Origin of the sequence: Ensifer adhaerens (genome assembly GCF_020035535.1) — a bacterium.
GTDB lineage: Bacteria > Pseudomonadota > Alphaproteobacteria > Rhizobiales > Rhizobiaceae > Ensifer.
This window is the reverse complement of the sequence record NZ_CP083350.1, coordinates 517,187-632,529: the sequence shown is the minus strand read 5'-3', so window position 1 is coordinate 632,529 and position 115,343 is coordinate 517,187. Positions and strand designations below refer to the sequence as shown.

The window sequence follows — 115,343 nt, the reverse complement described above, 5'->3', positions numbered from 1 at the left end:
TGCAACCCGATCGAGCTTCGACGGACTTGATCTGAACGATATCGTCGTTTTCGCGCGCGTGGTGCAGCATGGCAGTTTCACCACGGCGGCCAAGCTGTTTGGCAAGTCGCCGTCCTATATGAGCAAGCACGTCACGCAGCTCGAAAATGCCTTGAAACTGACGTTGCTCAATCGATCGACGCATAACGTCTTCCTGACGGACGCGGGCAGCGTATTCTTCGATCACTGCGTTCGCATCCTGTCGGAGATCGAGGCAGCGAAGGCCGATGCGAGCGGTCTTGGTAGCGAGCTGATCGGCACGTTGCGCGTCCATTCGACACCCGGCGTCGGTCAGGCCCTGGTTGCGCCGGCCATCATCGACTTCAATGCACTCTATCCGACCGTGAAGGTCGAGCTCACGGTTTCCGCAAGCTCGGTCAACCTGATGGAGCGCGGTGTCGACGTTGTAATCGGGAGTCGGGATTTCGACGACGACGATTCGTTTCACACAGGCCTGTTTGAACGAAAGCTTGGGCCGGCCCCCTATGTCATCTGTGCTGCCCCTTCCTACCTGGAAAAGCATCCGCGCCCTGTAAAACCCGACGATCTTCGCCATCACAACTGCCTGATTCATACGACGCAGAAGCCCAATCCCAGGCATTGGAGTGCGCGAGTGGACGTGGAAGAAGTGGTGGTTGAAGTGGACGGAGCGTTTCACTCCAATTTCGAAAGCGCGATCGTGCTTGCGGCCGTGCAGGGGGCGGGTATTGCGCGCCTGCCGTTCTACAGCGTCGCCAGGGAAATCCGCACCGGCGAACTCGTGTCGATATTCGACGGCGAGATAGTATCCCGTCGCGTCATCAAGGCTTTCTATCCGAAGAGCCGGTTCGTGCCGAAAAAGTTGCGGGCGTTCCTTGCCATGCTGGAAGCGAGATTGAAGGAAACCGTATCGAGCTGATCTCGCGGGACGCACCGGCATGAAAGCGGTGTGGACAGCCTACTCACACGCGTTTTATGCCGTTGATGCCTCTAGAAGCTCCAGATTTGCAGTCCTTTCCAATCGCAAGAATTGGCGCTTCTCAATCCGCATTGCCGACCATGAGAACCTGCATGACCGCGGACATTGCGGGGTCCTTACCTGTGGCATAGTCGGCGAAGGTCGCGGATCTCAAGATGGCTGGTTCCAGGGAGCCTGCCGGTACGTCGTAGAAGTAATTCAGCAGGAAACAGGTCCTGAGCTGCGACAGGCTGCAGCCGTGCTCCCAGTCATGGTAGGCGGTGGTGTAGCGGATGGTGATCTGTGAATTCGGCAGAACCGTGCGGCCGCCTTCACCCCAAAACTGCAGCCGGTCGCCCATCGGCTCGCCGATCAGAATGGTTTGCGTTCCACCGAAATATTTCAGTCGCGCCGCAGTGCTGATCGCGGCGGAGAAGGTGTTTGCGCTGGTCAGCACGAAGAGCCGCCCTGCTGGCGGAAGAATTTCCGGAAGCCTCCGAGAGAATTCAGCCGTCAATTCGTAATTGCCGCCGCTGTTGAAGCGCAGGTCGACAACGGCGTTGCGTATGGGCTTTTGCTCGGCTTCATCGACTATCTTTGCGAGCGATCGGGACAATCCCTCCGGTGTATCGTCCCTGATGCGATTGATCTGGACATAGAGAAGGTCGGGCAAGGGGTACTCGTGCCAGGAGTTGGCGTCGAGCTGCTTGAGATAGGGCGGTAGCGTGACGCCATCGAGCATGTGTCGCCACCCGTCGCCTCGGTCGGCTTGCGAGACCGGACTCAAATCGCGCCGCGGCCAAAGATTGCCGGTCAAAGGTTCGTGCACGCCAGGGTTCGCGACAAGCGCGACATCTTCCACACGCCCATCCAGGAGGCGAATACGGTAGGTACTACCTTCTGCGCTATCTGCGAGATCAGCGGCAAGAAGCAGTTCGGGCGAGATCGTGAAGTTGGGCACAAATTCCCGGGCGAGATTGGTGGGACCTCCAACATGCGGGCGTAGTGCCTCCACAAGAGCGTCCGTCGTTCTTCCGTTCACCTCAAGGATCTTTCCACCGAGAAGGCGTGATTGATCGCTCGCCGCCGCGATCACAAACAGACCGTCGGCGAACCAGCCAAGACGAATGGGAACGGCGCCAAAACCGTAGCCGCCGACGAGTCCGACGACGTTGGTATGACCATTGTCGGCGAGCGCGACCGCCTTCGCAGCGGCCATCGCCAGACCAGGGTGATCGAGATCGCCGGCCCGCTGCTCCAACGAATCGAGGGCATGCGTAAATGCTGCCTTGGACGCGGGTGTGAAGCTTCGATCGACCTCAATCAGACGCCGCAGATGCGCGATATCCTGTCTGTTTTGTTCAAGTTGCGAGGTGGCAGCTGGAAGCCCGGTCTCCGGATAAGCCTTCAGCGTCGGATAGAGAACGACAGCAAACGGCAGCACCACAACAATGAGCAGGGCCGTCAAAGCGATTGCAACGAACCGAACCCCTCGACGACGCCACAGCCCCTTGCCCTTCGCTGCCGGACTGTCTTTGCCGATTGGTGCCATGTTCCCCATCCTTTTGTCGTCCGACTGTCGTTCGTGCTCGCCAGCAAAGTGCCCGCTGCGGATCGTTCGAGTTTTGGAGAGTGCCCCCAGGAGCCAATGTGGGGAGGCTTCAAGAGTATTGCAATTCCTGCGTGCGCGACCCGGGTGCTTGCCGACAGGTGGTCTGGCGACCGAAACGGTGCGCGGTCGCTGGTGCTGTCGGCCAGGCGAGAACCTGAACGGGTGCCTCGAATCGGAAGCTTGCAATTGCGCGGTTTCGACGACGAAATTGTAACCCGTCGCGCCGTCAAGGTTTGCTACCCAATGAGGTGGTTCGCGCCGAAGACGCTGCGGCGTTCCTTGCCATCTTGGAAACAAGATTGGAGGAAACCGTGTCGACTTGAGCTTGCACCGGCGACAGCCACTTGCTGTATCAAGGGTCCCGGGCGCGGACTAGGAATGAGGGGCGTTGATGCAGTTGTATGGAATTGACGCTGCGGCGACCCGCGCGATCAACGATCTGGCTGGAACTGCCGCGGCCGCGGATTTCCTGTGCATCTGGATATCTGCCATCGGCATACAGTTGCTTGTAGTCGCCGTTGCCGCGCAATGGTGGTACGGATCCGCCAGGAAGCATAACAGGCACGTGCTCGTCGCAGCGGGTCTCTCCTTCCTTCTTGGCCTTGCCATCAATCAGATCATTCTGGTGTTCGTTCACCGCATCCGGCCGTATGACGCCGGTATCACCCGGCTGCTGATCGAACGCAGCGCCGACCCGTCGTTCCCTTCTGATCATGCGACAGCGGCCTTCGCGATCGCAGCCACCTTCCTGCTCTGCGGCATGCGCACGCGGGGCTTATGGTTCCTTGGCGCAGCAGTACTGATTGCCTTCTCCAGGGTCTATCTGGGTATTCATTATGTAGGTGACATTCTCGGCGGCGTGCTCATGGGGGGCCTTGCTGCCATGTTGGTCCGCACGTTCTACCGGGAGGGAACGCGCGTCGACCGGGTCATCACGGGGATCTTTTAGGTCGAAACCATGGTCGCCTCGTTCCTGTCCGCTGTCACGGGGTTTATTGCAGCCCATCCGGGCGTTGCCTATGCGGCCGTGCTGTTGCTGGCGCTGTCGGAATCGATTCCATTTTTCGGCGCCTTCATTCCGGGGACGGCCGGGATTCTTGCAATCAGTGCCCTGGTGCCAAGCGGGATCGTGCAGCTTTGGCCGCTGCTCGTGGCAGCCTCGACGGGAGCAATCATCGGCGACGGTCTCTCTTTCTGGATCGGGCACCACTATCACAGGGCAATTCTCGAGCGGTGGCCGCTCAATCGGCATCAGGACCTAGTGGCCCGCAGCGAGACATTCTTCGCGCGACATGGCGACAAAAGCGTTTTCATCGCGCGTTTCACTCCCGGGGTCCGTGCGATCGTTCCTGTGCTTGCCGGCATGTCGCAGATGTCGGCGCGGCGGTTCTACTTTGCCAATGTTCTGTCCGCGCTCGTATGGGCGCCATCGCATATTCTGCCGGCTGTTTTCGTCGGCGCGGCCTTCAGCCGTTTCGGTTCCGCCGCCAAACCACTCGCCATCCTGGTTACCCTCTTCGTCGTCATCGTCTGGCTGGTAAGCTGGCTCGTTCGGCTTGCCGTGCGCCGCGGCGTGCCCTTCGTCGCGAACATGCAGCAAAAGCTTCTGGAACGTGCCGCGGCGAGCCATTCCCGCTGGGGCCGTTTCGCGCTTGAGTTTCTCGATCCGTTGCGCCCCGAAACGCGTGGGATATCGCTGCTACTGCTGATGCTGGTTGCGTCGGCCTGGTTATTCTTCGGCGTGCTGGAGGACGTGGTCAACGGCGACCCGCTGGTTCGGGCCGATGCCGCGATCTACTCCGCCTTGCAAGAGCTGCGCAGCCCGCCGGGCGACGCCATCATGCTCGCGATCACGGAACTGGGCGATACGGGCGTCGTGCTGGTCGTGACCACGGTCGTGCTCCTGTGGCTGGTGTGGAGGCGCGCCTGGCGCGCCGCTGCGTTTTGGACGGCTGCGATCGGCGGGGCGTCAGCCCTGAACACGGTCGTGAAGGTTACGCTGCACCGCGCCCAGCCCTCGGAAGCGTCCTATACTGGCTGGAGCGCCTTCTCCTTTCCAAGCGGCCACAGCACCGTCAATCTCGTTCTTTATGGGTTCCTGGCGTTCCTGATTGCCCGAGAACTCAAGCCAAACTGGCGCTTCCCGGTGGGACTTGCCGCGCTCACGCTCGCGATTTCGATCGCCTTCTCGCGGCTCTATCTCGGCGTGCACTGGTTTTCGGACGTAATCGGAGGGCTCGCCTTCGGCACGGCGTGGCTGGCGGTGCTTGCCATCTTTTACCTGCGCAGAGACGTGCCACGCATCGGCGCGCTGGGACTGGCGCTCGTTGCCGGCCTGGCACTCGCTCTCGCGGGTGGTGCGAATGTCTATCGACATCATGCGCGTGACACGGCCCTTTACACCAAGAAAATCGAGATGCCGGTGGTGGCTGGCGAAGATTGGTGGTCGGGCGGTTGGCAGCAGCTTCCATCGCAACGAATTGACCTGACCGGCGAGACCGAGGAGCAATTGACCATCCAGTGGGCCGGTGATCTGCATGCCATCGAAGGACGGTTGCTTGCGGCCGGGTGGCGTGTCCCGCCGCCCTGGGGGTCATTGCAGACGCTGGGCTGGCTTTCGGGCGGTGCGTCACCCGCAGATCTGCCCGTGGTGCCGCGCCTCGCTTTCGGGCAACTTCCCGCCTTGACCCTGATCCGAGTGGCGGGCGAAGACACCCCCCCGTCACGCGTGGTATTGCGGCTGTGGTTCGCCGACCTGCAAGTTCGCGACGGAAGAACCTCGCCCCTGTGGCTGGGCTCAATCGTCGAAGAGGAATTCAGCAGGCCGTTCTCGCTCATGACCGTCAGCCGGCAACGAGCCGGCAACAGTATGATGCCGGAACTGCCGACCATAGTGGGTTTGGACACGAAATCGGCAACCCGCTCCGGCCCGTCCGGGGACCTCGACAGGGCAGCCAAAGTGTTGCTGCTACGCGACCGCCCAACGGAGCCGGCGCACTGAACCAGGCGCCACACGTCCGCTACCGTGTCCTTGCTTGAAGGTGGCCTTCGCGCGGCGTACGCAATCGTTCCGCGACGATGCTGACCGCCAGCACTTTATCGCAGGCTATCTCAAGGCAGGTCTGCCGGAATGAGCGATGCCGGAAAACAGCGATGTGATCTCCCGGGCGTCCTGCTTGCGAACCGAAAGGCTGGCCCTGCGTTCAAACGGTTCATCGTGTGCACCTCAACCAAGGCGCGGCCGACGAATACTGCCGTGGTGGGTAGATGCGGAGGCGTCATGCGCCGTGTAGCTTCGCCTCGCATCGCAGAAGCATGCCATAGAGATCCCGTGGTTCGTCGGGATCGGCGAGCAAGTCGAGATCGGTGTAGAGCCCCGTTTCCTCCAGCTTGCTGCGCACATAACGCAATGCCGAGAAATCCTCGATCGCAAACCCGACGCTGTCGAATAACGTGATAGTCGTGTCGGACTGCCGACTCTGGCGTTTGCCGGCAATGACCTCCCAAAGCTCCTTCACGGGGTAAGCTGGGTCGAGCTGCTGGATCTCACCCTCGATCCGCGTCTGCGGTGGATATTCGACGAAGATGTCCGAGCGCAGCAGGATGTCCTTGTGCAGTTCCGTCTTGCCAGGGCAGTCGCCGCCGACGGCATTGATGTGAACCCCCGGTCCAACCATGTTGTCGGACAGGATCGTCGCGTACTGCTTGTCGGCGGTGACGGTCGTGATGATGTCTGAACCTTCCACCGCCTCTTGGGAGGACGCGCAGGTCGTGATCGAGAAGCCTTTACCGGCCAGATTTCTTGCGCACCGCTCGGTGGCGGTTGGATCGAGGTCGTAGAGGCGCAAATCCGTCACGCCAACGATCGCCTTGAAGGCAAGCGCCTGAAATTCGCTTTGCGCGCCGTTGCCGATAATGGCCATGGTTTTCGAGTTCGGACGAGCAAGGTGCCTTGCAGCCACAGCCGACATGGCGGCCGTGCGCAGAGCGGTCAGAATGGTCATTTCCGAAAGCAGCATCGGATAGCCATTGCCGACGTCCGAAAGCACACCGAAGGCGGTAACCGTCTGGCGTCCTTCCTTAGTATTCTTGGGATGACCGTTGACGTACTTGAAGCCGTAGAGCGTTCCGTCGCTTGTCGGCATCAGCTCGATCACACCCTCTTCGGAATGCGATGCAATACGGGGCGTCTTGTCGAACTGTTCCCAGCGGCGAAAATCCTCTTCGATCACCGCGGCAAGTTCCGTGAGAAACGTCTCGATACCGATCTTCAGGACGAGGCGCATCATGTGATCGACGCTGACGAAGGGTACTATGTTGAGACCAGACTGGGTGCTCATTGGCTTGCTTCCTGTCATTGGATATTTCGGGCCGTCAAGGCTGGCGGGGTTCGGCAGATCAGCCGGCGCCGTTGCCGTCGGCGAGAAACGTTCTGGCGATATCAGATACGAGGTCCGGCAAGACCCCAAACGCGTAGGGTTGGTGCACGCGCTCGAACTTCTGATGGAACTCACGCCCCCATGGGCCGAGATTGACTGCCGGGAAACACACCGCGTCTTCAGGCGGATCGTCGATCAAGCGCGAGATGGGCGTGTTGTCTGAAACGACCTGGCTTCCGCTCGCCGAAAGGCCGAGGAAGCTCATATCCGATATGCCCTGGAAATGGGGCTTCCACACGAGGCTGCGCTCGGGATCGTTGTCGAGGCCGGCACGAGCCTTCTCGATGGCCTGATGAAGCGAACGGTCGTTTGCCTCGCTGAGGCGCAGCCGGCTCGACGGGTAGTGAAGACCCGAGAAGCCGACGACGATCGCCGGGCCAGACAGGCGGGCGATCCCGACCAGCCATTCGGTCAGCTGTCGTGTAAGCACCAGGGGATTGTCCACGCCTGAAAGCGCCTTCTCCTGATCCGCATAAAGAGAGCCGAAATCCGCTCCGCAGGTCTGCGCTGCCAGCGCTCTCAACTCGTGAAAGCTCAGGAGGCGCGGCTTTGCAGGTGTCGCCCCGGCGCTTCGGCCGACGAGTTTGCCGAATTCGCAGGATTGGCTCGCAAAGCGATCCACCGCCTCGGTCGCGCCGGTCAGCACCTCGCGCTTGAACCGGTCAAACAATTCATCTGCTGTCATGGCATGGTACAGCCAGTTGAAAGCAATCCAGAAGCGCTCCGGTGTCGTGACTTCGTACCCGTCCCTGAGGTCCTTTGCCTCGAGGCAGATCGGTGGTGGCGAAACGTCGTTTTGGTCACGATCTGCCAGCGATGCGTTGCCCTCGAGGCGTGCCAATATCCCTGCGGCCATGGCTTGCGCGCTGACGCCCTCGAACGGATAACTGGCATGAGAGCTGCAGCCGATCACGAGCGCAAAGGGCAAGAGTTTGCCGATCGTGCCGGCATAGACCGCTCGACCTTCGCGGCCGTCACCCTGGTCGGAGGTAACGTCGAGATTGATGGCGGCCGCGATCTCGACGCCGAGATCCTCTACGAGACCCGGCAATGCATCCCGAAAGGACCGCATGCCGCGGCTTTCGCGTTCTTCGTCCGGCGTGGCGACCATCATCAAATTGCCCTGGCGGTCCGGGTCCGCTGCGAAATTCTCCAGGCAGGCGATGGCAACGGCGATCCCGCTCTTCATATCGAGCAGGCCACGGCCGGGGAGGAAGTCTCCGCTTAGAAGATCCTGCAGCGCCCGTTCTTCCTGTTCGGAGCGGTCGCTACGTTTCGAAAGGCTTTCGATCAGCGCATCCTTCAATTGGAGGCTGTCGCACGCCAGCGGCTTGAGTGCATGGTAGTTGTCGGTGGAAACGGTGTCGAAATGGCCGGCCATCACGAGTGTCCGCGTGCCTGTGCCGCGCACAAGCGCGACGACATTGCGCGTCAGCGGATCGCCGTGACTGTCCAGAAGCCGCAAATCTTCCGGATGTTCGCGGAAATAGGGAAGATCGCGCAAGAGATCGTACAGGCGGTCGGCGAACGACGCTTCGCCCGGCGTACCGGTTTCGCTCGACCAGGACGTAAGCTGCAATGCCAGATCCGTCACCCGGTTCTGGTCGATGTGCGTGTCCAATGGGGCGCCAGTCTCTTTTCGTGCGCTTGTCATCTTTGCTTCTTTCATTCTCAATTCGACAGGTATTTGCGCAGGAACGCGCGGGTGCGGGCCTCGACGGGATCGGAGAATACGCGCTCCGGCGCTCCTTGCTCGACCACCACGCCACCGTCCATGAACATCACGTGATCGGACACCTCGGCGGCAAACCGCATTTCGTGGGTCACGATCAGCATGGTCATGTGTTCTGCAGCGAGCTGCTTCATGACCTGGTTGACCTCTTCGACAAGCTCTGGGTCGAGGGCCGAGGTGGCCTCGTCGAACAGCATGACCTTCGGCTGCATCGCCAGCGCGCGGGCGATGGCAACCCGCTGCTTCTGCCCGCCCGACAGCCGCGCCGGATACGCGTGCCCTTTTTCGGCAAGGCCGACCTTGGCCAGGAGCGCATTTGCTCGTTCAAGTGCGGCGTCCTTGGTCAGACCCTTGAGCCGCATTGGTCCGATCATGATGTTCTGAAGCACGGTCAGATGCGGAAACAGATTAAACTGCTGGAACACCATGCCCATCTCCTGTCGGATATGGTTGATGTGGTTTTCGAACGCGCGGCCCTTGAGAGGCCGGTTGACCTGTTGACCATCGAGCCAAATTTCGCCAGAGGATGTCTCCTCAAGCATATTGATCGATCGCAGCAGCGTGCTCTTTCCAGAGCCGCTCGGCCCGATGATGGAGACGATTTTGCCACGCGCCACCTGCAAGTCGATGCCCTTGAGCACTTCATGGGTGCCGTAGGATTTGCGGATCTGCCGCAGCTCGATCATGGGATTGTGTTCTGTCATCGGATGGCTTCCGCTTTGCGGGCGGCCTTGCTCAGTACGAACTCCATCGCCAGGTTGACGATGTAGTAGAGAACAGCCGCGGTGAAATAGAACTCGAAGGGACGATAGGTCTCGCTGATGGCGCGTTGAGCGTTGAGAACCAACTCGGCGATGCCGAGCACGGAAAGAACGGCCGTATCCTTCAGCAGGATGATGCTGTTGTTGCCGACCTGTGGCAGAGCAGTCAGGATGGCTTGCGGTACGATGAAGTGGCGCAAGGTTGAGCCCCGGCTGAACCCAAGCGATCGGGCGGCCTCCGTTTGTCCGGCATCCACGGCTTGCAACGATGCCCGGAAAATATCGGCATTGTAGGCGGCGTAGTGCAAGCCAAGTCCGATGAGACCGGTCCAGAAGGCCGGCAGCATCAGGCCCATCTGAGACAGGCCATAGTAGAGCAGGTAGAGCTGCAGCAGCAGCGGCGTTCCCATGAAAAGAAACGTGACGCCGCGAACGGGCAGGCTGACGAGCTTTGGACCGTAGAGCGTTGCAATTGCAACAATCACGCCGAGCACGACACTCATGGTGCCTGCGAGAACGGTGATGATGATGGTCCAGGCCAAGCCGACCAGCAGGAGGCTCCAGTAGGGCGGTACCACGCTAAAATCGAGTGTCATGCGACTGCCTTTCCGCTTACGTCGAAGGCACGCTCGACCCCGCGGGCGGCAAGGGAGACGATGGCGATTATCGCCAGGTAGGCCACGCCGGCGACAGCAAAGACTTCGAACGGCTTATAGGTGGAGGTCACGAAGCGCTGCGCCGAATATGTCAGTTCCACCACGCCGATCGTGGACACCATTGCGGTGCTTTTCGACAGGATGACTGTGTTGATACCCAGGGAACGCACCATCAGCGGCGCGGCCTGAGGCAAGATGAACAGCCGCAACGTATCGAAACGGCCGAAACCGAGCGATCGCGCTGCTTCGGCCTGTCCCTTGTCGACGGCAAGGATGGCTCCCTTGATCCCTTCGGACATGTAGGCGCCAATGTTGAAGCCCATCGTCACGACACCGGCGACGAACGGTGTAAACTCCAGCCCGAACTGCGGCCCCCCGAAAAAGACGATGAACAGCTGCACGATCAGGGGCGTGCCCCGCATGACGCTGACGTAGAAGGTCGCAAGCCACCGGATGGGCCCGATCTTCGAAAAGCGCCCGGTGGCAACGACAGCCGCGACCAGGAGCCCAATCGCCAGCGAGCAGACGGTCAGGCCGATCGCCACCAACGATGCTTCTGCGACGAAGGGCGCTATTCGCCCGATCAATTGAAAATCCATTCCGGGTCCTCCGGACCTGGCTCGCGGGCGATGCTGCGCCGCCGTTCAGGCCGCATGACACATGCGCCTTCGCGTGGCGGGCCCTGGAGCTGCGAAATTCGAGGAATGGCGATGTCGAGGCCGCAGCCGGACGTGCGCCTAACCGTCGGGGAGGGCCGGGATGTTGTTTGACATCCCGGCCGATTGAGCTAGCGGATGTCCTGACCGATCCACTTTTTGGCGATCGTTTCGTAGGTACCGTCGGCCATCATGTCGTCGAGAGCCTTCTGCATTGCCGCTGCGAGCTCCGGATTGCTTTTGCGAATGGCGATGCCGGCGTCGTAGCGCGGCAGCTCGTCGTTCTTGACCTGCTCGACGGGGGCGTTGCTCTTGGCAATCGCCACGAAGACCGGAACGTCGTCGGCCACGATCGCATCCACGCGGCCCGCAGCGACGTCCAGGAGCATCTCAGGCAGACCCTTGTAGGTGCGGACTTCGTAGGCGTTCTGCTCACGCACCCATTTTTCGGCGGTCTCCCCGAGCGTGACGCCGACCGTTTTGCCTTTGAGCTCGGCGACGTTCGTCACGCCGGCTCCCTTGCGCACGAAGAACGCCAAGCCCGAGCGGTAGTATGGTCCGACGAAGTCGACGGCCTTCTTTCGCTCGTCAGTGATGCTCATGGAGCCGATGATCGTATCGTAGCGGCCGGTGACCAGGCCGGCGATGATGCCGTCCCATGCGGTCGTGATGATAGTCGGCTCGACCTTCAGGCGACGGGCGATTTCCGAGGCGACGTCCACGTCGAAGCCGACGACCTTGTTGTTTTCATCCACGAAACTGAACGGAGGGAACACGCCGGAGAGGGCGACGGAGAGCTTTCCTGCCTTCTCGATCTCTTGCAGATCATCGGCCTGGGCTGATGAGAGTGGAATGAGGAACGCGGCCGCGATGAGGGCTGCGGAAAGGGCTTTGTTCAGTTTCATATATTCATCTCCCGATGCGATCCGTCAGCGCGGATCGACGCGTTGTCTACGAGGCGATTTTCCAAATTCCCTGGATGATCGACTGACAGTCAGGCCGGGTGATTGAGTGATCCCGCTATTGTTCCCGCCGGCTGTGTATCGATGGGTGAAAGTCGTAGTACGATCGCGATGAACAAAAAAGAACGTAAAGTGCTTGAATTTTCTCATATCTGACGAAATAGTAATTGATATGACGAAATAGGAAACGATGATGGACGATCTCGACAGGCGCCTGATTGCGGAGCTGCGTATCAACGGTCGGGCGTCCGTTCCGCAGCTCGCACAGATTCTGGGGGTGGCGCGAGCAACGGCTCAAAAAAGGCTGGATCGGCTGATTGCGGATGGCGACATCAAGGGCTTCACGGTCCGCTTGAAGAACGAAATCAGCAAGGACTTGATCAGGGCGTTTATCTTGATCGAGATGAGCGGGTCACCGAAGCACGCGATCGCTGCGGTAAAGCGGGTACCGGGCGTTACTTCCGTTTCCAACACCAACGGTGTTTGGGACATGATCGCGGAGATTGAGGTCTCGACCATGTCGGAATTGAACGAGCTCATCTCCACGGTACGCGCGACCGACGGTGTCGCGAAGAGCGAGACCTTTATTATGCTGGGGCCGGCGTGAGTTCCAAAGGTGTCGTGACCGTTGGATGGGAACGGGGTCCCTACAAAGCTCGGTGGAGCATGTCGCCGTTGCCGGCGCTATCCCTTCACGCGCCGCAACACGTTCTCCAGCGCGTTCATCAGCGCCGCGCTCCCGCCATCCCGGTCGAAATCGTTGAAGACCTGTTCGTTCAGGCCGCCCGCTGTCGAAAACTCGCGCCTGAGTGCATCCAAAGGCTCGTGGTCCTTCCGGACCGCCGTCTGTGCCAGGCTCAGGAAGAGCGGCGCCAGATAGGCGCGGCCTTTCTCGCGTGAAATCCCTTTTTCGGCCAGCCAGCCGGTCGCTCGGTCGAGGACGCCGAAATAGGTCCCCATCAGCGAACTGGCAACGGCAAGCAGGTCGTACTCCTCCTGCGTTTCGCATTCGACGGCAGTGCCGAGGGCGGCAAAGATGGATGCGATCCGCGGACTGGGCGGGTAGATCGATGTCACGCCTTGGCGTTCGGCAACGAAAGGCAGCGGGATCGCCTGGGTTAGGTCGACCTGTTCGTTGATCCAGCGCATCAGCTTGGTGCGATCGGTCGCCGCAATGACGCTCACAACTGTCTGGTTCTTACGGAACTCAAGCTCGCGGATGACCGCTTCGGCGATCTGCGGACGCACCGCCAGAAACGCCACGTCTGCAGTTGCAACCACTTCCTGATTGTCCGCGGCTATCTTCACGATCGCGAAACGTTCGGCGAGCCGTTCTGCAATCTCCCGGTTTCGGGGCGAAACCTTGATCTCCGAAACGGCAAGTTCCGAACCGACGATCCCCGTGACCATCGCTTCGGTAATCGTCCCGGTGCCGATGAAACCGATACGCATCTCTATTCCGCCGCCTTGCGCGGCGCGAGCGACACATCTGTGGTGTAGTTCTCGCGCATGAAGTTCATGAAGTTGTCCTGAAACTGCCGTGTATGGGCGTGAGCAAGCTCGTCTGCGAGATCGGCGTCGCGCATGCGGATCGCCTCCAGCATCTGATTGTGTTCGTCGGTGAGCAAATAACCTTCATGGGTGCGCTCCAGATACTCGAAATGCAGGTGCAGCATTCTTTGTCCCTGATTGAGAAGGCGTTCGTAGAAGGATGCGAGATAGGCGTTCTTTCCCGCTGCGGCGATTGCCATATGGAACTGCTTGTTCGCCTCCGACATCTGCAGATGGTTTGCGCCCTTCACGGCCGCTTCGAACTCCTTCTGCCGCTTGGAAATTGCTTTCAGATCGGCGTCCGTCCGCAATTGCGCGGCAAGGCGGGTGTTCATCCTCTGGGCAATGTCGAGGGCTTCGACATATTTCGGGAAGGTCGCCACTTCGATCGGCGCAACGATGGTGCTGCGGTTGGAGAGCGTCACGACCAGCTCCTCGCCGGCCAGCCGGATCAGCGCCTCGCGAACCGGAGAGCGGGACATGTCGAACCGTTCCGCCAGGCTGTTCTCGTCAAGCAGCTGACCGGGGGCAAGCGTCAGCGCCAGGATCTCTGTTCTGAGCGTCTCGTAGACGCTTTTCCAGCCGGTCCCTTTGGCTCGCTTGGTTTCCACTTCTTCAGACACTTGGCACCCTTTCCCATGTTTGCCGACCATATGGCCAGAACGGGCAGTCGGAGACAATGTAAAATTTCCGCTTGACTTTGTCGACACAGAGACGACATTAATTCTCGTGTCGACACTGAGACGACATAAAAAAATAAGAAAATCGGCACGTCCGACGAGAGGAACCGCGCGGCACCGCGCACAACAAAACAGAGGAAACAATGATGCTTTCGACGTTGTTTGCGCCCGCGCTGCGGGCATTGCCTGCGCTTGCCCTGATGACCGGCATTTCAGTGACATCCGCACACGCTCAATCTGCCGAAAGCGGCTATTGGCAGGGCGTTCAGAAGGCGGGTGTCCTGCGCTGCGGCGCAGCCGTTGCTCCGCCCTACGTGATGCGCGATCCGGCGAGCGGAGAATATTCCGGTTTCTTCGCCGACCTTTGCCGCGAGTTCGCTGAAGCGCTGAAGGTCAAGCCGGAATTCGTCGATACGACTTGGGACAACATCGTCGCCGGTCTTCAGGCTGGCAAATGGGACGTGTCGCTCGCGCTCAACCGCACGGCCGCTCGCGCCATGGCTGTCCAGTTCTCGGTGCCGGCGATGGAGTACCAGATCTCGCTCGCCTACAACAAAGACAATCCGAAGGTTCCGACTGGGGCAGCGTCCGTCGCCGACATCGACAAGGCGGACGTGACGCTCGCCGTTATGTCCGGTACCGCCCAGGACAAGGCGATCTCTGGGGCCGTGAAGAACGCAACCATTCTCCGATTGCCCGGCAATGACGAAACGCGCCTCGCAGTCGTATCGCGGCGCGCCGACATCCTCGTCGATGCCTCGGACACGAACCAGCTCTTCACCCAGTCCAACCCCGACTGGGCCGTTGCCCTCAACCCGAAACCGGCGCTTGCCAAGCAGGGCGTAGCTTTTGGTCTGCCACATCAACTTTCGGCAGCCGACGTAGAGGTCGTCAACATCTTCCTCGAAGAAAAGGTCGCGACCGGTCACATCGACGGACTGATCCGCAAGGCCGTCGACGACGTCCTGAAATCGACGAAGTGACGTTTAAGGCCGAGGCGCGAATGCCTCGGCTCCCACTAGAAACGCCGGATCACGAGGATGCCATGACTGCCACAGTCGCTCCGCTCGTCAACGTCAAGTCACTGCACAAGAGCTATGGCCCGCACATCCAGGTGCTGAAGGGCCTCGACATCGAAATGAAGCCCGGAGAGCGCGTCGTCGTCATAGGCCCGAGCGGCGGCGGCAAGAGCACGCTGCTGCGCGTCATGATGGGGCTGGAAAAGATCGACAGCGGTTCGATCACCTTCGGCGGCAAGCCCTATATTTCCTCCAAGGGGACGGACGCGAAAACGACGATCGATCCCGAGGTTCGGCGCTCGATCGGCATGGTGTTCCAGCACTACACGCTCTTTCCCCATCTCAGCGTCATCCAGAACCTGATCCTGGCACCGTGCAAGGTGAGGGGCGAGAAGAAGGCAACAGCCCTGCAAAGGGCGCAAGCACTGCTCGAACGCTTCGGCCTCGGCGCGAAGGCGAACGCCTATCCGGCGCAGCTTTCCGGTGGGCAGAAACAGCGCGTCGCCATCGCCCGAGCCCTGATGCTCGACCCCAAGCTCATGCTGTTCGACGAAGTCACGTCGGCGCTCGATCCGGAACTGGTTGCGGAAGTCGAGCAGGTCATCCTGCAGCTTGCCGCCCAGAACATGCCGATGATGATCGTCACCCACGACATGTGGTTTGCGAAGAACATCGCATCGCGCGTCATCTTCTGTGCCGGCGGCGTGGTGGTCGAGGACGGGCCGCCCGAACAGGTGCTCGGTGCGCCCCGGGAGGAAAGAACCCGGGAATTCATCGACCGCGTCTTCCACATCAAGCAATAGGAGGTCGCCCCGTGAACTACACGTTCGATTTCCAGTCGGTCTTGCTCGCTCCACTGATCGAGGGCTTGCTCGTCACGGTTCAATTGACCGTTGCCGCCAACATCATCGGCATCGTCCTGGGTTTCCCACTGGCCCTTCTGCTGATGAGCCGCGTTGCGCCGATCCGGCTGCCTGCGATGCTTTTCGTCGAGTTTTTCCGATGCACGCCGGCCATCGTCCAGATCGTCTGGTTCTTCTACTGCGTGCCGATGCTCTTCAACGTCTTCCTGGGGTCGATGACGATGGGCGTCATGGCGCTAGGTCTCAACCTGATGGCATTCAATGCCGAGGCCTATCGCGCCGCCATCCAGGCGGTGCCGCGCGAGCAGCTCGATGCCTGCATCGCGCTTGGGCTGAACCCGCTGCAGCGCATTCTTTACATCGTGCTGCCTGATGCGCTGCGCGCCTCCGTCCCTGTTCTTCTAACCAACGGCATCGTTATCTTCCAGCAAAGCGCGCTGGTCGCGATCGTCGCGGTACAGGACCTGATGTACCAGGCAAAGACGCTTTCGACCGAGACCTATCGGCCAATCGAGACCTTCACCATCGCAGCACTCATCTATTTCGCGGTTTCCTTTCCCGTCACCCAGATCGTCGGCCATCTCGAACGCCGGCGTCAGGCGATCACGAGCTAGGAGGAAGACATGTCGCTCGATTTCTCCGTCCTGGAACGCTTCCAGGCAGCTCTGGCGCTCGGCCTCTGGACCACCATCAAGCTCACGCTCATCTGCGTTGTGCTCGGTTGTTCGCTGGGCTTCCTCGTCGGTCTCGCCCGCGCCTCCTCGAATTTACTGCTACGGGCAGTGGCGGGCATCTATGTCGAGTTCTTCCGTGGTACGCCGGTGCTGATCCAGCTCTTCTGGATCTTCTTCTGCCTGCCATTGATCCTCGGCGTCGAGCTTTCCAATCTTGCTTCCGGCGTCATCGCCCTGACCCTCTATATGGGCGCGATCACCAGCGAGACGTTCCGGGCTTCGCTCAAATCCGTGGGGCGCGAGCAGCTTGATGCCTGCGTTGCGCTTGGCTTGCCCAAGCGCGTGCAGATCACAAATGTCGTGTTGCCGCAGGCGGTGTTGCGCGCGGTGCCGACGCTGCTGTCGAATTGCGTCAGTCTCTTCAAGGAGAGCGCATTGGTTTCGGCCGTCGGCATGGCCGACCTGATGTTCGTCGGCCAGAACATTTCCAACAACACGGCGCGGCCCGTCGAGGTGCTGACGATCGTCGCGCTCATCTACTTCGCCATCGCCTTTCCGCTGACGCGCGCCGTCACGCTCGTCGAAGGCCGCATCCTCAAGAAACTTGCCATCTGATCATTCAAGGACAGGAGACCTCCCCATGAAACTCTCTGGCGTCATGCCCGCCCTCATCACGCCGTTCGATGCGAATGGCAAGGTCGACTTCAAGGCCTTCGAAAAGCACCTTACAGGCTTGCGCGCCGCTGGCGTAACCGGCTGGGTGCCGATGGGTTCGACCGGCGAATACTCAGCGCTCTCGAATGCTGAGCGCGACGACGTGCTGAAGTTCGTCAAGGATTTTGCGAACGCCGGTGAGGCTCTGATCGCCGGGACGAATGGCCCGGCCACCCGCGAGGTCATCGAGAACACGCTGCGGGCCAAGGAGATCGGCTACGACACGGTGCTGCTTGCGACCCCGTTCTACACGCGGCCAACCCAGGAAGAGCTTCTCGCTCATTTCCAGCGCGTGCTGAAGGAGACGGACATCAACCTCGTCCTCTACAGCTACCCTTACAAGGACGGGGTGGAGATCGGGTTCGATATCCTCGACGCGCTTGCTGACGATCCGCGGGTGCTCGGCATCAAGGAGAGTTCCGGATCGCTTCAGCGGGCGATCGACATCTTTGCACGCTACAAGGGCCGCATCCACCTCATCTCCGGCTCCGACGATATCGCCCTCGACTTCATGTTCTGGGGTGCGGACTGCTGGATCTGCGGCCCGGCCAATTGCATGGCGAGGGCCTGCGTCGATCTCGACCGTACCTTCCGTTCGGGTGATCTCGCCAAGGCGCGCGAGCAGATGACGGTGCTCTATCGCGCCATGAACATCCTCGAAAGCGGCAAGTTCGTGCAGAAGATCAAGTATGGCTGCGAGCTTCAGGGCACGCCGGTCGGTCTTTGCCGCGCGCCGCTCGGAGAGTTGACCGAGCAGGAAAAGGCGGATTTTCGCGCGGCCGTCGCGCCGATCCTCAAGTGACGCAAGCGGGCCGGAAGCAGCCTGCTTCCGGCTTTTTAAGTTTCGAGGAGAGCTCCCTTGTCATCCATCGCTGTCGTTGGCGCCGGCATCATCGGCACGACCATCGCCTACCAGCTTCAGCGCCGCGGCTTCTCCGTGACGCTGATCGACCGCGCTGCTCCGGGCATGGGAGCCTCCTTCGGCAATATGGCGAGCATTGCCGTGACCGAGTTCATGCCGGCTTCGCGTCCCGGTGTCTGGGCACAGATGCCGAAATGGCTGCTCGATCCGAAGGGGCCGGTGCGCATTCGGCCAGGCTACGTGCCGAAGCTTGTGCCGTGGTTCCTGCGTTTCCTCGCCGCCAGCCGGCCGACGAAGCTGCGGGAGCTGGAGGCAGCGGGCGCCGCGCTCTGCGGCCGGGTTCATGAGGATCTCGACGCACTTTTGAGCGAGACGGGGCTCACGTCCCTCTTGAGCGCCGAAGGTTGCCTCAGCCTTTATGCCGACGAGGCCGAGTTTCGCGCGGACCGGGACCATATCGAAATCCTCGAACGCTTTGGCTTCCGTCACGAGATTCTCGGGGCCAATGCCATCCGCGATCTCGAGCCGGCCCTGACGACGAAAATCGCCAAGGCGGTGCTGTTTCCCGACAACCGTTCGATAGCCGATCCCCATCGGTTGGTGACGGCCCTGGCTGATCGGTTCCAGGCGCTCGGCGGTGCCATCGAGACCGGCGAAGTCGTCTCCTTCGAGGAAGGCGAGGGCGGTCTATCGGCGTTGAGGCTAGCGGACGGTCGCAGGCTGTCGGCCGATCGTTTCGTGCTGGCGGCAGGCGCCTTCACCGGTCGCCTGTCGCGCCTGATCGACGAGCCGATCCCGCTTGAGACCGAGCGCGGCTACCACACCCAGATCATGGCGCCGGGCATCTCCATGCGCCATTCGATCATCTGGCCGGCCCGCGCCTTCATGGTCACGCCGACGGCGGGCGGCATTCGCGTCGGCGGTACTGTGGAGATGGCCGGCCTGGACGCGCCGCCGGATTATCGTCGCGCGAAAGTGCTGGTGAAGCGGGCGAAGGAAGCGCTGCCCGATCTCAGGGCCGAACATGCGAGCGAATGGATGGGCCACCGACCCGCCCTGCCGGATACGGTGCCGGTCATCGGCCCCTCCGCCAAACGCAGGAACGTCTTCTACGCCACCGGTCACGGCCATCTCGGGCTCACCTATGCGGCCACGACCGCTCGCCTGATCGCCGATCTCATGACGGGCATGACGCCCCCCGTCGAACTCAAACCCTATCGCGTCGATCGCTTCTAGGCGCGGCGCCGGGCAAACAGGGAGAAAACCATGCGAAGCGAACTCTATATCGATGGCAAGTGGAGGCCGTCGTCCGATGGGCGGACCTTCGACGTCGTCAATCCGGCGACAGAGGAGGTGATCCACAGGATCGCCGCCGCAACGGCGGAAGATGTCGATCTCGCGGTCAAGGCGGCGCGCCGCGCCTTCGACAGGGATGGCTGGCCGAAACTCTCCGGAGCGCAGCGCGCCAAATATCTGCGCGCCATCGCCGAGGGTATTCGTGCCCGGCAGGCGGAGATCGCGCGTCTGGAAGTCATCGACAACGGCAAGCCGTTTCCGGAGGCCGATTGGGATGTTGCCGATGCAGCCGGCTGTTTCGACTTTTATGCCGGGCTTGCGGAGCAGCTCGATAATAATCCGGAGGAGCCGATCGCGCTCCCCGACGCGCGTTTCACGTCCAAAGCCGTCAAGGAGCCGATCGGCGTTGTCGGCGCCATCATCCCCTGGAACTACCCGCTGCTGATGGCCGCCTGGAAGGTGGCGCCGGCACTCGCTGCCGGCTGCACGGTGGTCTTGAAACCGGCCGAAGTGACGTCGCTGACGGCGCTGGAGCTTGCTGCGATCGCCGATGACGTTGGTCTTCCCGCTGGCGTCCTCAATGTCGTTACCGGAGCCGGCTCGGTCGCCGGCCAGGCGATCATCGACCACAGGCAGGTCGACAAGCTTGCCTTCACCGGTTCCGGCCCGGTCGGCTCGAAGATCATGGCGGCCGCAGCCCGCGACATCAAGCGCATCAGTCTTGAACTGGGCGGCAAGTCGCCCTTCGTCGTCTTCGATGACGCCGATATCGACGAGGCCGTCGAATGGATCATGTTCGGCATCTTCTGGAACCAGGGGCAGGTCTGCTCGGCGACCTCGCGTGTACTCGTGCAGGAGGGAAACTACGACCGTCTGCTCTCCCGTCTTGTCGAAGAAACGAAGAAGATCAGGATCGGCAATGGCCTTGAAGACGGCGTGCTTCTGGGACCTCTGGTCTCCAAGCGCCAACATCAGCAGGTCGTCGCGGCGATCGAGGCGGCGAAGGCGGCCGGTGCGACCGTCGCTTGCGGCGGCAAGCGGCCCGAGGGTTTCGAGACGGGCTACTATCTCGAGCCGACGGTGCTGACCGACGTTCCCTTGGAAAGCGATGCCTGGCGCGAGGAGATTTTTGGACCGGTCGTTTCTATCAGGACATTCTCGACCGAGGAGGAAGCGATCGAGCTTGCCAACGATTCCCGTTTCGGTCTCGCGGCCGCCGTCATGTCGCGAGACGACCGTCGCGCGGAGCGCGTGGCCGCCGCCTTCCGCGCCGGAATCGTCTGGATCAACTGCTCGCAGCCGACATTCACCGAGGCGCCCTGGGGCGGCTACAAGGAATCGGGCATCGGCCGCGAGCTGGGGCGCTGGGGTTTGGATAACTATCTCGAGACTAAGCAGATCACCCGCTTCGCCACCGGCGAAAAGTGGGGCTGGTACATCAAATGAGTGGCACGCTTTCCATCAGTTGGGATCGCTCGCTCGATCTGCTTCAGGTCCACTGCCAGGGCGAGATCGGCAAGGTGATCGTCGGTGGCGCGCCGGAAATTCCCGGTGCGACCATGCTCGACAAGATGAACCACATCAACATGGTCGACGACAGCCTGCGCCGCTTCGTCACCTTCGAGCCGCGCGCCAGTGTGGCGATGTCTGTGAACCTGCTCCTCGCGCCAACGCGACCCGACGCGGATGCCGGCTTTATCGTGCTGCAGGCCGATCGTGCCCATCCGATGTCCGGCAGCAATTGCATTTGCGTCGTGACGGCGCTCCTCGAAAGCGGTCGCGTCGAGATGCGGGAGCCGGAAACGATCGTGCGGCTGGACACGCCGGCGGGGCTGATCGTTGCGCGCGCCACCTGCCGCGAAGGCCGGTGTCTATCCGTCAGCCTCGACAATGTGCCGAGTTTTGCCGAGTTGCTCGATCGGGAAATCGAGACGCGGCGCTGGGGCCGCATCAAGGTCGATATCGCCTTCGGTGGCGTTTATTACGCGATCGTCGACGTCGATCAGGTGGGTAGCGAGATTGCCCCGGTCAACGCCCGCTATCTGGCCGACGCCGGCATCGAATTGAAGTCCTTGTTGTCCGAACAGGTAGCGGTGAAGCACCCGGTGCTGACCGGCATCGACGAGATCGCCTATGTCATGTTTCGTGGCGAAGCGCCTGATGGAGCCGTGCGTACCTGTACGACGCTGAAACCCGGCCGTGTCGACCGATCGCCCTGCGGAACCGGCAGCTCGGCAAATCTCGCCACGCTTCATACCCGAGGAAAACTCGCGGCTGGCGATCGGCGAACGTCACGCTCGATCATCGGTGGCGAGTTCACCGCGGAGGCGATTGGCTTCACCGAGGTCGGCGGACGCCCCGCGGTGCTGCCGCGCATAACCGGACGGGCCTGGATCTATGGCCGTGAGCAGCTCCGCATTTCCGACGAGGACCCGTTCAGGAGCGGTTTTGCGCTTTCTGACAGTTGGGGTCCGCAGGTCGATGCTTTGAGTTGAAGGAGGAGGCGTCATGACAACAACAACCCTTTCGGGCCAGACCGTCCTCGTCACCGGCGCTTCCGGCGGCATTGGTGCTGCGATCGTGCGGCGCCTGGCGGAGGAGGGCGCCCGTCCGATAATCCATTATGGCCGCGACCGGGCGGCCGCGGAGGCACTGCTGGCCAGTATTCCGGGCGAGGGGATGATCGTACAGGCAGACCTCTCCGCCGATGACGGCGCCTTCAACCTCTGGCGGGACGCCGAAGCTCGCGCCGGACGCATCCATGCGCTCGTCAACAATGCCGGCATCCGCACTGAGATTTCGATTGATGCCGAACCGGGTGCCTGGCGAGAGGCTTGGCAGAGGGAATTCCAGGTGAACTTCTTTGCTGCAGCCGATCTCTGCAAGGCGGCTCTGAAGCACTTCAGGGCTCAGGGCGGCGGGCGCATCATCAACATGGCGAGCCGGGCGGGGCAGCGCGGCTATGCGGCCGACGCCATGCCCTATGGCGCGACGAAGGCGGCGCTGGTCAATCTCACCAAATCGATTGCCCGCAGCTTCGGCGCCGATGGTGTCGTTGCCCTGGCGATCGCACCCGGCTGGGTTCAGACGGACATGGCTGAGGACTTCGTCGCGAAGTTCGGCAAGCAGGCGGCCGTCGCCGACATTCCGATCGGCGAAATGGCCCAGCCCTCGGAGATCGCGGAACTCGTCGCCTTCGCGCTCCGGTCTTCGCAGCGGTCGCTGAACGGCGCAACGCTCGACGTCAATGGCGGCAGCTACATTCGATAACTGGTTACACTCGATAAGAGGGGAGAGAGACGATGAAGAGGTTCGAGGACAAGGTGGCGATCGTGACCGGCGGTGGAGGCGGCATCGGTTCCGCGATAGCGCGGCGGCTGGCGGACGAGGGTGCATTGGTCGTCGTCTCGGATGTTGCTGCTGAAGCAGCGGACGCTGTCGCCGCAGAGATCGTCTCCGCCGGTGGTTCCGCGGTCGCGATTGCTGCAGACATCTCGCGGAAGGAGCCCTGTTTCGGGCTGATCGAAGAAGCGTTTGCGCTGAGAAAGCGCATCGACGTGCTGGTCAACAACGCCGGCATCAATCGCCGCGGCAATCTCCTGTCGTTGACCGACGACGACTGGAGCCTGAGTTTCGCGGTCAATCTCGATTCGATGTTCCACCTTTGCCGGGCCACGCTGCCGCACATGATCGAGGCCGGCGGCGGTACAATCGTCAACACCGCCTCGCAATGGGGCCTCTATCCGGCGCCGAACCACATTGCTTACAACACTACCAAGGCGGCGGTCGCGGCGTTCACGCAGAACCTTGCCCGAGATTATGCGCCGAACAAGATCCGGGTGAATGCCGTGTGCCCGGGAGAAATTCACACGCCCATGCTGGAAGCCGGCGTGAAACGATCGGGGCGCACCATTGCCGACCTCGACAGGCTCGTTCCCTTTGGCAGGATCGGAAAGCCGGAAGAGGTTGCCGCACTCGTCGCCTTCCTCGCATCGGACGAGGCTGCATTCATCTGTGGCTCGCTTGTCGAAATAACGGGCGCTCAGGCCGTCGCGTAAAATCGAATGTTGCCGGCCCGAACTTCTCTCTGGAAGATGCGGCTGCCGCCCGCCCCGCTATTCATGTTCACCTTGGCCGGTTGGAAGGCCTTGGAAATGTTCGATCGTTTCGCCAAGCCGCACCCAAGCATGCTTCGACTGCTCGAACACCGATATGACAGGCGGCGCGAAGGTCGGATCCGCAATTGAGCCAACCGCCAGCCCGATCCAGGACGGTGCGGCTTCGGCCTTCCAATAGACGGTCGATCCGCACGTTGGGCAAAAATGCATTCGAACCTTGCGACCGCTGTCTGCGGTGCGCATGAACTCTGTAGACGCTCCGGAGATCTCGACGCATTCAGGTGCGTAGAACGCATTTGCACTGAACGGGGCGCCAGTTCTTCGCTGGCAAGCGAAACAGTGACACAGCGCAGTCAATCGGGGTGGTTCGCTGAGCTTTAGTCTGAGTGCACCGCAGGCGCATTGGGCAATGGTCATGGACGTTCCTCCCGCTAGCGTGGCGAATTTGAATTGGATTGAGGGCTGAAGCGCTGATCGGAACCGCAAATCCTTGCGGTAGGTGATGCGCGGGGGCTGAGGCCTGATGCAATCTCAGGCGCGCCAAACCGGTGACGTAGGGCGCGGCCTTCCAAGGTCCAGGGGTAAACCATAGGAAGGGTTATGAGCGGTTCACTCTGCTGTCCGAGCCCTTCGCCGTCATTCACGCGTTCGTTGGTTCCCAGAGTTCAACCGGATTGCCTTCAGGATCGTGAATGCGCGCAAACCGGCCGACTTCCGAATCCCATTCGGCACGGGTTTCCACCGCAATGCCGTTTGCCCGGAGCTTAGCCATGAGCCCATCGAGATCATCGACGCGGAAATTGATCATCCATTGCTGTTCCGATCGGCCGAAATAGTCGGTGCTCTCAGAGAACGGCCCAAAGATCGTTGCGCCTGCCTCCTGCTGCCAAACGGCTTTGTGAAGATCGTCAATCCCAAGATGGTTCTCGTACCATGCGGCGAGTCCAGCTGGGTCTGCCGCCCTGAAGAACACCCCACCGATTCCAACGACTTTTGCCATTGTCCTCTCCTCGTTCGGGGTGGACAATGCCAATGCATGCGCCCACTTGCAACTCGGTCCGCGAGTTTTGACGCAATAGTTGTAGCGCAGACAGCGCTGTTTCTCGGGTGGCAAGGCGATGTTGCGCCTCGCTCAGGGCATCAGCCGATTGTTCGTACGCTGTCGGTCATCAGCTTGATACCCAGTGCGCAAACGACTGCGCCGGCGGCTCGGTCAATCCAGGTCTTGGAGCGCAGATAGACAGCTCGCGGTGCGCGCGAGGAAAACCCGACGGCCACAATTGCATACCACACGAACTCGTTGATGAAGAGCAGCGGTGGAAGCGCGAGGAGCATCCAGGTGGGCGTCGGAGACGGCAGCAGAGCGGCGAACATTGACGCGTAGAAGATCGCCGTTTTTGGATTGGAGACCTGGACGAACAGGCCCCGCAGCAGGGACTTCCACAGCGCGCTCGGTTGGTCAGCCGGAGCATCGGCAATCGATATCGTCTCGGGCGCTGCACGCCAGATGCTGAAGCCGATCCAGACAAGATATGCGCCGCCGGCGAGCCTGAGCAGGGTGTTGAGCCATTCGACCTGAAGGAGGATCGCTGTCAGGCCGGCCACCGCAATGCAGGCGAAGACAAAGCCGCCGACGCCCATACCCAAGGCTGCCATTATTCCGTCGGCGCGAGACCGGGCGATCGCAATCCGCGACACCACAATGAAGCTAGGGCCAGGGCTCATGGCTCCAAGAAGGAAGACGCCCAAGATGGAGACAAGAATTGCAAGTTCATGCATGTCGCTTCCTCTCGGTGGAAGCCGGGCAAGGCCGGCACGGGAGCAATATGAAGCGAGTTGTTCCGTTTCTCAATCGTTCCGGCACTCATGCCTGCACCTGTCGCCCAACGGGCCGCCGGCGTTCGCCGGGAGCGGTCCCCACGCAGGGTGTTCAACAGCTTGCTTCGTTCATCGAGAAATCTGAGTGCCGCCCCACACGTTCGGCAATGAAGCGCCGATCGTGTGGGGTAGAATGCCGCGAGGCTTCGGGGAACGTTTTGGTGTCGCGCTTCCTCAGGCGGCGATGAGTTCGTCGGACGGCCCGAAGAACTCGAAGTGAACGCGCTCGCTTGAAACGCCTTCCCTGGCAAGTGCCGGAACGAGGGCGCGCAGGAACGGCTTCGGTCCACAGAGATAGAATTCGGCATTCTCAATCGGTGTATTCTTGCGAAGCCACTCGGCGGTGATGAAGCCATCGAAGTCATGAGACAGCCCGACGGTATCCTCGCTTGAAGGTGCACTGTAGAAGCTGCTGATCCTGATCTTGCCGTGTGCGTTGGCGAGCTTGCGAACATGCCGGTCCATGGCATGGGTCCCGCTGTTCAGCGCGCCGTGGACGAAATGCGCTTCGAGGTTCGGATGCTCCTTGGCGATCGTCTCCAGGATGCTGACCATCGGCGTAAGACCGACACCGCCCGACAGCAACACGACCGGTGCCTCCGGCGCTTCGGGCAGGAAGAAGTCGCCCGCCGGCGGGGTTACGCTCAAGACCGTTCCAACGGCCGCCTGGTCGTGGAGGTGTCGCGAGCCACCTTGCCCTTGTGCTTCCCGCTTGACCGAGATGCGGTAGAAACGATCATTGGGACCGCTTGAGATCGAGTAGTTGCGCTTGATCTCCTGGCCATTCTCCAGCTGGAAGCGAAGCGTCAGGTATTGACCGGGCTTGTGGCGCGCAACGGGACCGCCATCCTTGGGCCTCAAGACGAACGATGTGACGACGTCACTTTCGCGAACCTTCGTCTCGATAACGAAATCTCTCCAACCGTTCCAGCCGCCCGAACGCTCCAGAAGTTCGCCGCGTATTTCTGCTTCACGCTCCTTGAGAACGTCCGCGAGGAACCAGTAGGCCTCGCCCCACGCATTCAGCAGTTCAGGTGTCGCGGCGCTTCCGAGCACATCCTCGATGGCGGCGAGAAGGGCAGTGGCGACAAAGGGATAATGCTCCGGAAGGATATGATAGCCAATGTGCTTTTGCGCGATCCGCTCGACCACGGGGCCGAGCGCGTCAAGGTTATCGATGTTTTGCGCATAGGCCACAATCGCGGCGGCAAGTGCGTTGACCTGTGAGCCGCCATCGCCCTGATTGGCGTGGTTGAACAACTCGCGGATATGGTCGTCGCGGAAGAGGCGGGCATACATGCTCTTCGTGATGTCGGCTCCGTGCGCTGCGAGCGCCGGAATGCTTGCCTTTACGATTTGAACAGTCTCGGGTGAGAGCGGTTTCGGCATGATCTTTCCTTTCGAGATGATGCGTCGGGGGGTAGGTTGGTGATCGCAGACGTCCAGCCGGCATTTCACCGGGCCTACGATCTGGAGGTGGTGGTGAACCTCCGGTTGGGCGATGACTTTGGTGGCAGCGTTGGCTTCGATAATCGGCTGAGAAAGAAGGTGAAGGGGCAGCCGGGTCGGCCTGGACTTCGCCGCAAAAGCGTTTCTCGATCGTCCTGATGTCTGCTTCCGCCATCGTTTGCGAGCTCATCGCAGCCTGCCCTTAAATATGCATTCAAGATGCATCTATTTATTCGAGGACAAAGATGCTAATCAAATGCATGTTTATGGATCGGACTTTTTGACGCAGACCCCAATGAGGCTCACCAAATATACCGACTACGCAATGCGATTGATGATCTATTTGGGATCTCGGCCCTCGGGGCTTAGCTCGATCCGGGAGATATCGGATACGTTCTCGGTCTCGCAAAACCATATGATGAAGGTTGTTCAAGACCTTGCAAACGCTGAGTTTCTGGAGTCCGTGCGCGGGCGCAACGGCGGCATCCGCCTCGCAAGGCCCGCGAGCGAGATCAATCTCGGCGCTCTGCTGCGGCACACCGAAGAGTTGGCAGATCTGATCGATTGCGAAGGGTGCCGCATCGCGCCGGCCTGCGCCTTGCCAAGCGTCCTTTCAGAAGCCACGGCCGCCTTTGTGGCGGTTTTCGACAAGTACACGCTTGCTGATCTGGTGGGGAAGCGTTCGGCGCTTGGGGAGCTTCTGGGTTTCGCTGCCGGACGTCAAGCTTGAGGACTGTGTCAATTCGGTCAGTCCGGGGCTTGTTTTCTTCGGTTCATACATTAGCTCAATCTGGATGAGTGAGCGTGTTGCACCACGGTATCTGCGTAGCCAGGTGTCCTATGAGAAGTACTTCAGACGTCATTGCCGAACTGACCCGCGCCGCGCGCGATATTCACATTTTGTCGGAGGGAGAAAAGCTCCGTCTCCTTGCCCGGGCCTATGTCACGATCCAGGAGGGCTGGGAAATGCTCGGGCAGCCTGATCGGCTGACAGAGTCTGCCGAGACCATGGATGTCATTCGGGCCGGAGGTATCCCGGTGCATCTCTACGATGACGAAATGCGGGCGATCCTCCACGAGGCCGTCAAGGTGATCAGGCAGATCGAAGCGGCCATGGAAGCGAAGAACAATCCAACAGCCTCATCTGCCGAAACTACGGACCAAGGGTCCTAAGCGAACGCCAGCGCGCACGCTCCCTGGTTGACGAACGCGTGCACTCGTCCGGCGTTTCTCCGCCGAATTTGCCGCGAGGAAAAGCACGTCCGTTGCCAGTGCAAGCTACCCCACGGGCCATAGTGTCGCCATCCCCCAGCGTTGTCCGAAACGAAGAAGTGAGCGCGAGTTGATCGCAATGCGGGAACTTCGGCTTGAAATTCAACGGTGAAGGCGCAACGTCAGATCGTGATAGCTTCGCAGGCACAGGCAAGGAGGGCATTCCGTCGCAGTCAGCAGACAAAGGCAAAGATCTGAAGGTGAGTGGCAGCTTCACCTACCAGACGAATAGGGGAGGAGTTCGATGAACGATGAGCTCCGCGTCGAAAGAGACTTTCTGCTGGGGATATCGGCGAAGGACGCGCGATCGGTCCTTCAGGTTATCGCGTCGCATCTTGCCGAACGCACAGGGGTCGCCTCAAGCGTCATTTTTGGCGGGCTGATGGAGCGGGAGGCTCTTGGCTCAACCGGTTTCGGGGGCGGCTTTGCCTTGCCGCATGCGCTTGTTTCGGATCTGGCAATTCCGGCCAGAGTGCTCGTGACACTGCGCGAACCGATCGACTTCAATGCATCGGATGACGAAGCGGTAGATGTCTTCCTCGCAGTGGTATGGCCACAGGAACATCCCGACCGCTTCTTGCAACACCTGGCGAAGCATTGTCGGCTGTTTCGTTCAAGGAAGCTATTGGCGTCACTGCGTGGTGCACGGTCTGAAGCTGAGGCCTCTATTCTGGTTTCGGGACACGCCGGCAAAGGCGAGCCTGCATCGCAGCTTTCGCCAACAACCGCGACCGGCTTGCTCCGAGTGTAGTTCGCCGAGATTGTTGTCGGCGATCGTCAGTCGGGCGACGTAATCGGACGCGACCGCGGTTGATGTGGGCAGCTCCGCGTTGGGTAAAGACCATGTGCGTACTCAAGGCGCCATCACACCGTTCGATGAGTATCGGAGGTTAAACCTTCCTCCGCCTCTCGATGCGTTCAGCGTCGGTTACTGCAACCACGGAGCTTGCGCTGTCTCGTCGCCATGGGCGAGGAATTGCTCAAGCGCCGAGAGCAATGCCTCCGCGCTATAGCGATCCAGCAAGACTTCAATGCTTCCGCCTGTGGACGATGTGAGCTCGAATGTCCCCATAAGCGGGTCACTCGAAAGCACACTCACATCGCTTCCCTGGAATTCCGCATTCATTGTGATTCCTGTGTTTTTCATGTGCGGTCTCCGCTGTATATAAGTGTATTATAATATATATGTTGCCGAACTAAAGGGGGAGGAACTTGAACGAATGGGTCCGGTGACGGACTGCCTCGCTTGCGGTTGCAGACCAATCTTGGTGGTGAAAAGTTGGATGCCGTGGCCGCGAGGCGGCGCGGACGAAGCTTCGTGCGATCGAGGGGGAGCACTCTGCGTGATTGCCTGCGTGCTAGGCGGTGGTGCGTTTCAAGAATTCGATGGTTCGCGCCCAGGCGAGCTCAGCGGCATCCGGAGAGTACGCAGCAGGAGCCGTGTCATCCTCGAAGCCGTGCTTGGCGCCCTCGTATGAAAATGCCCGATAATCGATGTTCGCCTCGGTAAGGGCCTTCTTGAACGCACCGACCTGCGGGTTCACGAGAGGATCGTCCGCCGCGTAGTTGAGCAGAAGGCGAGTGTCTATCCTTCTCACATTCTCCAGCGGCGGAGCGCGGCCGTAGAAAAGGACGACGCTGGTGAGATCCGTCATCTCGAAGACGATCCGGCCAAGCGCGCTCCCTCCGAGGCCAAATCCGATCGCGGCGACTTTGCCGTTGCTATGAGGCTGGTTTGTCAGCCAGCCGAAGGCTGCGCGCGTATCTCCAAGCCACTCGTCCCAGGTCGTCATTCCCACAACCTCATGCGCAGGTCCCGGCTCGGCAGGCGTTCCCCCGTAGCGTGACGCAAAGTCGGGCGCCAGCGCGGCGAAGCCTTCGGCTGCCAGTCGTCGCGCGACACCCTCGAAATGTGGCGTCAGGCCAAATGCGTCATGGGCAACGATGAGACTGGGAACCTGGTTCCGTGCTGCAGGCAGCGCAAGGTAGCTCTCCAATCCGCCGGCACCATTGTCGATCTTGGCCGCTTCTACCCGCACATTGGGTTCATCATGGGGTACGACGGCAGCCGACGCCGTTGGTCGCGGCACCAGACCCGTTCCGCCGGATGCAATGGCAAGAACCGCGAGGAATTCACGACGACTGACGGCAAGCTGGGGCTTTTCGAACTCGCTTCTCATGGGATCCTCCCGGATCGGGCAGCTATTACACACCCGGACCGGCGATGTGACCAGCGGCTATCGCGTCGACTGGGTGCTGCTCCTACACAAGCAAAGGCGCGACCAAGCGCCATGTCGCATGAATGAGATCACACGTTGCGCTCTGAATGCGCAATAAGCTCATCGGTGTTGGCCAACAGTCGCCGCACGGCATGGCGGGCTGCGTTCGGCCGACGGAGGCGAATGCTCTTCTCTATGTTCTCGTGGAGCTTAAGTGCGTGAACGGAACTGTTGTCGTCCCGGGTTACCAGCAGGAAGAGATGGTTCAGCGCAGATTCGATCAGCGCCCCTAGCGGTACCAAGAGATCGTTTCCGGAAGCGCGCAGGATTGCAAGATGAAAGCGGGTGTCGGCCTGGGTACGGGCCTGCAGCGTCGTCGCCTGTCCCATGTCTTTCAATGCCGCGCTGATTTCGGACATCTGTTCGTCGCTGCGGCGGGCCGCTGCGAGCGCCGTCGCTTCCGGCTCTATGATGTGGCGAAATTCCTGTACGGTCTTGAGGAATTGGAGCCGGTCCGGCGACAGCGCGTACCAGCTGAGGACGTCGCGGTCGAGCAGGTTCCAACGCTCCTTCGGTTCTACCCAGCTGCCGATTTTCGGACGCGAGGCGAGCAGCCCCTTGGCCATCAGTATCTTGATCGCTTCCCTGACGGCGGTTCGGCTGACGTTGAAGATTTCCGTCCATTGAGCCTCGTTCGGCAGGATCGTTCCGGGCGGATAGTCGCCACGCACGATCCTGAGCCCGATGTCATCGGCAAGCGACATGTGGACGCTGGGCCCCGATATGCGCGGCGCGTCGAGGCGTCGGATCGTGCGTACTGCCTCCGCAGTAGCCGGCCCAGCGGAGACCTTTCCTGATCGTTGTTCAGTCATTTCCCTATTTTCTCGCAATCTGCGCCGCTCATCCGGGTGTTGCGTCACTTGTCGTCAACATATTTCCGCCAGCTGTGCTGCGGGCGAAAGCCGAGCATCGCTCGCGCTTTGCGATTGGATAGCAGTGTCTCGTATTCGCCAAGCTGCCCCTTGACCGAAACGCCCTGGTAGAAGCGGTCGATCAGTTCCTGCGTCGGAATGTCCGAAGACGTATCGTCATTCGCGGCATTGAAGACCTGGAAACCGAGGCCATCCGTGTCTATGGCACGCAGCGTGATCTGGCCGAGATCTCGCGCGTCGATGTAGCTCCAGGCGATGCGCTTGCGAAAACCCGGATCGGCGAACCAGCCAGGGAAGAGGTGATATTCGCTGGGCTCGATGACGTTGCCGATGCGCAAGGCATAGATGTCGGCGCCGCTTCTGAGGGCAAAGGCGCGTGCGGTCTTTTCATTGACGACCTTGGAGAGTGCGTAGCTATCCATCGGGTCGACGTCATAGTCCTCGTCGAGCGGAAAATAGCGCGGCATTCGTGGCTCATTGGCGAAGACGAGGCCATAGGTCGTCTCGCTCGATGCGATGACGATCTTGCGGATGCCTAGTTTCACCGCCGCCTCGACGACGTTGTAGGTGCCCATGGCATTGACGCGAAAGAGTTCGTTGTCGGGCGCGATCAGGATGCGCGGGATCGCGGCGAAGTGGACCACCGCATCGATTGGTTGCGGTGCGAGCGACGGGTCGAATTCGTGCAGGCCCGTGTAACTTGAGAGCGCGTTGAACACCTGACCGCTGTCCGTGATGTCAGTGATCAGGGTGCGCACCTTCGGGTTGTCGAGTGGCTTGGTGTCGAGATTGAGCACTTGATGACCTTGCTCGAGAAGGTACTGCACGACATGGCGGCCGGCCTTGCCGCTGCCTCCGGTGAAGATGATCCGCTTGGTCATTGTGCCCTCCAGGTCCTGCAACATTGGTGAATGGTCTTCCATCGATGATAGTTCGCCAGGGGAAACTGCCAAGCGAGGTCGTTGCAGGCGGACGCGGACAGCCGGCAAAAAGCGTGCGCTGCCTCCCGTTGCAGCAGAAGGCGGCCGGGGCGCCCGAAAGGGGCGCCCCGGTGCAGGCCTATTTCTGGATGCAGGTGTCCGCCGTGTCCTTCGTGCATTCGTCGAGGCCGGTGAAGACCGGATCCTCCACCGGTTTGCCGGCGATCAGGTCCATCATGACCGATGGCGCCTTATAGCCCATTTCGAACGGGCGCTGGCCGACAAGCGCAGTTACGAGACCTTCTTTGGCGATTGCCACTTCGTCGCCGATTGTGTCGGCCGCGCCTATGACGAATTCATTCTTCGCGATCTTGTCTGCCATCGGTTTGAACAGGTCGCGATAGGGTTGTGGAGCACCGAAAAGCGGCCATCCGCCCATGATCCCGAAGGCGTCGAGGTCGGGATTGGCCGCGAGGATGTCCGTCATCGCCTGCACGCCCTTGGCGCCGTCGTCATTGGTAAAGACTGGGCAACCCGCGACCTCCGTCCAGCCGCCTTCACCCTTGAGTTCGGTCAGTCCCTCTTTTCCGGTAAGCACGTCGCGCATGCCCTGGGCGCGCCTGAGAATGTTGTCGGCACCAGGGTTACCCTCGATCGTGCAGATCTTGCCGCCTTTCGGCTTGGCCTTTTTGATGTACTCGGCGATCCGCGATCCCATCATGTAGTTGTCCGTGCCTAGATAGGTCTTGCGCAGGCCCGCGTCCTCCTTGGCGAGGTCGGCATCAAGCGTCATGACCGGGACCGTGGGGTTGGCGGTCTTCAGCGTCTGGGCAATCAGCTTGGCGTTGGATGGCGAAATAGCGATCGCAGCCGTGCTGGGCTTGCCGAGCATGTCCTGGACGATCTGCGCCTCGCCGGCTTCGTCGGAGGTCGACGCGGGGCCGGTATAGAAGCACTCATATTCCGAGCTCGTGTTTTCCTTGTTCCACTTCTGGCAGCCTTGATTGATTGCCTCGAAGAATGGATTGTCGAGGCCCTTGACGACAATGACGAGCTGCTTCTTCTCCTGGGCGCCGGCGGTGCCGGTGGCCAGCGCGAGCGCCGCGACTGCAAGCACCAATGCTTTCCTCATTTTTTCCTCCCGTTGAAACAAGCGGACACCCTCTGTCCGCGGCACAAATCAACCCGGATACCAGACGATGCGAGGATCACTTGGTGGACGCTCGTATTGCCAGGCCTGGTCGATAAGCTTTTCGAGATCGTATTCTGGCTGCCAGTCCAGCAGGTATCTTGCCTTGCTGTTGTCCAACCAGTTCGAGTGGAAATGGCTTGGAACATCGACAGACGGCAGGCCACGCGTGCATTTGAGATAGCTTGCGACCTCGCCGTAGTCGACCGGGCGGTTCATCGCGATGTTGAAACGCTGGCCCGCTGCGCGCGGATTGTCGATCGCGCTGAGAATTGCCGAGACGAGGTCGCTGACGTGGATGAAGTTGCGCTTGAGCGGCCTTCGGTCGACATCGCGCAGCAACGGTACCGTTCCGGCCTCTGCATGCCGCCTGGCCTCGTCGGGCGGAAAAAAGGTCTTCCAGTCGGGGCCGCCGAAGACGTCGTCTCCGAAGGAGAGGGAGTACTTGAAGTCGTCTTTTTCCATGATCCACGGCGCTCGCAGGCAGCAGAGGTTCACCCCGTATTGGATGGCGTATTGCTCGACGATCACCTCCTCGAGCACTTTGGAGAGTGCGTAGCAGCCCGGATAGGCGCGGTGCGGGGTCGCCTCGGTTATCGGTCCGTCATGAGGATAAAAGAAATGGCCGACTGCGGCGTCGCCGCCGATCAGGATGAACTGGCGGGCTGTCGGGCTCGCCCTGAAAGCTTCGAGCAGCCAGAAGAGACCCTTTACGGTCACATCCATCACGTCGTCGGGCGTTTCCTTGCAGGTCGCAAGATGCACGACGTGGCTTACGTCGGAAATCGCGACCTCTGCGACCGCACGGTCGGCGATGGAGCCGCGGATGATGCTGAGCCGCTGGGTCGGATCGAGCACGCGGTTGTGGCATAGCGCGCGAAGGCGCGCTTGCGAAAAACGCGGTCGGTCAAGCAGCGTGGATATGAGGTGCCGCCCGACCTTGCCCGTTGCCCCGGTGACAAGGATAAGCATGCTTATCTCCCAGCATTAACTAATATACCGAGGGCGTCTTTCGTCAATATTTAATTGTCATACAAAACAGGTTTGTCGGACGAGAGATCATTGACGCATTCATGGCGATTTGCGTAAATAAGCATGCGCTCATTCATGAGGAGACGGACACGCTGCGGCGCGCGCCTTTGCGAAGGCGAATTGGCGCGCCTTTGGGAGTCTGGAAGGCTGGTCGTGCTGCTAGAACTCAGCAATATTTCCAAGCACTTCGGGGCCATACAGGCAGTGAACGACATTTCGCTGTCGTTGGAGGCAGGCCAGGTTGTCGGCCTGATGGGTGACAACGGCGCCGGCAAGTCGACGCTGGTCAAGATGATTGCAGGAAATTATCGCCCGAGCCACGGCAGCATGCGCCTCAACGGCAGCGATATCGTCCTGCATCGCCCGGTCGAGGCAAGGCAGTTCGGCATCGAGATCGTGCACCAGGATCTCGCCCTTTGTGACAACCTCTCAGCAGCGGCGAATGTCTTCCTCGGTCGCGAATTGAGGCGCGGCATCGGCCCCTTGCGCGTGCTGGACTACAAGGCAATGTACCGGCGTGCCGGCGAGATCTTCAGGGAACTCCGCTCCGAGACCAGGGCCCGCGATCTCGTGCGACAGATGTCGGGTGGGCAGCGGCAGGCGGTGGCGATCGCGCGCACGATGATCTCTGAGGCGAAAATCGTGCTGATGGACGAGCCGACCGCGGCAATTTCCGTGCGCCAGGTTGCCGAAGTGCTGCATCTGATCCGGCAATTGCGCGATCGCGGCATTCTGGTTGTCCTCATCAGTCATCGCATGCCCGACGTCTTCGATGTCGCCGACCGCGTCATCGTCATGCGCCGCGGCCGGAAAGTGGCCGATAAACCGATCGTGGAGACCTCACCGGAGGAGGTTACGGGGCTGATTACCGGCGCCATCGAGGGCGGATAAGCAAAAGCGAACTGGACCTTCCGTGCCGGAGGAACTCGAGGGAAAGATGGCAACGACGCTGCACGAGACGATCGCCCACAGGCAGCGCACGCTTGCAGGAACGATCCTGGCCAGCCAAACCTTCTGGGTTCTGGTTGCAGTCATCCTCGCTTGTGTCTTCCTGTCCTTCGCCACCGACAGTTTTGCGACGGCGAAGAACCTTTACAACATCACCCGCAACGTCACTTTCGTCGCAATCATCGCGCTGGGCATGACGCTCGTCATCATCACCGGTGGCATCGACCTCTCGGTAGGCTCGGTGCTCTGCCTGTGCAGCATGGTGCTCGCGGTCACGATGCACGCGGGATACGGCATCGAGACGGGCATTGCGGTCTCCGTCGCAACGGCGCTGGTGATCGGCGCGTTCAATGGCATCCTCATTGCCTATCTCGGCTTTCCGCCCTTTGTCGTGACGCTCGGCATGCTTTCGGTTGCCCGGAGCCTGGCGATGGTCGCCTCCAACAATACGGTGGTCTTCGAGTTCGGCCCCGACCACGCCAAGCTGCTGGCGCTTGGCGGGGGGGCGGTCTTCGGCATTGCCAACCCGGTGATCTACATGATCGTCCTCGCGCTCATGACCGGCTTTGTGCTGCGCTGGACGCGGATCGGCCGATATATTTACGCCATCGGCGGCAACGAAAAGGCGGCCATTGCCACGGGCCTGCCTGTGCGGCCCATCAAGGTCTGCGTCTATATGATCTCGGCGCTGTCGGCCGGCATCGCCGGCATCATTCAGACGGGCTGGCTCGGAGCGGTGACAACCAACATCGGCGCCGGCATGGAGCTTCAGGTTATCGCTGCGGCCGTTATCGGAGGCGGGAATCTCGCCGGCGGCGCTGGCACGGCCTTCGGCGCGCTCGTCGGCGCTGCACTGATCGAGGTCATCCGCAACAGCCTTGGGCTTCTCGGCATCAACGCCTTCTGGCAGGGTACGTTCATCGGCAGCGCGACGATCCTCGCGGTCCTTTTCGATCGTGTCCGCAATTTCCGTCAGAGCGAGTAGCGTTCAGCACTCGACGTCCGGTTCCGACGTTGCAAGGGGCAGCGTTGGCCGGACGTCGCAAATTCGCGTGCATCCAGGGAACTTCTTGCCATCAGGCCGATTTGACAGTTGTTGTCATGGATGGAGCGAATGAATGGCGCGACCCCGGATTTGGCAGTGCTCCGGCGCATGCCTCAGTTGTCTTTCCACCTGTCTCTCGACCCAGTCTGCAGCAGAGTTCGAGCGCGCGGTCAGCATGAGCGTGTGTGTCGCGGCACGTCGCTGATGCGCGGAACGCCGTCGTCAGTGTTGGCAAGATGGTTATCGATGTCGGTGAGGTCGTCAAAGGCGCGCGATGCCTGGTGATCGCGGTCGCGTGCGCATGGTGCGCCACCTGTACGACCCCCAAATCCCCGAACGAGGAGCACAGCGAAAGACATGTTGCCGAGAAGGCATACGGACTGAGACCGAGCCCGCGAGCCACCCGGAGCAAGTACATTCGCAAGGGTGGTAGCCGCTATATCGTCGGCAATCCCTATGTTGTGAGAGGCACGCGCTACTATCCGAAGGAAGACCCGAGCTACGACAGGAAGGGAAAGGCTTCATGGTACGGCGCGGCGTTCAAGGGACGTCGGACCGCCAACAACGAAGTTTACCACCCGGATCGCCTTTCTGCTGCTCATCCGACCCTCCCGTTGCCCAGTTATGTCCGCGTAACCAATCTCGAAAACGGCTTCTCGCTCATCCTGCGCGTCAACGATCGGGGTCCCTATCGTCAGGGTCGCATCATCGATGTTTCCAGCAAGGCAGCGAACATGCTGGACCTGAAACATCGCGGCACCGCCTCCGTTCGCGTGCAGTATATGGGTCGCGCCCGCTTGGACGGACATGACGAGCCCTATCTCATGGCCTCCTACGTCAAGACGCGTGATCGGCTCCCGGAAGTCGACCCGAAAGTTCAAAGCGCTAGCGAGATCAGGGTGGCCTCGAACTCGTCGAGCGTCGATCATCTGCGGGGTGACGGCCAATCCCTCAGGTCGGCGCCGGCGAACCTGGTAGCCAGTACGGCGAACCTCTCCTACCAGGCATGGATTGGCGCGGGGACTTCCGAGCAAATGGGGACATCGCCTGAAAGCGCTTCCGTTTCCTTCGAGCGTTCGTCGGACAGCGGCGCAAAGGTCCACGATATCAAGGATGTCAAATATTGCTTGGAGGAAGCGGCTGATACTGGGGCGCGCGACATGTGCGAAGTTAAGGTGCCCCCTCTGCCCGTTTTCAATCGCCTCCGGCGCCTGATTGGTGTGATCTCCAAAAGACGACGTGCGCTCAACGGCTACCGTTGGCTTACCCGAATCGCCTCCTTCGGGGCGCGTAGAGAACGCTGCAGCACCTTGACTTGAAGAGGCGGGCGCCGGAGGAGGCATCGCTGCGATGGTCGGTAGATGCGGAGAGTCGAACGCGAAGCGTTGACGGCAGACGAAAACAAGCCTACTCGGCAGCAGCCGCAGAGGCCATCGTGGCAGCCGGAGCCGAGCAGGGGACGGAAGCCGGGGCCTGGCAGACTGAGTTGCCGAACGCGGTTTGCGCGCCTTCGCCGATGAGGCTGAGCGCAATCGCCGTTATGCGACGCGCAAGTCTCACCCGGCCTGACACTTTCAGCCATTGCGCCTGAAATTCCAGCGCAAGCCACAGGCCTGGCAATTTGTTGCGAGGCGAGGGATATACGGACCAGATTTGATGAACACACATGTCTATCCACCGGCCTCACTTGCCGAAGATAATGCCGGTGCATGGTTGAAGATCCTTGCGAAGTACCGTCAGCCCCGCATTGGGCGCAGCGCGTTGGAGCTTCTCGTCACAATCGTCCCGTTCGTCGGCTTGTGGGTCATCGCCTATTTTTCCCTCGTTCACGAGTTCTGGTTCGGGCTGATCGCAATCATTCCGGCCGCGGCCTTCCTTCTTCGGCTCTTCATGATCCAGCACGACTGCGGACACGGCTCGTTCTTTGCTCGTCGCGGGCTCGACGACTGGACAGGACGTGTGATCGGCGTGCTGACGTTGACGCCTTACGATTACTGGCGCCGAGCGCATGCCATTCATCACGCCTCGGCTGGCAATCTGGATGAGCGGGGCATCGGCGATATCACCACGCTCACGATCTCGGAATACCGTGCACTTTCGCCCATGAAGCGCCTGGGCTATCGCCTGTACAGGCATCCGCTCGTCATGTTCGGCATCGGCCCTGCCTGGCTCTTTCTGCTCAAGCAGCGCCTGCCCTTCGGGATGATGAACGGAGGTACGCTACCCTGGGTCTCCACCATGGCGACGAACCTCGCGATCGTGATCTGCGCCGCCGTGATGGCATGGGCGATCGGGCTGGTGCCCTTCCTCTTGATCCACCTGCCGATCGTGCTCTTGTCGGGTGCGGCCGGCATCTGGCTCTTTTATGTGCAGCACCAGTTTGAAGAGACGCACTGGTCTGCCGGTGAGGATTGGCACTTCCCGCGGGCAGCTCTGCACGGTGCTTCCCATTATGACCTGCCGCTGGTGCTGCGATGGCTGACCGGCAATATCGGCATTCATCACGTGCATCATCTTTCCAGCCGGATCCCCTACTACAGATTGCCGGAGGTTCTGCGCGACCATCCGCAACTCGCGGATATCGGCCGCATCACTATCTGGGATAGCTTGCAGTGCGTCAGGCTCGTCCTTTGGGATGACAGGCACCAGAAACTTGTTTCCTTCCGGGACGCTGCCAATACGGCCGTTACCCCATAACAGGCGGCTTTCGCCGTTCTGAGGTCCGCGGCCGACGCAGCCAAGCGCGGCCATATGCCTTGATCAATCGCTCTTGCCCGGGATGCGTGCCATGGGCCAGGGGAGCCGCGCCGATCCCGCCAGGTAGGTGTCGGCAAAAGCCGGCATGGCGGCGAGCAGGGATTCGGCAAGTGCAAATGCCGAGGTCGCGCAGCGAGCGACTGAAAGCCGTCAGACGGGGCGACGTGCGAATGCGGGCTTAGGCGTCCGATGTTCGCCATGTCTCGCCCGGGTCTGATGCCGCAGCCTCCGCCAGCCACGATAACGACCGACGGTGGTCGCTTCATTGATCAGCACGATTGCCGTTAGGCGGGTTTCGAGCGCGCTCAGTTCGTGGACGATCTGGCACCCGCCCGCCTCGTTTGGGCCGGCACTGTTAGTTCACCTGCAGCTGATCCTGGCGTTGAGGGACTGTGGAAAATTGAACGCCTATCAGGCATTTTCCAAAAGTTGTCGTACATGTTTGACAAGTTGGCTGGTATCTGTCTAATCTATGTTAGACAAGTTGGCGCGGCCAAGCCGCCCCTTTCGCATACCGGAGGACTAATGATCATCACCGACGTCGAAGTGCGGGTTTTCCGCACGACCACTCGCCGCCATTCGGACAGTGCTGGTCACGCGCATCCAGGCCCGCCGCATCAGGTCGAACAGGCAATGCTGACTGTCCGCACGGAAGACGGTCATGAAGGCCATTCCTTTACGGCGCCGGAGATTGTGCGGCCGCACGTCATCGAAAAGTTCGTCAAGAAGGTCCTGATTGGCCAGGATCACCGGGATCGCGAGCGGCTTTGGCAGGATCTCGCCCATTGGCAGCGCGGTTCGGCCGCGCAGCTCACGGATCGCACACTTGCCGTGGTCGATTGCGCCCTCTGGGACCTCGCCGGGCGGACTTTGAGACAACCTGTATACAAGTTGGTGGGGGGCTACCGCGACAAGGTGCTCGCCTATGGCTCCATCATGTGCGGCGATGAACTGGAGGGGGGCCTCGCGACACCTGAAGACTACGGTCGCTTTGCCGAAGCGCTCGTCAAGCGCGGCTACAAGGGTATCAAGCTGCACACCTGGATGCCCCCCGTCAGCTGGGCGCCGGACGTGAAGATGGACATCAAGGCCTGCGCGGCCGTTCGCGAGGCCGTCGGGCCGAATATCCGACTGATGATCGATGCCTTTCATTGGTATTCGCGCACGGATGCGCTCGAGCTTGGGCGCGGCCTGGAAAAGCTCGGCTTCGATTGGATCGAGGAGCCGATGGATGAGCAGTCGCTGTCTTCCTACAAGTGGCTGGCCGACAATCTGGACATCCCCGTCATTGGCCCGGAAAGCGCGGGCGGCAAGCACTGGCACCGTGCCGAATGGATCAAGGCGGGTGCCTGCGACATCCTGCGGACCGGCGTAAACGACGTTGGCGGTATCACGCCGGCGCTGAAAACCATGCACCTTGCCGAGGCCTTCGGGATGGAGTGCGAGGTTCACGGCAATACCGCGATGAACCTGCATGTAGTCGCGGCAACGAAAAACTGCCGCTGGTACGAGCGTGGATTGCTCCACCCGTTCCTCGAATACGATGACGGGCACGATTACCTGAAGTCGCTATCCGACTCGATGGATCGGGAAGGTTTTGTGCATGTGCCGGACCGTCCGGGTCTCGGCGAGGACATCGACTTCGAGTTCATCGAAAATCACCGTGTCCGCTGACGAGCGAGGAATCTGCCCGTGAAGACCATTCTCGCTTTTGGTGACAGCCTGACGTGGGGCGCAGATCCAGCGACCGGCTTGCGCCACCCGTCGGAAGGTCGCTGGCCCGAGGTGCTTGCCCGGGAACTCGAAGGCGCAGCAAAGGTCATCCCCGAAGGGCTTGGTGGCCGCACGACCTGCTACGACGACCATGCCGGACCGGCGTGCCGCAATGGGGCCAAGGCGCTGCAGGTGGCGCTTGCAAGTCATATGCCGCTCGACCTCGTCATCGTGATGCTCGGCACCAATGACATAAAGCCCGTGCATGGAGGGCGGGCGGAAGGGGCCGTTTCCGGTATGCGCCGGCTGGCGCAGATCGTCGACACGTTTCCCTACAAACCGGCTGGCGCCCGGCCGAAGCTGCTGATCGTCGCTCCGCCACCCTGTTCCGTCGGTCCGGGCGGACAGCCGGCGGCCGGGCGCAGCATAGCGGAGTCGGAGCGGCTTTCTCCGCTCTACCGCAAGCTGGCGAGCGAACTCGGACACGCATTCTTCGATGCCGGCTCCGTCGCGCGCGCCTCGCAGATCGATGGAGTGCATCTCGAATCCGCTGCGACAGCTGCGGTCGGTCGGGCGCTCGCCGCGCCCGTTGCCGAAATTCTTGGCTGATCTGTCCCTATGTCTGTGGAGGAACAGGCGGGGCGGAACTTATAACCGGAAGGCCGAACTCCCGCGTGGGCGGCCGCAATAGGAGGAAATATGAAACGCTTTCTCGCAACGGTCGCGTTCGGCGCGCTTCTCATCGCCTCGACGCCGCACGGCGTTCTCGCCGAAACACCGGATGACCAACTCGTCGTCGCAACGACGATGAGCAACATCCTGACGCTCGATCCCGCCGCCATCACCGGCCGCGAGACCGTACAGGTTCTGAACAACATCTACGACACGCTGGTCGTTCTTTCGCCGAAGGACCGCAGCGTGCAGCCGCGCCTCGCCGAACACTGGGAGGTTTCCGAGGACCGCCAGTCGATCCGCTTTCACTTGCGCAGCGATGCCAAGTTTGCGTCCGGCAATCCCGTAACGGCGCAGGATATCGCCTGGAGCTTGAAGCGCCTGCTTGCGCGTAACCTCGCTCAGTCGTCCTTCCTCAAGACACGCGGCTTCACGCTTGAGGCGGCCGACAAGGCATTCGTCGCCGAAGACGACCACACCTTCGTTCTCAATCTGCCGAAACCCGACGACCCGAACCTGCTGTTGATGATCCTGGCCCAGAATGGCCCCGGCTCCATCTTCGACAGCAAGACGGTGCTCGAGAACGAGAAGGACGGCGACCTCGGTGCCGCGTGGCTGACCCTGAACTCCGCGGGTTCCGGTCCTTTCACGCTCACGCAGTGGAAATCGAACGAATACATCATCCTTACGCGCAACGACGACTACTGGGGTGAAAAGGCTGCAATGAAGCGGGTGCTGATGCGCCATCTGCCCGAATCCCAATCGCAACGGCTGCTTCTGGAAAAGGGCGACATCGATGTTGCATACTCGCTGCAGGCGCCGGACCTGAAGTCGCTCGAGGCCGACGAAGCTATTGCCATCGCATCGACGCCGGGCTCTGGCTTCTACTATCTCAGCGTCTCGATGAAGGATGAGCGCTTTGCCAACAAGAAGGTACGCGAGGCACTGCGATACCTGATCGATTATGACGGTCTCGACAAGGCGGTCATGCCCTATTACGGCAAGCTGCATCAGCGGCCCCTGTCGTCAGGCGTTCTTGGCGCGTTGCCGGACGAGGGCTACAAGCTGGACGTGGCGAAGGCGAAGGCGCTGCTTGCCGAAGCAGGCTACCCAGACGGCTTCAAGACGACTCTGCGCGTCCTGTCTGAAGATCCGTTCATGAAGGCGGCGACGGCCATCCAGAACACGCTTGCACAGGCCGGCATCCAGGCGGAACTCATCAGTGGTTCGGGCGATCAGATCTATGGCGCGATGCGCGAGCGAAACTTCGAACTGCTGCTGGGTCGCGGCGGCGGCGGCCAGCAGCCGCATCCGGACAACAATCTGCGGTCCATCGCCTATAACCCCGACAATTCGGACGATGCGAAGCTGACCAACTATCAGAGCTGGCGCACGAGCTTCTACGACGAGAAGCTGAACAAGATGATCGAGGAAGCACTAGTCGAGCGCGATGCAGCCAAGCAGGCGAAGCTCTACGAGGGCGTGCAGCAGTACATGGACGAGATCGTCATGTCGATCCAGCCGTTCTCGGAAGTGGTCGACACGGCCGCGTACCGAAGCGACGTGAAAGGCATGATCGTCAGCCCCTGGCTCTCGCGCTTCGAGGGTGTGACCAAGGAGCGGTAATCGCTTCCGGGTATACCAAGAGAATGAAGTGGAGAAGGCGCATGTCAGCATGCGCCTTCTTCTTTTTTGCGCCGCTGCAAAGCGCGGCGAAGCGCTGGCCGATGCGATTGTCGCAGGCGATCGGGAGGAGCGCCTTCGTTTTCATGCGCCACTCCCTTCTGCGGGCACCGAAGCATCCCGCTCCAGTCCAGACCCGCTTTTGCACACCAGACGTCGTCGTCGTGGAGACCTTTGGCCGCCGGCGTCGCTGGTTAGGCGCAGGAAATGGGAGTCCGGCTCGGTCGCAGCTCGGGCGCCCGAACTACCTGGGCGGAAAGGGGTTCGCGGCGCGCGCCTCGTGTCAGTGGAATATTGCGGATGCGCGCCGCTGCTCTGCAGCGACATCAGGCCAGGCAGGACGACAAAAAGCCCGGCGCAGGGCCGGGCGAGTTGGGGAGGAGGGCTTTCGTCTGTGTCGCGCGAGAGGCGCGATCAGTGCGAACCTTCGTATTCGAGCGACGCGCCGATGAGTTCGCGCGCGTAGGCGTGCGTTGCCTGGTTGCCGGGGATGGCCTCGCGCGGGAGGACTTCGGTGATCTCTCCGCGCAGCATGACGGCAAAGCGGTCGCACATATGGTCCACCACCGCCAGATCATGCGTCACCATGATGTAGGTGAAGCCACGCTCTTCGCGCAGGCGCTGAAGCAGGTTGAGGATTTCTGCCTGAACGGAAACATCGAGCGCCGACGTCGGCTCGTCGAGGAGCAGCAGGGAAGGCTCGAGGATCAGCGCGCGTGCGATCGCAACACGCTGCCGCTGGCCGCCGGAGAGCTGGTGGGGAAAGCGATCGAGGAAGGAGACTGGCAGGCCCACATCCGTGATTGCCTTGCGCATGCGCTGCTCTCGATCGCCGAGCATGTGGATGACGAGGGGCTCGTTCAGCACGGTGCGGACCGATTGGCGCGGGTGCAGCGAGCCGTAAGGATCCTGGAAGACCATCTGCAGCGTGCGGCAGCGTTCGATCAGCGGCATGTCGCGCACCGACCGTCCACCGATGAGCACGTCGCCGGTCCAGATGTCGGTCAACATAGAGATGCAGCGCAGCACCGTGGATTTGCCCGATCCGCTTTCGCCGACGAGGCCGAAACATTCGCCCGGCGCCACGGAGAAGGTGACGCTTGGCAAGACCTTGGCTGCCGTGGGGCCGCTACCGAAGGTGATGGAAACATCGCGAGCTTCGACTGAGACGGACATCAGGCTTTCTCCTCCAGCCATTCGGGACGGCGATCGAGCACGCTGAGCGGCGCCCTCGGGCCGCCGATCCGCGGCTGAGCCGCCAGCAGGCCGCGCGTATAGGGATGCTGGGCCTTGTCGAGGTCCCGGGCGGCCAGCGTTTCGACGATACGGCCGGCATACATGATCAGAACGCGGTCGCAGAAATTGCGCACGAGATTCAAATCGTGACTGATCATGATCAGCCCGATGCCACGATCCCGCACGAGGCCATCGAGAATGTTCAACACCTGCAGCCGCACCGTGACGTCGAGCGCCGAGGTCGGTTCGTCGGCAATGACCAGCTCGGGATCGGCAAGCAGCATCATGGCAATCATCACGCGCTGCCCCATGCCGCCGGATATCTCGTGCGGATACTGATCATAGACGCGTTCCGGATCGCGGATCTTCACCGCCGCCAGCATGGCGAGCGCCTTTTGACGCGCTTCCGCCTTGCTGCACCTGAAGTGTCGCAGATAGGTTTCCGCCACCTGGTCGCCGACCCGACGAATAGGGTTCAACGAGAACTTCGGATCCTGCAGGATCATGGACATGCGCCGGCCGCGAACCTTGAGCAGCTCCTTTTCCGAGAGCGCCGTCAGATCGAGCTCGGCAAAGCGCAGCTTGTCGGCGGTAATGGTGGCACCCGGCAGTAGTCGCAGCAGGGCGCGTCCGACCGTCGACTTGCCGGAGCCGGACTCGCCAACGATCCCAAGGCGTTCGCGGCCGAGAGTGAAGGAGACGCCGCGCACGGCCTCGGTTGTTGCACCGCCATAGCGGATGCGGAGGTTTTCGACCTCGAGAATGTCCTGGCTCATCGGTCTACCTCCGGTTCATCTGCTTCGGATCGAGCGCATCGCGCAGCCCGTCGCCGAGAAGGTTGAATGCGAGACTGACCGAGAGAATGGCGACACCGGGGAAGGTGACGAGCCACCAGCTGTCCAACATGTACTTGCGGCCAGTCGCGATCATCGCACCCCATTCCGGCAGCGGAGGTTGGGCGCCCAACCCCAGGAAGCCGAGACCGGCAGCCGTCAGGATGACGGTTGCCATGTTCAGCGTGAGACGAATGAGCACCGAGGGCAGGCACATCGGCATGATCGACTTGATGATGATGCGGGTCGCCGACGCGCCCTGGAGCCTTGCGGCGGAGATGTAGTCAGCTTTCCGAAAGGTCATTGCCTCTGCGCGCGCGAGGCGGGCGATCGGCGGCCACGAGGTCAGCGCAATCGCGATAATGGCGTTGTTCAGGCTTGGGCCGAGTGCTGCGACGAATGCGAGCGAGAGGATGAGGCTCGGGAAGGACAGGAAGATGTCCGTGATGCGCATCATCACGGTATCGACCTTGCCGCCAAGATAACCGGCAGTCGTGCCGATGACGAGGCCGATGGGGCCAACGACGATCGAGACGAGGAAGATGATCGTGAGGGTGATACGCGAGCCCCAGACCAGCCGGCTGAAAATGTCACGGCCAAGCTCGTCCGTACCGAACAGATGCCCTTGTCCCGGCGCCTGCAGCGTGTTGGTCAGGTCCTGGGCGTAGGGATCATGCGTGGCGATCAGCGGCGCGAAGGTGGCGACGAGGACGAGAAGGACCAGTACCGCAAGTCCGAAGGTCGAGGTCGGGCTCTTCAAGAGGAAGCGCACGATGTTCTTGAGTGCGTGGAGCGGAGCCGGCAAGCGGAACGCGGTTTCAGCTTGAGTGGTCATCAGCGTGTCCTCGGGTCGAAGATGCGGTAGAGAACGTCGGACAGAAGATTGAGCGCGATGAAGATGATGCCGACGATCAGGACGCAGGTCATGACGGCGTTCATGTCGCCGGTAATGAGGTTGTTGGTGAGGTATTGGCCAAAGCCCGGCCACGCGAAGACTGTCTCGATCAGCACGGCACCTTCGAGCAGCGAGCCATAGGCAAGTGCGATGATGGTGACCAGCTGCACCCGAATGTTGATGAAGGCGTGCTGCCAGATCGTCTGGCTGCGAGAAAGGCCTTTGACACGTGCCGTCGTGACATATTCCTGACCAAGCTGATCCAGCATGAAGCTGCGGGTCATGCGGGTGATATAGGCGGACGAGGAGTAGCCAAGCAGCGACGCCGGCAGGATGATGTGGTTGACGGCCGACCAGAACACATCCATTTCGCCGGCAATCAGGCTGTCAATCAGGAGAAAGCCGGTCCGTTCATCCACAAGGCCTATGTAGAACTGGTCCATTCGTCCGCTGCCGCCGACGAGGCCGAGATAGGCGTAAAAGACAATCAGCGCGATCATGCCGGTCCAGAAGATTGGCATGGAATGCCCGAACAGGCTGAAGACGCGCACCACATGGTCCGGCCAACGGTCCTTGTTGACGGCAGCAAGCACCCCGAGCGGAACACCGAGCCCTGCGCCGATGAGGATTGCGAAGGTCGCAAGCTCGATCGTCGCCGGCATCACGTGCAGGATATCCTGAATGACCGGCTGGCCCGTGCGGATGGAGGTTCCGAAGTTCCCGGTGAAGACGTCACCAAGATAGTAGGCGAACTGTTCCCAGAGCGGACGATCAAGTCCAAGCGAGTGGTACACCTGCTCGTAGGTTTCGCGGGTCGCGTCCTCTCCGACGATGGCGCGGACCGGATCGGCCGGCATGAGGCGGCCGATGAAGAAGGTCAGGAGAAGCAGGCCGAGCAACGTGACCGCAATGGTCCCGACCTGCCCGGCCACACCGTGGAAGCGTAAGCGACGAATTGACATGGTTCCTCCGTTTGTCAGTCGCCTGAGGTGAGGCGCTACAGGCTCCTATCCTGTATGACAACTTTCGACGAACCTGTCACAGGTTATGCTGGGTGTCAAGCAGACCCGACGGAGAGGAAGTCGTCTCTGCGGGGGGTAAAGCAGTCGATGAGCTCTCCTTCTTCCAGGCACTCGCAGCCGTGCTCGGTGTTTCCGGGGATTACAAGGCTGTCGCCAGCCTTCAGCTCATAGGCCTGGCCATTGCGAAAGAAGCGGAACTTACCGCGCGCCACATAGGTCGATTGCACGTGCGGGTGTCGATGGAGCTTGCCTTTCGCACCGTTTTCGAACCGAAATGAGACGACCATGAGTTCGGACGATTCCGAAAGGACCTGGCGGGTGACGCCTGTGTCGGTGGAAACCGTGGGGAAAATGGGAAGAGTCATGCAGACCTCGCAGATGATGTATAACAACATCACCATACATGTTCTTTTTCCTGTATGACAACTATGGGCGTGCGTTAAATCGCATCGGGCGTCATGGTGCGGGAACGCAAGAGTGCGTTGTATCGCTCAAGGCTTCCCCTCAGATGAGCGCGCATGCGCTCGCGCGCCGCTTCGGCATTGCCCTCGATGATCGCCTCGACAATCTGACCATGCTCCTCCTGAAGGTGGAGGTTATAGTCCTTCGGGCGTGAGCCCGGCGCAGAGCCCTGAAGCTCGCCGCGCGGAATGATTCCGGTGCGGATCAGTTGGAGAAACTCCGGAAAGCGGCGGTTTTGCGTGGCTTCTGCAATTGCCAGGTGAAGCTCGAAATCCGCATCGCGCGTGGGACTGCCGGTTGCCAGGCACTCGCCGACACGATGATGGGCTTCCAGGATCGTCTCGATCTGGGCGGGAGAACGGCGTGCGGCCGCCAGCCCCGCCGATTCGACCTCAAAGACCGTCCGAAGTTCGAGAAGTTCGATGACAGACGAAATCCGCTCCGTCTTCAAATCGTTGAAAGGCTGGTTCTTTTCCGGCTTTGTCTCAAGGGCAAAGATGCCCGCGCCCTTGCGCGCTTCGACCAGGCCGTCCGCACGAAGGATAGCGATCGCTTCCCGCACGACGGTACGGCTGACGGAATACTCGCGCGTCAGAGCGCTTTCGCTCGGAAGCCTGTCGCCGGGGCGGAACACGCCTTCCGCCAGATCGCGACGCAGTGCGGCGCTGATTTTCGCCGCAAGCGACGTGCCACGCTCCATATTGTTAACGGCTTCCATCTCTGCCCCAACATGCTTAAACCTGTCTGGCATGTTAGCCGTTATCTGTTCGAATGCAAGGGCGGCGCTCTCAACCTGCGCTGGCGCAGGCTTCGCAGCATCGAACGACAGCGTGTCCTGCCGTCTTCACTTCATCGCGCACGGCCGCGCACCGTTTCTTCATTCTGGGTTCGGTTCCATCGCGTCTAGCCTCGTTTGCATCGATAGCCGCCGCGGAATCCGGGATGTGACGGCGCTGCCGCCCCATCCCGGAATCGTCAAAAAAGGCTGGCGAGCGGTCCTCAGATCGACGACAGATCGGAGGGCAGGAGCGCATCAGGGACATTCTGATAGGATACGGGCCTCAAAAACCTGCGGATGGCCATGGTCCCGACCGAAGTCGCGCCGAAGTTCGTGGAGGCAGGGTAGGGCCCGCCATGAACCATGGCATCGCAGACTTCGACGCCCGTCGGAAAGCCGTTCACGAGAAGACGGCCGGCCTTGCGCTCGAGGATTGGCATCAGCCGGCGCGAAAGATCGGTGTCGCCTTCGTCGAGATGAAGCGTTGCGGTCAGCTGCCCCTCGAAGCTCCTGGCGACGGAGATCAGCTCTTCAACGTTCTCGACCGTAACGATAAGGCCGAGCGGGCCGAACACTTCTTCCGACAGCGTGTGATTGGCGAGCCAGTCCTGCGCCGAGACGAGGAAGAGGTTGGGCGTAGCGTCGCGCAGATCACAGCTGGACCTGAAGACGTCGCGAACACCGTGCCCTGAAGAGATGCGGTCGCGCCCATCGCGATAGGCCCTGGCAATTCCATCCGTCAACATCACCTGCGGGCCGACTTGCGAAAGGGCTGCGCGCGCACTTTCCGCAAAGGCGGGCGCTCGTTCTGAGGCGATCACCGCAATGCCCGGATTGGTACAGAATTGTCCGGCACCCGTCGTCAGCGAACTTGCCCAACCCTTGGCAATATCCTCGCCGCGGGCCTTGCTGGCTTCGGGCAGAATGAACATCGGGTTGACCGAGCCCAGTTCGCCGAAGAAGGGAATCGGTTCCGCGCGCTGGGCGCACAGGTCGAAAAGCGCGCGGCCGCCCGCGAGCGAACCGGTAAAGCCGACCGCCTTGATGAGCGGGTGTGTCACGAGAGCTGTCCCCACGTCGCGACGGCCGCCCTGGATAAGTGAGAATACGCCGGGGTGAAGTCCATGCTTCCTGATCGCCGCATTTACCGCCTCGGCAACCACTTCGCTCGTTCCCGGGTGGGCTGAATGGCCCTTCACGACGACCGGGCAACCGGCGGCAAGCGCCGATGCGGTATCACCGCCCATCGTCGAGAACGCCAGCGGGAAATTGGAGGCGCCGAACACCGCCACCGGGCCGATCGGCCGCTGCAGCAGCCGGATATCGGGCCGCGGCAAGGGCTTTCGCTCCGGCAGCGCCTTATCGTGGCGCTTGTCGAGATATTCGCCCTTGCGGATATGGACAGCAAAAAGTCGGAGTTGGCCGCTTGTTCGTCCCCGTTCGCCTTCAAGGCGAGCGGTTGGCAAGCCGGTTTCCGAGCTTCCGATTTCGGTGATCGCCGCGGCGCGGGCTTCGATCTCATCGGCGATGGTTTCGAGGAAGGCGGCGCGCTCTTCCCGGCTGGAGTAGCCGTAGGACCAGAAGGCCGCCTCGGCGACCTTTGCCGCTCTATCCACCAGATCCGTCGTGCCGACGGAGAAGTTGAAAGCGGAGCCATGGGCCGGCTCGCTTCTGAAGGTTTGCTCGGTCGCGATCCATTCGCACGCAACCAGATGTTTGCCGTGAAGGGTAAAGGTCATTGCCACTCCTTGAAGATGGGATTGTTCGCGAAGGCGCCGCCTTGAGCGCACGCCATGGAAATGTCGGCAGCAGGTGGCGCCAGTCGAGATTCGGCCCGCCAGGTCTCAGCGTTGTCGTTCGCTGTCCAGCCAAGTCCGCCCAGATGCGAAGTGTCGCGCCCGCACGACCGAGTGCGCCGGCGGCGCCCTGATCACAGGGGTGCTTCATTCGGGTCTTGACCTCGAGCAACTTATCATACAATAGGAACTAACATATATTATGTCTTGTCCGCAATACCTCAAGGAGGATCGAATGCTAACCGTTGAAACCAGGCAGGCCGTCAATCCGGACTACGCGCGAGCGCTCGATACGGAGGGGCTGCGCAGACATTTCCTGGCGCAGGATATGTTCCGTCCCGGCGAGATCCGGTTGATCTACACGCACTATGACCGCTTCGTTATGGGCGGCGCCGTTCCCGACGGTGCGGCGCTCACGCTCGATCGAGTCGAGGAAACAAAGACACCGTCCTTCCTCGACCGGCGCGAAATGGGCATCGTGAACATCGGTGATGTCGGCACAGTGACGGCTGGCAACGAGACCTACATGCTCAACCGTGGCGATGTGCTCTATCTCGGGGCAGGCTCTGGCGCAGTGACGTTTGCCGGGGGCGGGCGGTTCTACATCGTGTCTAGTCCGGCGCACCGCAGCCTGCCGGCACGGCTCGTGACGTTCGCCGAAAGCAAGGAGGTCAAGCTTGGTGCGGTCGAGACCTCAAACAAGCGTACCATCAATCAGTTCATCCACCCGCTCGTGATGGAAAGCTGCCAACTCGTGCTCGGCTACACGACGCTCGAAGACGGGTCCGTTTGGAATACGATCCCCTCCCACGTGCATGATCGCCGAATGGAGGCCTATCTCTATTTCGGCATGGACGAGAAATCTCGGGTGCTCCACCTCATGGGCGAGCCGCAGGAGACGAGGCATCTCTTCATCGCCAACGAGCAAGGCGCCATCTCGCCGCCGTGGTCCATCCATTCGGGCGCGGGGATCGGCTCCTATACGTTCATTTGGGCGATGGCCGGCGACAATGTCGACTACACGGACATGGATTTCATTCAACCGGCGGATCTGCGATGAAAAATCTCTTTTCTCTTGAAGGGCATAGGGCTCTTGTCACGGGGTCCAACACCGGGCTCGGTCAGGCCATTGCTGTCGGTCTGGCGCAAGCCGGCGCCGAGGTCGTCTGTGCCGCTCGCAGGATGCCCGACGAAACGCTCGCACTGATTAAGACTGCGGGGGGGAAGGCGAGCGCGCTGGCACTCGATTTCGCCGATCCCATGGCGGCGGCCGGGGTCTTTGCCGGTGCCGGGTTCGACATTCTCGTCAACAATGCCGGTATCATCCGTCGCGCGGACGCGGTCGAATTTTCCGAAGCCGACTGGGATGCGGTGATGGATGTGAACCTGAAGGCGCTGTTCTTCACGACGCAAGCCTTCGCCAGGGAGCTGCTCCTGAAGGGCGCCCCCGGCAAGGTGGTCAACATCGCCTCGCTGCTCTCCTTCCAGGGGGGGATCCGCGTTCCGTCCTATACCGCCGCCAAGCATGGCGTGGTGGGCATCACGAAGCTTCTTGCCAATGAGTGGGCGGCCAAGGGCATCAACGTCAATGCTGTCGCGCCCGGTTACATCGAGACCAACAACACCGAGGCGCTGAGGGCCGATGCTGAGCGCAGCAAGGCGATCCTCGAGCGGATTCCCGCCGGCCGCTGGGGTCGATCCGAGGACATTGCCGGCGCGGCCGTCTTTTTGTCTTCGGCAGCGGCGAGCTACATTCATGGCGCCGTATTGAACGTCGATGGCGGGTGGTTGGCGCGTTGAGCGCCGACTTGTATTATGACTTGTATGATGACTGTTGACATGAGTCTAATATCTCGCTTAATACAGATCATCATTCATAGAGGAACACAGTCATGACCCCCGAACAGATCAAGGCCGCGCTAGGTTCAGGCCTCCTTTCCTTCCCGGTGACGCATTTCGATGCCGAGGGCCGTTTCGCGCCGGACAGCTACCGGGCGCACGTCGAATGGCTGGCCGGCTACAGGGCGCCGGTGCTGTTTGCCGCCGGTGGCACCGGCGAGTTCTTCTCGCTGAAGCCGGACGAAATCCCCGGCATCGTCCGGGCCGCCAAGGATGTTGCCGGCGATACGGCGATCGTATCCGGCTGCGGCTACGGCACCGAGATGGCGGTCGATATCGCCCGCTCGGTCGAGCGTGTCGGCGCCGACGGCATCCTGCTTCTGCCGCACTACCTGATCGATGCGCCGCAGGAAGGTCTCTACGCCCATGTGAAGAAGATCTGCCAGTCGGTCGGCATCGGCGTCATGGTCTATAACCGCGACAACTCGGTGCTGCAGGCCGATACGCTGGCGCGTCTCTGCGACGAATGCCCGAACCTGATCGGCTTCAAGGACGGCACCGGCGATATCGGTCTGGTGCGCCAGGTCACCGCCAAGATGGGCGACCGGCTGATGTATCTCGGCGGCATGCCGACGGCCGAGCTCTTTGCCGAAGCCTATCTCGGCGCCGGCTTCACCACCTATTCCTCGGCCGTCTTTAACTTCGTGCCCGGCCTTGCCAACGAGTTCTACGCCGCTCTTCGCGGCGGTGACCGCGCCACCTGCGAACGCATCCTCACGGATTTCTTCTACCCGTTCATGGCCATCCGCAGCCGCGCCAAGGGCTATGCGGTGTCGGCGATCAAGGCGGGGGTGCGGCTGCAGGGTTTCAATGCCGGTCCGGTGCGTGCGCCGCTCAAGGACCTCAGCGACGACGAAGTCGCAATGCTCGACGCGCTGATCGGCGCAAACAAGCGCCACAAGTGAGCGCGGGGCGCATGCGGATTGCGGACCCTCCGGCAGGCATTGCTCTCCATTGTGCCTGCCGGGGGCCGAGCCTGATCCTAGCCTGTTGCTGGGAGCCCCTCCGCCAGTGCCAGTGCCTGCTCGGGCTCATCGAGGTGCATGAGCTCACCGTCCCGGCTCTGGCGAACTCTTTTCATGTGATCGCGGGGGCTGATGCCCAGAGTTCGTTTGAACATGCGGGAGAAGTAGTAGGGGTCGGCATAGCCGACCTCTGCGGCTGCAGAAGAAACCGAAAGCCCTGCTTCAAGGAAATGCATGGCCCGTTCCATGCGTTTCAGTTCCTGGTATTTGCGCGGTGTACGCGTCACCCTTTTCTGGAACTCCCGCAGGAAATAGTCCCGATTGTAGGGCGATGTCTCGACCGCCTTGGTCGCAATGTCCGGGTCGAGCGGATTGGCGGAAATCATCGTGGCCGCCTTCATGACAGCGAGGTCGATCGCGTCTGCTCCTTCGGGCTGATAGGTGGCATGGTCTCGCCAACCGATGAACGCATCCTCGATGAAGGCGATGAGCAGGACCATGAACAGGTGGTGCTGCCCGAGCGTCACGGAGGAGGGCGGTGCGCTCTGACGGTAGTGGCGCGCCAGCGGCTCAAGCAACGCCCAGCGCGCAAGCCTCAATTTCGGCGCCAGATCCATTTGCTCGATCAGGTTGTGGCGACCGTAAATATCCAGCGTGAAATGCTGTGCGACGCCGAGATAGGTCTCTGGCCCCTCATTCCATCCGATGAAGCGCTGGCCGCGCGAAATCAGCATCGCATCGCCCGGTTCCATCACGCGCGGCTCGCCATCGACCAGGTAGTGGCCGCGCCCCTCAAGGCAGATAACGAGGTCATCGACCGGGTTCGACTTGTCTATGCGCCAGGTCTGCGAATGCTCCATCCGGATAGCTGCTCGGGTGAGATTGAGCGTCAGCGCGGCCGGCGGTATTGCGGAGAGAATTCCACCTTCAATTTCGTCCATCTTTTTCCTCGCCTTTGTGAATTCATTCTGTGGCAAAAATGCGTGACTGTCATGGCAGAAATGCATGCGCGCACCGCATCGAACAGGGAGGAGACCGGTTCGCAGAAGATGGGGAGGCGAGAGCCTTCGTCTATCTGCGCCGGTCCGGGAGCGTAATTTGTACGAAACCGTATCTAACAAGGTCGCACTTCAGTGCTGCCCGGGAGGGGCGCCATGAAAGGGCATCGTCTCTTGGGGCTCGGCTATCTGGCGCCCTATATCATTGGGCTTTTGATCTTCACCGCCATTCCGTTCATCGGGTCGTTCTATCTGAGCTTCACGAGCTATGACCTGATGAGCGAACCGCGCTGGACAGGCCTCGCCAATTATGAGCGGCTTTTTACCCGCGACCGCACCTTCATCAAGTCGTTGAACGTAACGCTGCTTTACGTCTTCATCACCGTGCCCCTGAAGCTTGCCTTCGCACTCTTCATTGCTGGCATTCTAAATCACAGGTTGAAGTTTATCGGCCTGTTCCGAACGGCGTTCTACGTGCCTTCGATCCTTGGAGGCTCGATCGCGATCGCCGTGCTGTGGCGTTATGTCTTCGCCTCGGAGGGCCTTGCGAACATGGCGCTGGCGACCCTCGGTCTCGCGCCGGTCGACTGGTTCGGCGATCCCGTGAACGCGCTCTTCACGATCACGCTGCTGCGCTGCTGGCAGTTCGGCTCGGCTATGGTGATCTTCCTCGCGGCCCTGCAATCGATCGACAAGTCGCTATATGAAGCGGCGGCGATCGACGGCGCTGGCAAGGTGCGCGCCTTCTTCTGGATCACCCTGCCTCTGCTGACGCCCGTCATTTTCTTCAACCTGATCATGCAGATGGTTCAGGCATTCCAGGAGTTCAACGGGCCCTACATCATCACCCAGGGCGGTCCACTCAAGGCGACGTATCTGCTGCCGCTCTACATTTATGATGAGGCCTTCAAGAAGTTCAACATGGGCTACGCCTCGTCCATCGCCTGGGTGCTCTTCACCATCATCACGGTGCTGACCCTCGTCGCCTTCTGGTCTTCGAAGAAGTGGGTCTACTACGCCGGCGACAAGAGGAGCTGACGAGATGACCGATCTTCATGTTCTCAACGATCGCCTGGCCTCCCGCAGGGCAAGGCTCCGCCTGATGTCAACGACCGTTCGCTGTGTGCTGCTGTTTTCCGTTGGGTTCGTCATGCTCTACCCGCTGATCTGGCTGGTTGGCGCGAGTTTCAAGACGAATTCGGAGATCTTTTCCGGCGCCGGCTTCATGCCGACAAGTCCGACCGCTGACGGCTACATAAAGGGCTGGCAGACGTCGACGCCCTATACCTTCGGCCGGTTCTTCTGGAATTCCTTCCTGATCATCCTGCCGAAGGTGATCGGTACGGCGATCTCCTGCACGATGGCGGCCTATGCCTTCGCACGGTTCGACTTTCCTCTGAAGAAGATCCTCTTCGGTTCGGTCATCGCCATCCTGCTTCTGCCAAATGTCGTCACCCGTATTCCGCAGTACATTCTCTTTCGCGATCTCGGCTGGCTCGACACGTTCCTGCCGCTCTGGGTGCCCTCGGCCTTCGCGGGCGATGCCTTCTTCGTCTTCATGCTGGTGCAGTTCCTGCGCTCGCTTCCGGCGGATATGGAAGAGGCGGCTCGTGTCGACGGCGCCAATAGCCTCCAGACGCTGGTCTACATCGTCGTCCCCATGCTCGCGCCGGCGCTGATCTCCGTCTGCCTGTTCCAGTTCATGTGGACCATGAATGACTTCCTCGGGCCGCTGATCTACCTGTCGTCGGTTGACAAATATCCGGTGAGCCTCGCGCTCAAACTTTCCATCGACACGACCGAAGCCTTCGAATGGAACCGCATTCTCGCAATGTCGGTGCTGACGATCACCCCCGCATTGGTCGTCTTCTTCGCTGCGCAACGGTACTTCATTGAAGGGATCTCCTCCGGGGGAGTCAAAGGCTGAACATGGCTAAGGTCCAACTGAAGAATCTCGAAAAGATCTATGGCAACGCCTTCAAGGCCGTGCACGGCATCAACCTCGATATCGAGGATGGCGAGTTCATGGTCTTCGTCGGCCCCTCCGGCTGCGCCAAGTCCACCACGCTACGCATGGTCGCCGGGCTGGAGGAGATATCGGGGGGGGAGGTCGTGATCGGCGACCAGCGGGTTAACGACCTGCCGCCCGGCAAACGCTCCATCGCAATGGTCTTCCAGAACTACGCGCTCTATCCGCACATGAAGGTGCGCGGCAATTTGGCCTTCGGGCTGAAGATTGCCGGCAAGCCGAACGCGGAAATCGAAGCCGCCATCGATCACGTGGCGAAGATCCTCGAAATCGAGCCGCTGCTCGATCGGCTGCCGAAGCAGCTCTCCGGCGGCCAGGCCCAGCGTGTGGCGCTTGGGCGTGCACTGATCAAGAAGCCCGGTGTCTTTCTGTTCGACGAGCCGCTGTCCAATCTCGACGCCAAGCTGCGGGCCTCGATGCGCGTCCGCATCACCGACCTGCACCGCCAGCTCAAGGCCGAAGGCTTGTCCTCGACCGTCATCTACGTGACCCACGACCAGACCGAGGCGATGACGATGGGCGACCGGATCTGCGTCATGCAGGCGGGCCGCATCATGCAGGTGGCGACGCCGAAGGAGCTCTACAATCGCCCGGCGAACCTTTTCGTCGCCGGCTTCATAGGCAGCCCGGAGATGAACCTCATCGATGCAAGGCTCGAGGGTGGGGACTTCTCGATCGGTAGCCAGCGTCTGCCGCTCGGCTCCAACCTCGCGACACGGCTTTCGTCGAGGCCCGCTGAGGCTGTGCTCGGCATGCGCCCGCAACATCTCTCGCTTGCCGCTGACGGCGCGGCATTTGCGGTGAAGCTGACCAATGCCGAGTTCATGGGGCATGAAGTCTACCTCCACGCCGATCTCGAGGGCCGAAAGCTCGTGAGCGTGGTGGGCGCCGCCGAATTCGAGGCTCTGGGCCGCTCGGATGTGATCCGCCTGCGCCCGGACCCTGCCCAACTGCATGTTTTCGACAAGGCCGATGGCCGCAACGTGTCGCTTTGAGGAGGCGCCGCGTCGTTCAATTCCAAGGAGGAGAAGGCAATGAGAATGACAGCAAAGATCGCCGCGCTTGCCGGCGTCGCATATGGCGCCCTTGCGCTCGGCACGGCAGCGCACGCGGCTGAATTGCGCATGGCGTGGTGGGGTGGCGAGAGCCGCCACGTTGCCACCCAGAAGGCGATCGCTGCGTGCGGTGAAAAATACGGCCATACCGTCAAGGGCGAATTCACCGGTTTTGACGGCTACCTCGAAAAGCTGACGACCCAGATGGCCGGCAAGACCGAGGCGGACATCGTGCAGGTCAATTGGCCGTGGCTGCCGCTGTTTTCAAAAAATGGCGACGGTTTCGCCGATTTGCGCGCGCTGAAGGCGATCGATCTTTCCAATTGGAGCGATGCCGATCTCGCGGCAGGCTCCATGAACGGGGTCCTGCAGGGGCTTCCGGTCTCGACCACGGGCCGCGTCTTCTTCTTCAACGCCACGACCTTCGAAAAGGCCGGCGTGCCCATCCCGAAAACCTGGGACGAGTTCTTTGCCGCGACGGCGACGATCAAGGAGAAGCTCGGCAAGGACTACTACACCTTCAACGCCGTCAAGGAGACCGCGCAACTCCTGACGACGCTGGCCGTCGTCCAGAAGACCGGCAAGGACCTCGTCGATCCCGAAACCAATCGTGTCGCCTGGACACCGGAGGAGCTGGCCGAAGGCATCTCCTTCCTGGGCAAGCTGGTCGAGACCGGCGCCATCCGTTCCCAGAAGGAAGAGGCCGCCGACGGCAACGTCAATCTGTTCGAGAAGCCCGCCTGGGCCGAGGGAAAGGTCGCCGGTTCCTATGAATGGGACTCGACCTATTCCAAATATGCCGATCCGTTGAAGGACGGTCAGGTGCTGACGCCTGTGCCGATGCTCAAGCTCGCTGACGCGGTAACGGAAGGCGTCTACCGTAAGCCGTCCATGGTGTTCTCGATCTCGAAGAACTCGAAGGACCCGGCGGCGGCGGCGCAAATCGTCAACTGCCTGTTGAACGAACCGGAAGGCATCGATGCGCTCGGCACCTCTCGCGGCCTGCCGGCGTCCAAGGCTGCTGCCGCCCGACTTGGCGAAAAGGGCGAGCCCGAAGTGCGCGCCGCCAACGCCATCGTGCTCGCCGCCGGTGGGCCGACCGTTTCGCCGTTCAACGAGCATCCGGAGATCCGCGCCGCCTTCATCGATACGCTCGAGGAATATGCCTACGGGCAGCTCAGCGCCAATGAAGCGGCGGAGCAGATCATCGACACGGTGAACGACGTGCTCGCCAAGTTCGACTGATCGCTAAGTCTGCCCGCCGCGGCTTCTCGCGGCGGGCGCCCCGCACCCAGCGGGAAACCGAAACGAGAAGAGATCATGACCCGACCTTCCATCATCGCGCTGTCGGCGCGAACGGCGGCGCTTTGCCTGCCGGCACGCGGAGCACGCTACCACCTGCCGGGGAAGGCGAAGTGGCGCCTTTCGTCGCTCGACGGGGATGATCAGACGCGGCAGGGCGAAACCTCCCTTGCCGTGCCGCTGCTGCACGATCTTCAACCTAACGGACGCTATTGCTTCGAGGCGGAGGGGTTCGAAACGGTGGCGTTCGAGACCGCGTCCTGCACGGGGCTCGTCGACGCGAGCGATTTCGGTCTCGTTCGCGATATCCATCTTGACGATCTGGAGGGCGCACGCCGGAACACGGCTGCCCTTCGAGAAGCTGTTGCTGCGGTTCCTGAGGGCGGTAAGCTCAGGCTGCCGGCCGGGGTCTGGACGGCATTTCCCTTCGCGCTCAAGAGCCATATGACCTTCCACCTTTCCCGAGGGGCGGTCCTGCGAGCGCCATCGGGACGGCTCGGATGGCCGATCCTGCCAGCCCGTGACGCATCCGGCGGAATGTTGGGAAGCTGGGAAGGCCTTCCGGCTGACTGTTTCGCAGCCCCGCTCCATGCCGTTGGCGTGAAAGACCTGGTCATCGAGGGAGAAGGCACGCTCGATGGGTCCGGCGACAGGGGGGACTGGTGGAGCTGGCCGAAGGAAACGCGTGACGGTGCGCGCAGGCCGCGCGGCCTTCATATTGTCTCCTGTTCAGATGTCACGCTTCTTGGTTTCACCATCCGCAATGCGCCGTCCTGGACGATCCACCCGCAGGGCTGCAGACGATTGACGGCGGCAGGGCTTTTCATCTCCGCTCCGGCCGACAGCCCGAACACCGATGGCTTCAATCCCGAAAGCTGCCAGGACGTGACGATCGCCGGCGTGCGCTTTTCCGTCGGGGATGATTGCATTGCCGTTAAAGCCGGCAAGCGCGGCCAGAACGGCGAGGACGACCACCTCAGCGAAACGCGTGGCATACGTGTGAGTCACTGCCTGATGGAGCGCGGTCACGGCGGTCTCGTCATTGGCTCGGAAATGTCTGGCGGCGTGCATGATGTCGCCGTCGAGAATTGCGCGATGGTCGGTACGGATCGCGGCCTGCGTATCAAGACGCGGCGCGGGCGTGGCGGCGCGATCACCGATATCACGATGCGCCACGTTCTTATGGATGGCGTCGAGACAGCGCTCTCCGCCAACGCCTACTACCATTGCGATGCGGATGGCCACGACGCCTGGGTGCAATCCCGTCGGCCGGCTCCGGTCGAGGCGGGCACACCCGTCATCAATGGCGTCACGATCGAGGATGTCGAGATTCGTGATCTCGCCCATGCAGCCGGCGCCTTCCTCGGCCTGCCGGAGGCCCCAATCCGCAACATCAAAATTCGCCGCCTCAACATTGCTTCCTTCAACCCCGAGGCGGCGGTTGCCCCTCCCATCATGGCCGACCGTATCCGTCCGATGCGGCACGAAACGATCGTCTCGGAACGGGCGGAAGTCGATTGCGACGACCCAGCGCTCCTGAGCGCGGCCGCAATATCAACATCCTTCGAGTGAGACATCCCATGAACCCGACCGACTATTTCGACCAGTTCGCGCAACGCTACCGGCCTTACAAGGGCGGAAGCTGGTGCTACGAGGACGGTTGCCTCTACCGAGGCCTGCAGCTGTTGTTCGAGGCGACGGGCGAGAAACGTTGGAGGGACCATTTGCACCGGCTCGCCGACCGGCAGATCGCAGCGGACGGCACGCTCTTCGGTTACGACCCTGCAGAATACAACATCGACCACATTCTCGCTGGGCGATCACTCTTTGCTTTGGCCAGGGACACCGGCGACGCCCGCTATCTCGCGGCGGCAGAACGTCTGGCCGGCCAACTCGAAAGCCATCCGCGCATCCCTCAGGGCAACTACTGGCACAAGAAACGCTACCCACACCAGGTCTGGCTGGATGGGCTCTATATGGGCCTGCCGTTTCAAATCGAATATGCGCTGGCCACGGATAAACCGGCGCTGGTTGCCGATGCGCTTCGGCAATTTTCGACGGCGCTTTCGCTGACAGCGACACCGGCCGGGCTTTACGTCCACGGTTATGACGACAGTCGGGAGCAGCGATGGGCCGACCCTGAGACCGGCAGGTCGCCCGCCGTCTGGGCGCGCGCCGTCGGTTGGCTGGCGATGGCGCTGGTCGATGCGCTGGCCCTTCTGCCCAATGACAGTGCTTCCGGTCCGCACCGATTGCTGGCGCACCAGCTTCTGGATGAATTGATCGCGCGCCAGCAACCGTCCGGTCTCTGGATGCAGGTGCTCGACGCACCGGCCCTCGAAGGCAACTACGAGGAAAGCTCGGCCTCCGCGATGTTTGCCTATGCACTGCTCCGCGCCGCGCGCCTCGGGCTGGTCAAACCCGATCGCGTGCCGCAGACCAGCGCGGCCGGAGAGCGGGCACTTGATGCGTTGCTCAACACACGGCTTGTGACCGACAGGGAGGGGGTGGCCCGAATGACAACGATCGTCTGCGTGGCCGGTCTCGGCGGTTTCGAGGGCACCTACCGGGACGGCACGCCCGGCTATTACCTCACTGAGCGCGTGGTCGCCGACGACCCGAAAGGAGTCGGGCCGCTGATGATGGCGTTTGCCGAGAACGTTAGCCGGGCCGAATGACCAGGCGGACGAGTATGACGCCGGCTTCTACTCCGGGGCTGATTCAGCCGGGCCAAGCGTGATCCCTCCGGTGGGTTTTCGCGCTAGCCGGCCGGAATGAGCGGCGAACGCGGGTCATGGTTTAGCTGTGCACGCCCGCGGTGGGCGCGCCGGATACAGGTCACCACAATTGTGTCGGCGACTGCGGCTGATCGCTGAGGTTCAGTTCTCCTCGGGCCCGCAAACGGACATAGGCTGCGCGGGACAAGGCTTCGCAGTCGGCAAGGTTCTCGGCCAGGCACCGGTGGCTGAATTCCGTGAGCAGCCGTTTTGCGAGTGCGGGTTCTCCAGCTTCGATAAGGAGCAGGGCGCTCCGCTCTACAGCGGGAAGCTCGGCAAGGATCCGTGCTTCGACGAGACGCCAATGCTCGAATACTTCAGGCAGGATCGTCGTCTGGCCTTGAAACGCCAGATGCATCAACTGTTTGAAGCGGTAGACGGCGCTTTCGCCTGTTTCGACGCCTTGCGGAATGCGGCACACGACCTGCGGCGACTTCAACTCCTTCCGGCGATCGAGGAACCGCGAACTTTCGCCGTCGGTCAGATAGCGGTGCTGGCCATAGGGCGCCGGGATATCGTCCATCCCCATGAAAACCGGGGTCAGCGGTGCCGTGACGGCGCCGATCGGTGCATGCCACATCACCCGCAATTCAGGATGAGGCGGACGCGCCAGGGGAACGATCTGACCGTAGCCGGCGGTATCGCCAGTCAGCTTCTCCGTCGCGATAGACCAGATGACATCTTCGAAAGCGATCTTCTGTGGGTGGCTGGCGCGACGCCGCATTTCATCCTCGATCCATTGCACCCCCTCCCACCGACCTTTTCCGTCGCCGTAGATTGCATTGACGTCGAATGCTCCCTGCGACGGATCATACCAGCCCAGATCCTCAGCTGTTTTGATGAAATGCGGGGGGAAGAGGAACGTTTCGTCGGGCTCGGCGGGAATCACGCCGATATAGCCGGGGCGTGAAGCGCGGATGCTGGTTTCGCCTAGGCGCTCTGCGACCCAGAGGCCCTTGCCGCCTGCGAACTCGATCATCACCCAGGCTTCTTCGGGATCGGCGAAAATATGCGAGTTTCCGCCATAGGTGGAGTAGCCGTACTTTGCGATATGCGCAGCGACGATCTCCACGGCCTCACGGGCCGAGCGTGCGCGCTCAAGGACGATCCGTGCGAGATCGGAATAGTTGGGGCCGGTCTGATCCTTGGGTGTCATCTCGATCAGCGCAGCACAGGAAGTCGACCAGATGTCGCGCACGGCGACGCCGTACTCATTGAGGCCGCCATTGGTCAGCGGGGCCGGCACGCCGAGATAGTGCGTATAGTTGACCCGCATATGCCGAGCGCATTCGGCCGCCTGGGGGATTTCGGACAGCAAGCCGGGCATGTGGGCCTGCGGCGTCACGCCGACAGTGATTGTCGCGCCTTCCGGATGGGTCCGGCGCGGTACGATCTCAAGCCAATGGCTAGACGGTTCATCGCCATAACCTGCGAGATAGGGAACGCCGTCTGCCGTATGCGTTCGTCCAATGTAGATTCCGTAGCTCACTTTGTATTCCTTGTACGATGCGGTGCCGCTTACGAGAGCGGGAAGTGGCAAGCGATGGTGCGGTTCCGGCCAACATCGCGATGTGGCGGCTTCACGTCATGACAGTGCGGCCTTGCGACCGGGCAGCGTGAAGCGAAGTCACAACCGCGCGGTCGGTCGAGCAGGCTCGGAACCTCTCCCTTCAGGCCGACATGCGTACGCCTAAGGTCCGGGTCCGGTTGGGGAACACCCTGTACGAGGGAAGCCGTATAGGGGTGGTACTGATGCCGGAAGATGTCGTCAGCCGGGCCTTGTTCGACGATGCGCCCCAGATACATGATTGCGATCCGGTCGCTGATATGGCGGATCACCGGCAGGTTGTGGGTGATGATGAGATATCCCAGTCCATGTTCGGCCTGGAGATCGGCCATCAGGTTCAGGATCTCGCCCTGAACCGACACATCGAGCCCCGCTGTCGGTTCGTCGGCGATAATCAGGCGCGGGCTGAGCGCAAGTGCCCGCGCCACGCCGACGCGCCGTGCCTGACCGCCTGAGAGCTGATTGGGGAAACGCGAGAGGAGCGGGCGGGGCAACCGGACCATATCGGCCAGCCGTTCGGCCTCGCGATCCAGGTCGCGCGTGCCCAAGCCATGAATGAGAAGCGGTTCGGTAATCAGCGCACGCACGGTCATTCGTGGCGAGAGCGAGCCGTTCGGGTCCTGGAACATCATCGCCATATTGCGACGCAATGGTTTGAATGCGCGTTCGGAGAGGGAATGGATCTCATTGCCCTCAAAAAGCACTTGCCCGCTGGTAACGGATACAAGATTCAGGATTGCCCGGCCAAGCGTGCTTTTACCTGACCCACTTTCGCCCACCACGCCGAGCGTTTCTCCGGGCCGGACCGTGAGGCTGACGTCAAGGACTGCATCGAGCCCTTTGGGCATGCGACCTTGAATGCTTGCCAAGAACCTACTTTCCGTCGCGAACCTGACGTTCAGCTCCCGCGTTTCGAGCAGTGGTTCCGCCTTCTCCACGTCAGTCCGCCCAGCAGGTTCTGCTCGTGCCCGCGCACTGCGTGCCTTGGGCGTGACCACACCGCTCTGGATATGGCATCGCACCATCCCGCCGTTCTCGTCGGTCGTGGCAGGTGGCCTTTCTGCCATGCAAATGGGCATGAGGTGGGGACAGCGCTCCGCAAAGATGCAGCCCGGTGGCGGGATGACGAGATCGGGCAGATCGCCGGCAATTACGGGCAGGCGCGCCGAGCGCTCTGGGATGCGTGCCGGATCGCAATCCAGAAGCGCCTGCGTGTAAGGATGGCGGGGCGCGTGGAAAATCTGGCGAACGGTGCCTGTCTCGATGACTTCGCCCGCATACATGACCACCACATCGTCGCAAAGCTCGGCGATCAGGCCCAGGTTGTGCGAGACGACGGCGACGGTAGCTTCTGTCTCTGCCTGCAGATCCCGTAGCAGATGGATGATCTGTGCCTCCATCGTGACGTCAAGAGCGGTCGTCGGCTCATCGGCCACAAGCAGGTTTGGTCCGGCCAGCAACGCCATGGCGATACCGGCCCTCTGCCGCATGCCCCCGGAGAATTCGTGGGGGTACTGGTCGAGGCGGAACGCCGGGTCAGGAATTCCGACCTTGCCGAGCATCTGGATTGCCGCCTGACGTTTTTCGCGCTTCGACATACCGCGGCGACGATAGAGAATGTCGGCCATCTGCCGGCCATAGCTCAGAAGCGGTGCTTGCGAGGTCATGGGGTCCTGAAAAACCACCGCTACTTCTTCGCCCCGCAGCGCCCTTAGCGCCGTTTCCTGCAGCTTCAGCAGGTCTCGGTCCTGGAAAAGGATGCTCCCGCCGGCAATCTCGGCGTTTTGTGCGAGCAAACCCATGATCGACCACAGCACGGTGCTCTTACCGGAGCCGCTTTCGCCGACGATACCCAGTATTTTGCCCTTCTTGACGCCGAACGATACGTTGCGGAGTGCTTTCATGCGGCCGTGGGACGTTCGGAAGTTGACCGACAGGTCCTTGATTTCCAGAAGATTATCCATCGTCAGCGCCCTTTGCTCATGCGCGGATCGAACGTGTCGCGCAGCCCTTCGGCCAGAAAGGTAAACCCGATCGTCGTCAGCACCAGCGGCAGCCCGGACATGATCACCATCCATGGCGAGTTGCGGATAACGAGATAGCCTTCGTTCAGCAGAGTGCCCCAGCTGGCCGTCGGGGGCGTGACGCCAAGGCCGAGGAAGCTCAAGCCGGCCTCGAGAGAAACCACGACGGGGACGTCCATTGCGGCAAGGATCAGGAGAGGCCCGACGACGTTGGGCAGGATGTGATGCCACAAAATGCGAAGCGTCGATGCGCCTAGCGAGCGCTCCGCGAGAATGAAATCCGTTCCCCGCAACACCAGTGCGGCGGTGCGCGTGACGCGGGCATATTGCGGGATCGAGGTGACGACCACGATCACCATGACGAGACCGAGGCTTGGCCCCGTCAAGGCCACAGTGGCGAGCCCGAGGATGATGGTCGGAAAGGACCGGACCGAATCGAAGGCCAGCAGAAGCAGCGAATCGAGCCAGCGCGGACCAAAGGCCGCCAGCATACCAAGCGCAAGCCCGATCGCCAGCGACAGAGACACCCCGACTGCTGCGATCGTCAGCGCTACCCGACCGCCATGGAGAATGCGCGAAAGCGTATCACGCCCGAGCTGGTCGGTGCCCGCCAGGTGCTGCCAGGTCGGCCCGGACATGCGTGCGGGAATGTCCATGGCGTTGGGATCGTAGGGCGCTATTTGGGCAGCGAAAATGGCGCTTGCAAAGAAGATTAGCACAAGCGCCAGGCCCAGCATGGCCTGCCAGTTTGCGACGAATGCGTGCAGTTTGGCGCGGCGCTCGCTGCGCGCCGTGGCACCTGGAGCGCGGGCTGGTTCAGAGGATATGGCGGACACGGGGATCAATCCAGCTCACGAGAAGGTCTGAGAGAAGCACGACGAGGATGTACAAGGCGGTGGTGACGACGACGGCGCCCTGCACGATGGGAAAGTTCCGTGCCTGTACGGAATCATAGATGAGTTTGCCGACACCCGGACGCGCGAAGATGATCTCGGCAAAGACTGCGGAAGAGATCAGCCCGCCGAAACCCATGCCGATCAGCGTAATGGTCGGAAGTATCGCAACGGGCAGGGCATATCTGAAGATCACGCTCCGGGGCATGAGCCCGAAGGCGCGCGCCGAACGGATGAACGGCTCTCCGAGGACTTCGAGCATCGATGCGCGGACCATGCGGGCCAAATAGCCGACCCAGCCCAGGCCTACCGCGAACGCAGGCAAAATGAGATGGATTGCCTGGTCGGTGATATCTCCGGGCTCGCCCGCACCCATGGCGGGCAACCAGCGCAACTGGACCGAAAGGATCAGAAGCGCCCAGATCGCCATGAGGAACGAGGGGATGGCGATCGTACCGACGGACAGAACCCCTGTGATACGGTCAAGCCACGTATTCGGTCTGACCGCGGCCAGACATCCAAGAGGTATCCCAAGCACAATGGCCCAACCCATTGCCGCGACCATCAGCAACAGGCTGTGCCCGATCTGCTCGCCGACGATGGTCGAGACCTTGCGGCCCGTGAAAATGTCCTCGCCGAGATCCCCTGTGACCACGTTTCGGGCATAGGTGGCGAACTGAATCCAGACCGGCTGGTCGAGATTCATCTTCGCAGAGTAGTTCGCGATCGCTGCGGGCGTCGCCTGCGGCCCGAGGGCGATCGTCACGGGGTTTCCGGGAATCAAGCGCAGAAGTGAGAACAGTATGAGGAGCACGGTCAGGATGACAGCTGCCGAAAGCCCCAACCGCTTCAGTATGTAACCAGACATTTCCAACCAGTCGGATGTTGAAATGCCCCGCCCGTGTGCTGGCGGGGCACGAACGGGGATTAGATCGAAGTGAACAGGCGATAGTCCTGCTGCCCGGATGGAGAGACATTGACGTTTATGCCTGAGCGGTGAACGTAGTAGCGCGGTTCGTGGCAAAGCCAGACATAGGCGCCGGTCTCTTCCATGATGTCCTGAAGCCGCAGGTAGATATCATTGCGCTTTTCCGGATCGCTTTCCGCGATGCCCTGCTCGACGAGGGTATCGTATTCCGGATTGGTCCAGCGCTCCCAGTTCCAGTTGCCGACCTGCGAGGATACGAACCACTGCGATGCCTCGTAGGGGTCAGGCACGCTGCCGAACCGCATGGTCCAGAGCTCGAGATCCTTCCAGGTCTCGCCGGCAGATTCCATGCCCATTTCCCAGAACGGGCCCGCGTCGAGCGGGATTACGTCCAGCGTCACGCCGATCGCGCCAAGGTTCGCCTGGATGATCTGGGCAACCAGCATCGGCTGCTGGGTGTTCAGCGTGCGCAAAGTCAGCTTGAGACCACTTACTCCAGCCTCGGACAGAAGCGCGCGCGCCTCGCCCGGGTCATAGGTATAGAATTTGGTCGCGGTGCGATGCCCGATGAGCCCGGGGCAGACGATACCGCAGGACTTGGTGGCCACATTCGAGTAGGCGGCCGCGATGATCGAATCGACGTCGACGGCGTGCTGGATCGCGCGGCGCACGCGCACATCCTGCAGCTTCGGATGCTCGGTATTCATCCCCAGCCACATGAAGTTGAGTTCGCCGGCCTTGGTCAGTTCGCTGCCGGCCGGGGGACCGGCCTGATAGCGCGCGACGGCGTCGGAATCGATCTGCGTGCAATCGAGTTCGCCGGCCTCGTAGGCCAGTTCAGTTGCCTTGACCTGCGTGATGATCTTGGCCTGGACGCCGTCGAATTCGGGCTTGGGGCCGGTCCATTCCGGGTTGGGCAGGAAATTGGCCGCCTGGCCTGGCGCGTTGTTGAAGAGGTAGGGACCGCAGACGGCGGGAAACTGCGTGGTAAAGCGCCCGCCGGCTTCGGTTACCGCCTTTTCACACAGGATGGCGCCCGGTCCGTGGCAGAGTGTGACTAGGAAGAACGGCGCGAAGGGCTTGGTCAGAACGATGGTTCCGGTGCGCTCGCCGGTGACTTCGACACGGTCGAGCACCTCGAAATATCCACCCCACTCGGTTCCCTTCATCCGCTCGTAGGAAAACTTCACGTCTGAGGCCTTCAGGGCGCCGTGACCACCGGACCAGCTAAAGCCCTCGGCCAATTCGAAGTCGATGTGCGTGGCATCACGCTGCTCAAGCTTCGTGACGTAGTAGGTTGGCTCCCAACCAATCGTATTGCCGTCGCGTTTGTATTGGGCAAGGAATGGCAGACACTGCTTCTGTGCCTCGATTTCGATGCCGCCGATCATGTAGCCGGGATCAAGTATCTTGATGTCGCCGTCCATGCGCAGCCGCAGCACCTTCTCGGCCTGCGCTTGCGCGGCCGTGGGCAGGTTCCCTGCCAATGCAAGGGCAGTGAAGGCTGTACTGGAGGCCAGGAAACCTCTTCTGGAGAGGGTGATCTGCGTCATGTGGTCCGTTCCCTTTGGTTGCGTTTGAGAAAATTGAACACAGGACAGCTTTTTTCGCTACAGAGCGGCCATTCGCGACTTGACGCGAATTCCACTTCGTATTGCGATATCGTTCATGGATGATGATTTTTCCCGCAACCTGGCGCTGCTCTGCAGCTACCACGCCTCCATTGCCGATGCTTGCCGTCGGCTGGGGATAAACCGCCAGCAATTCAACAAGTATCTGAGCGGCCACACACGCCCGTCGCGGCGCAACATGCGCAGGATGTGCGATTTTTTTGGTGTTACCGAAGCCGAGATCCTGATGGAGCCGGCGCAGCTGGAGCAGATCGTTGCCCTGCGCCGCAAGCCCGAACCCATGCCGCAGTTGCGTCGACCGCTGATGCATGTCGAGGCGCTGTATCGACGCAGCCAATCGCTTGAAAAATACGTCGGCTTCTATTATCGGTACTTTTATTCCTTTGGAAACAAAGGCTTGATCACAAAGTCGCTTGCCTCGATACGGCGAGAAGGCAACCAATACTACTGGAAGAACATCGAAGTCGCGCGCCATCCCGATACCGGCAAGACGATCGGCTTCAGTAAATACGCAGGGACACTCCTCTACCTCGCCGACCGCATCCATATCGTCGAATACGAGAGCCTGGATTTTACCTCGATCACGCAAGTGACGCTTTACCCGAGCCATCAGCACCGCCTGTTCCGGTTGATCGGCATCCAGACCGGTGGTCCTACGCGTCGTGGCCGCAAACCGGGTGCTTCGAAGGTCGCGCTGGACTATCTCGGGAAAGATATCGATCTGCGCAAGGCGTTGGCAGGGGCAGGTCTTTATCCGCCTGAGTCAAAGGCATTGCCGGCAGATATCGCGGAGCTTGTCGCAAACCGCGTTCTGCCAGGTGCCTACGTTCTTGAGGTGGACGAGCCGTGAGGCTCTGCATTGAACGCGCGGGTTTGCCGCGACGATAGCCAAGGGCGTCGGCAGCCTGTTCGCGCGGGAACAGGCTGCTGGTCGCGACATCAGGTCATTGCGGCCAGGCGCAACGCTGAAACCGAATTGGCGTGGCCGTCGAAGCCTTCGTAGCGGCCGAGCGCTTCGGCATGCGGTGCGAACTGCCCGTAGGCTGCCTGTGATATGGAGGCGATCGACGTGCGCTTCATGAAGTCGAACACGGCAAGCGGAGAAGCGGTCTTTGCGGCGCCACCTGTCGGCAACACATGGCTTGGTCCCAGGACGAAATTGGCAATACCGATGGCCGAATGCGGCCCGAGCAGGACTTCTCCCGCATGACGGATGCGCGGCAGGTATTGCCAGGCGTTTTCGGCGAGTACGGCGAGATGCTCCGCGGCATAGTCGTTGATGAACGCGAAGGCCTCATCCTCGTTCGAAGCAATGACAATGCCGCCTTTGGCGCCGGTCAGCACGGTACGCGAGAAGGCAGCGCGATTGGCGGCCATCCTTGCCCAGTGCTCGGGAATTCGCTGCGCCACCTCATCGGCGAACCGCGCGTCTGCCGTCACCAGGAAGACCGAGGAGTCGGGGCCGTGCTCGGACTCGACACAGAGATCCATCGCCACCAGATCCGCCGAAACCGTCGAATCGGAGAAGATAAGCAGTTCGCTCGGCCCCGCCGGACTGCCGGGATCGATGATCGACGAGAGGACCTTTTTGGCAGCAACGACCCAAGGGCTTCCAGGACCGACGACTTTGGCGCATTTGGGCACCGTTTGCGTGCCGTATGCCACGGCGGCGATGCCCTGTGCGCCGCCACATTTGAACACGGCTTCGACCCCGGCGATTTCGGCGGCGATCAATGTCGCGGGATCGACGGAACCGTCCGGGCCCGGCGGTGTGATGACGACGACGTTTTCGACACCTGCGACCTTGGCCGGAATTGCTGTCATCAGCACGGAGCTTGGAAACGAACCCTTGCCACGCGGGACGTAACAGGCGACGGAATCGATCGGTGTCCAGCGATCGCCGACAATCACACCTCGGTGCGTCTCGTGTACCGACAGGGTGTCGGGCAATTGCTTTTCGTGGAAATGCCGGATGTTGTCGGCGGCAAAGCGGAGCGTCTCGATCAGTTCCGGATCGACCAGCGATCGTGCTGCGGCGAACTCCTGTGGTGTTGCCCTGATGTCCTTCGGCGACAGGTTTGCCTTGTCCAGCGTCCGGGCAAAATCGGCAAGGGCTTCATCGCCTCTTATGCGTACGTCTTCGATGATCGGAACGACGCGGTCGATGAAGGCGGTGATGTCGCTCTCGGCGCGCTGCAGCAGGTCGTTGCGCTGGTCCGGCGTCAGGTCTGACAGCCGATACATCGAGATCTTGGGGGTGGACATGACAGGCTCCTTGGAATTTGAGGGTAAGCGCCAGCGCCTCAAGAATCCCTGAGTGAACTTCGCCAGCAATGTCGTCGGGTCAGGGACGCCGGCTTAGCCGCCGGCAACCCTGGTCAGTGGTCGCGCATTTCCGACCGGATGCTGCCGAGGACGTCGGCCTGCAGGGCCGCGAACTCGGCGAGCCGATGCGTTTCCGGGCTTCTCGGGCGCGGGAGGGGCACATCGAAGATCTTCTTTATACGCCCTGGGTTGGAGGCCATCACGAAGATGCGGTCCGACAGGAAGACGGCTTCCTCCACGTCGTGCGTCACGAAGATGACCGTCAATTTCTCACGCTCCCAGACGCTGGTCAGCAATTCCTGCATCTGCACGCGCGTCAGGGCATCCAGGGCCCCGAAGGGTTCGTCCATCAAAAGGACCTTCGGCTTGTAGGAGAGCGCACGGGCGATCGCCACCCGCTGTTTCATGCCGCCGGAAAGCTGGGCCGGATAGCGGTCGGCGAAGGCTTCGAGGCCGACCAGCTTCAATTGTGCCATCGCCATGTCGCCGGTTTCCGATCGCGGATGGCCGGTCGCCTCGAGTGCGAACTCGACGTTCTTCTTCGCCGTCAGCCATGGCAGCAGCGTGTAGCTCTGGAACACCACCCCGCGGTCAGCGCCGGGTCCGAGAATGTCTGCGCCATCGACCTTCAACTCTCCCTCGTCGTGAGTTTGCAGACCGGCGATGATGGAGAGCAGCGTGCTCTTGCCGCAACCCGACGCGCCGACGAGCGAGATGAATTCGTTCTCCTGGACGGCCAAGGAGACATTGTCGAGAACCGTCAGGCGTTCCTTCTTGGAGCGGCTGGAGGCAAAGGTTTTCGTGAGGTCGCGAATGAGAAGCTTTTCCATCAATGTTTCCCCTCGTAGCGGAACATGCGCTTGCCGAGAAATTTCATGACCTGGTCGCAGATCAGCCCGAGAATGCCGAGCACCACGATGTAGCCGATGGCCGTGTCTGTCTGGAAATAGCGCTGCGCCACGGTGATGCGGTAGCCGAGGCCGCTGTTGGCGGCGACAAGTTCCGCAAGGACGACCCATGTCCAGGCCCAGCCGAGCGATACCCTGAGCGTGTCCCAGATCTGCGGCGCGGCGGAGGGCAGGATGATCCTGGTGACAATCTTGATGTCACTCAGGCCCACGGTTCTCCCAAATCCGATGAAATCCGGCGGTACGCGCTTGATGTTGTCCATGAACATCAGAGCCTGCTGAAAGAAGGTGCCGATCCAGATGATCAGGAACTTCTGGGTGTCGGACGTTCCGGTCCAGAGGATGGTCAGCGGAACGAAGGCGACGACGGGCATGTAGCGAATGAAGTCGAGAAACGGTTCGATCGCAGCGTCCCAGAACCTGTAGTTGCCGATGAGCACGCCCACGATGAGTGCCGTGACCGACGCGGCGATGAAGCCGACACCGATGCGGTAGACGCTGCTTGCGACGTCGCCTGCGAGCGTGCCATCGGCGGCAAGGCTCCAGAGCCGGGCAACGATGGCACCTGGCGAGGGGAGGAAGATCGGCCTTATCAGCCCGGCCTCCGCGATGCCCCACCAGAGCGCGAAGAAGATTGCAAACGAACATAGCGAGATGGTCGCATAGGTGGCGGGTGAGATCTCAGCCTGCATGCTGAGAATGGACTTCTTTCTTGGCTTGGCCATGGATAGCCGCGCTCCTGTCGTTTCTACTTGCAGGCAATATTTGCCCAGGAGGTATCTTGGCGATCGGGCGGCTGCACGCCGCAAAACGCGGCGAGCCCGTGGGCTCGCGGCAACCTGCTTCGCGTCTCTGAATTTCGCCCTTCGCCCGGCGAACAAGCTCTGTCGGCGGCGCCGACAGAGCTTTCGTCATCAGAGCGAGGAAAGGGCTGTCGTATCGATCGCGTCCTTGGCTTCGAAAGACTTGGTGATGAGGCCGAGGTCCGTGCTGGCGACATTGACGGCAGGGAAGGTTTTCGTTGCGAAATCCCCGGTCAGAAGCGCCTTGTTCTCCGCAAGCGTGTAGTAGTGAACACCTGCGAATGTCGTGCCGAGTTCGCTTGCATCGGATCCGACGCCCTTGGCGATGATCGCCTGGCATTCCGCCGGGTTCTTGTTGTAGGCGTCCACCGCGTCCCCCCAACTCTTTACCATTGCGCGGACCTGGCCGGGCCGTCCCTTGAGCGTTTCCTCCGTCACGACGAAGCAATCGCTGATGAGGCCGGGGCTTTCAGCGGCCGTGTAGAGGAGCGAAAGGCCGGGATCGGCCTTAAGCGCGGCCGAGATATAAGGCTCGTAGGTGACCATTGCGTCGGCCGAGCCCGAGAGGACTGCGGCCGCGGCCTGTGCCGCCGGCGTGTTGATTGTGGTGATGTCGTTCAGCGTCAGACCTGCCTTCTTCAGCGCGTCGGCAATAAGAAGATGGCTGGTCGAGCCCTGCTCGTAGGCAATGGACTTGCCCTTGAGGTCTGCAATGCTGGCGATGCTCTTCGGGCTGACGACGGCATCGGCCGTCGAGCTGAAATCTTCGAGAAGCACGATTTTGTAGTGGGCGCCCTGCTGCAGGTGCTGGAGTACGTTGTGCGTTGCGGCGTTCGTTGCCTGGACTTCGCCGCTCGCAAGGATTGCAAGGTCCGCCGCATCGTCCACGTAGGGCACGAACTCGACGCCTTCGAGCCCATTGGCGGTGAAGATGCCTTTCTCCTGGGCCACGTACCACATGCCATAGCCGATCCATGGCTGGATCGACATCTTGAAGACACCGGGTTCGACGGTAGCGCCGGCAAAGGCCTTCGAAGAGATGACGTAGGGTGCGGCGACGGCGCCGCCCATCAGCATCATGAGGTTGCGTCGGGAGATGTTCATTCTTTCGTTCCCTTTTATGTTGGCTGTTGCTTGAACCCGACCGGAGCGCCAATTCTCGGGCCGTGCGTGGGGCTAATTGCCGAATCCAGCGGCAAGATTTTTCATGATTTGTCCGACGGCGTTCTGAAGGCCCGGGCCTGGCAGTGCGCCGAGCCAGGCCACCGAACCGGTGCAGAATACGTGGCCGCCTCCCTTGTGACGATAGATCGTCATGTCGGCGCGGCGAAGGGTTTTGCGTTCGACGTCGCCATCGGCGAGCCAGACGTCGGGGCGAACCTGGAAGCTGTCATCGAAACCATCGGCAGTCGCGAGCACTACGAGGTTCGGAGGCGTCTCCTGTGAAGGGACCACCGCGTCGACTTCATATCCCGCAGCGCCTCCCAGCACCGTCCCGTCGTCTCCGATCGGCTCGTCGCCAATGCCCTCGAACAGCCAGGCGTAGCGGGGGTCGTGACTGCCTTCCATCCTCTGGTAGGGACGGGAATCACCGAAGCTCATGATGAGGTAGGTCACGCCCAAATAGGATTGCGGATTCGTAAGGCCACGGTCCTCCCAGGCGCCTCCGGGCTCGCCGGTGATCGACATGTGGGCTTCGCCCGGGCGACCGCTCCAGATGTCGCTCTTTACGCGCCTGAGTTCCATCGTTTCGCCCTCATAGGCGACAACCCAATAGAACCCGTTCCCGCCGAGATAGCCGAGGTTGCCGCCTGCATCGAGGTAATGGCGTATCGCAGCCATCATGGGCGTCGACCAATATTCCGGATGGCTTCCGGTCAGGATTGCCCGGTAGGGCGCAACGGCGTCCAATCCCTCTTCATGCAGGTCTCTGTCGGTGATGATGTCGATGGCGATGCCTTCTCTTGCGTAGAACTTGAGCAGTTGCAGATCGACGGGCAAAAGATGCGGGCTATTGGAAAGCGGGTAGTGATAGTCGTCGCGCACGGTTGCCTTCGGGCGCCGCGCCGATGTCAGGCTGACGCCGCTCAAGTCGCTGTGCACGTCGTAGAGGCACAGGAAATCGTTATCGATGGCGAACCGGTGCCCGCGATCGGTGCCGTGCCACGGATATCGGACGGGCGGCAGGCGTTCGTCGGCATAGGCAAGATAGGTCGCGGTTGACACCAGGAAGGCGAGTTTTGCCCCTGGCCGGCTTGGCCTGACAAAAAACGGTAGCCGTTCGACGCCCTGCCGGGTGGAGATCTCGACCGCAAAAACGCCGGACCGGGCCTCCGCAGGAATGTTGACCGTGAGATCGACGGTCCAGTCGAAGCCACCGAAATCGTCATCGTGGAGATGGATCGCATCGAACTGCGACGGATCGAGCCTCGGGTCATGGATCTCAGAGGTGAACCGGCGTGAGGCGACGGCGAAGCTCGGCATGTTATGGATAGTCAGGACACGATCGGCGTCTTCGTTGGAGCCAAGTTGACCGATCGGACCACGGGCCGGAAATTGCCAATGGTGTTCCTCTCCATCGACGAGAAGTCCGATGCGGCCGACACGGGCGTTCAGGGTTTTTTCGTTGTGTGAACCATCGGATCCGATGGCCACGAGCCCCGCACTTTCGCCGCGCGGCACCACGATACGGGCAAGGGTCTGTCCATCCCCGCCAAAAAGCGTTGCCTCGATCTCGTTGCCGAGGGTGCGGAGGCTGAGTTCGTACCAGCATTCGTTGGAAACTGCCGTAAACGGATGGCTGCCTTTACCCGTGTGAATGCTGAGTGCGCCAGCTTCGCCCAGCCATACCGACGCTCCTGCGAAACGGCAGACGGGCTTTTCACCCCGATTTTGTGTGAACAGTACCTCGAACCGCAATGCTGCCGCTTGCGAAACCGGCATTGCCGGCAGTTCGATCCATGAACCAAGATCGTAGTTGCGAACGGCAAAACCGTCACCATGCTTCCGGATCGGCCAAGCCATGACTTGGTGATCGTCGCGATCAATAGAAACGATGCGTATCGCTGCGTCGGCATCGACACAGGAGACGTGGACATTCGTTTCTGCGCCGGCTTTCACCGACCACGGCTCGACAAACCCGACAGCGGGCATGGCTGAATGGTTCAGCGTTCGTCTCATGGCGTTACCCCTTGGATGGTTGGCACTTTTAACCGTGCCTTTTTGCGGATTGGGGCGCGTGCCGGGCTCTTCGACAAAACCCGGATGCTTTAATAGCATCCGAACCTTCTATGTGAGCTTGGCGTCCATAACCCTTCCGTCTATGGTTTTGGACAATAAACTATCCTTGAGAGGGGCATGTATACCCCGGTGGGGGTACAGGGCATGAAAAACTCCCTTCTGAACGCTCTTGCCGCGACGCTCGAAGCCGTCGGCTCGGACGACTTCTATCCGGCGATGTGCGAGTACCTGCGGCAATGCCTGGAATTCGACAATGTAATCGCCATCGTCTTCGTGGGAACGAATGTCCCACACGTCGCCTATTCCAAGGCCTACGGCGCCGATGTCTTTCGCTATGTCGCCGAGCAATATCTTTCGGGCGCCTATCTGCTCGACCCAATTTACCACTTCCATTTGAAGCGGGGAGAGGAGGGGCTCTACAGGCTTCTGGACGTCGCGCCCGATCAGTTCCGCAGCAGCCGCTATTACAAATGGTATTACGGCCGGATCGGCATTTCCGACGAGATATCCGTCTTTCTGCCCATCAGCGCCAACGCCACAATCACCATATCGATGGGCAAGGATGGGTTGTCGGGCACATCGTTTTCGCAAAAGGCCGAAGATCATCTGCGACAGCACCAGCGCGTGATCCTCGCCCTATTGAAGGCGCACTGGGCCGCATTGGATGCGCCGGCGGTGCAGATCGCCGAGGCGACATCGATTACCGAGAGCCTGCGCGATGAGGTGCACCGACATCACAACATCAGCCTCAGTCCCCGGCAGGCAGAGGTTGCCCTGCTGATCCTGCAGGGACATTCCTCGCCGTCGGTCGCACTCCAGCTCGGCTTGAGTGCACAAACGGTAAAGGTGTTCCGCAAACAGCTTTACCAGCGATGCGGCATATCTTCTCAAGCCGAACTGTTCTCTTTGATGATGCCGCTTCTTCGACGGGTCAACGCGCCCAGGATCCCGGTGGGTCGCTAGCGCGCTGGCCTGTTCGATGGTGAAGCTCGTTCGCCCGACTGCGGTTCGCGGAAACATCGGCTTCTGAATGCAAAAATGTGGAGGTTGTAACGGCAGGTGGACGACGACTATTGTCTCGCAGTCAGGCCGGAAGAGGAGGGGACAAAGAGTGTCTTACGCAGTTGATTTGGACGTCGAGGATTCCGCGTTGTTGATCATGCACTACCAGGCTGACGTCTTTTCGATCCTGGCAAACGAAATTCCAGCGGATCTGCTCGACCGTACCAACTCGCTCATTGCGAAGTGGCGCAGTACACGAAACCCCACGATCTTCGCAAACTTCGCGATCGACTATGAGACGCCCTGCGAAAACAATATGTTGATCAGCAACATCAAGAAGACCGGGTTCTTTCGCGACCCGGCGCCTGCAGCCGGGCTTGATGTGACTGAAGGCGACTGGCGATACGCCTGTCCGCGCGCCAACGTGTTTCATGGCACCACTTTGCACCACGATCTGCAGGCAAAGGGCATCAAGACGCTGATCATGGCCGGGATCGCCAGCAGCGGCGTCCTGTTCTCCAGCGTGGGATGGGCAAGCGATGCAGATTACAAGATCTACATTGCGCGTGATTGCTGTTTTGACCCAGACACAGCAGCGAACGAGGCACTATTCCGGACGAGCTTCGCCACGCGGGCGACCATCATCTAGATCGCCGCTCTCTCAACTCACTGCGCGTTCAGTTCGGCCGGCTAGAACCGCACGGTGAGACCCAGGATAGGGCCCTGCTGAACTGCGTCGAACACGAAGCCGTCTTTGCTGTAGTCGACGCCGAGTGCCCGGTAACCCGCCTCGGCGGAAATCTTGTCGCTGAACCGGTAGCCAATTGCCGCAGCGACATCCCAGTCAAGGTCCGCTCCGCCGGCGCCGACCAAGCCCCACCCCGTCAGATAGATTTCCGGCGTAATTGAATAGGTGCCGCGAAAGCCGGCCAGGCCGTCGACCCAGGTCGCGTCATCCTTTCTGGATACGCCGTCGAGGACCCCACCGTGGAAGGAAAACTCACTTTCGACCGACCAGACACGCAAACCGGCCGCAATGTCCACGCGCGCTTGACTGTCTTCATAGATTGTGTATCCGGCCCCAAGGAACCCGGCAAAAGTCTGGGTCGAGAGGTCGACACTGTTGGCAAGAATGCCTCTGGGCGTACCGCGTTGACCCGATATCTTCGTGTACATCAGGTCGGTGAAGATGCTGTAGTCCCCATAGCGGGCCTCCCCGATAGCCATCGCGGCAAAATCGAGGTGGTCGAAGATGTCGCTGAAGCTCGCGTTGATATGGGCTTCCGGCAGGCCGAACTGCGCAACGTCTCCCGAAAGTCCGGCTGCCCAGAAATAGGGCGAGAATGCGAAGGTCCAGCCGCTCTCGGTCGTGACCTGCTTGAGCTCAGGTGTCATCGGCGAATAGATGTCCGCGGCCATGGCGCTGCCGGCTAGCAGACAGGTCCCGATGGCTGCCAGAATTGGAATGCGGCAAGTTCTCATGTTTCCCCCAATATGCGTGAGTGCATGCTCAGTTCGAAGGCGTGTCCATGCCTGCCTCCCATGTGCTTCCTTTGGGGGCAGCAGCATCCTCTCCTCTCAGTGATAACTAATATAGAAAAAGAGGAAAGCATAGGTGGTAGTATCACGTAGGCATCCGTCGATACCGTTGAATGATGTTTTTCGCGCTGCTCAATCGCCGTGCCGCCCGCGGGATACTTACGAACCGGCAATCCCGCCTTGATGAGACCGTCAATGAAGTGCTTTTGACCGGCGGGGCGATGGATGCGCAACGCAACCTAGCCTTGAGGAAGCCCAGTCGCTGCGCGCCAAACCATGATCGGCTTCCTCGACGATGCAAACGGGGGGCATTTATCGTTACGGATGACCGCAGCCCGGTATCGCAGGCTGCGGGTCGTGCGCGGCTTCAATCCGTGGCCTGCCCAGCGAGGTAGTGTTCGTCCGTAACCTTTTCCATCCAGGTGACCGCAACGCCATTCAGTGCTTCGGCCACCGCAAAGTGGGTCATCGGTTCAGTGGCGGATGCGCCATGCCAATGCTTCACCGATGGCGGGATCCAGACGACATCGCCGGGACCGATCGCTGTGGCGGGCCCACCCGCCTTCTGCACCCAACCGCGGCCGGAGACGATGTAGAGTGTCTGTCCCAGTGGATGCGTGTGCCAGGCCGTTCGGGCGCCGGCCGCAAACGATACCGTTGCGCCCCCGATCCGCGCAGGTGCCTGGCCCTGGTAGTGGCCGGAGATCTGCACCTCTCCCGAAAAGTAGTCGCTCGATCCCGTTGCTGGAGTGGAGTTTGCCCTGATGACCTTGAGATCCGCCGATGTATTGCCGCTCGCAGCAGCGCGACTGGCGAACACCCGCTCCAGCACCGGAACCGCCGACATCGCCCGCGGCCAGCCGGCATAAAAGCCGAGATGGGTGGCGACCTCGGCGACTTCGGTGCGCCTCAGTCCGTTGTCCATGGCGCGGTTGGCATGAAACGGCAATTGCTCCGGTTGGCCGATGGCGATCAGCGCAGCCATGGTCACGAGGCTGCGGTCCCGGGCGCTCAGGTCCGGACGGGTCCACAGGTCGCCGAACAGCACGCGGTTCGTCAGTTCGGCGAGTGCCGGCGCAGTCGGCTCGACGTTGGCCTGAACCGTATCGCGCCGGGCGGCTTCCGCTTCCGGATCCAGTTCGAGGCGCGTCGCATCGCTGCCTTCCACCGGTCCGATCTTGCGTTCGTCGAAGATCTTCTTCGTTTCTGTGACGGCCGTCATCGCATTTGGCCAGCCGGTATAGAAGGCGAGCTGGGTGATGAGCTCGCCGATCTCCTCGGGCTTCACGCCATTGTCCAGCGCCCGGCCAACGTGATGGCCGACCTGAGCCGTCTTTCCAGTGGCGACAAGGGCGGCGACGGTGATCAGGCTGCGATCGCGCGGAGCGAGATCGGCTCTCGTCCATATGTCTCCGAACAAAACCTCATCGGTGAAAATGCCGAGGCCAGGTGCGATGTTGTAAACGCTCTCGGGCGCGACGCGTGGGCGTCGCTTGTCCTCGGCCTCGGCGCCCGTAGCCGCAAGGGCAGAGATTGCGAGGGTGGCGGCAACCTTTTTCATGAAAACGTCCTTGTTTTGTCAAACCCGCAGCAGGGTCTTGATGGCACGGCGTTCGTCCATGGCGCGGTAGCCTTCCGCGACGTCGGCAAGCGGGAGTTCGAGATCGAAGACCTTGCCGGGGTTGATGGTCCGGTCGAGGACGAGGTCCATCAGGTCGGGCAGGAAGCGGCGGACAGGGGCGGGGCCTCCAAGAAGGCTCTTCTGGGCAAAGAACAGTTTTTGCCCGTCGAGCTGCACCCCGTGCGGCACGCCGACAAAACCGATCCTGCCGCCAGGGCGGGCGCAGTTCATCGCCTGCGTCATCGCCTCCTGAGTGCCGACGCATTCGAGCACCGCCTCGGCGCCGACGCCGTCGGTCAGTTCCTTGATGCGGGCAACGCCATCATCGCCTCTCTCGGAAACGATGTCCGTTGCGCCGAACTCGAGAGCGAGATCCTGTCGGGTCTTGTGTCGGCTCATTGCAATGATCCTGGCCGCACCCATGTGCTTGGCGGCAAGAACGCCCATGAGGCCGACTGCACCGTCGCCGACGACCGCGGCGGTCGAGCCCTCCTGCACGCCGGCGGCGAAGGCCGCGTACCAGCCGGTGCCGAGAACGTCCGAGGTCGCAAGCAGGCTCGGGATCAGGTCGTCGGCGGGAAGCTCGGCCGTGGCGACGAGTGTTCCGTCGGCCAACGGGATGCGCGCCAGCGGCGCCTGTGCCCCCGTCATGAATTCGCGCTGCTCGCAGGAAGACTGAAAGCCGAAGCGGCAATGCGGGCAGGTGTTGTCCGAAAGGCAGAAGGAGCCGACGACGAACTGGCCTGGCCGCACGGTCCTTACCGCGCTGCCGACCTCTTCGACGATTCCGCAATATTCATGGCCCATGGCCAAGGGTGCTGTGACCTCGTTCGCACCCCGATAAGGCCAGAGATCAGAGCCACAGATGCACGTGGCGGACAGACGGATGATGGCATCGGTCGGCTTGAGGATCTTCGGTTCCGCCACTTCCTCGCAACGGACGTCGCCGGGACCGTAAAGAATGGTTGCGCGCATTGGTGATAATCCTTGTGTCTAAGCGGATGGATCGGGAGTTCTCGGCGCGAGTTCGCCGTACCAGAAGGATGCGGTCACGCCGCCATCGATCAGGAAGTCGCTGCCCGTGATGAAGGCGCCGTCCGGTCCCATCAGCACTGCGGCCAGGTTGGCTATCTCGTCCGGCGTTCCGGCGCGGCCTGCCGGTGACAGGGCGATCATGCGGCGATAACCTTCGCCACGCGGGCCGTTCAGTTCGTCCTTGGCAAGGGGTGTGATGACGATGCCGGGGCTGATCGTATTGATCCGCGCGCCCCGCTCTCCCCATCGAGCCGCCTCTGCCTTCACGCGCAGGGCATTGCCGCGCTTCGAGATCTGATAGGCGGCCAGCGGATCGACAATCCGTTCCGCCGCAAGCATGGGCAGGTCCAGCAGTTCGTCGACTGGCGTCGTCGCCAGCGCCTTGTCCTGGTCGGTGGTCAATGCGGGCAGGCGATGGCCGGACATCGAGGCGATGACGACGCCGGAACCGCCTGCCGAGATCACCTTGCCGAATTCTTCCAGAACGACGGCCGTGCCGTAGAGGTCCACCTTGAGGATGGTCGCGGGTGATGCCTGCGAGGGGGAGACGCCGGCTGCATGGATGACGGCGGTAACACTGCCGATCCGCGTAGCCGCATCGGCCAACGCTCGCACCGAGGCACGCGACGAGATGTCGACGACGCCCGTACTCACATCGAAACCGGCATCGCTCAAAACCGTCGCGGCAAGATCGGCGTTTTCCTGGCGCAGATCCGCGAGCAACACATGCTTGCCGGCGCTGACACGGCGAGCGATCGCCTGCCCGATCGAACCGGCGCCGATGACGACGACGACGTCTTTCATGTTGGCTCCTGTCATGCCTCGGGCTTTCGCCCCGTCATCGACAAGTTAGCTCTGGCGATAGAAATCCATTAGATGCTAAGTTCGGCATGAACCTATATTCTGGATTCATGAATGAAGCGGGACGAACTCGGCGATCTCATGGCGTTCCTGGCGGTTGCGGATGAGCGAAGCTTCACGCGCGCCGCAGCGCAGCTCGGCACATCGCAATCCTCTTTGAGCCACACGGTGCGGCGCCTGGAGGAGCGGATGGGCGTGCGGCTTCTGAGGCGCACGACACGCAGCGTCTCGCCGACGGATGCCGGCGAACAACTCCTCGAAACCTTGCGTCCGGCTTTCAGCGACATCCGCAGCCGGATCGACGCCTTGAGCGCGATGCGTCAGCGGCCCGGCGGCACGATCCGCATCACGTCAAGCCGCCATGCGGCCGAGACGATAATGATGCCGGCCGTCAAACGCCTGATGGCCGACTATCCTGAGATCAATGTCGAACTCTCGATCGAGCAGCGACTGGTCGATCTCGTTGCTGAACGGTTCGATGCGGGCGTGCGTTTGGGAGAGCGCGTCGAGAAGGATATGATCGCGGTCCGGATCGGGCCGGATCTTCGCATGGTCGTTGCCGGCTCGCCGGAGTACTTCAAACACCATCCGAAGCCTCAGACGCCCCACGATCTGATGCACCACGCCTGCTTGAACCTGCGCCTGCCGACGCTCGGCGGTCTCTATGCGTGGGAGTTCGAGAAGGATGGGCGACCCTTGAACGTCCGTGTCGACGGCCAGTTCACCTCGAATGACGTTCCCATGATCATCGATGCGGCCTTGAGCGGCCTTGGACTGACATGCCTGCCGGACGATCATCTGGAGCCGCTGGTGCGTGCGAAGAAGCTGGTCAAGGTGCTGGAGGAGTGGACGCCGCCATTCCCGGGATACCATCTCTATTATCCGAGCCGAAGGCTCGCATCCCCTGCCTTCGGGCTTCTCGTCGAGGCCCTGCGCTACCGCGAAGAGCGGGTGGCTTGAGGCCCATTGACCGGATCGTTGGGGGGACTGTTCGCGCCGGTAGCAGCCGGTATTTATGCGTTGCCGATCCGTCGGGAATAGGTTGGCACCACCGGAGCGGAAGAATAGCGGCTCCCGCCGATGGACCTAGCGATTGTCCGAGGGATGAAGTGGTTTGATCAGCAGCACCCAATTTTCCGTGTCGGCCTTCCAGCCTTCCTTCACGCAGGCGCGCGTTGCCACTTCCTCGTAGCCATTCCGCTCGTACAGCCGTCTGGCGCCGATATTGTTGTCGGCGACTATGACACTCATCCGCGGGAGCGCCTGATCCCGCGCTATCTGTTCCGCCAGCTTGAGCAGACGTGAACCAAGCCCTTGTCCTCGGTGCTCGGGATAGCAGGCCAACACATTGACATACCAACTGTCAGGTGCCTGGTTTTCCAATTCTTGAAGCGGCCGGAACAGTGCGGGGAAATCATCGGCAATCGGCTCGGGTTCGGAGCCGATTGGATAGCCCGTCAGGCTGGCTACGGCGCCATCTCCAAAGTCCACGACCACGATCTGGCCTTCGCGCACCCTTTCTGCTTGCCGGCCGCGACCGACTTCCCAAGGGTCCTGACCGTCCCTTGCAAGTCCCTCCCAGATGTACAGAGGCAAGCCTTGGCCGGCAAAGTTGACCAGATCGGCCAACGCCCTTGCATCAGCCTCCCTGGCAACGCGGAGCGGCGCCTCAAGCTCAAGCTCTATCATTGGAAACCTCCGGAATGTACTGGCGGAGAACTATCATAAGCGGTTTTAGGTTCGTCAGGGAGGGGCGTCACCGAATCGCGTGGATCGGCTATGTCAGCCCGCAAGCGGGACCTTTGGCGCGCCGATCGGCCACGCAGCAATCTCGGGCCATTGGGTCGGCAATTCCTGAAGCGTCGATGATGACGGTGTGATTTGGAGTTCGCTTACCCGGCGCCTTGGGAAACATTTGGGAACCAGATGCCTTCGGCGCCACGCCATCCGGCAGCCGGAATGTCGCATCTTCGATCAAACTCGCCGACAGGTGCCTGGCGTACACAATTTTCGGAGGTTCGGAATTTGTGGCCCCCAATCCGTGCGGTGTTCGCTTCCGCATGGGCGATCGCGCATGTGGAGAGGGTCAGCACCGTCAGGACGCACAGGGTACTCTTCGACATGCTGCGATCCTCCGTTGTTTTAGTAGATGCTTAATCTACATCAGATGGAGGAGGCGGGCCTATAGTCATTCCGAACTAATACCGAGGAATCATGCCTCTGCCGAGTGCGGACCATGTAATGTCCGTCGGAAATGCTTGCAGAATTCATCCTCCGGAATTCAGCGAAATCTATCTGCCTGGGAGAACCAGACCGAGATGATCATGCCCTTCCCGGGAATAGAGACACATGTGCTGATATTGGCACAATACTCCCGGGCCATTGCAGGTCCGGGAGTTACTGGCTTGCGCGCCAGGCTGGGAAGTTTTCAGGCCACTTCGAGCTGAGAGTCTTTCGAGCCTTCCGCGATCGACGGCGCAGAAGGCTTCCACTGCAGGTGGGAAGCATTGAGGCGGCGCGCCACGATGTCGTGGCTGAGCCACTGGGTGGGGCCGGAAGGTTCCGAAGACTCACCGAAAATGAGCTGCCCCGTGGCTTCTACGACGAGAGCACTGAGGAGGTCGCTGATCATAACCTTGCCGTCGCGATGCATCTGCGTGATTTCGTTGGACGTGCCGATCGTCAGGTCGGATTGTTCCTGGCTGTTCGCCATCGGCCACGCGGAGAAGTCGTAGAACGGACGCATGACCTCGTTAGCCTGCATGTCGGTGATCTTCTGGAACACGTCCTTCATCGTGAAGCCGTCTGCGAGAAGCTGTTCGCAGGCCTGCCACTGGTGCTCTGCCCATGGGCCGCCGTTCTCTTTCTTCAAGGCAAGCAACAGCGGTATCAGCGGAAGCTCGATACCTGTGAAAACGTCGGAGGAATTGGTCCGGATTTCGGGGCAGTTGTAGACGGTTGCCTTGATGCCCGCTGCCCAGGCGTCCTGCGCGAAGCCTTCGAGCCGCATCTTGGCGTAACCTTGCGTGTAGTTCGTGTAGGTCTGCCAACGGTAGCTCCCGTCGATCAGCACGGCCGTTCCATGGTATCCGTAAGCCGTATAGCGGACCTGGCCGCCCGATGCCTCTACGCGTTCCCGGATCGCTGCGCTGGATTCGATGAGGTGCCGGAAGGTGATCGCGGAGACTTCGTCGAAATTCTGCAGGATGAGCTTGCCCATATCGCTGTCGAGCAGGGCCTGCGAGGACATGTGGCGGGCACCACGACCCTTGTAGATCCGGTTGGCAATGACCAGGAAGACCTTCGCCTTCGGGATGCCTCCGGCCATCGTATGCGCGAAAAAGACGTTGCGTCCGTTGGCGATCATTCCATCGAGAACGACCATGACCTGCTTGAGCGAATTTGTGAACCGCTGGGTGGCGATGTCCCGGCACTGCTTGATGTAGTCCCAGTCGAGCTTGTCGTCCTGCCAGCTCTCCAGCGTCATGTCTGCGAGCAGGTCGGTCGGCGTTGGGCCGCCGGCCGGAGCGTCGAGATCGAAGCCGGCCATCACAGGGATGTTGATGATCTTGCCGCCCAGCCGCTCTTCGGCGGCGGCGAGTTCCTCGGCGTCCAGCGGTCGCAGCGCGTTGTTCTCGTCGCGCCGTCCGACCGTGATCCCCACGATTTCCATGCCCGCCCGGCGGGCTTCGTCAAGCAAGCCAGTCGCGTATCCGCGACCGAACAATTCGCCGAAGAGGACGAAAACATCTCCTTTGCGAAAGACGCTGTTTTCGGCAAGTCGGTTCAATGCGATCGGGTTTTCCATACTGTCAGCTCTTTGGTCCGTTAGTCGTCGAGCGATGACTCAGACGAATTTTGATCGTCACATGACCACACTGGCCCAGAATAGGAAGTCATATTACGTGACGGTTCATTTCAAAACGTGAAGACCCGCAGGGATTTCCCGTTAACTGGCGGGGACAAAAGAGCTGTTGCCGGACCGTTGAGATGGGCGTGCCGATGCCGAAATCGCTCGGAGGAGCCGACCTAGTGACCCAATGGGCGTTGCGTTTCACGATGCCGAATCGGTCTAGGCTTGCCGAAGGATGCCTCTCAGGATCGTCTCGGTGACCGTGGCTGCTGCGTGGGGCTTCCTCTGGCCACGTCTCACCCCCGGGGTCTGACAGACGTGTAGACATTCGGGCCGATTGCACGCTAGACGGGGACGATTAGTGTGCCGACGACACAATAGGCATTCAGCGGTGAGAACGCGTGGCAGCAACGATCAAGGATATTGCTAGAAGAGCCGGGGTCTCGACTGCAACGGTGTCGAAGGTCCTGAACCGGAAGGATTCGGTGATCGGGGATGAAACGCGCCAGAAGGTCCTGTCGCTCGCTCGTGAGTTGAATTACACGCCGAATTCGCTGGCACGTTCGCTCGTCACGAGAAAATCTCATGTCATCGGCATCATCGTTCCCGATATCCTCAATCCCTATTTCACCGAACTCGTAAGGGCTTGCGACGATGCGGCCCGCCTGCGCGGCTACACGACGCTCGTCTGCAATTCAGAGGGGATACCGGAGATCGAGACGGCGCACCTGACCTCCTTCGGAGGGCACCGCGTCGATGGCATACTGCTGGCGGCGAGTGACGTCGTTCCCGACACGGAGCTTCTCGATGCCTTGCGAATCCCCATCGTCTGTATGGATCGGGAGATCGGCGCGGTGGCGCAACTCGTCGCAACCGTCGATACGGACTACCGAAGCGGCGCCTACCAGGCGACGCGCCATCTGATCGGCAAGGGACATACCCGTATCGCCTTTCTGAGCGGCGCACCGCACCGGTCGAATACCCAGATCCGTCTTTCGGGCTACACGGATGCACTGACCGAAGCGGGCATTCCCTTCGATCCGGAACTGATACGGTGCAAGGAATTCCAGCACCGGTTTGGTCATGAGGCGACACTGGACCTCCTCGACCGCACGGATTTTTCGGCAATCTGCTGCATGAATGACATGCTGGCGATCGGCGCGATGGTCGCCTTGCGGGAGCGCGGCCGGCGTGTGCCGGAAGACTGTGCCGTGATCGGCTTCGATAACATCTACCTTTCCCCTCTGCTGGAGCATCCACTTTCCACTGTGGATCGGCGCATTGCCCATTCGGGACGCGTGGCGACGAATGCCCTGATCGATTTCCTCGAGGACGCGGATCGCAGGGGAACTGCCATCACGATCATGCCGACGGTTGTCAGCCGCACGACGACCTAAACGGAATGCGATGGCGACGCTGCCATCGTCCGCGTTTTGTCTCACGCCAAGCCGCTCAACCGATCTCCTGGCGGTTCTCGCGAACGTGAGATCGCGCCGCCTCATTTTGTCTCGGCCAACGTTTTTTAGCGACCTCTGTGATTAGGCTTGACGCGGTCATTTTCGCCAAGGTACACGTTTACCTGCGTTTAGGTACACGTTTAACTACGCGAAATCGACGGAATTCCGATTGACAGCGGAACGTCATGTCGTCATTTGTATAGACATTAAAGATCAGTTGGCCGGCGCCGCGTGTTCCGGCATCCAGGGAGGGGAATGACAATGCGGAAACTACTTATGACGACGGTTGCTTTGGTGGCGATGGCTGCCGGTGTGGCAGCGGCCGACTTCAATCCGGCGATCGTCTATGGAACGAGCGGCAAGTTCGACAAGTCGTTCAACGAGATGGCCTATACTGGCGCGGAGAAGTTCAAGGCGGATACCGGATCCGGCTATCGCGATTTCGAGGCGCAGGCTGACTCGCAGGCCGAGCAGGGCATCCGCAACTTCGCAAGCCGCGGATTTAGCCCCGTCATCGTCACCAATTTCGGCTACAAGGATCAGCTGGCCAAGGTTGCCAAGGAATTTCCCGCCATCGACTTCGTGATGCTCGATGACGTGGTCGATCTTCCCAATGTACGGTCTGTCACCTTCAAGGAAGAGCAAGGCTCCTACGTGGTTGGTCTGATCGCCGCGCTCACCTCGAAGAGCAAGGCCGTCGGCTTCATCGGCGGCATGGATATCCCGATCATCCGCAAGTTCGGCTGCGGTTATGCGCAGGGCGCGGCGGCTGGCGGTGCTACGAACATTATCCGCAACATGACGGGCACGACGAATTCCGCCTTCAACGATCCGGTCAAGGGCGGTGAGATTGCCGCATCCCAGATGGGGCAGGGAGCGGACGTGATCTTCGCCGCAGCCGGCGGCACGGGCATCGGTGTTCTGCAGAAAGTCGCCGATACCGGGAAGTTCGCGATCGGCGTCGATTCCAACCAGAACTACATGCATCCGGGCGTCATGCTGACGTCCATGGTCAAGCGCGTCGACGTCGCCGTCTACAATGCGCTCAAGGATGCCAAGGAAGGCCATTTCACCGGCGGCGTCCAGTCGCTTGGCCTGGCCGAAAACGGCGTCGACTGGGCGCTTGACGAGAACAATCGCAAACTGATCAGCCCGGAGGTCGAGGCGGCTGCTGCGAAGGCGAAGGAAGATATCGCCGCAGGCACTCTTAAGGTCCACGACTACATGTCCGACGACAAGTGCCCTCTCTGAGTGACGGTGGGCGAGCGCGTGAGCGCTCGCTCAGTCCAAGCCTTGCCTGGAGTAGGCCCATGAAAGCGGAAAACAGCTCCCCGAAGAACGTGCTGGAGCTTGACGGCATCAACAAGAGCTTTGGCTCGGTGGTTGCGAACAAGGACGTGAATCTCGCGGTCAAGGCCGGCAGCATTCACGGCATCGTCGGTGAAAACGGTGCCGGAAAGTCGACCCTGATGTCCATTCTCTATGGTTTCTATCAGGCCGATTCCGGCGCGATACGCATCGACGGCAAAGAGGTCGGGATCGCAGACAGTCGGGCGGCGATCGCCCACGGCATTGGCATGGTCCACCAGCATTTCAAGCTGGTCGAGAACTTCACTGTCCTGGAGAACATCATTCTCGGTGCAGAAGACGGCGCGTTTTTGCCCTCCAGTCGGCGCAAGGCGCGTCTCGAACTGCAGCGCCTTGCCAGGGAATACGAGCTGCAGGTCGATCTGGAAGCGATCACGGAAGACTTGCCGGTCGGCGTCCAGCAGCGCGTGGAAATCCTCAAGGCGCTTTATCGCCAGGCGCGAATCCTCATCCTCGACGAGCCGACGGGTGTTCTGACGCCGAGCGAGGCCGACCACCTGTTCCGCATTCTCCGTCGCCTTCGCGACGAAGGAAAGAGCGTCATCCTCATCACGCACAAGCTGCGCGAAATCATGGATGCGACGGATACGGTGTCGGTCATGCGGCGCGGAGAGCTGATCGCCACCGCCCCGACATCGTCCATGACGAAGGAGAGCCTTGCCGAGCTCATGGTCGGCCGACGGGTGCTTCTGCGCGTCGACAAGTCGCCAGCGACGCCAGGAGAGGTCGTCTTCGACGTGAGGAACTTGATCGTCCGCGACCAGCGCGGCGTGCGCATGGTCAAGGACGTTTCCCTTTCCGTTCGTGCGGGGGAAATCGTCGGCATCGCCGGCGTGGCCGGCAACGGCCAGACAGAGCTTCTCGAAGCGCTGGCGGGAAACTGCGTGCCGGAATCGGGCACAGTTCTCCTCAACGGCGCCGAGATTGCGGCCGACCCATTCAAACGCCGGGCGGCAGGGGTTGCCCATGTGCCCGAGGACCGGCACGCGATCGGCCTTATCCTGTCGTTCCCGCTGCGCGAAAATGCGAGCCTCGGCTATCACCGGCGTCCGGAATTCGGAACGAGCCCGATGCTGAAGCGGTCGCAGCTCCAGCAATATGCGCAGGATTACATTTCCGACTACGACATCCGTCCGCCCAATCCCGATCTTCGCACATCGCTTTTTTCGGGCGGGAACCAGCAGAAGATTGTGCTGGCGCGCGAGATCGAGCACGACCCTGCAATGCTCCTGGTCGGCCAGCCGACGCGCGGGGTCGATATCGGCGCCATCGAATTCATCCATCGAAGGCTGATCGAACTGCGCGACCAGAACAAGGCGATCCTTCTCGTGTCGGTGGAACTCGACGAGATCAGGGCGCTCTCCGACCGCATTCTCGTCATGTTCGATGGCGCGATCGTCGGAGAGGCAAGTCCGGACGCCTCGGAGCGCGAACTGGGCCTGCTCATGGCTGGCATTACGCAAGAAGATCAAGGGAGAGGCTAAGTGGCCAGCTTTCTCAATGTAAGGCGGATCGTCGATTTCGCGGTCCTGCCACTCATGAACGTCGCCGTTGCGCTCCTGATTTCAGGGCTGGTGGTGCTCTTCGTCGGTCAGAACCCGCTGGAGGCGGTGGGCTATCTCATCAGCGGTTCGCTGGGATCGGGTGAGGGGATCGGCTTCACGCTCTACTTCGCAACCAGCTTCCTATTCACGGGGCTTGCGGTTGCGGTGGCGTCCCATGCCGGCCTCTTCACGATCGGAGCCGAGGGACAGGCCTATCTCGGTGGTCTCGGTATCGCGCTCGTCTGCCTGTCGCTTGACCGCATCGTCCCATGGTACGTGACGCTCGTCCCGGCGGCGGCGGCGGGAATGCTGTTTGGCGCAGCATGGGCCTTCATCCCGGCCTATCTCCAGGCCAAGCGCGGCAGCCACCTCGTCATCACGACGATCATGTTCAATTTCATCGCGTCGTCGATCATGATCTACGTGCTGGTCAACCTGATCAAGGAACCGGGCAGCATGGCGCCGCAGACGCGCCTCTTCGACAGCGGCGGTCTCGTGCCGAAGCTCGGGGAAATCCTGCCGGTCAACATCGGAACCGCACCGCTCAATGTCAGTCTGTTCATTGCCATTGCGGCAGCAGCCTTCGTCTGGGTCCTGATCTGGAAGACGAAGCTCGGTTTCGAAATCAGGGCGACGGGTGCCAATCCGGCCGCGGCCCGGAACGCCGGCATCAGCTACGTCAAGATCACCATCGTCTGCATGTTGATATCGGGCGCTCTCGCGGGGCTTGCCGGCATCAACATCCTGATGGGTGATCTGGGCAAGCTGCAGCTTGATTTCCCGGCCGGCATCGGCCTGGTCGGGGTTGCTGTCGCCCTCATGGGGCGCGGCCATCCAGTCGGGATCGCCATCGCGTCGGTCCTCTTCGGGGTCCTCTATCAGGGCGGCGCGGAAATCTCCTTCTGGATGCCGAACGTCACGAGGGAGCTGATCATGCTCATCCAGGGACTGGTCATTCTTTTTGCCGGCGCGCTGAGCCTGATGTTCCGGAGGTCGGTCTATTCGCTGGCCGATCTCCTGCGCTTCTCGAAACCGGAGGCCTGAGCGATGCAAGAGTTCATGTCCACGACCATTCTTTTGCTCAGTTCGACGCTCCGCCTGTCGGTACCGTTGATCCTGTGCGGATTGGCAGGCCTCTACTCCGAACGTTCTGGCGTGTGGGACATCGGCCTTGAAGGCAAGATGCTGTTTGCCGCCTTTGCCGCCGCTGCCGCCGCCTATCAGTTCGATTCAGCCTGGGTCGGGTTGTTCTTCGCGATCCTCGTTGCCGTTCTTCTGAGCCTCATTCACGGTTTTGCCTCGGTCACGCACCAGGGAAACCAGATCATCTCCGGGGTCGCGATCAACTTCATTTCATCCGGCCTGACGGTTCTCCTGGCGGTGGGCTGGTTCTCGCTCGGCGGCAGGACCCCGCAGCTTCAGCCCGAGGCGCGCTTCCCGACGGTGGTGCTTCCATTCGCCGAGGAGATGCGGTCGGTTCCTGGCATCGGTCCGATCTATGCCGACCTGATTTCCGGCTACAATATCCTCGTCTATGTCGCGTTCGCGGCAGTGCCGGTCACATGGTGGGTGTTCCACCAGACGCGATTTGGCCTGCGCCTGCGCGCCGTCGGCGAAAATCCCGCCGCGGTTGATACCGCCGGCATATCCGTGGATTGGCTTCGTTATCGGGCGTTGCTCTGTGGCGCGATCCTGTGCGGCATTGCCGGGGCCTATCTGTCCATCGCCCAGTCGGCAGGTTTCGTCCGGGAAATGTCCGCGGGCAAGGGCTACATGGCGCTGGCGGCGCTGATCTTCGCCAAATGGCGCCCGGTGCCCGTCCTGTTTGCCTGCCTTCTTTTCGGCTTCCTGGAAGCCCTTTCGATCCGCTTTCAGGCGTTCGATTTCGGACTGGGGTCGGCGCTCTCGACGCAGATCGTACAGTCTCTCCCCTACGTCCTCACAGTGGTTCTGCTGGCCGGCTTCATGGGCCGCGCCATCCCCCCCAAAGCGGGCGGCATACCTTACACGAAAGAGCGTTGAATGACTGAACGTATTATCATTGATTGTGATCCTGGCGTTGACGATGCCGCAGCTATCATGCTCGCTTTCGGGTCGAGCGAGGTCGAGATACTCGGCATCACTGCGGTTGCCGGCAATATCCCCCTGGAGAAGACGGAGGCCAATGCGCGGCTGATCTGCGAATTGGCCAACCGGACGGATATCCGCGTTTTTCAGGGGTGCGGCCGGCCGCTGCTCTATCCCGACCGTGCTGGCGTCACCGTGCACGGCAATGACGGATTGGGGGACATCGGCCTGCCAAAGCCCACGTCAGCGCCGTCGGAACGCACCGCCGTCCAGTTCATCATCGATCAGGTGCGGTCCGCACCTGGCGAGGTGACGCTTGCGGTGCTCGGCCCCATGACCAACATCGCTGTCGCTCTTTCGATCGATCCCGGCATTGCGCCGCTGATCAGACGCATTGTCTTCATGGGCGGCGCGGCCTTCTGCCCGGGCAACATAAAGGAACGGGCGGAATTCAACTTCTACTTTGACCCGCACGCTGCGCAGGCGGTTGTCGCGTCCGGCATTCCCATGGTCATGTTCGGTCTCGACGTCACCCACAAGGCGATTATCACGAAGGAACGGACGGAACGGCTGAAGCGTCTGGGGAAGATCAGCGGCACAATCGCCGACATGCTGAACGCCTACGGCGCGGGCGATCCTTGCCTGCACGATCCCTGCGTTATCGCCTACCTCATAGAGCCTGAAATCTTCTCTGGCGTCGAAGGTTTCGTCGAGGTCGACTGCAGCTCTCCTCTGGCGATCGGACAGAGTGTCGTCAGCGTCACCAAGCGGGAACTCGCCGGTCGCGCACCGAACTGCCTGGTCATGACGGAGGTTGATCACGACCGGCTGTTTGCACTCCTCGAAGAGCGTTATGCACGGATGGAATTACAAGCTGCCTAGCTTTGCCTGGGCGACGACAAGTTCGCTTGTGGTCGCCCGGTTTCGGCTATACCCGCCATGGCTCGCTGGGAGCATCGATCTCAAGGTCGACCGCGGGCGCGCCTGAAACAAGGTGGATCCGATAGCGTCAAAGAACGATATCGCTCGGTCGCCGACGCGGCCGGGCAGGCGGACGCAGGCCATCACCTGCGCCAGGAAGTCTTCTCTAGCGCACATGCACCTCACGCGTACGGTCGGGCGCCACCCTCCGGTCCATCCGTCTTCGGCGCACCTCCCTGGCTTTGCGTTCAGACGGCCGCCTCTTCTTGCCGGATTGAAGCCGGTTCCAATCGCACCGACGTGCCGTAAAGCATTGCAATGTCTTCGCGCAGGAAGGGGGCGTGGTCCCTATCGGCCTGCTCCTGATAGGTTCGGGCATATTGGTGACCCGAATAGACGGCGGCAGCGATCAGGCCGGGCGCCAGACAGTCGCCCAGGCGGCTAACGGTGTTGATGCCGGCATCGGCCCATTCCGCTTCCCGCGCCTTCAGGTCAAGCCAGAGTGTTTCATCGGGTAGCCGCGCCGTGACCGGGACGAGTGCGCCGCAGTCGATTTGCCGCATCTTTCCGCTATAGACGCAGGAGAGTTCGAGCCGGTCTTTCGTGCGGCCCGCAAGCGCCATGGCGGGGATAATCTCGACGCCGAGCTCGATGAGCCGCCTTTGCACCCGCCCCTGTTCCAGGGTGTTCTTGCTCCACGGCGAAACCTGGGATTCAGGCGTCACGAAGGTCACGGCTCGACCGGCCCTGGCCAGCAACTCGGCGAGCACACTACCGATATAGAAACAATCGTCATCGAAGACGACGACCGGTCCGTCGACCGAAACGGCTGCGGCGCCGTTGGCAAGAAGGGCGTCGGGCGAAACAAGGGCGCCCTCGGAGAGGAAGTCGAGCGGTCGCCGGTGCGTGCGGCCGACGCCGTCGCATCGCCAGCGCGCACCGGTGGCAATGGCGACATGAGGCATGCCGTATTGCAGAACGTCGTCGGCGCTCAGCGGGCTGTGCAGATAGAGCTGGGCATTCACCTGCGTGCTCAACTGGCCGACGCGCCAATCGCGCACGCGGCCCCAGGTCGCAAGCCCCGGCAATCGGCATTCGCGTGCGACCCGACCGCCCCATTCACCACCGGCCTCCGCGAGCACGACGTCGACACCGCGCTGGGCAAGAGCACGCGCTGCTTCCAGGCCCGCCGGGCCGCCACCGATGATGAGCGCCGGCTCGGGCGCCGGTGACGACGCAATAATTTCCGGGTGCCAGCCCTTGCGCCACTCTTCGCCGATGGTCGGGTTCTGCGTGCAGCGCATCGGCACGTTGGTATTGTCGCCGGACGTGCAAATGTTGCAGCCGATACATTCGCGGATGTCGTCGACGCGACCCTCCTCGATTTTCTTCGGCAGGTACGGATCGGCGATCGAAGGCCGGGCGGCACCGATGAAGTCGAGGATACCCTGGCGGATTGCCCGCACCATGCTGTCCGGCGAGGTATAGCGCCCGACGCCCACCACGGGCTTTGTCGTGACGGATTTGACGAAGCTGATATAGGGCTCCTGGTAACCTTCCTCGGAGAAGCGGGCCGTCTGGCTGTCGTTGGACCAGTCGGAAAGGTTGACGTCCCAGAGGTCGGGCAGTTCGGCGAGCGCCGAGATGATGTCCCTGCCTTCTCCCTCGCTGGCAATGCCGGAAGGTCCCATCAATTCGTCGACTGCGAGGCGCACGGCAAGCGCGCAGGTATCGCCGATCGCCTCGCGGGTATCCTCCATGATCTCCCGGAAAAGCCGCAGCCGATTTTCGAAGGAACCGCCATACTCGTCGCTGCGGTCATTGTGGCGGCGCGACAGGAAGTGCTGCAGCACGCTCATGTCGTGGCCGGCATAGACATAGACGATGTCAAAACCGGCTTTCTTGGCGCGCAAGGCGGCGTTGCGATACCAGCGGCGCATGTCGACGATATCCGTCTTGTCCATGGCACGCGCCTGGACAGGGTCGAGGCTGTCGCTGATGGCGTGCGAGGGGGCAAGCGGGATTATCCGGCTGAAGCGGTTGGCGACATGCAGACCGTTGTGCACGAGCTGGATGGCCGCCAGGCTCCCATGGTGATGGATGCGCTCGGTGACGGCGGAGAGTGCGGGCAGATCGCCCTCGTCCCAAAGGCGCGCTTCGTTGGCCGGTGTCAGGTCCGAGGTCGGATGGATTTCCGCCTCCTGGGTCGAGACCACGGCCCAGCCACCCTCCGCCTTCATGCCGCGCAGATGGGCCTCTGCGTTCGGATAACGGTAGCCCATGCCGGAACAGTGCGGCACCTGGTAGAAGCGGTTGCGCGCCGTTACAGGGCCGATCTTGACGGGTTCGAAGAGAATGTCGAAGCGAGGGTCTCTGGACATTGTCACTACCATGAATAGAATTCTGTTTGAGGCGGCTCGGGCCGCCCGGGCTTGATGCGCCCAGCATAACCGGCCGCGTTCGCCTCGCAAGGTCATTGCTATACAATTGTATAAATTCCTGCATGGCAAATTGTTTTGATGTCATTTTGCTTCGTCATGATCCCGCACGGTACCCCGGGGTCCGCTGCGGCAGGACTGGGTTCAGGCCCAGTCCTCTCCGATCTCGACATAACCTGGAAGTGAGATGCGGATGGGCGATGACGGAAACAGGATGCAGGTTAGGGCGCCGGAAGCAGGTCGCCTGTATCCACGTGTTTCTGTTTGGTTCGAAGCTTCGATTTCGATTGTAGATCCTTATCCTCACACACTATGGTTTTCCGATCTCGGTGTGGAACCACAAGGGTGACTTGAATTGACGACCAGTGGTACTCGCGTCTGCGTCGCAACACTTGCCGTGGCTGCCTTTCTCCATCCCAAAACGGTATCGGCTTCAACGGCAGAGGCGGAGATCGTTGCCAAGCTTGAATCTTGCGCCGCCCGGCTGGAAGCAGGCAGCAACTATGAGAGCTACGTCGTTGGTTTTGCCCACGCGCAGGAGGTTGTGAGTGGTGCGCTCGAATTCATGCGCAGCAGGGTTGGCCCGACGGAATCCGTGGGGGATGATCCCCAGGCGGCAAAGCGCGATTTTGCGGCAGACCTTCTGGACAACCCGATGCAGGCTCGGTCCCGAGTGTCGGCGCTTGTCGAAGAGTGTTTAGTGCAAACGAGCGCGGCCGAGACGATATTCAATGGTATTGAGGAAAGCCGCGCCAACGAACTTGAGGCCGCAGCGAACGCGCAGCGAGAGGCGGTTGCCCGTGCTGAAAGCGAAGCCGCGAGGGCAGAGCAGGCAGAGCGGCGAGCGGTGGCGGCAGAAGCTGCGGCAGAGCGGGCGAAGGCCGAGATCGCAATTCTCAAGGAGCAGCAGCGGGAGCAGGCGGAGGCAAGGGCTTCCGCAGACGAAGAGAGCGGAATGAGCGGACCGACGGAAAACTCTGTTTCACTAAACGTGCGGCAAAACGTTCAGCGCGCGCTTCAGGCCAATGGCTACACCATTTTCGAAAGTGCCGAAGCGATGAACTGCATGTGGACCGGTTCGGCGCACCTGTGCAATCGGCCCATTGGAGGAATGATGATCAGTATCATGTCGACGCCATATCGTGTCCACATTCTGAATGCAGGCAGCACGATCGATTGCTTGAGGCTTCGCAAAGGTGAACTGGTCGCGCAAGGTAAGGGGGACGACTGCCAATAGTGGCGCTCGCTGGTCCTTCGCCTGCTTCAGGGTTACGCCATCCGCTTTGGAGCCAAGGAGGCGTACCAATTGGCACGTATGATCGACGCGGTTGCCAAAAAACCGTAATTGCTTCACCTAGATTGGCATCGACACTCGGCAATAGGAAATGGATCAACGCTGAATGCGCATATCATACGTCTTCCTTGGTGCATTTCTTGCAATCGTGCAGTCCGCATATGCTGAAGTCGCTCCACCGCCTGTCCTGGAGCCGCTGAAGCAGCAGGCACAAGCTGCGCAGTTGAGTGCGCAGTTTCTGACGCGCTTCAGCTATAAGCCTGTCGCGCTCGACGATGCCTTGTCGGCCAAGATCATGGATCGGTTCATCAAATCACTGGATCCGGATCGTGTGCTTTTCCTGCAGGCCGATATCGACAAGTTCATGTCCGAGCGAAGCGAGATCGACGACGCCATCCGACAGAAGGATTTGACGATCCCGTTTGAGATTTTCAACGTCTACGGGACGCGCGTTGTCGACCGCATGAGCTACGCGCGCGACCTGCTCAAGCAGGACTTCGAATTCCGCACGCAGGAAAGCTATTCTGTGCTGCGTGAGAACGCACCGTGGCCGCAATCGGAAGCCGAGAGCAATGACCTCTGGCGCAAACGCGTAAAGAGCGACTGGCTGCGGTTGAAGTTGGGCGGCAAGACCGACGCGGCCATTCGCGAAACGCTCGCCAAGCGCTACACGAACGCGCTCGATCGCGCCTACAAATACAAGAGCAATGACGTTTTCCAGTCGTTTATGAATGCCTACACCACGTCTGTCGATCCGCACACAGACTACTTCGGCGCGGCTGCTTCGGCCGATTTCAACATCGCCATGAAGCTTTCGCTGGTCGGTATCGGTGCCGTGCTGCAGGAACGCGACGACTACACGACGATCCGTGAGCTCGTACCCGGTGGGCCGGCGCAGCTGTCGGGCAAGCTCTCTGTCGGAGACCGCATTACAGGTGTTGGGCAGGGCAAGGATGGGGCGATCAAGGAAGTGGTCGGCACGCGGCTCGATGAAGTCGTTCAGCTGATACGCGGGAAAAAGGGCTCCGTCGTGCGCCTGGACATCCTGCCGGCAGATGCCGGAGCAGATGCCACCCACCGCGTCGTCACCCTGGTGCGCGATAAAATCAGCCTCGAAAAGCAGGCTGCCCAGAAGACTGTTCTCAACGTGAAAGTGGGCGGCGCCACGCGCAAGATCGGTGTGATTACGCTGCCGGCCTTCTACGAGGATTTTGAAGCCCGGCGCAAGGGCGACAAGGATTTTAGAAGCGCGAGCCGCGATGTCCGCAAGCTTCTCGACGAACTCAAGCGGGAAAAAGTCGAAAGCGTTCTCATCGATGTGCGCAACAACGGCGGCGGTTCACTGGACGAGGCGATTGATTTGACCGGCCTGTTCATCGGCAAAGGTCCTGTCGTCCAGCAGCGCGATAGCGACGGTAAGGTCGAAGTCAGAAGCGCTGATTTTCCAGCGCCTGTCTGGAAAGGCCCGGTGGGTGTGCTGATCAACCGCGGCTCGGCGTCGGCCTCGGAGATCTTTGCAGCGGCAATCCAGGATTACGGCCGAGGCGTGATCATCGGCGAACCCAGCTTCGGCAAGGGCACCGTGCAAACCGTCGTCAATCTCGACGAGGTGGTTCGCAACAGCAAACCTGAATTCGGTGAACTGAAAGTGACCATTGCCCAGTTTTTCCGGGTCGACGGCGGTACAACGCAGCTGCGCGGCGTGACGCCTGATATCAGCCTGCCGGGACTTTCTGACCCGACGAGCTTTGGTGAGACCAGCTTTGACAATGCCCTGCCATGGGCGCAGATCAAGCCCGCGAAGTATGCCCACGCTGACGCCGTTGCGACGTTGCTGCCGAAACTGCAAAGCCGCCATGACGCGCGTGTTGAGAGCGATCCTGACTTCCAACGCTTGCTGAAAGACATCGCGGAGGTGAAGGCACAACGCGAGAAGGGGGAGGTCTCGCTCAATGAAGCCGAACGCCGCAAGGAATTGACTGCCCGAGAAAATCGGCGGAAGGCTCGTGCACAGGCCGGCGATGGAGACGATACTGACAGCGATGACGGTCTCAATGCAAATGAGCGCAGCCTGAGTGCGGACATTGCCATCGAGAATGCCCGCAAGAACGCAAAAGACGTCTTGTTGAACGAGGCCGCCGCCATTCTTGCCGATGAGGCGGTTTGTAGGAAGGCGTGCTAGAGGCGGCTGCAAATTAGCGGTTAAAACAGCTTCGTCTGGCGTTTCGTTGCGGGCCGCGATCTGTACGGTGAGCGTGTCGCCTGGGGCCGCGCCGGCCAAGCCGGACCTTGCCGCATTTGGCGGCGCCGTAACTGATCGGCTCCTGTCATCCGGCAAAGGTCAGACCCGCGACGGAAGGCGGTGCCGCGACGCCATTGCACCATACCTTCATGCTGCTCGCCCTGATGATATTGTCGTGGTCGACGACGACGGTGCGGTCCTCATCTCGTAGGCGCTTCTTGAAGAGGCGCTCGCCGCGGCGCCTGAACAGGAGAGCCTGGAGGCCTGGATCATGACCGAAGTCGACCGGGGTGTGCCGCTTCCCGGTCTTTACCCGATGAACACGGAAACGAAGGCCCGGTGTGAGGCTTGGAGGGACAGCCAGAAATGACGTTCAGCACGCAATCCAAGGGCGTCTACGCCATCGCAACCACGCCGTTCCTTGAGGACGGTTCGATCGACTTCAACTCGATCGACAAGCTGACGGACTTTTATGAGCAGAGCGGCTGCACCGGCGTCACGATCCTCGGGATCATGGGTGAGGCCCCGAAGCTCGAGCCGGACGAAAGCCGGGCCATCGTCAAGCGCGTAGTCTCCCGGTCGAAAATTCCGGTGATCGTCGGGGTCTCCGCTCCGGGTTTTGCCAGCATGCGCTCGCTGGCGCGTGACTCGATGGAGATGGGGGCTGCCGGCGTCATGATCGCGCCACCGCCCGCGTTGCGCACGGATGATCAGATCGTCAACTATTTCGCCGGCGCCGTGGAAGCGGTCGGCGGCGATGTGCCGTGGGTGCTGCAGGACTATCCGCTGACCCTCACCGTCGTCATGACACCCGGCGTCATCGCCACGATCATCACCAACCATCCGTCCTGCCTGATGCTGAAACACGAGGACTGGCCCGGCCTTGAGAAAATATCGAAGTTGCGCGCCATGCAGAAGGCGGGAGAACTTCGCGAATTCTCCATCCTCTGCGGCAACGGCGGCCTGTTCCTCGATTTTGAGCCGGAGCGAGGTGCCGACGGAGCCATGACCGGCTATGGCTTTCCGGACATGCTCACCGAACTGATGGGGCTGTTTGCAGCTGGGAAGAGGGATGAAGCACACGATCTCTTTGACGCGCACCTGCCGTTGATCCGTTACGAGCAACAGCTTGGGATCGGCCTTGCCATTCGCAAGCACGTTCTGAAGCGTCGTGGCGTCATCGCTACCGACGTGCAACGCAAGCCAGCCCAGATGCTCACTCCGGTAGCGCGGGCAGAAGTGGATTACCTCCTTGCCCGTGTCGGAAGACACGACAAACGCGCTGCCCTTTAGTCAGTCCCCGGCCCGTCCGTCGCCGATCAAAAGTTGCGGACGGGTACGGATGTGCATCCGTCGGATCTGCGCCCATGCTTCGTCAATCTGAGGTCGCTTGGCTTTGGCGATTGTCGAAAACACCGCTTGCAGAACGAGCTTTGACGATGCAGGGCCAGGAAAATCCCCTCGAAAGGCTTGCGTATCGGCGTGATCGTTGCTGTCGCAATCCTCATTGCTGCGATCCAGCTTCCTCTAAGCGAAAAGGCAACGTCCTGGGGCCGCTAGCGGCTAGGTCGCTCACGGATGCTTGGTCGCCGACCTCGCCCGGTCGTGGCGCGACATCTCAGGTAAACTCGACGGTGGCCTGAGCTTCGTTGACCACCCAATCGATGAACACCTTGGCAAGCGGAGAGTGATCCCGGTTTTTCTGTGTGATGACGTAGTAGCCCTTGGCCGCGGATTTGATGAAGCCTTTGAGCGGGCGGACGAGCGCGCCTTGGGCAAGCTCTTCGGCGGCAGTGATGTTGTCGCCCATTGCAATGCCCAGCCCATAGCGCGCTGCAGCAAGATTCTGGTTGAAATCCTCGAAGCTCAAGCGTCGCACTGTAGGCGGTATCTCCTGGCCGTGATGCTTGAACCAGTCGTTCCAGTGCGTTAAGCCGACGCCATCGAGAAGGACGTGCCGTGTCAGGTCCTTGGTACGCTTGATGTCGCCGTCACGATTGAGAAGGATCGGGCTGCAGACTGGAAAGAACTCCATCTGCTTCAGTGGCGTCGTTTCTCCTTTGGCGACGCTCGGGTCACCGAACATGATGGCGAGATCCGCTTGGCCGTCTGGAAAAGGTTCGCCCCATTCCGGCATCGAAAGGATCTGCAGTTCGACGCGTTCGTAGCGCTCGTAGAACTTGCCGAGTCGCGGCACGAGCCAGCGGGTTGCAAAGGCAGGCATGCAGCGCACGGCGAGCCGACCTGCGATCGGGTTCCGCTGCAGTCCGAGCACCGCATCGTTGAGCGCTTCAAAAGACTGGGTGAGCTTGGAGAAGAGTTCCTGTCCCTGTGGCGTCAGAACGAAGCTGTCGCGTGATTTCGTCGCCAGCGCGAAGCCGAAATGGTCCTCCAGCTGCCGGAACTGCTTGCTGACCGCGCCGGGCGTCACATGCAATTCGTTTGCTGCCTTCGTCAGGCTCCTGTTGCGGGCGCTCGCCTCGAAGGCGCGCAGGGCATTGAGCGGCGGCAATCTCGTCACCTGGTTCTCCCGTTCCGGATTCTTAATTGAGAAAACCTCAAGTATGGGCGGAAATCAATTCGTTATGAGGGAGGAAAACGATACGTTAGCATCTTCTTTATCGAAACAAGGCCGGGCCGATTGTCGCCACCGGCTCGCATAAAGGGGACCACACGTGAACGCCGCACCGCCGAAGAAAAAGGATCTCTATTCCGCGACGATCAAGTATTTCGGCTCCGTTCCCGAGCCGGCCTTCGAGGCACCGGAGCGGCTTGCCCGCCTTTGGGGCCGCAACTGGGGATGCGACAACGATGTCGGAACGCTGCGCAGCGTCTTGATGCACCGTCCCGGCAACGAATTCTCCGTCATCGACCGCGCCAAGCGCATTGAAGAGATCGGTACCTACGGCGATCTTGAGACCGGCTGGTACTGGCAGAGCGACAGCATTCCGACGCTTGAGGAGCTGCAGGCACAGCACGACGGCCTCGCTGACCTGCTGCGCGCCGAGGGCGTCGAGGTCATCTATGTCGAGGGCGTCGATCAAGGCCGCTTCAAGTCCGTCTATACTCGTGACTCCTGCATCGCCGTCAAGGGCGGCGCGATCGTTCCGCGGCTGGCGCCGCGCATGCGCCACGGCGAAGAACTGCCGGTGACGCGGACGCTCGCCAAACAGGGCATGCCGGTGCTTCGCACCTTGCACGGCACGGCGATGGCCGAAGGCGGCAGCTTCGCCTGGCTCAACAGCCGCACCGCCGTCATCGGCCGCGGCATCCGCATCAACGACGACGGCATCAGCCAGATCGCAGAGGTCCTTCGCTATCAGGGTGTCGAGCTCCTCGTCGTCGATCTCTGCGGCTACGACATCCATATCGACGGGCATTTCCTGATGATCGACGTCGATCTGGCGCTCGTCTGGGCGCGCGGCCTCTCCTTCGTCTTCCTGGAAAAGCTGCGCCAGCTCGGCATTCGTACGATCGAAATGAACGAGGACGACAATCCGTGGATCGTCAATGGCCTGGCGATCGCGCCGGGTCGCGTGGTCATGCCGCGCGGTCTTTCGGATCGCACGCGTGAGGCGCTTTCCCGCAACAACGTCACCGTGCTCGAGATCGACTACGACAAGGTGCAACTCAACGGTGGTGGCATCCACTGCTCGACGAGTCCACTGATCCGCGACAGCGTCGACTGAGCGGAGTTCAGCCATGCCAGCCCATATTTCCATTCGCAAAGCCTGCAAGTCCTTCGGGACCTTCGAGGCTCTGAGAAACGTCTCGCTCGACATAGAGAAGGGGGAGTTCCTCACCTTTCTCGGTCCTTCCGGTTCGGGCAAGTCGACGCTCCTGAACGCGATCGCCGGCTTCGAACCGCTGACGTCGGGCGCGATCCTAAAAAACGGCGAAGACATTGGCGACACGCCTGCCGACCGACGCAATTTCGGCATGGTGTTCCAGGGTTATGCGCTGTTCCCGCATCTGACCGTCGCCGAAAACATCGCCTTTTCGCTGCGCGTGCGGAAGGTGGCGCGGGCGGAAGTAGATGTGCGGGTGGCGCGCATGGTCAATCTCGTCGGCTTGAAGGGGCATGAACACAAGCGCCCCTCGGCACTATCGGGTGGCCAGCAGCAGCGCGTGGCGCTGGCGCGTGCGCTGGTGTTCGAGCCGGAGCTTCTGCTTCTGGACGAGCCGCTGTCGGCGCTCGACAAGAACCTGCGCGAGCAATTGCAGGACGAACTGGTGGATATCCATCGCAAGACGGGAACCACCTTCCTGTTCGTCACCCACGACCAGATGGAAGCGATGGCCATGTCGGACCGGATCGCGATCTTCGATCGCGGCCGCATCGTCCAGCTCGACCGGCCGGATGTGCTCTACGACGAGCCGAATTCCCGCTTCGTCGCAGAGTTTCTCGGCACGATGAACTCGCTTCCGGTGACCCGGCAACGGGCGGTCGGTGGCGAGCTCCATGCGCATATCGGCGAGTTCGGCGTGCGCGCCGTCCTGCCCGGTGCAGACCAGTTGGAGGGCAAACCCGCCGTGCTCGCCATACGCCCGGAAAAGCTGACGCTTTGCCGCGACCGGCCGAAGGTGGACCACAACCTTTTGCCGATGACCGTCGACGGCGTCGTCTTTCAAGGCGGAACGACCATCGTCAAAGGCACCGCTCCAGAGGGCACCAGCCTGACATTGACGACGGCCCGTGACGCGCTCGGTTTCTCGCCGGCGCGCGGCGAACAGCTCTGGGTGCACTGGGGCCACCTGGACGGACGGGTGCTCGCCGGCTGACGCGCTTCAAATGCATACAAACCAAACAACAACAAGGGGAAATGCAATGAACAACGATCTGAAAGCGGAATGCCTTGAACTCCTGCGGGATGGCCACCTTGCCGGTCGCATTGACCGGCGGACGTTCCTGACGGGCCTCGTCCTGCTCGGCGTCGCACCACATCTTGGGGCCCGATCGGCTCGCGCAGCCGAAGGCCAGTTGGTGGTCACCAACTGGGGCGGCGACGCGGTCGGCGCATTTGAGGCGTCGCTGACCGGCAGCTACGCCGAACAGCAGGGCATTGCCGTCAAAATCGACGGCTCCGGGCCGACCAAGGGTGCGATGAAGGCGCAGTTCGAAAGCGGTGCCGTTTCCTGGGATGTTTGCGACTGCGATCCGGGGGCTACGAAGTCGCTCGGCGAAGTCGGCATGATCGAGCCGATCGACTACAAGGTCGTAGATCGCGAGAAGGTGCAGGCGGGCTTTGCCTACGAATACAGCGTTGCCAACTATTTCCTGAGCTACGTCATCGCCTACGACGCCAAGCAGTTCGGCGACAACCCGCCGAAATCCTGGGCGGATTTTTGGAACGTCGAAAAATTTCCGGGCAAGCGGTCGCTCTACAAGTGGATGTCGGGCTGCATGGAGGCGGCACTTCTTGCCGACGGCGTGCCGATGGACCAGCTCTATCCGCTCGACGAAGAACGGGCGATCCGCAAGCTCAACGAGATCAAGCCGCATATCGTCAGCTTTTGGGATTCCGGTGCCGAGAGCCAGCAACTGATGCGCGACGGCGAGGCGTCGATGGCGCTGTTGTGGCACACCCGCGCCAATCTCGTGGAAAAGGATACTGGCGGCGCCGTCAGCTGGACCTATGCGCAAGGCATTCTGGCACCTTCGGGCTGGGCCGTGATCAAGGGCAATCCGGCGGGATCCGCCCGTGCCATGGACTTCATCCGCTATTGCCAGGATCCGGCTCGCCAGGTCGATCTGCTGCGCACGCTCGGTTGCGGACCGACCAATCCGCTTGCCCACGATCTCGTGCCGGCGGAGCTGAAACGGCTGGATTGCAGCTCGGCCGAGAACATGTCGCAGCAGGTGTTGATGGACATGGACTGGTATGCGGCCCGCGGCGACCAGGCGCTCGAAAAATACCTGGCGATGACCGCGTCATGATGCAGGCGCGTCCGACCGCTATCAGGCGTTTCGCCGGGACCGGATCTCTCGTCATGCTCTGGGCGTTGCCGGCGATCCTGGTCTTTGCCTATGTGCTTCCCTTCGCCGGCGTGACGCTCTGGAGCGCCACCCGGCCCGAACTCGGCTTCGAAAACTATGTCCGCATCCTCACCGGTGCGGACTTCCAAGCGATATTCTTGAGGACTGCCTGGGTATGTCTGGTCAGCACCGCGATCACCATCCCGATCGCCTATCTGCTCGCCTATTACTGGGTGATGGGCAGCGCGACTCGCAGCCGGCTGGTCGAGATCTGCATCTTCATCCCGTTCTGGATCTCGGTGTTGGTGCGCGCCTTCGGCTGGGTGGTGATCCTGCGCAACAACGGCCTTGCGAGCGACGTTGCAAACGCGTTCGGCTTCAGCGGGCTTTCAACCGGCAGGAACGTCTGGTCGGTGATCACGGGCATGGTGCATTTCATGGTGCCCTTCGCGATCCTGCCGATGGCATCCGTCATGCGCAAGATCGACAGGCGGGTGCTGCTTGCAGCCTTGGGGCTCGGTTGCCGGCCGCTCGGCGTCTTCTGGCGGATCTACCTGCCGATGTCGATGCCGGGCGTGTTTTCGGCGCTGGCGATGACCTTCATCTTCTCGCTCGGCTTCTTCGTCACCCCGATGATCCTTGGCGGCGGTCGGGTGGTGCTGACGGCGGAGACGGTGTTCGTACAGATGTTCCAGACGGCCAACTGGGGTCTCGGTGCCGCACTCGGCGTGGTGCTGCTCGTCGTCGTCTTTGCCATCCTCTGGCTGTCGCAGCGCGTCATGCGCATCGAACAACTCATGTCGCGGTAGGGCCGATATGTTTGGAAAATCACGCCTTGGCGGACTTCTCGCCGGTGCAGCCGGGCTCTTCCTGCTGTTGCCGCTTGTTGCCGTCATTCCCTTTTCCTTCACCGCCAAACGCTTCCTGTCTATGCCGGACGGGGAGTACTCGCTTCGGCACTACCTGGCGATTTTCGATCCCGACACCTGGCTTGCAAGCATCGGCACGAGCACGCTGGTTGCACTTCTATCGAGCGTCATTGCAACGGCGCTTGCGGCCGCCTTCGGCATCGGCATCTGGCTGCGCCGGCCGGCGAGCGGGCGTTTCCTGATCGGCCTTGTTTTGCTGCCGATCATCGTTCCGCCGGTCACCTCGGCGGTAGCCCTCTACTTCCTGCTGGCGCAGATCGGGTTGCTCGACACGATCCCGGGGCTGGTGCTCTCTCACGTGGTGATGATCGTGCCGTTCTCCGTCATCGCCATCCTCGGTGCGCTCAGCCGGCTGGACCGGAACCTCGAGCTTGCCGCCCGAAACCTCGGGGCAAGCCAGTTGCAGTCGATTTTCCGGGTGATCCTGCCGAACATCCGCTTCGGTCTCTTTGCTGCCTGGTTCGTCAGCCTCGTCATGTCCTGGGAGGAGAGTTCCGTCACCCTGTTTGTCAGCGGTGTCAACATCGTCACCTTGCCGAAGCGCATATGGGACAATCTGAGGCTCGACCTCGACCCGGCCGTCGCCGCGATCTCGGTCATCATGATAGTGGCAACCACCTTGGTCATTCTTTTCCGAAAGTCGGAATCATGAGGATCGCAGGCGGCCGCCGCTTGCCAATACGGTAGCGAAAGCAGTGGCTTGCGCGTCAAAGACATAATCTGGCTGCCCTCGGCGGCCCCTCCCAGCGAAGGCGGCCAACGGGCCGCCTTCGGCGTTTCGGAGCATCCGAAAACCGCTGCCGTCGGTGGTACCCCCTCTGGGGGACTAACGCCCCCTCCCGACCCCACGCATAGTCCTTTCATGCCGAACGGTATCCGTCCGCTCCCGTCGGCCTCAAGTGGAGGAGAACCATGCAGCGCGCCGTCCTAGAACCCAATCCGACACCGTCCGCCGACAGCAAGGTTGCGCTGGCAAGCAAGTCCGGCTCCCTTCCGGTACAGCATCCAAACAGCGTCGCTGCCGAAGTGCGCAACCTCCGCAAGACCTACAATGCCGGCACGCCGCATGCCCATGAAGCGCTGAAGGACGTCAACCTCTCTATCCGCGCCAACGAGTTCTTCACCCTGCTCGGTCCCTCCGGCTGCGGCAAGACCACCCTGCTGCGCATTCTCGGTGGGTTCGAGATGCTGACCTCAGGCACCTGCCGGATCTTCGGCGAGGATGTCGGCCGGCTGCCGCCGGAGGCGAGGCCGGTGAATACCGTGTTTCAGCAATATGCTCTGTTTCCGCACATGACGGTTCGCCGCAACATCGCCTTCGGTCTGGAAATGCTCGGCAAGCCGCGCGCCGAGGTGGAGCGCACTGTCGAGCGCATGCTCGATCTGGTCCATATGACCGCATGCGCGGATCGCCGCCCGGACACGATGTCCGGCGGCCAACGTCAGCGTGTTGCCCTTGCGCGAGCGCTCGCACCGCAGCCGAAACTGTTGCTGCTCGACGAGCCGCTGTCGGCGCTTGACCTCAAGCTCCGGCAGAAGATGCGGCTGGAGTTGAAATCGCTCCAGCGCGAAACCGGCATCACCTTCATCTTCGTCACCCACGACCAGGAGGAAGCGCTGGCGATGAGCGACCGCGTCGCCGTCATCAGCAACGGCCTTCTGCAGCAGGTCGGCACGCCAGAGGATATCTACGAACAACCGCAAAGCCGCTTCGTTGCCGATTTCATCGGTGAATCGAACCTGATCGCGGCGAGGGTTGCGGGCGCCACCGGCGGCGAGGCGGCTTTCGATATCGAGGGCTTCGGCCAGGTCCATGCATCGACCGCGCAACGTATCGAAGAGCGGCAACAGGTCTGGCTCTCGATCCGGCCCGAGCGGCTTGTCCTCGGCACCTCGCACGACGACGGGCCGCAGGCAACGGTCTCCGACCGGACCTATCTCGGCAATGCGGTCGAATATCACCTGCGCGCCGGCGATCATGCCCTGACCGCGCGGTCTCCGCGCGGCGGCCTGCGCGGCCGGCAGGATTTTGTGCCGGGCGATGTCGTCAGCCTCGGTTTCGAGCCCGGTTCCATCAAGGTGCTCTTGTCATGACCGCCCGGCCTCTCGCTCTGTCCTCGCGCATTCCGCCGGGGCTTGCCCATGCCGGCCTGCTGTGGCCGTCGCTCGGCATCATACTGGCGTTCATGGTTGCGCCGATTGCGATCATGCTCACCTATTCCTTCCTTGTGCCGGGGGCCTATGGCGGTGTCGAATGGACGTTTTCCACGGCAGCCTATGAGCAGATCCTGTTCGAGCGCGATTTCCTCGACGACAGCCTGACGTTTACGCCCGACTACCTGATCATCGTCGCCCGCTCGTTGACGCAGGCAACCGTCGCGACACTTCTCTGCCTCGTGATCAGCGTGCCGACGGCCTATTACATCGCGACGCGGACGGATCGCGTGAAGAACATCTGGCTGTTCCTGATCACGATCCCCTACTGGGTGAACCTCCTGATCCGCACCATCGCGCTTCTGTTCGTCTTGCGCGACGACGGGCCGATCAACACCGCCCTTGTCGACCTCGGCATAATCGGCCAGCCGCTGGCGCTCAGCTACAACGGCTTCGCCATATCGCTGGGGCTGATCTACTCGTTCCTGCCCTTCATGGTGCTGCCGCTCTATTCGGCCTTCGAGCGCTTCGATTTCCGGCTGCTGGAAGCGGCTTACGATCTCTACGCCAGCCGCAGGGTCGCCTTCTTCCGCATCGTGTTGCCGGTCATGCGTCCGGGGCTGATCGCGGGCAGCCTGCTCGTCTTCATTCCCTCCGTCGGCTCCTACCTGGCGCCCGACATTCTCGGCGGCGGCAAGACGCTGATGATCGGCAATCTGATCGGCACGCAATTCCAGGCGGCGCGCAACTGGCCGTTCGGTGCCGCGCTCTCGATGATCCTGCTCACCATCACCCTCATCGTCCTTCTCTGGCTTGCCCGGCGCGCAGCCCAGCAGCAGCAACCGAGCTAAAGAAAGGTCCGCCATGTCCACCGCCCGCTTGCGCGACCTGCGCGTCTTTCCAGGCTTTGGCCTTCTCTCCGTCGGCTGCGTCGTCTTCCTCTACGTGCCGATCGTCGTCCTTGCGATCTACTCCTTCAACGATGGCCGCTCGGTCACCCGTTGGGCAGGGTTTTCGTTCCGCTGGTATCAGACCGTCTTTGCCAACCAGAACATCCAGACGGCTGCCATCAACTCGGTGGTGATCGCCATCATTGCAGCAACCGTCGCCACGGTCTTCGCGCTCGGGGCGGCTATGGCGACAGTCAACCGTAAGAAGGGAGGCGGCGAGGGCGCCTATGTCGTTCTCACCTTTCCGCTGATGGTGCCGGAAATCGTCACGGCGGTCGCCTCGCTGGTCTTCTTCGTCGCGGTTGGGATCAGCCTCGGCTTTGCGACCATCCTGATTGCCCATATCGTCTTCTGCATCCCCTTTGCCTACCTGCCGATCAAGGCGCGGCTCGAAAGCATGGACGCGACGCTGCCGTCGGCGGCGGCCGACCTCTATGCCTCGCCGGCGAAGGCCTTCCTGCGCATCACCCTGCCATTGCTGGTGCCGGGCCTCGTCTCCGGCTGGCTACTCGCCTTCATCATCTCGCTCGACGATTTCATCATCACGGCACTCGTCGCCGGGCCCGGGGCCACGACCCTGCCGCTGCACATCTACGGCATGCTTCGGCTCGGCATGACGCCGGAAGTCAACGCGATCTCGACGCTGATGCTCGCTGCCTCGACCGTTCTGGTGCTGATTTCGGGGCTGCTGGGGCAGGCGGGCCGGAAACACTGACGCCCCGCGAAAACACACGAAAATCAAAAAAGAGAAAGGGAACATCCGATGAAAAAGCCTGCCATCCTTGCCACCCTCTTTGCCTCGACCCTTGCCGCACCTGCCTTTGCGGCTGGAGACCTCTTCATCTACACCTGGGGTGAATACACGCCACCCGAGATGGTGGAGAAATTCGAGAAGACCTATGGGGTCAAGGTCCATATCGACACTTACGATTCCATGGAGACGATGCTTGCCAAGCTGAAATCGGGGGCGGGCGGCTACGATATCATCGTGCCTGGCCACGATACGATGACCATCCTGATCGGCGAGAAGCTGCTCGAGCCGATCAATGTCGCGGCGATGCCGAACTACCAGCATGTCGACGAGATGTGGCGGGACGTCTTCTGGGACAAGGGACGCCTCTACTCCGCGCCGTGGGCCTGGGGCTCGACCGGTCTCGCCGTCGACCGCGATATCGTCAAGGGCGACGACACGTCGCTGAAGATCCTGTTCGAACCGGATGATGCGGTGAAGGGCAAGATCAACATGCTGCGCGATGTCAACGACGTCATCAACATGGCGCTGCGTTACCTCGGAAAGCCGCGCTGCAACGACAACCCCGAGGACCTGAAGGCGGTGCTCGACCTCCTCTCGACGCAGAAGCAATTCGTCAAGAGCTACAATTCCGAGACCAAGGAGCTGCTGGTTTCAGGAGAGGCGGCCGTCTCGATGAGCTGGAACGGCTACGCCATGCGCGCTCGCGATGAGCGGCCGTCGATCGAATACATCTATCCGAAGGAAGGCTACACCGGCTGGATGGACAATGTCGCGGTGCCGAAGGGCGCACCCGACCTCGAGAATGCCAAGCTCTGGATCAATTTCATCATGGATCCGGAAAACGCGGCGATGATCACCAACTACGCTCGCTATGCCAACGGCATCAAGGGTTCCGAAGCCTTCGTCGACAAGGCGCTCGCCGGCGCCCCAGAGCTGAGCCCGCCGGAAAGTGCGCCGGCGCCGGAGTTCCTGACCGCCTGCACGCCCGCCGTCACCAAACTTTATGACCGCGTCTGGACCAAGCTTCTGCGTTGATCCGCGGTAGCCACGCCTCATGCCATACTGGAGAAAACCATGACCATCGTTCAACCCGTTGCATCAGTCGGATCCGACAGGCCGAACAATCGCTCGGCCTTCGAGAAGGACCGCGATCACGTTCTGCACCCCTATACCGACTTCTCGACCTTTGCTGCGACCGGCAGCCAGATCATCGAGAAGGCCGAGGGCGCCTATGTCGTCGACAATGTCGGGCGACGGCTGCTTGACGGCATCGCCGGCCTCTGGTGCGTCAACATCGGCCATGGCCGCCGCGAGATGGCCGACGCCATCGCCGCCCAGGTGATGGACATGGACTACTACAATCCCTTCGGCGCATCGGGGAACGTGCCGGCGGCCGAGCTTGGGGCGCGGCTGGCGGAACTTGCACCCGGCAGCCTCAACCATGTCTACTATACCTGTGGCGGCTCGACCGCGAACGATGCGGCAATCCGCATCGTGCACTACTACTTCGCCATGCGCGGCAAGCCGGGCAAACGCAAGATCATCTCGCGCAACAACGGCTACCACGGCGCAACCTACGTGGCAGCAGCGCTGACCGGCATTCACGGCACCAAATACGGCTTTGCCCAGGTCGGAGAGGACTTCATCCACCACATCTCGGCTGCGGATTGCTACGCGCGTCCGGACGGCATGACGGAGGAAGCCTATTGCGACCTGCTGGTGCGCGAGTTCGAAATGCGCATCGAGCAGCTCGGGGCTCAGAATGTTGCCGCCTTCATCGCCGAGCCGATCATGGGGGCGGGTGGTGTGTTGGTCGCGCCGCAGGGCTATCACAAGCGCATGCAGGCGGTCTGCCGTCGCAACGATATCCTCTATATCGCTGATGAGGTGGTGACCGGTTTCGGCCGCCTCGGCGAATGGTTTGCGTCGGACGCGATCTACGAGACGCAGCCCGATATCCTCGTGTCGGCCAAGGGCATCACATCCGGCTACATCCCGCTCGGCGCAACGCTGCTGTCGGACGAGATCTACGATGTCATCAGTCGCCCTCAGTGCGAGGGCGGCGTGTTTTCGATGGGGCTCACCTATTCTGGTCACCCGGTCGCCTGTGCCGCAGCACTTGCCAATATCGACATCATGGAGCGGGAACGGCTGCTGCCGCATGCCGCGAAAACCGGCGCGTATCTGCAGAAAAGGGCGAAATCGCTGCTCGCCCATGACATCGTCGGCGATGTTCGCGGTGCCGGCCTGATGCTCGGGATCGATCTCGTTGCCGACAAGGCGACCAAGCAGTCGCTGCCGATTTACGAAAAAGCCAGCGAAACCATCTTCCAGGGCTGCGTCGCCCGCGGTGTGGTGGTGCGGCCTGTCGGCAATCGGCTCATCGTATCGCCACCTTTGATCGTCACGGAGGCCGAATGCGACACGATCGTTTCAGCCCTTTCGGAATCGATTGCCGCTTTCATGGCATCCCGTGCTTGAGGAGCATCTGAGATGAGCGAAGTCACGGTCGCAGCGACGCAGATGGCCTGCAGCTGGAACATCGACGAGAACATCGAAAAGGCCGAGGAGCTGGTGCGGCTTGCCCATGAGGATGGCGCCCAGATCGTCCTTTTGCAGGAGCTGTTCCAGACACCCTATTTCTGCCTGGAGCAGACGATCGACCATCTCGATCTGGCCGCCAGCCTCGGCGAGGACCGGGCTGTCAGGCATTTCCGGGCGATTGCGAAGGAACTCGGCGTGGTTCTGCCGATTTCCTACTACGAAAAAGCCGGACCGGCGCAATACAACTCGCTCGCGATCATCGATGCCGATGGCGAGATCGTCTGGAACTACCGCAAGTCCCACATTCCACAGGCGCCGGGTTACGAGGAAAAGTTCTATTTCAGCCCCGGCGATACCGGTTTCCGGGCGGTCGACACGAAATATGCGCGGATCGGCTGCGGCATCTGCTGGGACCAGTGGTTTCCGGAGACCGCCCGGTCATTGGCGCTGCAGGGCGCGGAGCTTTTGTTCTTCCCGACGGCGATCGGCAGCGAGCAGAAGGCCGAGATCGACAGTTCCGGCCACTGGCGTCGCACGATGCAGGGCCACGCCGCCGCCAATATGGTGCCGGTGATCGCCGCCAACCGGGTCGGAAGCGAGGCGGCCGGCGGCAACGAGGCGCTATTTTACGGTACGTCCTTCGTCGCCGATCACACCGGCGCTATCGTTGCCGAGGCGAGCCGCACCGATGAAACCTATCTGACGGCGCGCTTCGATCTCGACGCAATCAGCACCTTCCGGCGCAGCTGGGGCATCTACCGCGACCGCCGGCCGGATCTCTACGGCGCAATCCGCACGCTCGACGGCCAGACGGCGGTCGGCTGACTTTATTTTCGCAAACAATCAACGATGCAAAAGCCGGATCCTGGCGCTGCCGCTGTGTCGCAGGCATCGGGACCGGTTAGGAAAGGTATGAAATCATGAAGAACCAGACACCTCGCGAGGCAGGCTTTCGCATGCCGGCCGAATGGGAGCCGCATCGCCGCACCTGGATGATGTGGCCGTGCCGCCATGAGGTCTGGGACGATATCGCCGCGACCCGCCGCGACTATGCGGCGGTCGCCCATGCGATCCGCGAGTTTGAGCCGGTGACGATGGCGGCACGGCCGGAGGATATCGCCGAGGCGCGCGCCATCCTCGACCCGTCGATCGATCTTGTCGAAGCCGACATCGACGACAGCTGGGCGCGCGATGCCGGTCCCTGTTTCCTGACGGCTAAGGACGGCCGGCGCGCCGGAGCGCGCTTCACGTTCAACGCCTGGGGCGGCAAGTATCATCCGTTCAAGGGCGATGCCGCCTTTTCTGGGGCCGTGCTGGAGAAAGCAGGCGTTGCCGGCTTCGTCTCAAATCTGATCGCCGAGGGTGGCGGTGTCAGCGTCGACGGCGAGGGCACGATCATCACCACCGAAACCTGCTTCCCGAACAGCAACCGCAATCCCGGCTGGAGCCGCGACGACATCGAGCGCGAGCTTCTCGACATGTTGGGTGGCGAAAAAGTGATCTGGCTACCCGGCAATCCGATCGAGGACGAGACGGACGGCCACGTGGATGGCATCGCCGTTTTCGTCGCGCCCGGCGTCGTCCTGATGGAAAGCCCTGGTGAGGGGGGTAACGAAGAGGATGACGAGTGGAACCACTACATCCGCCTGAACCTGGAGGCGATGCAGGGTCAGACCGATGCCAAGGGGCGGCCGATCCGGATTGTCACCATTCCGGAAGCCGTCGATGCGCCATCGGATCATCCGAAGTTCTGCCGTTCCTACGTCAATTCCTACCTCGTCAACGGCGGGGTGATCATGCCGTGTTACGGCATCGAGTCCGATACGGTCGTACGGCAGATGTTCCGTTCGCTGTTCCCGGAGCGCCGTGTGCGTGAGGTCCGGATCGATGCCATTGCCATCGGTGGCGGCGGCATCCATTGCATTACCCAGCAGGAACCGCTTTGATCGTCGAAGGGGATTTGACGACAAGGCGGGGAATGACGGGATTTCCGTTTGAACAGATGACATTGATCGGCAAGGCCGTGGCTGCGATCGGCAGCGCGGCCTTTCCGGATGCGCTGAGGCAGCTTTGCCTCGACGTCTACGGCTTCGACAGCCTGTTCGTCTCGGTCTTCTCCGCCGACCAGCCGCCACTGCAGCTCTATAGCGACCTCGATCCGGAGGCGACCCGGCGCACGATCGGGCCTTATCTTAGCTTCGCCTATCTGCTGGATCCGTTTTACAGCCTCTATTTGGCTGACCCCGGCGATCGGGTGGTCAGCCTCGACGACTGCGCCCCGGATGATTTTCGCACCAGTGAATATTATCGCATGTTCTATTCGGAAACCGGCCTCTACGACGAAATCGTCATGCTGGTCGCAAGCGCCGAGGGTACCGCGATCGCGCTTTCGCTCGGCCAGCGGACAGAGGACTGCCGTCCCGGGCCGCAGGCCCGCGCCCATCTCGACGGGCTGTTGCCTGTCGTCTCCGAGCTTTGCCGCAAGCATTGGCCGCAACCGATCGGCAACCAGGGGCATGGCGAGCCCGCGGCCGATATGGTCTTTGCCACACTGTCGCAGCTGAAGGTGAGCACGCGCGAGGGCGAGATCATCCGGCTCATGCTGAAGGGGCATTCGACCAAGAGCATTGCGCGCATTCTCGGCAACAGCCCGGAGACGGTGAAGGTTCACCGCAAGCGCATCTACTCCAAGCTCAAGATCTCCTCGCAGGGCGAGCTGTTCTCGCTCCTGCTCGGAGGTGCAGGCGGGTAAGGACGCCGCTTTCACGCGAGGGCTCGCGGAAAGCAGAGCCCCGCAACTACAGTCATGACGCCGTGCGTTCATGTGAACGCACGGCGTTTTAGCGTTTAGTTTTCAGAGAACAGGCCTTCCGCGTCATAGACAGGCTCACCTTGCAGAAGCGTCGCTTCGACGGCGGCCTTGCCGATCTCCTTGACTGGGATCTCGAAGATGTCTTTGTCGATGACGACAAGATCGGCGAACTTTCCGGGCTCGATCGTGCCGGTCTTGTCGTCCTGGTTCAGAAGCTTCGCCGGATTGATCGTCATCCATTTGACGGCCGTTTCCACATCCGGCGCGCCATCCTTCTTGCGCTGAAGGGCCGTCTGGATCTTGACGAGCGGTGACAGCTCGTCGGCGTCGAAATC

The 115,343-nt window shown here is 61.2% G+C and carries 105 protein-coding genes and 1 pseudogene (2 of these 106 running past the window's edge); 60 read left to right on the top strand and 46 right to left on the bottom strand.

All coding sequences use genetic code 11. The features are described 5' to 3' along the window. On the top strand, positions 1-937 hold the 3' portion of the coding sequence (locus tag LAC81_RS23295; RefSeq protein ID WP_223729544.1) for a LysR family transcriptional regulator. The gene continues 17 nt to the left of window position 1, outside the view; 937 of the gene's 954 nt are visible here — the last part of the coding sequence; its start codon lies off the left edge, out of view; the stop codon is at positions 935-937. A 121-nt stretch (positions 938-1,058) separates the two neighbouring features. Here the strand turns inward: LAC81_RS23295 and LAC81_RS23290 are convergent, their stop codons facing one another. Further along, positions 1,059-2,528, bottom strand: coding sequence for a S41 family peptidase (locus LAC81_RS23290; protein ID WP_223729543.1), 1,470 nt, complete (start codon positions 2,526-2,528; stop codon positions 1,059-1,061). Positions 2,529-2,979: 451 nt separating this feature from the next. Here LAC81_RS23290 and LAC81_RS23285 point away from each other — a divergent pair, with 451 nt between their 5' ends. After that, positions 2,980-3,537, top strand: a complete 558-nt coding sequence (locus LAC81_RS23285) for a phosphatase PAP2 family protein (RefSeq protein WP_419195880.1) — start codon at positions 2,980-2,982, stop codon at positions 3,535-3,537. A 78-nt stretch (positions 3,538-3,615) separates the two neighbouring features. Continuing rightward, positions 3,616-5,589, top strand: coding sequence for a bifunctional DedA family/phosphatase PAP2 family protein (locus LAC81_RS23280; protein WP_223729542.1), 1,974 nt, complete (start codon positions 3,616-3,618; stop codon positions 5,587-5,589). A 277-nt stretch (positions 5,590-5,866) separates the two neighbouring features. Here the strand turns inward: LAC81_RS23280 and LAC81_RS23275 are convergent, their stop codons facing one another. The 6 genes from LAC81_RS23275 to LAC81_RS23250 all read right to left on the bottom strand — a co-directional run bounded on the left by LAC81_RS23275 (position 5,867) and on the right by LAC81_RS23250 (position 11,737). Continuing rightward, entirely contained in the window at positions 5,867-6,928 is a 1,062-nt protein-coding gene (locus LAC81_RS23275; protein ID WP_223729541.1) for an ornithine cyclodeaminase, read from the bottom strand. Between the two features lie 58 nt (positions 6,929-6,986). Continuing rightward, positions 6,987-8,681, bottom strand: a complete 1,695-nt coding sequence (locus LAC81_RS23270) for a M20/M25/M40 family metallo-hydrolase (RefSeq protein ID WP_223729540.1) — start codon at positions 8,679-8,681, stop codon at positions 6,987-6,989. A 17-nt stretch (positions 8,682-8,698) separates the two neighbouring features. Further along, on the bottom strand, positions 8,699-9,445 hold the full coding sequence (locus LAC81_RS23265; protein WP_223729539.1) for an amino acid ABC transporter ATP-binding protein: 747 nt from the start codon (positions 9,443-9,445) through the stop codon (positions 8,699-8,701). A gap of 14 nt (positions 9,446-9,459) precedes the next feature. Next, positions 9,460-10,116, bottom strand: coding sequence for an amino acid ABC transporter permease (locus tag LAC81_RS23260; protein WP_223729538.1), 657 nt, complete (start codon positions 10,114-10,116; stop codon positions 9,460-9,462). Then, a complete protein-coding gene (locus tag LAC81_RS23255; RefSeq protein ID WP_223729537.1) occupies positions 10,113-10,775 on the bottom strand; it encodes an amino acid ABC transporter permease in 663 nt (220 codons plus the stop codon). The genes LAC81_RS23260 and LAC81_RS23255 overlap by 4 nt, the downstream gene beginning before the upstream one ends. A 188-nt stretch (positions 10,776-10,963) precedes the next feature. Further along, entirely contained in the window at positions 10,964-11,737 is a 774-nt protein-coding gene (locus LAC81_RS23250; protein WP_223729536.1) for a transporter substrate-binding domain-containing protein, read from the bottom strand. A 250-nt stretch (positions 11,738-11,987) separates the two neighbouring features. Here LAC81_RS23250 and LAC81_RS23245 point away from each other — a divergent pair, with 250 nt between their 5' ends. Then, entirely contained in the window at positions 11,988-12,401 is a 414-nt protein-coding gene (locus LAC81_RS23245; RefSeq protein ID WP_113537032.1) for an Lrp/AsnC family transcriptional regulator, read from the top strand. Between the two features lie 77 nt (positions 12,402-12,478). Here the strand turns inward: LAC81_RS23245 and LAC81_RS23240 are convergent, their stop codons facing one another. Next, complete coding sequence (locus tag LAC81_RS23240; protein ID WP_223729535.1) at positions 12,479-13,246, bottom strand: pyrroline-5-carboxylate reductase; 768 nt, start codon at positions 13,244-13,246, stop codon at positions 12,479-12,481. A 2-nt stretch (positions 13,247-13,248) separates the two neighbouring features. Next, positions 13,249-13,968, bottom strand: a complete 720-nt coding sequence (locus LAC81_RS23235; RefSeq protein ID WP_223729534.1) for a GntR family transcriptional regulator — start codon at positions 13,966-13,968, stop codon at positions 13,249-13,251. A gap of 203 nt (positions 13,969-14,171) precedes the next feature. On the opposite strand from LAC81_RS23235, the gene LAC81_RS23230 reads away from it, so the two are divergent. The 10 genes from LAC81_RS23230 to LAC81_RS23185 all read left to right on the top strand — a co-directional run bounded on the left by LAC81_RS23230 (position 14,172) and on the right by LAC81_RS23185 (position 23,511). Then, the gene (locus LAC81_RS23230; protein ID WP_223729533.1) at positions 14,172-15,008 is read left to right on the top strand and encodes a substrate-binding periplasmic protein; all 837 of its coding nucleotides are present in this window, start codon (positions 14,172-14,174) and stop codon (positions 15,006-15,008) included. Positions 15,009-15,070: 62 nt separating this feature from the next. Beyond that, positions 15,071-15,847, top strand: coding sequence for an amino acid ABC transporter ATP-binding protein (locus LAC81_RS23225; protein WP_223729532.1), 777 nt, complete (start codon positions 15,071-15,073; stop codon positions 15,845-15,847). Positions 15,848-15,858: 11 nt separating this feature from the next. After that, positions 15,859-16,521 (top strand): amino acid ABC transporter permease, encoded by a 663-nt coding sequence (locus LAC81_RS23220; protein WP_223729531.1) that lies wholly within the window; start codon positions 15,859-15,861, stop codon positions 16,519-16,521. Between the two features lie 9 nt (positions 16,522-16,530). Continuing rightward, positions 16,531-17,196 (top strand): amino acid ABC transporter permease, encoded by a 666-nt coding sequence (locus LAC81_RS23215; RefSeq protein ID WP_223729530.1) that lies wholly within the window; start codon positions 16,531-16,533, stop codon positions 17,194-17,196. 25 nt (positions 17,197-17,221) lie between these two features. Further along, a complete protein-coding gene (locus LAC81_RS23210; protein ID WP_223729529.1) occupies positions 17,222-18,097 on the top strand; it encodes a dihydrodipicolinate synthase family protein in 876 nt (291 codons plus the stop codon). A 57-nt stretch (positions 18,098-18,154) separates the two neighbouring features. Next, on the top strand, positions 18,155-19,393 hold the full coding sequence (locus LAC81_RS23205) for an NAD(P)/FAD-dependent oxidoreductase (protein WP_223729528.1): 1,239 nt from the start codon (positions 18,155-18,157) through the stop codon (positions 19,391-19,393). Positions 19,394-19,423: 30 nt separating this feature from the next. After that, complete coding sequence (locus LAC81_RS23200; protein ID WP_223729527.1) at positions 19,424-20,899, top strand: aldehyde dehydrogenase family protein; 1,476 nt, start codon at positions 19,424-19,426, stop codon at positions 20,897-20,899. Between the two features lie 14 nt (positions 20,900-20,913). After that, complete coding sequence (locus LAC81_RS23195; protein WP_223730439.1) at positions 20,914-21,948, top strand: proline racemase family protein; 1,035 nt, start codon at positions 20,914-20,916, stop codon at positions 21,946-21,948. A gap of 13 nt (positions 21,949-21,961) precedes the next feature. Then, positions 21,962-22,723, top strand: a complete 762-nt coding sequence (locus tag LAC81_RS23190; RefSeq protein ID WP_223729526.1) for an SDR family NAD(P)-dependent oxidoreductase — start codon at positions 21,962-21,964, stop codon at positions 22,721-22,723. A 32-nt stretch (positions 22,724-22,755) separates the two neighbouring features. Next, on the top strand, positions 22,756-23,511 hold the full coding sequence (locus tag LAC81_RS23185) for an SDR family NAD(P)-dependent oxidoreductase (RefSeq protein ID WP_223729525.1): 756 nt from the start codon (positions 22,756-22,758) through the stop codon (positions 23,509-23,511). 57 nt (positions 23,512-23,568) lie between these two features. On the opposite strand, the gene LAC81_RS23180 is transcribed toward LAC81_RS23185, so the two are convergent. The 4 genes from LAC81_RS23180 to hmpA form a co-directional block, all read right to left on the bottom strand. Continuing rightward, positions 23,569-23,988 (bottom strand): GFA family protein, encoded by a 420-nt coding sequence (locus tag LAC81_RS23180; RefSeq protein ID WP_223729524.1) that lies wholly within the window; start codon positions 23,986-23,988, stop codon positions 23,569-23,571. A gap of 223 nt (positions 23,989-24,211) precedes the next feature. Continuing rightward, positions 24,212-24,571: a VOC family protein gene (locus LAC81_RS23175; RefSeq protein ID WP_223729523.1), complete on the bottom strand. Its 360-nt coding sequence runs from the start codon at positions 24,569-24,571 to the stop codon at positions 24,212-24,214. A gap of 140 nt (positions 24,572-24,711) precedes the next feature. Beyond that, complete coding sequence (locus LAC81_RS23170; protein WP_223729522.1) at positions 24,712-25,350, bottom strand: LysE family translocator; 639 nt, start codon at positions 25,348-25,350, stop codon at positions 24,712-24,714. A gap of 273 nt (positions 25,351-25,623) precedes the next feature. Then, complete coding sequence (gene hmpA / locus LAC81_RS23165) at positions 25,624-26,838, bottom strand: NO-inducible flavohemoprotein (RefSeq protein WP_223729521.1); 1,215 nt, start codon at positions 26,836-26,838, stop codon at positions 25,624-25,626. A gap of 355 nt (positions 26,839-27,193) precedes the next feature. On the opposite strand from hmpA, the gene LAC81_RS23160 reads away from it, so the two are divergent. The 3 genes from LAC81_RS23160 to LAC81_RS23150 all read left to right on the top strand — a co-directional run bounded on the left by LAC81_RS23160 (position 27,194) and on the right by LAC81_RS23150 (position 28,921). Further along, positions 27,194-27,628: an Rrf2 family transcriptional regulator gene (locus tag LAC81_RS23160; RefSeq protein WP_223729520.1), complete on the top strand. Its 435-nt coding sequence runs from the start codon at positions 27,194-27,196 to the stop codon at positions 27,626-27,628. Between the two features lie 110 nt (positions 27,629-27,738). After that, positions 27,739-28,071 carry a hypothetical protein gene (locus LAC81_RS23155; RefSeq protein WP_113537051.1) on the top strand — a complete coding sequence of 111 codons (333 nt, stop codon included), beginning with the start codon at positions 27,739-27,741 and terminating at the stop codon, positions 28,069-28,071. 343 nt (positions 28,072-28,414) lie between these two features. Then, complete coding sequence (locus LAC81_RS23150) at positions 28,415-28,921, top strand: PTS sugar transporter subunit IIA (protein ID WP_223729519.1); 507 nt, start codon at positions 28,415-28,417, stop codon at positions 28,919-28,921. A 177-nt stretch (positions 28,922-29,098) separates the two neighbouring features. On the opposite strand, the gene LAC81_RS23145 is transcribed toward LAC81_RS23150, so the two are convergent. From LAC81_RS23145 to LAC81_RS23120, 6 genes are all read right to left on the bottom strand, one after another. After that, the gene (locus tag LAC81_RS23145; RefSeq protein WP_223729518.1) at positions 29,099-29,317 is read right to left on the bottom strand and encodes a hypothetical protein; all 219 of its coding nucleotides are present in this window, start codon (positions 29,315-29,317) and stop codon (positions 29,099-29,101) included. Positions 29,318-29,528: 211 nt separating this feature from the next. After that, on the bottom strand, positions 29,529-30,350 hold the full coding sequence (locus LAC81_RS23140; RefSeq protein ID WP_223729517.1) for a dienelactone hydrolase family protein: 822 nt from the start codon (positions 30,348-30,350) through the stop codon (positions 29,529-29,531). Between the two features lie 128 nt (positions 30,351-30,478). Next, positions 30,479-31,261, bottom strand: a complete 783-nt coding sequence (locus tag LAC81_RS23135; RefSeq protein WP_223729516.1) for a FadR/GntR family transcriptional regulator — start codon at positions 31,259-31,261, stop codon at positions 30,479-30,481. A 44-nt stretch (positions 31,262-31,305) separates the two neighbouring features. Beyond that, positions 31,306-32,202, bottom strand: a complete 897-nt coding sequence (locus LAC81_RS23130; protein ID WP_223729515.1) for an NAD-dependent epimerase/dehydratase family protein — start codon at positions 32,200-32,202, stop codon at positions 31,306-31,308. A gap of 178 nt (positions 32,203-32,380) precedes the next feature. Continuing rightward, positions 32,381-33,373 carry a sugar-binding protein gene (locus tag LAC81_RS23125; protein ID WP_113537057.1) on the bottom strand — a complete coding sequence of 331 codons (993 nt, stop codon included), beginning with the start codon at positions 33,371-33,373 and terminating at the stop codon, positions 32,381-32,383. Positions 33,374-33,421: 48 nt separating this feature from the next. After that, a complete protein-coding gene (locus tag LAC81_RS23120; protein ID WP_223729514.1) occupies positions 33,422-34,402 on the bottom strand; it encodes an NAD-dependent epimerase/dehydratase family protein in 981 nt (326 codons plus the stop codon). A 135-nt stretch (positions 34,403-34,537) separates the two neighbouring features. On the opposite strand from LAC81_RS23120, the gene LAC81_RS23115 reads away from it, so the two are divergent. The 7 genes from LAC81_RS23115 (at position 34,538) to LAC81_RS23085 (ending at position 43,223) form a co-directional block, all read left to right on the top strand. Next, the gene (locus LAC81_RS23115; RefSeq protein WP_223729513.1) at positions 34,538-35,353 is read left to right on the top strand and encodes an ATP-binding cassette domain-containing protein; all 816 of its coding nucleotides are present in this window, start codon (positions 34,538-34,540) and stop codon (positions 35,351-35,353) included. A gap of 46 nt (positions 35,354-35,399) precedes the next feature. Further along, on the top strand, positions 35,400-36,395 hold the full coding sequence (locus tag LAC81_RS23110; RefSeq protein WP_223729512.1) for an ABC transporter permease: 996 nt from the start codon (positions 35,400-35,402) through the stop codon (positions 36,393-36,395). Positions 36,396-36,691: 296 nt separating this feature from the next. Then, the gene (locus tag LAC81_RS23105; RefSeq protein ID WP_223729511.1) at positions 36,692-37,774 is read left to right on the top strand and encodes a septal ring lytic transglycosylase RlpA family protein; all 1,083 of its coding nucleotides are present in this window, start codon (positions 36,692-36,694) and stop codon (positions 37,772-37,774) included. Positions 37,775-38,111: 337 nt separating this feature from the next. Next, positions 38,112-39,152, top strand: a complete 1,041-nt coding sequence (locus LAC81_RS23100) for a fatty acid desaturase (protein ID WP_223729510.1) — start codon at positions 38,112-38,114, stop codon at positions 39,150-39,152. Positions 39,153-39,737: 585 nt separating this feature from the next. Continuing rightward, complete coding sequence (locus LAC81_RS23095; RefSeq protein ID WP_223729509.1) at positions 39,738-40,886, top strand: mandelate racemase family protein; 1,149 nt, start codon at positions 39,738-39,740, stop codon at positions 40,884-40,886. Positions 40,887-40,904: 18 nt separating this feature from the next. Further along, entirely contained in the window at positions 40,905-41,534 is a 630-nt protein-coding gene (locus tag LAC81_RS23090; protein ID WP_223729508.1) for an SGNH/GDSL hydrolase family protein, read from the top strand. Between the two features lie 90 nt (positions 41,535-41,624). Beyond that, positions 41,625-43,223: an ABC transporter substrate-binding protein gene (locus LAC81_RS23085; protein WP_223729507.1), complete on the top strand. Its 1,599-nt coding sequence runs from the start codon at positions 41,625-41,627 to the stop codon at positions 43,221-43,223. 471 nt (positions 43,224-43,694) lie between these two features. On the opposite strand, the gene LAC81_RS23080 is transcribed toward LAC81_RS23085, so the two are convergent. From LAC81_RS23080 to LAC81_RS23050, 7 genes are all read right to left on the bottom strand, one after another. Then, on the bottom strand, positions 43,695-44,456 hold the full coding sequence (locus tag LAC81_RS23080; RefSeq protein ID WP_223729506.1) for an ABC transporter ATP-binding protein: 762 nt from the start codon (positions 44,454-44,456) through the stop codon (positions 43,695-43,697). Next, on the bottom strand, positions 44,456-45,292 hold the full coding sequence (locus tag LAC81_RS23075; RefSeq protein WP_223729505.1) for an ABC transporter ATP-binding protein: 837 nt from the start codon (positions 45,290-45,292) through the stop codon (positions 44,456-44,458). Before LAC81_RS23075 ends, LAC81_RS23080 begins: the two co-directional genes overlap by 1 nt. A 4-nt stretch (positions 45,293-45,296) precedes the next feature. Then, positions 45,297-46,184, bottom strand: coding sequence for an ABC transporter permease (locus tag LAC81_RS23070; protein WP_223729504.1), 888 nt, complete (start codon positions 46,182-46,184; stop codon positions 45,297-45,299). Further along, entirely contained in the window at positions 46,184-47,206 is a 1,023-nt protein-coding gene (locus LAC81_RS23065) for an ABC transporter permease (RefSeq protein WP_223729503.1), read from the bottom strand. The genes LAC81_RS23070 and LAC81_RS23065 overlap by 1 nt, the downstream gene beginning before the upstream one ends. A gap of 95 nt (positions 47,207-47,301) precedes the next feature. Beyond that, positions 47,302-47,631: a cupin domain-containing protein gene (locus tag LAC81_RS23060; RefSeq protein WP_223729502.1), complete on the bottom strand. Its 330-nt coding sequence runs from the start codon at positions 47,629-47,631 to the stop codon at positions 47,302-47,304. 74 nt (positions 47,632-47,705) lie between these two features. Beyond that, positions 47,706-48,446: a FadR/GntR family transcriptional regulator gene (locus tag LAC81_RS23055; RefSeq protein ID WP_223729501.1), complete on the bottom strand. Its 741-nt coding sequence runs from the start codon at positions 48,444-48,446 to the stop codon at positions 47,706-47,708. A gap of 281 nt (positions 48,447-48,727) precedes the next feature. After that, entirely contained in the window at positions 48,728-50,245 is a 1,518-nt protein-coding gene (locus LAC81_RS23050; protein WP_223729500.1) for an aldehyde dehydrogenase (NADP(+)), read from the bottom strand. A 292-nt stretch (positions 50,246-50,537) separates the two neighbouring features. Here LAC81_RS23050 and kduI point away from each other — a divergent pair, with 292 nt between their 5' ends. From kduI to kdgD, 3 genes are all read left to right on the top strand, one after another. Continuing rightward, positions 50,538-51,362 carry a 5-dehydro-4-deoxy-D-glucuronate isomerase gene (gene kduI / locus LAC81_RS23045; protein WP_223729499.1) on the top strand — a complete coding sequence of 275 codons (825 nt, stop codon included), beginning with the start codon at positions 50,538-50,540 and terminating at the stop codon, positions 51,360-51,362. Next, complete coding sequence (gene kduD, locus LAC81_RS23040) at positions 51,359-52,102, top strand: 2-dehydro-3-deoxy-D-gluconate 5-dehydrogenase KduD (protein WP_223729498.1); 744 nt, start codon at positions 51,359-51,361, stop codon at positions 52,100-52,102. Before kduI ends, kduD begins: the two co-directional genes overlap by 4 nt. A gap of 92 nt (positions 52,103-52,194) precedes the next feature. After that, on the top strand, positions 52,195-53,106 hold the full coding sequence (gene kdgD / locus LAC81_RS23035) for a 5-dehydro-4-deoxyglucarate dehydratase (protein ID WP_223729497.1): 912 nt from the start codon (positions 52,195-52,197) through the stop codon (positions 53,104-53,106). Positions 53,107-53,183: 77 nt separating this feature from the next. On the opposite strand, the gene LAC81_RS23030 is transcribed toward kdgD, so the two are convergent. Further along, positions 53,184-54,107: a helix-turn-helix domain-containing protein gene (locus tag LAC81_RS23030; protein ID WP_223729496.1), complete on the bottom strand. Its 924-nt coding sequence runs from the start codon at positions 54,105-54,107 to the stop codon at positions 53,184-53,186. A 213-nt stretch (positions 54,108-54,320) separates the two neighbouring features. On the opposite strand from LAC81_RS23030, the gene LAC81_RS23025 reads away from it, so the two are divergent. The 6 genes from LAC81_RS23025 to LAC81_RS23000 all read left to right on the top strand — a co-directional run bounded on the left by LAC81_RS23025 (position 54,321) and on the right by LAC81_RS23000 (position 61,228). Then, complete coding sequence (locus LAC81_RS23025; protein ID WP_223729495.1) at positions 54,321-55,202, top strand: carbohydrate ABC transporter permease; 882 nt, start codon at positions 54,321-54,323, stop codon at positions 55,200-55,202. Positions 55,203-55,206: 4 nt separating this feature from the next. Next, positions 55,207-56,091: a carbohydrate ABC transporter permease gene (locus tag LAC81_RS23020; protein WP_223729494.1), complete on the top strand. Its 885-nt coding sequence runs from the start codon at positions 55,207-55,209 to the stop codon at positions 56,089-56,091. A gap of 2 nt (positions 56,092-56,093) precedes the next feature. Further along, positions 56,094-57,188, top strand: coding sequence for an ABC transporter ATP-binding protein (locus LAC81_RS23015; RefSeq protein WP_223729493.1), 1,095 nt, complete (start codon positions 56,094-56,096; stop codon positions 57,186-57,188). Between the two features lie 39 nt (positions 57,189-57,227). Continuing rightward, the gene (locus tag LAC81_RS23010; protein ID WP_223729492.1) at positions 57,228-58,493 is read left to right on the top strand and encodes an ABC transporter substrate-binding protein; all 1,266 of its coding nucleotides are present in this window, start codon (positions 57,228-57,230) and stop codon (positions 58,491-58,493) included. Positions 58,494-58,568: 75 nt separating this feature from the next. After that, positions 58,569-60,122, top strand: a complete 1,554-nt coding sequence (locus tag LAC81_RS23005) for a glycoside hydrolase family 28 protein (RefSeq protein ID WP_223729491.1) — start codon at positions 58,569-58,571, stop codon at positions 60,120-60,122. Between the two features lie 8 nt (positions 60,123-60,130). After that, complete coding sequence (locus tag LAC81_RS23000) at positions 60,131-61,228, top strand: glycoside hydrolase family 88/105 protein (protein WP_223729490.1); 1,098 nt, start codon at positions 60,131-60,133, stop codon at positions 61,226-61,228. Between the two features lie 160 nt (positions 61,229-61,388). Here LAC81_RS23000 and LAC81_RS22995 read toward each other — a convergent pair whose 3' ends face one another. Genes LAC81_RS22995 through LAC81_RS22975 form a run of 5 tightly spaced genes read right to left on the bottom strand, consistent with a single transcriptional unit; the run spans position 61,389 to position 68,292 of the window. Then, complete coding sequence (locus LAC81_RS22995; protein WP_223729489.1) at positions 61,389-62,816, bottom strand: C69 family dipeptidase; 1,428 nt, start codon at positions 62,814-62,816, stop codon at positions 61,389-61,391. A gap of 29 nt (positions 62,817-62,845) precedes the next feature. Next, entirely contained in the window at positions 62,846-64,858 is a 2,013-nt protein-coding gene (locus tag LAC81_RS22990) for an ABC transporter ATP-binding protein (protein WP_223737537.1), read from the bottom strand. Between the two features lie 2 nt (positions 64,859-64,860). After that, positions 64,861-65,754: an ABC transporter permease gene (locus LAC81_RS22985; protein ID WP_223729488.1), complete on the bottom strand. Its 894-nt coding sequence runs from the start codon at positions 65,752-65,754 to the stop codon at positions 64,861-64,863. Beyond that, positions 65,735-66,679: an ABC transporter permease gene (locus LAC81_RS22980; protein WP_223729487.1), complete on the bottom strand. Its 945-nt coding sequence runs from the start codon at positions 66,677-66,679 to the stop codon at positions 65,735-65,737. Before LAC81_RS22980 ends, LAC81_RS22985 begins: the two co-directional genes overlap by 20 nt. A 59-nt stretch (positions 66,680-66,738) precedes the next feature. Next, on the bottom strand, positions 66,739-68,292 hold the full coding sequence (locus tag LAC81_RS22975) for an ABC transporter substrate-binding protein (RefSeq protein ID WP_223729486.1): 1,554 nt from the start codon (positions 68,290-68,292) through the stop codon (positions 66,739-66,741). A gap of 115 nt (positions 68,293-68,407) precedes the next feature. Between LAC81_RS22975 and LAC81_RS22970 the strand changes: the two genes are divergently transcribed. Continuing rightward, entirely contained in the window at positions 68,408-69,220 is an 813-nt protein-coding gene (locus LAC81_RS22970) for a helix-turn-helix domain-containing protein (RefSeq protein ID WP_223729485.1), read from the top strand. Between the two features lie 89 nt (positions 69,221-69,309). Here LAC81_RS22970 and hisD read toward each other — a convergent pair whose 3' ends face one another. The 5 genes from hisD to LAC81_RS22945 form a co-directional block, all read right to left on the bottom strand. After that, positions 69,310-70,635, bottom strand: a complete 1,326-nt coding sequence (hisD, locus tag LAC81_RS22965) for a histidinol dehydrogenase (protein ID WP_223729484.1) — start codon at positions 70,633-70,635, stop codon at positions 69,310-69,312. A 113-nt stretch (positions 70,636-70,748) separates the two neighbouring features. Then, the gene (locus LAC81_RS22960) at positions 70,749-71,525 is read right to left on the bottom strand and encodes an ABC transporter ATP-binding protein (RefSeq protein ID WP_223729483.1); all 777 of its coding nucleotides are present in this window, start codon (positions 71,523-71,525) and stop codon (positions 70,749-70,751) included. Continuing rightward, complete coding sequence (locus LAC81_RS22955) at positions 71,525-72,328, bottom strand: ABC transporter permease (RefSeq protein WP_223729482.1); 804 nt, start codon at positions 72,326-72,328, stop codon at positions 71,525-71,527. The genes LAC81_RS22960 and LAC81_RS22955 overlap by 1 nt, the downstream gene beginning before the upstream one ends. A gap of 189 nt (positions 72,329-72,517) precedes the next feature. Beyond that, on the bottom strand, positions 72,518-73,510 hold the full coding sequence (locus tag LAC81_RS22950) for an ABC transporter substrate-binding protein (RefSeq protein WP_223729481.1): 993 nt from the start codon (positions 73,508-73,510) through the stop codon (positions 72,518-72,520). Positions 73,511-73,582: 72 nt separating this feature from the next. Beyond that, positions 73,583-75,586, bottom strand: coding sequence for a N,N-dimethylformamidase beta subunit family domain-containing protein (locus LAC81_RS22945; protein ID WP_223729480.1), 2,004 nt, complete (start codon positions 75,584-75,586; stop codon positions 73,583-73,585). Positions 75,587-75,790: 204 nt separating this feature from the next. On the opposite strand from LAC81_RS22945, the gene LAC81_RS22940 reads away from it, so the two are divergent. Beyond that, positions 75,791-76,609 (top strand): helix-turn-helix transcriptional regulator, encoded by an 819-nt coding sequence (locus LAC81_RS22940; RefSeq protein WP_223729479.1) that lies wholly within the window; start codon positions 75,791-75,793, stop codon positions 76,607-76,609. A 148-nt stretch (positions 76,610-76,757) separates the two neighbouring features. Continuing rightward, entirely contained in the window at positions 76,758-77,297 is a 540-nt protein-coding gene (locus LAC81_RS22935) for a cysteine hydrolase family protein (RefSeq protein ID WP_223729478.1), read from the top strand. A gap of 41 nt (positions 77,298-77,338) precedes the next feature. Here LAC81_RS22935 and LAC81_RS22930 read toward each other — a convergent pair whose 3' ends face one another. The 4 genes from LAC81_RS22930 to LAC81_RS22915 all read right to left on the bottom strand — a co-directional run bounded on the left by LAC81_RS22930 (position 77,339) and on the right by LAC81_RS22915 (position 81,647). Then, on the bottom strand, positions 77,339-78,130 hold the full coding sequence (locus LAC81_RS22930) for a porin family protein (RefSeq protein ID WP_223729477.1): 792 nt from the start codon (positions 78,128-78,130) through the stop codon (positions 77,339-77,341). 424 nt (positions 78,131-78,554) lie between these two features. Next, positions 78,555-79,748, bottom strand: coding sequence for a carboxymuconolactone decarboxylase family protein (locus tag LAC81_RS22925; protein ID WP_223729476.1), 1,194 nt, complete (start codon positions 79,746-79,748; stop codon positions 78,555-78,557). Positions 79,749-79,766: 18 nt separating this feature from the next. Beyond that, positions 79,767-80,783 carry a zinc-dependent alcohol dehydrogenase family protein gene (locus LAC81_RS22920; RefSeq protein WP_223729475.1) on the bottom strand — a complete coding sequence of 339 codons (1,017 nt, stop codon included), beginning with the start codon at positions 80,781-80,783 and terminating at the stop codon, positions 79,767-79,769. A gap of 18 nt (positions 80,784-80,801) precedes the next feature. Then, complete coding sequence (locus LAC81_RS22915; protein ID WP_223729474.1) at positions 80,802-81,647, bottom strand: SDR family oxidoreductase; 846 nt, start codon at positions 81,645-81,647, stop codon at positions 80,802-80,804. Positions 81,648-81,758: 111 nt separating this feature from the next. On the opposite strand from LAC81_RS22915, the gene LAC81_RS22910 reads away from it, so the two are divergent. Continuing rightward, positions 81,759-82,664, top strand: a complete 906-nt coding sequence (locus LAC81_RS22910) for a LysR family transcriptional regulator (RefSeq protein WP_223729473.1) — start codon at positions 81,759-81,761, stop codon at positions 82,662-82,664. Positions 82,665-82,790: 126 nt separating this feature from the next. Here the strand turns inward: LAC81_RS22910 and LAC81_RS22905 are convergent, their stop codons facing one another. Together LAC81_RS22905 and LAC81_RS22900 are read right to left on the bottom strand one after the other, a co-directional pair. Further along, entirely contained in the window at positions 82,791-83,393 is a 603-nt protein-coding gene (locus LAC81_RS22905) for a GNAT family N-acetyltransferase (protein ID WP_223729472.1), read from the bottom strand. Positions 83,394-84,132: 739 nt separating this feature from the next. Further along, positions 84,133-85,512, bottom strand: a complete 1,380-nt coding sequence (locus tag LAC81_RS22900; RefSeq protein ID WP_223729471.1) for an enoyl ACP reductase FabMG family protein — start codon at positions 85,510-85,512, stop codon at positions 84,133-84,135. Between the two features lie 446 nt (positions 85,513-85,958). On the opposite strand from LAC81_RS22900, the gene LAC81_RS22895 reads away from it, so the two are divergent. The 6 genes from LAC81_RS22895 to LAC81_RS22870 all read left to right on the top strand — a co-directional run bounded on the left by LAC81_RS22895 (position 85,959) and on the right by LAC81_RS22870 (position 92,875). Next, complete coding sequence (locus LAC81_RS22895) at positions 85,959-86,954, top strand: LacI family DNA-binding transcriptional regulator (RefSeq protein WP_113538154.1); 996 nt, start codon at positions 85,959-85,961, stop codon at positions 86,952-86,954. A gap of 321 nt (positions 86,955-87,275) precedes the next feature. After that, positions 87,276-88,265 carry a BMP family lipoprotein gene (locus tag LAC81_RS22890; protein WP_223729470.1) on the top strand — a complete coding sequence of 330 codons (990 nt, stop codon included), beginning with the start codon at positions 87,276-87,278 and terminating at the stop codon, positions 88,263-88,265. A 59-nt stretch (positions 88,266-88,324) separates the two neighbouring features. Then, complete coding sequence (locus LAC81_RS22885) at positions 88,325-89,866, top strand: ABC transporter ATP-binding protein (RefSeq protein ID WP_223729469.1); 1,542 nt, start codon at positions 88,325-88,327, stop codon at positions 89,864-89,866. Between the two features lie 54 nt (positions 89,867-89,920). Further along, positions 89,921-90,970: an ABC transporter permease gene (locus tag LAC81_RS22880; RefSeq protein ID WP_223730437.1), complete on the top strand. Its 1,050-nt coding sequence runs from the start codon at positions 89,921-89,923 to the stop codon at positions 90,968-90,970. Positions 90,971-90,973: 3 nt separating this feature from the next. Next, complete coding sequence (locus LAC81_RS22875; protein ID WP_224393542.1) at positions 90,974-91,948, top strand: ABC transporter permease; 975 nt, start codon at positions 90,974-90,976, stop codon at positions 91,946-91,948. Beyond that, positions 91,949-92,875 (top strand): nucleoside hydrolase, encoded by a 927-nt coding sequence (locus tag LAC81_RS22870; protein ID WP_223729467.1) that lies wholly within the window; start codon positions 91,949-91,951, stop codon positions 92,873-92,875. A 287-nt stretch (positions 92,876-93,162) separates the two neighbouring features. Here the strand turns inward: LAC81_RS22870 and LAC81_RS22865 are convergent, their stop codons facing one another. After that, complete coding sequence (locus LAC81_RS22865) at positions 93,163-95,295, bottom strand: NAD(P)-binding protein (protein WP_223729466.1); 2,133 nt, start codon at positions 95,293-95,295, stop codon at positions 93,163-93,165. A gap of 412 nt (positions 95,296-95,707) precedes the next feature. Between LAC81_RS22865 and LAC81_RS22860 the strand changes: the two genes are divergently transcribed. From LAC81_RS22860 to LAC81_RS22840, 4 genes and pseudogenes are all read left to right on the top strand, one after another. Beyond that, a complete protein-coding gene (locus LAC81_RS22860; protein WP_223729465.1) occupies positions 95,708-96,589 on the top strand; it encodes a hypothetical protein in 882 nt (293 codons plus the stop codon). A gap of 163 nt (positions 96,590-96,752) precedes the next feature. After that, on the top strand, positions 96,753-98,828 hold the full coding sequence (locus tag LAC81_RS22855) for a carboxy terminal-processing peptidase (RefSeq protein ID WP_223729464.1): 2,076 nt from the start codon (positions 96,753-96,755) through the stop codon (positions 98,826-98,828). Positions 98,829-99,039: 211 nt separating this feature from the next. Beyond that, positions 99,040-99,258 (top strand): annotated as a pseudogene (locus LAC81_RS22845) (ribonuclease activity regulator RraA); the annotation flags it as partial. After that, a complete protein-coding gene (locus LAC81_RS22840) occupies positions 99,255-100,181 on the top strand; it encodes a dihydrodipicolinate synthase family protein (protein WP_223729463.1) in 927 nt (308 codons plus the stop codon). The pseudogene LAC81_RS22845 and the gene LAC81_RS22840, both read left to right, overlap by 4 nt. A 325-nt stretch (positions 100,182-100,506) precedes the next feature. Here LAC81_RS22840 and LAC81_RS22835 read toward each other — a convergent pair whose 3' ends face one another. Continuing rightward, positions 100,507-101,409 carry a LysR substrate-binding domain-containing protein gene (locus LAC81_RS22835; RefSeq protein WP_223729462.1) on the bottom strand — a complete coding sequence of 301 codons (903 nt, stop codon included), beginning with the start codon at positions 101,407-101,409 and terminating at the stop codon, positions 100,507-100,509. A 154-nt stretch (positions 101,410-101,563) separates the two neighbouring features. Between LAC81_RS22835 and LAC81_RS22830 the strand changes: the two genes are divergently transcribed. The 13 genes from LAC81_RS22830 to LAC81_RS22770 all read left to right on the top strand — a co-directional run bounded on the left by LAC81_RS22830 (position 101,564) and on the right by LAC81_RS22770 (position 114,948). After that, entirely contained in the window at positions 101,564-102,577 is a 1,014-nt protein-coding gene (locus tag LAC81_RS22830) for a dimethylarginine dimethylaminohydrolase family protein (protein ID WP_223729461.1), read from the top strand. Between the two features lie 13 nt (positions 102,578-102,590). After that, positions 102,591-103,670 carry an ABC transporter ATP-binding protein gene (locus LAC81_RS22825; RefSeq protein ID WP_223729460.1) on the top strand — a complete coding sequence of 360 codons (1,080 nt, stop codon included), beginning with the start codon at positions 102,591-102,593 and terminating at the stop codon, positions 103,668-103,670. 46 nt (positions 103,671-103,716) lie between these two features. Further along, on the top strand, positions 103,717-104,826 hold the full coding sequence (locus tag LAC81_RS22820) for an ABC transporter substrate-binding protein (RefSeq protein WP_223729459.1): 1,110 nt from the start codon (positions 103,717-103,719) through the stop codon (positions 104,824-104,826). Continuing rightward, positions 104,823-105,674: an ABC transporter permease gene (locus LAC81_RS22815; RefSeq protein WP_223729458.1), complete on the top strand. Its 852-nt coding sequence runs from the start codon at positions 104,823-104,825 to the stop codon at positions 105,672-105,674. The genes LAC81_RS22820 and LAC81_RS22815 overlap by 4 nt, the downstream gene beginning before the upstream one ends. Positions 105,675-105,681: 7 nt before the next feature. After that, positions 105,682-106,446, top strand: coding sequence for an ABC transporter permease (locus LAC81_RS22810; RefSeq protein WP_223729457.1), 765 nt, complete (start codon positions 105,682-105,684; stop codon positions 106,444-106,446). A gap of 260 nt (positions 106,447-106,706) precedes the next feature. Further along, positions 106,707-107,888, top strand: coding sequence for an ABC transporter ATP-binding protein (locus LAC81_RS22805; RefSeq protein WP_223729456.1), 1,182 nt, complete (start codon positions 106,707-106,709; stop codon positions 107,886-107,888). Then, positions 107,885-108,799 (top strand): ABC transporter permease, encoded by a 915-nt coding sequence (locus LAC81_RS22800; RefSeq protein WP_223729455.1) that lies wholly within the window; start codon positions 107,885-107,887, stop codon positions 108,797-108,799. The genes LAC81_RS22805 and LAC81_RS22800 overlap by 4 nt, the downstream gene beginning before the upstream one ends. A gap of 13 nt (positions 108,800-108,812) precedes the next feature. Continuing rightward, on the top strand, positions 108,813-109,613 hold the full coding sequence (locus LAC81_RS22795) for an ABC transporter permease (protein WP_223729454.1): 801 nt from the start codon (positions 108,813-108,815) through the stop codon (positions 109,611-109,613). Between the two features lie 48 nt (positions 109,614-109,661). After that, the gene (locus LAC81_RS22790; protein ID WP_223729453.1) at positions 109,662-110,687 is read left to right on the top strand and encodes an extracellular solute-binding protein; all 1,026 of its coding nucleotides are present in this window, start codon (positions 109,662-109,664) and stop codon (positions 110,685-110,687) included. Positions 110,688-110,726: 39 nt separating this feature from the next. Beyond that, positions 110,727-112,133 (top strand): aminotransferase, encoded by a 1,407-nt coding sequence (locus LAC81_RS22785; protein ID WP_223729452.1) that lies wholly within the window; start codon positions 110,727-110,729, stop codon positions 112,131-112,133. A gap of 12 nt (positions 112,134-112,145) precedes the next feature. Beyond that, on the top strand, positions 112,146-113,021 hold the full coding sequence (aguB, locus tag LAC81_RS22780) for an N-carbamoylputrescine amidase (RefSeq protein WP_223729451.1): 876 nt from the start codon (positions 112,146-112,148) through the stop codon (positions 113,019-113,021). A 95-nt stretch (positions 113,022-113,116) separates the two neighbouring features. Next, complete coding sequence (locus LAC81_RS22775; protein WP_223729450.1) at positions 113,117-114,142, top strand: agmatine deiminase family protein; 1,026 nt, start codon at positions 113,117-113,119, stop codon at positions 114,140-114,142. A gap of 32 nt (positions 114,143-114,174) precedes the next feature. After that, positions 114,175-114,948 (top strand): helix-turn-helix transcriptional regulator, encoded by a 774-nt coding sequence (locus tag LAC81_RS22770; RefSeq protein WP_223729449.1) that lies wholly within the window; start codon positions 114,175-114,177, stop codon positions 114,946-114,948. A gap of 95 nt (positions 114,949-115,043) precedes the next feature. Here LAC81_RS22770 and LAC81_RS22765 read toward each other — a convergent pair whose 3' ends face one another. Continuing rightward, positions 115,044-115,343: the 3' portion of an amidohydrolase gene (locus LAC81_RS22765; RefSeq protein ID WP_223729448.1), read on the bottom strand. 1,407 nt of this gene lie beyond the right edge of the window; only the last 300 of its 1,707 coding nucleotides appear in the window; the start codon falls outside the window, past its right edge; its stop codon occupies positions 115,044-115,046.

Coding starts and splice junctions, on each gene's coding strand:
- hisD (WP_223729484.1), bottom strand. CDS start 70,635: ATGTCCACCCCCAAGATCTCGATGTATCGGCTGTCAGACCTGACGCCG.
- kduD (WP_223729498.1), top strand. CDS start 51,359: ATGAAAAATCTCTTTTCTCTTGAAGGGCATAGGGCTCTTGTCACGGGG.
- LAC81_RS22900 (WP_223729471.1), bottom strand. CDS start 85,512: ATGGAAAACCCGATCGCATTGAACCGACTTGCCGAAAACAGCGTCTTT.
- LAC81_RS23180 (WP_223729524.1), bottom strand. CDS start 23,988: ATGACCATTGCCCAATGCGCCTGCGGTGCACTCAGACTAAAGCTCAGC.
- LAC81_RS23240 (WP_223729535.1), bottom strand. CDS start 13,246: ATGCGTATCGGTTTCATCGGCACCGGGACGATTACCGAAGCGATGGTC.
- aguB (WP_223729451.1), top strand. CDS start 112,146: ATGAGCGAAGTCACGGTCGCAGCGACGCAGATGGCCTGCAGCTGGAAC.
- LAC81_RS23270 (WP_223729540.1), bottom strand. CDS start 8,681: ATGACAAGCGCACGAAAAGAGACTGGCGCCCCATTGGACACGCACATC.
- LAC81_RS22950 (WP_223729481.1), bottom strand. CDS start 73,510: ATGAACATCTCCCGACGCAACCTCATGATGCTGATGGGCGGCGCCGTC.
- LAC81_RS23025 (WP_223729495.1), top strand. CDS start 54,321: ATGAAAGGGCATCGTCTCTTGGGGCTCGGCTATCTGGCGCCCTATATC.
- LAC81_RS23020 (WP_223729494.1), top strand. CDS start 55,207: ATGACCGATCTTCATGTTCTCAACGATCGCCTGGCCTCCCGCAGGGCA.
- LAC81_RS23290 (WP_223729543.1), bottom strand. CDS start 2,528: ATGGCACCAATCGGCAAAGACAGTCCGGCAGCGAAGGGCAAGGGGCTG.
- LAC81_RS22775 (WP_223729450.1), top strand. CDS start 113,117: ATGAAGAACCAGACACCTCGCGAGGCAGGCTTTCGCATGCCGGCCGAA.
- LAC81_RS23250 (WP_223729536.1), bottom strand. CDS start 11,737: ATGAAACTGAACAAAGCCCTTTCCGCAGCCCTCATCGCGGCCGCGTTC.
- LAC81_RS22865 (WP_223729466.1), bottom strand. CDS start 95,295: ATGTCCAGAGACCCTCGCTTCGACATTCTCTTCGAACCCGTCAAGATC.
- LAC81_RS23145 (WP_223729518.1), bottom strand. CDS start 29,317: ATGAAAAACACAGGAATCACAATGAATGCGGAATTCCAGGGAAGCGAT.
- LAC81_RS22925 (WP_223729476.1), bottom strand. CDS start 79,748: ATGAAAAAGGTTGCCGCCACCCTCGCAATCTCTGCCCTTGCGGCTACG.
- LAC81_RS22940 (WP_223729479.1), top strand. CDS start 75,791: ATGAAAAACTCCCTTCTGAACGCTCTTGCCGCGACGCTCGAAGCCGTC.
- LAC81_RS23230 (WP_223729533.1), top strand. CDS start 14,172: ATGCTTTCGACGTTGTTTGCGCCCGCGCTGCGGGCATTGCCTGCGCTT.
- LAC81_RS23070 (WP_223729504.1), bottom strand. CDS start 46,184: ATGACCACTCAAGCTGAAACCGCGTTCCGCTTGCCGGCTCCGCTCCAC.
- LAC81_RS23085 (WP_223729507.1), top strand. CDS start 41,625: ATGAAACGCTTTCTCGCAACGGTCGCGTTCGGCGCGCTTCTCATCGCC.
- LAC81_RS22825 (WP_223729460.1), top strand. CDS start 102,591: ATGCCAGCCCATATTTCCATTCGCAAAGCCTGCAAGTCCTTCGGGACC.
- LAC81_RS23060 (WP_223729502.1), bottom strand. CDS start 47,631: ATGACTCTTCCCATTTTCCCCACGGTTTCCACCGACACAGGCGTCACC.
- LAC81_RS23175 (WP_223729523.1), bottom strand. CDS start 24,571: ATGGCAAAAGTCGTTGGAATCGGTGGGGTGTTCTTCAGGGCGGCAGAC.
- LAC81_RS23150 (WP_223729519.1), top strand. CDS start 28,415: ATGAACGATGAGCTCCGCGTCGAAAGAGACTTTCTGCTGGGGATATCG.
- LAC81_RS22795 (WP_223729454.1), top strand. CDS start 108,813: ATGTCCACCGCCCGCTTGCGCGACCTGCGCGTCTTTCCAGGCTTTGGC.
- LAC81_RS22870 (WP_223729467.1), top strand. CDS start 91,949: ATGACTGAACGTATTATCATTGATTGTGATCCTGGCGTTGACGATGCC.
- LAC81_RS23200 (WP_223729527.1), top strand. CDS start 19,424: ATGCGAAGCGAACTCTATATCGATGGCAAGTGGAGGCCGTCGTCCGAT.
- LAC81_RS22840 (WP_223729463.1), top strand. CDS start 99,255: ATGACGTTCAGCACGCAATCCAAGGGCGTCTACGCCATCGCAACCACG.
- LAC81_RS22905 (WP_223729472.1), bottom strand. CDS start 83,393: ATGATAGAGCTTGAGCTTGAGGCGCCGCTCCGCGTTGCCAGGGAGGCT.
- LAC81_RS23225 (WP_223729532.1), top strand. CDS start 15,071: ATGACTGCCACAGTCGCTCCGCTCGTCAACGTCAAGTCACTGCACAAG.
- LAC81_RS23115 (WP_223729513.1), top strand. CDS start 34,538: ATGAGGAGACGGACACGCTGCGGCGCGCGCCTTTGCGAAGGCGAATTG.
- LAC81_RS23130 (WP_223729515.1), bottom strand. CDS start 32,202: ATGACCAAGCGGATCATCTTCACCGGAGGCAGCGGCAAGGCCGGCCGC.
- LAC81_RS22945 (WP_223729480.1), bottom strand. CDS start 75,586: ATGAGACGAACGCTGAACCATTCAGCCATGCCCGCTGTCGGGTTTGTC.
- LAC81_RS23005 (WP_223729491.1), top strand. CDS start 58,569: ATGACCCGACCTTCCATCATCGCGCTGTCGGCGCGAACGGCGGCGCTT.
- LAC81_RS22770 (WP_223729449.1), top strand. CDS start 114,175: ATGACGGGATTTCCGTTTGAACAGATGACATTGATCGGCAAGGCCGTG.
- LAC81_RS22875 (WP_224393542.1), top strand. CDS start 90,974: ATGCAAGAGTTCATGTCCACGACCATTCTTTTGCTCAGTTCGACGCTC.
- LAC81_RS23000 (WP_223729490.1), top strand. CDS start 60,131: ATGAACCCGACCGACTATTTCGACCAGTTCGCGCAACGCTACCGGCCT.
- LAC81_RS22960 (WP_223729483.1), bottom strand. CDS start 71,525: ATGGAAAAGCTTCTCATTCGCGACCTCACGAAAACCTTTGCCTCCAGC.
- LAC81_RS23080 (WP_223729506.1), bottom strand. CDS start 44,456: ATGTCCGTCTCAGTCGAAGCTCGCGATGTTTCCATCACCTTCGGTAGC.
- LAC81_RS23255 (WP_223729537.1), bottom strand. CDS start 10,775: ATGGATTTTCAATTGATCGGGCGAATAGCGCCCTTCGTCGCAGAAGCA.
- LAC81_RS23055 (WP_223729501.1), bottom strand. CDS start 48,446: ATGGAAGCCGTTAACAATATGGAGCGTGGCACGTCGCTTGCGGCGAAA.
- LAC81_RS22885 (WP_223729469.1), top strand. CDS start 88,325: ATGAAAGCGGAAAACAGCTCCCCGAAGAACGTGCTGGAGCTTGACGGC.
- LAC81_RS23125 (WP_113537057.1), bottom strand. CDS start 33,373: ATGAGGAAAGCATTGGTGCTTGCAGTCGCGGCGCTCGCGCTGGCCACC.
- LAC81_RS22975 (WP_223729486.1), bottom strand. CDS start 68,292: ATGACGCAGATCACCCTCTCCAGAAGAGGTTTCCTGGCCTCCAGTACA.
- LAC81_RS22955 (WP_223729482.1), bottom strand. CDS start 72,328: ATGGCCAAGCCAAGAAAGAAGTCCATTCTCAGCATGCAGGCTGAGATC.
- LAC81_RS23120 (WP_223729514.1), bottom strand. CDS start 34,402: ATGCTTATCCTTGTCACCGGGGCAACGGGCAAGGTCGGGCGGCACCTC.
- LAC81_RS22890 (WP_223729470.1), top strand. CDS start 87,276: ATGCGGAAACTACTTATGACGACGGTTGCTTTGGTGGCGATGGCTGCC.
- LAC81_RS22785 (WP_223729452.1), top strand. CDS start 110,727: ATGACCATCGTTCAACCCGTTGCATCAGTCGGATCCGACAGGCCGAAC.
- LAC81_RS23190 (WP_223729526.1), top strand. CDS start 21,962: ATGACAACAACAACCCTTTCGGGCCAGACCGTCCTCGTCACCGGCGCT.
- LAC81_RS22920 (WP_223729475.1), bottom strand. CDS start 80,783: ATGCGCGCAACCATTCTTTACGGTCCCGGCGACGTCCGTTGCGAGGAA.
- LAC81_RS22815 (WP_223729458.1), top strand. CDS start 104,823: ATGATGCAGGCGCGTCCGACCGCTATCAGGCGTTTCGCCGGGACCGGA.
- LAC81_RS23185 (WP_223729525.1), top strand. CDS start 22,756: ATGAAGAGGTTCGAGGACAAGGTGGCGATCGTGACCGGCGGTGGAGGC.
- hmpA (WP_223729521.1), bottom strand. CDS start 26,838: ATGCCGAAACCGCTCTCACCCGAGACTGTTCAAATCGTAAAGGCAAGC.
- LAC81_RS23075 (WP_223729505.1), bottom strand. CDS start 45,292: ATGAGCCAGGACATTCTCGAGGTCGAAAACCTCCGCATCCGCTATGGC.
- LAC81_RS23065 (WP_223729503.1), bottom strand. CDS start 47,206: ATGTCAATTCGTCGCTTACGCTTCCACGGTGTGGCCGGGCAGGTCGGG.
- LAC81_RS23285 (WP_419195880.1), top strand. CDS start 2,980: ATGCAGTTGTATGGAATTGACGCTGCGGCGACCCGCGCGATCAACGAT.
- LAC81_RS22810 (WP_223729457.1), top strand. CDS start 105,682: ATGTTTGGAAAATCACGCCTTGGCGGACTTCTCGCCGGTGCAGCCGGG.
- LAC81_RS23135 (WP_223729516.1), bottom strand. CDS start 31,261: ATGACTGAACAACGATCAGGAAAGGTCTCCGCTGGGCCGGCTACTGCG.
- LAC81_RS23160 (WP_223729520.1), top strand. CDS start 27,194: ATGAGGCTCACCAAATATACCGACTACGCAATGCGATTGATGATCTAT.
- LAC81_RS23110 (WP_223729512.1), top strand. CDS start 35,400: ATGGCAACGACGCTGCACGAGACGATCGCCCACAGGCAGCGCACGCTT.
- LAC81_RS22820 (WP_223729459.1), top strand. CDS start 103,717: ATGAACAACGATCTGAAAGCGGAATGCCTTGAACTCCTGCGGGATGGC.
- LAC81_RS23050 (WP_223729500.1), bottom strand. CDS start 50,245: ATGACCTTTACCCTTCACGGCAAACATCTGGTTGCGTGCGAATGGATC.
- LAC81_RS23105 (WP_223729511.1), top strand. CDS start 36,692: ATGGTTATCGATGTCGGTGAGGTCGTCAAAGGCGCGCGATGCCTGGTG.
- kdgD (WP_223729497.1), top strand. CDS start 52,195: ATGACCCCCGAACAGATCAAGGCCGCGCTAGGTTCAGGCCTCCTTTCC.
- LAC81_RS22970 (WP_223729485.1), top strand. CDS start 68,408: ATGGATGATGATTTTTCCCGCAACCTGGCGCTGCTCTGCAGCTACCAC.
- LAC81_RS23215 (WP_223729530.1), top strand. CDS start 16,531: ATGTCGCTCGATTTCTCCGTCCTGGAACGCTTCCAGGCAGCTCTGGCG.
- kduI (WP_223729499.1), top strand. CDS start 50,538: ATGCTAACCGTTGAAACCAGGCAGGCCGTCAATCCGGACTACGCGCGA.
- LAC81_RS23170 (WP_223729522.1), bottom strand. CDS start 25,350: ATGCATGAACTTGCAATTCTTGTCTCCATCTTGGGCGTCTTCCTTCTT.
- LAC81_RS23030 (WP_223729496.1), bottom strand. CDS start 54,107: ATGGACGAAATTGAAGGTGGAATTCTCTCCGCAATACCGCCGGCCGCG.
- LAC81_RS22800 (WP_223729455.1), top strand. CDS start 107,885: ATGACCGCCCGGCCTCTCGCTCTGTCCTCGCGCATTCCGCCGGGGCTT.
- LAC81_RS23010 (WP_223729492.1), top strand. CDS start 57,228: ATGAGAATGACAGCAAAGATCGCCGCGCTTGCCGGCGTCGCATATGGC.
- LAC81_RS22880 (WP_223730437.1), top strand. CDS start 89,921: ATGAACGTCGCCGTTGCGCTCCTGATTTCAGGGCTGGTGGTGCTCTTC.
- LAC81_RS22980 (WP_223729487.1), bottom strand. CDS start 66,679: ATGTCTGGTTACATACTGAAGCGGTTGGGGCTTTCGGCAGCTGTCATC.
- LAC81_RS22930 (WP_223729477.1), bottom strand. CDS start 78,130: ATGAGAACTTGCCGCATTCCAATTCTGGCAGCCATCGGGACCTGTCTG.
- LAC81_RS22915 (WP_223729474.1), bottom strand. CDS start 81,647: ATGAAAGACGTCGTCGTCGTCATCGGCGCCGGTTCGATCGGGCAGGCG.
- LAC81_RS22805 (WP_223729456.1), top strand. CDS start 106,707: ATGCAGCGCGCCGTCCTAGAACCCAATCCGACACCGTCCGCCGACAGC.
- LAC81_RS23265 (WP_223729539.1), bottom strand. CDS start 9,445: ATGATCGAGCTGCGGCAGATCCGCAAATCCTACGGCACCCATGAAGTG.
- LAC81_RS23210 (WP_223729529.1), top strand. CDS start 17,222: ATGAAACTCTCTGGCGTCATGCCCGCCCTCATCACGCCGTTCGATGCG.
- LAC81_RS22790 (WP_223729453.1), top strand. CDS start 109,662: ATGAAAAAGCCTGCCATCCTTGCCACCCTCTTTGCCTCGACCCTTGCC.
- LAC81_RS22910 (WP_223729473.1), top strand. CDS start 81,759: ATGAAGCGGGACGAACTCGGCGATCTCATGGCGTTCCTGGCGGTTGCG.
- LAC81_RS23260 (WP_223729538.1), bottom strand. CDS start 10,116: ATGACACTCGATTTTAGCGTGGTACCGCCCTACTGGAGCCTCCTGCTG.
- LAC81_RS23095 (WP_223729509.1), top strand. CDS start 39,738: ATGATCATCACCGACGTCGAAGTGCGGGTTTTCCGCACGACCACTCGC.
- LAC81_RS23100 (WP_223729510.1), top strand. CDS start 38,112: ATGAACACACATGTCTATCCACCGGCCTCACTTGCCGAAGATAATGCC.
- LAC81_RS23245 (WP_113537032.1), top strand. CDS start 11,988: ATGGACGATCTCGACAGGCGCCTGATTGCGGAGCTGCGTATCAACGGT.
- LAC81_RS23140 (WP_223729517.1), bottom strand. CDS start 30,350: ATGAGAAGCGAGTTCGAAAAGCCCCAGCTTGCCGTCAGTCGTCGTGAA.
- LAC81_RS23275 (WP_223729541.1), bottom strand. CDS start 6,928: ATGAGCACCCAGTCTGGTCTCAACATAGTACCCTTCGTCAGCGTCGAT.
- LAC81_RS22855 (WP_223729464.1), top strand. CDS start 96,753: ATGCGCATATCATACGTCTTCCTTGGTGCATTTCTTGCAATCGTGCAG.
- LAC81_RS23015 (WP_223729493.1), top strand. CDS start 56,094: ATGGCTAAGGTCCAACTGAAGAATCTCGAAAAGATCTATGGCAACGCC.
- LAC81_RS22990 (WP_223737537.1), bottom strand. CDS start 64,858: ATGGATAATCTTCTGGAAATCAAGGACCTGTCGGTCAACTTCCGAACG.
- LAC81_RS23155 (WP_113537051.1), top strand. CDS start 27,739: ATGAGAAGTACTTCAGACGTCATTGCCGAACTGACCCGCGCCGCGCGC.